The organism is Alphaproteobacteria bacterium US3C007, from assembly GCA_034423775.1.
Taxonomy (GTDB): domain Bacteria; phylum Pseudomonadota; class Alphaproteobacteria; order Rhodobacterales; family Rhodobacteraceae; genus Thalassovivens; species Thalassovivens spotae.
In genome coordinates this window covers 807402-922744 of sequence record CP139918.1, presented here as the reverse complement: position 1 = coordinate 922744, position 115343 = coordinate 807402, and the positions used below count along the sequence as shown (strand labels likewise).

Annotated in this window: 108 protein-coding genes, 2 tRNA genes and 6 pseudogenes (2 of these 116 cut by a window edge); 45 read left to right on the top strand and 71 right to left on the bottom strand. The window is 50.9% G+C overall.

The features are described from left to right. Positions 1-560, top strand: partial view of an ABC transporter permease gene (locus UM181_04610; protein WQC63889.1) — the end only. The gene continues 691 nt to the left of window position 1, outside the view; 560 of the gene's 1251 nt are visible here — the last part of the coding sequence; its start codon lies off the left edge, out of view; it ends in the stop codon at positions 558-560. Between the two features lie 22 nt (positions 561-582). Beyond that, a complete protein-coding gene (locus UM181_04605) occupies positions 583-1083 on the top strand; it encodes a DUF3299 domain-containing protein (protein ID WQC63888.1) in 501 nt (166 codons plus the stop codon). A gap of 235 nt (positions 1084-1318) precedes the next feature. Here UM181_04605 and UM181_04600 read toward each other — a convergent pair whose 3' ends face one another. The 7 genes from UM181_04600 to UM181_04570 are packed head-to-tail and all read right to left on the bottom strand — an operon-like array spanning position 1319 to position 9444. After that, the gene (locus tag UM181_04600) at positions 1319-1933 is read right to left on the bottom strand and encodes a glutathione S-transferase family protein (GenBank protein WQC63887.1); all 615 of its coding nucleotides are present in this window, start codon (positions 1931-1933) and stop codon (positions 1319-1321) included. A 4-nt stretch (positions 1934-1937) separates the two neighbouring features. Next, positions 1938-3620 (bottom strand): ABC transporter ATP-binding protein, encoded by a 1683-nt coding sequence (locus UM181_04595; GenBank protein WQC63886.1) that lies wholly within the window; start codon positions 3618-3620, stop codon positions 1938-1940. After that, complete coding sequence (locus UM181_04590; GenBank protein WQC63885.1) at positions 3621-4526, bottom strand: ABC transporter permease; 906 nt, start codon at positions 4524-4526, stop codon at positions 3621-3623. Beyond that, positions 4523-5497: an ABC transporter permease gene (locus tag UM181_04585; protein ID WQC63884.1), complete on the bottom strand. Its 975-nt coding sequence runs from the start codon at positions 5495-5497 to the stop codon at positions 4523-4525. Before UM181_04585 ends, UM181_04590 begins: the two co-directional genes overlap by 4 nt. Positions 5498-5520: 23 nt before the next feature. Then, positions 5521-7092 (bottom strand): ABC transporter substrate-binding protein, encoded by a 1572-nt coding sequence (locus tag UM181_04580; protein ID WQC63883.1) that lies wholly within the window; start codon positions 7090-7092, stop codon positions 5521-5523. Between the two features lie 17 nt (positions 7093-7109). Beyond that, positions 7110-7961: a class II glutamine amidotransferase gene (locus UM181_04575; protein WQC63882.1), complete on the bottom strand. Its 852-nt coding sequence runs from the start codon at positions 7959-7961 to the stop codon at positions 7110-7112. After that, on the bottom strand, positions 7954-9444 hold the full coding sequence (locus tag UM181_04570; protein ID WQC63881.1) for an aminotransferase class V-fold PLP-dependent enzyme: 1491 nt from the start codon (positions 9442-9444) through the stop codon (positions 7954-7956). Before UM181_04570 ends, UM181_04575 begins: the two co-directional genes overlap by 8 nt. A gap of 81 nt (positions 9445-9525) precedes the next feature. Between UM181_04570 and UM181_04565 the strand changes: the two genes are divergently transcribed. Next, positions 9526-9990 carry an Lrp/AsnC family transcriptional regulator gene (locus UM181_04565; protein ID WQC63880.1) on the top strand — a complete coding sequence of 155 codons (465 nt, stop codon included), beginning with the start codon at positions 9526-9528 and terminating at the stop codon, positions 9988-9990. An 827-nt stretch (positions 9991-10817) separates the two neighbouring features. On the opposite strand, the gene UM181_04560 is transcribed toward UM181_04565, so the two are convergent. Next, on the bottom strand, positions 10818-11123 hold the full coding sequence (locus UM181_04560; GenBank protein ID WQC63879.1) for a hypothetical protein: 306 nt from the start codon (positions 11121-11123) through the stop codon (positions 10818-10820). An 89-nt stretch (positions 11124-11212) separates the two neighbouring features. After that, on the bottom strand, positions 11213-13027 hold the full coding sequence (locus UM181_04555; GenBank protein WQC63878.1) for a hypothetical protein: 1815 nt from the start codon (positions 13025-13027) through the stop codon (positions 11213-11215). 1133 nt (positions 13028-14160) lie between these two features. Between UM181_04555 and UM181_04550 the strand changes: the two genes are divergently transcribed. After that, the gene (locus UM181_04550; GenBank protein ID WQC63877.1) at positions 14161-16206 is read left to right on the top strand and encodes an FAD-dependent oxidoreductase; all 2046 of its coding nucleotides are present in this window, start codon (positions 14161-14163) and stop codon (positions 16204-16206) included. Between the two features lie 191 nt (positions 16207-16397). Here UM181_04550 and UM181_04545 read toward each other — a convergent pair whose 3' ends face one another. After that, positions 16398-16829 carry a hypothetical protein gene (locus UM181_04545; protein WQC63876.1) on the bottom strand — a complete coding sequence of 144 codons (432 nt, stop codon included), beginning with the start codon at positions 16827-16829 and terminating at the stop codon, positions 16398-16400. Positions 16830-17032: 203 nt separating this feature from the next. Then, complete coding sequence (locus UM181_04540) at positions 17033-17332, bottom strand: metalloregulator ArsR/SmtB family transcription factor (protein WQC63875.1); 300 nt, start codon at positions 17330-17332, stop codon at positions 17033-17035. 119 nt (positions 17333-17451) lie between these two features. Here UM181_04540 and UM181_04535 point away from each other — a divergent pair, with 119 nt between their 5' ends. Genes UM181_04535 through sulP form a run of 5 tightly spaced genes read left to right on the top strand, consistent with a single transcriptional unit; the run spans position 17452 to position 21421 of the window. Beyond that, complete coding sequence (locus UM181_04535) at positions 17452-17886, top strand: YeeE/YedE thiosulfate transporter family protein (GenBank protein ID WQC63874.1); 435 nt, start codon at positions 17452-17454, stop codon at positions 17884-17886. A 4-nt stretch (positions 17887-17890) separates the two neighbouring features. After that, positions 17891-18322: a YeeE/YedE family protein gene (locus UM181_04530; protein ID WQC63873.1), complete on the top strand. Its 432-nt coding sequence runs from the start codon at positions 17891-17893 to the stop codon at positions 18320-18322. Between the two features lie 11 nt (positions 18323-18333). Further along, entirely contained in the window at positions 18334-19218 is an 885-nt protein-coding gene (locus UM181_04525) for an MBL fold metallo-hydrolase (protein ID WQC63872.1), read from the top strand. 24 nt (positions 19219-19242) lie between these two features. Continuing rightward, positions 19243-19668: a TIGR01244 family sulfur transferase gene (locus UM181_04520; protein ID WQC63871.1), complete on the top strand. Its 426-nt coding sequence runs from the start codon at positions 19243-19245 to the stop codon at positions 19666-19668. A 25-nt stretch (positions 19669-19693) separates the two neighbouring features. Beyond that, positions 19694-21421: a sulfate permease gene (gene sulP / locus UM181_04515; protein ID WQC63870.1), complete on the top strand. Its 1728-nt coding sequence runs from the start codon at positions 19694-19696 to the stop codon at positions 21419-21421. A 234-nt stretch (positions 21422-21655) separates the two neighbouring features. Here sulP and UM181_04510 read toward each other — a convergent pair whose 3' ends face one another. Beyond that, positions 21656-23194: a tyrosine-type recombinase/integrase gene (locus tag UM181_04510; protein ID WQC63869.1), complete on the bottom strand. Its 1539-nt coding sequence runs from the start codon at positions 23192-23194 to the stop codon at positions 21656-21658. 570 nt (positions 23195-23764) lie between these two features. On the opposite strand from UM181_04510, the gene UM181_04505 reads away from it, so the two are divergent. Continuing rightward, positions 23765-24043 carry a tyrosine-type recombinase/integrase gene (locus UM181_04505; protein ID WQC64698.1) on the top strand — a complete coding sequence of 93 codons (279 nt, stop codon included), beginning with the start codon at positions 23765-23767 and terminating at the stop codon, positions 24041-24043. A 21-nt stretch (positions 24044-24064) separates the two neighbouring features. On the opposite strand, the pseudogene UM181_04500 reads toward UM181_04505, so the two are convergent. The 4 genes and pseudogenes from UM181_04500 to UM181_04485 form a co-directional block, all read right to left on the bottom strand. Further along, positions 24065-24562, bottom strand: a pseudogene (locus tag UM181_04500) (N-acetylneuraminate synthase family protein). Positions 24563-24619: 57 nt separating this feature from the next. After that, positions 24620-24733 (bottom strand): annotated as a pseudogene (locus tag UM181_04495) (hypothetical protein). Beyond that, the gene (locus UM181_04490; protein ID WQC63868.1) at positions 24705-25316 is read right to left on the bottom strand and encodes a UTP--glucose-1-phosphate uridylyltransferase; all 612 of its coding nucleotides are present in this window, start codon (positions 25314-25316) and stop codon (positions 24705-24707) included. The pseudogene UM181_04495 and the gene UM181_04490 overlap by 29 nt, the downstream one beginning before the upstream one ends. Positions 25317-25322: 6 nt before the next feature. Then, on the bottom strand, positions 25323-25859 hold the full coding sequence (locus tag UM181_04485) for a GDP-mannose 4,6-dehydratase (GenBank protein WQC63867.1): 537 nt from the start codon (positions 25857-25859) through the stop codon (positions 25323-25325). A gap of 54 nt (positions 25860-25913) precedes the next feature. Between UM181_04485 and UM181_04480 the strand changes: the two are divergent. After that, a pseudogene (locus UM181_04480) lies at positions 25914-27046 on the top strand (IS3 family transposase). Positions 27047-27269: 223 nt separating this feature from the next. Here UM181_04480 and ccmI read toward each other — a convergent pair. Genes ccmI through UM181_04460 form a run of 4 tightly spaced genes read right to left on the bottom strand, consistent with a single transcriptional unit; the run spans position 27270 to position 31466 of the window. Continuing rightward, on the bottom strand, positions 27270-28421 hold the full coding sequence (gene ccmI, locus UM181_04475) for a c-type cytochrome biogenesis protein CcmI (GenBank protein WQC63866.1): 1152 nt from the start codon (positions 28419-28421) through the stop codon (positions 27270-27272). Then, on the bottom strand, positions 28418-28888 hold the full coding sequence (locus UM181_04470) for a cytochrome c-type biogenesis protein (protein WQC63865.1): 471 nt from the start codon (positions 28886-28888) through the stop codon (positions 28418-28420). The genes ccmI and UM181_04470 overlap by 4 nt, the downstream gene beginning before the upstream one ends. Next, entirely contained in the window at positions 28885-29451 is a 567-nt protein-coding gene (locus UM181_04465) for a DsbE family thiol:disulfide interchange protein (GenBank protein ID WQC63864.1), read from the bottom strand. The genes UM181_04470 and UM181_04465 overlap by 4 nt, the downstream gene beginning before the upstream one ends. A 2-nt stretch (positions 29452-29453) precedes the next feature. Next, on the bottom strand, positions 29454-31466 hold the full coding sequence (locus UM181_04460; GenBank protein ID WQC63863.1) for a heme lyase CcmF/NrfE family subunit: 2013 nt from the start codon (positions 31464-31466) through the stop codon (positions 29454-29456). Positions 31467-31668: 202 nt separating this feature from the next. Here UM181_04460 and UM181_04455 point away from each other — a divergent pair, with 202 nt between their 5' ends. From UM181_04455 to UM181_04440, 4 genes are read left to right on the top strand one after another with little or no spacing between them, the layout of a single operon-like run. Further along, positions 31669-32247, top strand: a complete 579-nt coding sequence (locus UM181_04455) for a calcium-binding protein (protein ID WQC63862.1) — start codon at positions 31669-31671, stop codon at positions 32245-32247. Between the two features lie 15 nt (positions 32248-32262). Further along, on the top strand, positions 32263-32739 hold the full coding sequence (locus UM181_04450; GenBank protein WQC63861.1) for a rhodanese-like domain-containing protein: 477 nt from the start codon (positions 32263-32265) through the stop codon (positions 32737-32739). Positions 32740-32778: 39 nt separating this feature from the next. After that, positions 32779-33066, top strand: a complete 288-nt coding sequence (locus UM181_04445; GenBank protein ID WQC63860.1) for a transposase — start codon at positions 32779-32781, stop codon at positions 33064-33066. After that, positions 33063-33911, top strand: coding sequence for an IS3 family transposase (locus UM181_04440; GenBank protein ID WQC64697.1), 849 nt, complete (start codon positions 33063-33065; stop codon positions 33909-33911). Before UM181_04445 ends, UM181_04440 begins: the two co-directional genes overlap by 4 nt. Before the next feature lie 4 nt (positions 33912-33915). Here UM181_04440 and UM181_04435 read toward each other — a convergent pair whose 3' ends face one another. Further along, complete coding sequence (locus tag UM181_04435) at positions 33916-34194, bottom strand: multicopper oxidase domain-containing protein (protein ID WQC63859.1); 279 nt, start codon at positions 34192-34194, stop codon at positions 33916-33918. 154 nt (positions 34195-34348) lie between these two features. On the opposite strand from UM181_04435, the gene UM181_04430 reads away from it, so the two are divergent. Beyond that, positions 34349-36412: a protein-disulfide reductase DsbD family protein gene (locus UM181_04430; protein ID WQC63858.1), complete on the top strand. Its 2064-nt coding sequence runs from the start codon at positions 34349-34351 to the stop codon at positions 36410-36412. Positions 36413-36487: 75 nt separating this feature from the next. Here the strand turns inward: UM181_04430 and UM181_04425 are convergent, their stop codons facing one another. The 9 genes and pseudogenes from UM181_04425 to UM181_04385 all read right to left on the bottom strand — a co-directional run bounded on the left by UM181_04425 (position 36488) and on the right by UM181_04385 (position 47516). After that, positions 36488-37897 carry a fused MFS/spermidine synthase gene (locus tag UM181_04425; GenBank protein WQC63857.1) on the bottom strand — a complete coding sequence of 470 codons (1410 nt, stop codon included), beginning with the start codon at positions 37895-37897 and terminating at the stop codon, positions 36488-36490. 242 nt (positions 37898-38139) lie between these two features. After that, on the bottom strand, positions 38140-39636 hold the full coding sequence (locus tag UM181_04420) for a multicopper oxidase domain-containing protein (GenBank protein ID WQC63856.1): 1497 nt from the start codon (positions 39634-39636) through the stop codon (positions 38140-38142). A gap of 435 nt (positions 39637-40071) precedes the next feature. Continuing rightward, positions 40072-41253, bottom strand: coding sequence for an IS256 family transposase (locus UM181_04415; GenBank protein WQC63855.1), 1182 nt, complete (start codon positions 41251-41253; stop codon positions 40072-40074). A gap of 259 nt (positions 41254-41512) precedes the next feature. Further along, a complete protein-coding gene (locus UM181_04410) occupies positions 41513-42088 on the bottom strand; it encodes a plasmid pRiA4b ORF-3 family protein (protein WQC63854.1) in 576 nt (191 codons plus the stop codon). Continuing rightward, a pseudogene (locus UM181_04405) lies at positions 42057-43676 on the bottom strand (IS66 family transposase). Before UM181_04405 ends, UM181_04410 begins: the two are co-directional and overlap by 32 nt. 54 nt (positions 43677-43730) lie before the next feature. Continuing rightward, positions 43731-44084 (bottom strand): IS66 family insertion sequence element accessory protein TnpB, encoded by a 354-nt coding sequence (gene tnpB / locus UM181_04400; GenBank protein WQC63853.1) that lies wholly within the window; start codon positions 44082-44084, stop codon positions 43731-43733. Then, positions 44081-44482, bottom strand: coding sequence for a transposase (locus UM181_04395; GenBank protein WQC63852.1), 402 nt, complete (start codon positions 44480-44482; stop codon positions 44081-44083). Before UM181_04395 ends, tnpB begins: the two co-directional genes overlap by 4 nt. A gap of 124 nt (positions 44483-44606) precedes the next feature. Further along, complete coding sequence (cueR, locus tag UM181_04390) at positions 44607-44996, bottom strand: Cu(I)-responsive transcriptional regulator (GenBank protein WQC63851.1); 390 nt, start codon at positions 44994-44996, stop codon at positions 44607-44609. 9 nt (positions 44997-45005) lie between these two features. Further along, positions 45006-47516 (bottom strand): heavy metal translocating P-type ATPase, encoded by a 2511-nt coding sequence (locus UM181_04385; GenBank protein WQC63850.1) that lies wholly within the window; start codon positions 47514-47516, stop codon positions 45006-45008. A 157-nt stretch (positions 47517-47673) separates the two neighbouring features. On the opposite strand from UM181_04385, the gene UM181_04380 reads away from it, so the two are divergent. Continuing rightward, on the top strand, positions 47674-47868 hold the full coding sequence (locus tag UM181_04380) for a heavy-metal-associated domain-containing protein (GenBank protein ID WQC63849.1): 195 nt from the start codon (positions 47674-47676) through the stop codon (positions 47866-47868). Here UM181_04380 and UM181_04375 read toward each other — a convergent pair. The 9 genes from UM181_04375 to UM181_04335 all read right to left on the bottom strand — a co-directional run bounded on the left by UM181_04375 (position 47865) and on the right by UM181_04335 (position 55304). Next, a complete protein-coding gene (locus UM181_04375; protein ID WQC63848.1) occupies positions 47865-48584 on the bottom strand; it encodes a DsbA family protein in 720 nt (239 codons plus the stop codon). The two genes, UM181_04380 and UM181_04375, sit on opposite strands and share 4 nt — an antisense overlap. Continuing rightward, entirely contained in the window at positions 48581-49072 is a 492-nt protein-coding gene (locus tag UM181_04370) for a cytochrome c (GenBank protein WQC63847.1), read from the bottom strand. The genes UM181_04375 and UM181_04370 overlap by 4 nt, the downstream gene beginning before the upstream one ends. After that, positions 49069-50457: a multicopper oxidase family protein gene (locus UM181_04365; GenBank protein WQC63846.1), complete on the bottom strand. Its 1389-nt coding sequence runs from the start codon at positions 50455-50457 to the stop codon at positions 49069-49071. The genes UM181_04370 and UM181_04365 overlap by 4 nt, the downstream gene beginning before the upstream one ends. A 15-nt stretch (positions 50458-50472) precedes the next feature. After that, positions 50473-51357 carry a c-type cytochrome gene (locus UM181_04360; protein WQC64696.1) on the bottom strand — a complete coding sequence of 295 codons (885 nt, stop codon included), beginning with the start codon at positions 51355-51357 and terminating at the stop codon, positions 50473-50475. A gap of 9 nt (positions 51358-51366) precedes the next feature. Beyond that, a complete protein-coding gene (locus UM181_04355; protein WQC63845.1) occupies positions 51367-51948 on the bottom strand; it encodes a cytochrome c in 582 nt (193 codons plus the stop codon). A gap of 13 nt (positions 51949-51961) precedes the next feature. Continuing rightward, positions 51962-52420 carry a c-type cytochrome gene (locus UM181_04350; GenBank protein ID WQC63844.1) on the bottom strand — a complete coding sequence of 153 codons (459 nt, stop codon included), beginning with the start codon at positions 52418-52420 and terminating at the stop codon, positions 51962-51964. Next, complete coding sequence (locus UM181_04345; GenBank protein ID WQC63843.1) at positions 52420-52989, bottom strand: L,D-transpeptidase; 570 nt, start codon at positions 52987-52989, stop codon at positions 52420-52422. Before UM181_04345 ends, UM181_04350 begins: the two co-directional genes overlap by 1 nt. Positions 52990-53127: 138 nt before the next feature. Further along, positions 53128-54579 carry an ATP-binding protein gene (locus UM181_04340; protein WQC63842.1) on the bottom strand — a complete coding sequence of 484 codons (1452 nt, stop codon included), beginning with the start codon at positions 54577-54579 and terminating at the stop codon, positions 53128-53130. A gap of 5 nt (positions 54580-54584) precedes the next feature. Further along, positions 54585-55304, bottom strand: coding sequence for a response regulator (locus UM181_04335; GenBank protein WQC64695.1), 720 nt, complete (start codon positions 55302-55304; stop codon positions 54585-54587). A gap of 138 nt (positions 55305-55442) precedes the next feature. On the opposite strand from UM181_04335, the gene UM181_04330 reads away from it, so the two are divergent. Both UM181_04330 and UM181_04325 read left to right on the top strand, forming a co-directional pair. After that, entirely contained in the window at positions 55443-55892 is a 450-nt protein-coding gene (locus UM181_04330; protein ID WQC63841.1) for a DUF411 domain-containing protein, read from the top strand. 1 nt (position 55893) lies between these two features. Then, on the top strand, positions 55894-56541 hold the full coding sequence (locus tag UM181_04325; GenBank protein WQC63840.1) for a hypothetical protein: 648 nt from the start codon (positions 55894-55896) through the stop codon (positions 56539-56541). A gap of 7 nt (positions 56542-56548) precedes the next feature. Here the strand turns inward: UM181_04325 and UM181_04320 are convergent, their stop codons facing one another. Then, positions 56549-57205, bottom strand: a complete 657-nt coding sequence (locus UM181_04320; protein ID WQC63839.1) for a Crp/Fnr family transcriptional regulator — start codon at positions 57203-57205, stop codon at positions 56549-56551. Here UM181_04320 and UM181_04315 point away from each other — a divergent pair. Continuing rightward, positions 57189-57728, top strand: coding sequence for a hypothetical protein (locus UM181_04315; protein WQC63838.1), 540 nt, complete (start codon positions 57189-57191; stop codon positions 57726-57728). The two genes, UM181_04320 and UM181_04315, sit on opposite strands and share 17 nt — an antisense overlap. A gap of 155 nt (positions 57729-57883) precedes the next feature. Continuing rightward, positions 57884-58174, top strand: coding sequence for a hypothetical protein (locus tag UM181_04310; protein WQC63837.1), 291 nt, complete (start codon positions 57884-57886; stop codon positions 58172-58174). Between the two features lie 303 nt (positions 58175-58477). Here the strand turns inward: UM181_04310 and UM181_04305 are convergent, their stop codons facing one another. Beyond that, positions 58478-59113 carry a cation transporter gene (locus tag UM181_04305; protein ID WQC63836.1) on the bottom strand — a complete coding sequence of 212 codons (636 nt, stop codon included), beginning with the start codon at positions 59111-59113 and terminating at the stop codon, positions 58478-58480. Next, on the bottom strand, positions 59113-59883 hold the full coding sequence (locus UM181_04300; protein ID WQC63835.1) for a transglutaminase family protein: 771 nt from the start codon (positions 59881-59883) through the stop codon (positions 59113-59115). The genes UM181_04305 and UM181_04300 overlap by 1 nt, the downstream gene beginning before the upstream one ends. A 70-nt stretch (positions 59884-59953) precedes the next feature. Between UM181_04300 and UM181_04295 the strand changes: the two genes are divergently transcribed. Further along, positions 59954-60370: a helix-turn-helix domain-containing protein gene (locus UM181_04295; GenBank protein ID WQC63834.1), complete on the top strand. Its 417-nt coding sequence runs from the start codon at positions 59954-59956 to the stop codon at positions 60368-60370. Between the two features lie 108 nt (positions 60371-60478). Here the strand turns inward: UM181_04295 and UM181_04290 are convergent, their stop codons facing one another. Continuing rightward, the gene (locus tag UM181_04290) at positions 60479-61234 is read right to left on the bottom strand and encodes a L,D-transpeptidase (GenBank protein ID WQC63833.1); all 756 of its coding nucleotides are present in this window, start codon (positions 61232-61234) and stop codon (positions 60479-60481) included. A gap of 179 nt (positions 61235-61413) precedes the next feature. Here UM181_04290 and UM181_04285 point away from each other — a divergent pair, with 179 nt between their 5' ends. After that, on the top strand, positions 61414-61725 hold the full coding sequence (locus tag UM181_04285) for a DUF2933 domain-containing protein (GenBank protein WQC63832.1): 312 nt from the start codon (positions 61414-61416) through the stop codon (positions 61723-61725). 658 nt (positions 61726-62383) lie between these two features. On the opposite strand, the pseudogene UM181_04280 reads toward UM181_04285, so the two are convergent. From UM181_04280 to UM181_04215, 14 genes and pseudogenes are all read right to left on the bottom strand, one after another. Then, a pseudogene (locus tag UM181_04280) lies at positions 62384-62485 on the bottom strand (IS6 family transposase). Positions 62486-62565: 80 nt separating this feature from the next. Continuing rightward, positions 62566-63414, bottom strand: coding sequence for a sugar phosphate isomerase/epimerase (locus UM181_04275; protein WQC63831.1), 849 nt, complete (start codon positions 63412-63414; stop codon positions 62566-62568). 52 nt (positions 63415-63466) lie between these two features. Further along, positions 63467-65104 carry an FGGY-family carbohydrate kinase gene (locus UM181_04270; GenBank protein ID WQC63830.1) on the bottom strand — a complete coding sequence of 546 codons (1638 nt, stop codon included), beginning with the start codon at positions 65102-65104 and terminating at the stop codon, positions 63467-63469. 49 nt (positions 65105-65153) lie between these two features. Then, positions 65154-65882 (bottom strand): SDR family oxidoreductase, encoded by a 729-nt coding sequence (locus UM181_04265; protein ID WQC64694.1) that lies wholly within the window; start codon positions 65880-65882, stop codon positions 65154-65156. 39 nt (positions 65883-65921) lie between these two features. Further along, positions 65922-66986 carry an ABC transporter ATP-binding protein gene (locus tag UM181_04260; GenBank protein ID WQC63829.1) on the bottom strand — a complete coding sequence of 355 codons (1065 nt, stop codon included), beginning with the start codon at positions 66984-66986 and terminating at the stop codon, positions 65922-65924. 45 nt (positions 66987-67031) lie between these two features. Then, a complete protein-coding gene (locus UM181_04255; GenBank protein WQC63828.1) occupies positions 67032-67850 on the bottom strand; it encodes a carbohydrate ABC transporter permease in 819 nt (272 codons plus the stop codon). After that, positions 67843-68769, bottom strand: coding sequence for a sugar ABC transporter permease (locus tag UM181_04250; protein WQC63827.1), 927 nt, complete (start codon positions 68767-68769; stop codon positions 67843-67845). Before UM181_04250 ends, UM181_04255 begins: the two co-directional genes overlap by 8 nt. A gap of 333 nt (positions 68770-69102) precedes the next feature. After that, positions 69103-70458: an extracellular solute-binding protein gene (locus tag UM181_04245; protein WQC63826.1), complete on the bottom strand. Its 1356-nt coding sequence runs from the start codon at positions 70456-70458 to the stop codon at positions 69103-69105. 171 nt (positions 70459-70629) lie between these two features. Further along, positions 70630-71685 carry a LacI family DNA-binding transcriptional regulator gene (locus tag UM181_04240; GenBank protein WQC63825.1) on the bottom strand — a complete coding sequence of 352 codons (1056 nt, stop codon included), beginning with the start codon at positions 71683-71685 and terminating at the stop codon, positions 70630-70632. A 403-nt stretch (positions 71686-72088) separates the two neighbouring features. After that, positions 72089-73339 (bottom strand): tyrosine-type recombinase/integrase, encoded by a 1251-nt coding sequence (locus UM181_04235; protein ID WQC63824.1) that lies wholly within the window; start codon positions 73337-73339, stop codon positions 72089-72091. A 960-nt stretch (positions 73340-74299) separates the two neighbouring features. Continuing rightward, positions 74300-75577, bottom strand: a complete 1278-nt coding sequence (locus UM181_04230; GenBank protein WQC63823.1) for a hypothetical protein — start codon at positions 75575-75577, stop codon at positions 74300-74302. 23 nt (positions 75578-75600) lie between these two features. Further along, entirely contained in the window at positions 75601-76896 is a 1296-nt protein-coding gene (locus tag UM181_04225; GenBank protein ID WQC63822.1) for a tyrosine-type recombinase/integrase, read from the bottom strand. Positions 76897-77327: 431 nt separating this feature from the next. Then, a complete protein-coding gene (locus UM181_04220) occupies positions 77328-77693 on the bottom strand; it encodes a hypothetical protein (GenBank protein WQC63821.1) in 366 nt (121 codons plus the stop codon). Between the two features lie 123 nt (positions 77694-77816). Continuing rightward, positions 77817-78143 carry a DUF6626 family protein gene (locus UM181_04215; GenBank protein WQC63820.1) on the bottom strand — a complete coding sequence of 109 codons (327 nt, stop codon included), beginning with the start codon at positions 78141-78143 and terminating at the stop codon, positions 77817-77819. A gap of 149 nt (positions 78144-78292) precedes the next feature. Here UM181_04215 and UM181_04210 point away from each other — a divergent pair, with 149 nt between their 5' ends. The 3 genes from UM181_04210 to UM181_04200 all read left to right on the top strand — a co-directional run bounded on the left by UM181_04210 (position 78293) and on the right by UM181_04200 (position 79910). Further along, positions 78293-78934 carry a hypothetical protein gene (locus tag UM181_04210; protein ID WQC63819.1) on the top strand — a complete coding sequence of 214 codons (642 nt, stop codon included), beginning with the start codon at positions 78293-78295 and terminating at the stop codon, positions 78932-78934. A 423-nt stretch (positions 78935-79357) separates the two neighbouring features. After that, entirely contained in the window at positions 79358-79585 is a 228-nt protein-coding gene (locus tag UM181_04205) for a hypothetical protein (GenBank protein WQC63818.1), read from the top strand. Continuing rightward, complete coding sequence (locus tag UM181_04200; GenBank protein ID WQC63817.1) at positions 79578-79910, top strand: DUF3768 domain-containing protein; 333 nt, start codon at positions 79578-79580, stop codon at positions 79908-79910. Before UM181_04205 ends, UM181_04200 begins: the two co-directional genes overlap by 8 nt. A 246-nt stretch (positions 79911-80156) precedes the next feature. Here UM181_04200 and UM181_04195 read toward each other — a convergent pair whose 3' ends face one another. Beyond that, positions 80157-80927, bottom strand: coding sequence for a hypothetical protein (locus tag UM181_04195; protein ID WQC63816.1), 771 nt, complete (start codon positions 80925-80927; stop codon positions 80157-80159). A gap of 180 nt (positions 80928-81107) precedes the next feature. Here UM181_04195 and UM181_04190 point away from each other — a divergent pair, with 180 nt between their 5' ends. From UM181_04190 to UM181_04180, 3 genes are all read left to right on the top strand, one after another. Then, complete coding sequence (locus UM181_04190; GenBank protein WQC63815.1) at positions 81108-81926, top strand: hypothetical protein; 819 nt, start codon at positions 81108-81110, stop codon at positions 81924-81926. A 69-nt stretch (positions 81927-81995) separates the two neighbouring features. After that, positions 81996-82637 carry an ATP-binding protein gene (locus UM181_04185; GenBank protein ID WQC63814.1) on the top strand — a complete coding sequence of 214 codons (642 nt, stop codon included), beginning with the start codon at positions 81996-81998 and terminating at the stop codon, positions 82635-82637. A gap of 186 nt (positions 82638-82823) precedes the next feature. After that, the gene (locus tag UM181_04180) at positions 82824-83390 is read left to right on the top strand and encodes a tyrosine-type recombinase/integrase (protein WQC63813.1); all 567 of its coding nucleotides are present in this window, start codon (positions 82824-82826) and stop codon (positions 83388-83390) included. 235 nt (positions 83391-83625) lie between these two features. On the opposite strand, the gene UM181_04175 is transcribed toward UM181_04180, so the two are convergent. The 3 genes from UM181_04175 to UM181_04165 are packed head-to-tail and all read right to left on the bottom strand — an operon-like array spanning position 83626 to position 86866. Further along, a complete protein-coding gene (locus UM181_04175; protein ID WQC63812.1) occupies positions 83626-84840 on the bottom strand; it encodes an FAD/NAD(P)-binding oxidoreductase in 1215 nt (404 codons plus the stop codon). Positions 84841-84877: 37 nt separating this feature from the next. Beyond that, a complete protein-coding gene (locus UM181_04170; protein ID WQC63811.1) occupies positions 84878-85750 on the bottom strand; it encodes an MBL fold metallo-hydrolase in 873 nt (290 codons plus the stop codon). Positions 85751-85753: 3 nt separating this feature from the next. Continuing rightward, the gene (locus UM181_04165) at positions 85754-86866 is read right to left on the bottom strand and encodes an S-(hydroxymethyl)glutathione dehydrogenase/class III alcohol dehydrogenase (GenBank protein WQC63810.1); all 1113 of its coding nucleotides are present in this window, start codon (positions 86864-86866) and stop codon (positions 85754-85756) included. A gap of 59 nt (positions 86867-86925) precedes the next feature. Between UM181_04165 and UM181_04160 the strand changes: the two genes are divergently transcribed. The 3 genes from UM181_04160 (at position 86926) to UM181_04150 (ending at position 89873) form a co-directional block, all read left to right on the top strand. After that, positions 86926-87714 (top strand): IclR family transcriptional regulator, encoded by a 789-nt coding sequence (locus tag UM181_04160; GenBank protein ID WQC63809.1) that lies wholly within the window; start codon positions 86926-86928, stop codon positions 87712-87714. 65 nt (positions 87715-87779) lie between these two features. Beyond that, complete coding sequence (locus UM181_04155; GenBank protein ID WQC63808.1) at positions 87780-89186, top strand: selenium-binding protein SBP56-related protein; 1407 nt, start codon at positions 87780-87782, stop codon at positions 89184-89186. A gap of 12 nt (positions 89187-89198) precedes the next feature. Next, a complete protein-coding gene (locus UM181_04150) occupies positions 89199-89873 on the top strand; it encodes a hypothetical protein (protein ID WQC63807.1) in 675 nt (224 codons plus the stop codon). Positions 89874-90120: 247 nt separating this feature from the next. On the opposite strand, the gene UM181_04145 is transcribed toward UM181_04150, so the two are convergent. From UM181_04145 to UM181_04130, 4 genes are all read right to left on the bottom strand, one after another. Next, positions 90121-91698, bottom strand: a complete 1578-nt coding sequence (locus UM181_04145) for a tyrosine-type recombinase/integrase (GenBank protein ID WQC63806.1) — start codon at positions 91696-91698, stop codon at positions 90121-90123. Between the two features lie 125 nt (positions 91699-91823). Further along, positions 91824-91900, bottom strand: a tRNA-Met gene (locus UM181_04140). A 313-nt stretch (positions 91901-92213) separates the two neighbouring features. Then, complete coding sequence (locus tag UM181_04135; GenBank protein ID WQC63805.1) at positions 92214-93050, bottom strand: NlpC/P60 family protein; 837 nt, start codon at positions 93048-93050, stop codon at positions 92214-92216. Continuing rightward, on the bottom strand, positions 93047-94432 hold the full coding sequence (locus UM181_04130) for a leucyl aminopeptidase family protein (GenBank protein ID WQC63804.1): 1386 nt from the start codon (positions 94430-94432) through the stop codon (positions 93047-93049). The genes UM181_04135 and UM181_04130 overlap by 4 nt, the downstream gene beginning before the upstream one ends. Before the next feature lie 217 nt (positions 94433-94649). Between UM181_04130 and UM181_04125 the strand changes: the two genes are divergently transcribed. Next, positions 94650-95300, top strand: a complete 651-nt coding sequence (locus UM181_04125) for a carbonic anhydrase (GenBank protein ID WQC63803.1) — start codon at positions 94650-94652, stop codon at positions 95298-95300. A gap of 94 nt (positions 95301-95394) precedes the next feature. Here the strand turns inward: UM181_04125 and UM181_04120 are convergent, their stop codons facing one another. The 3 genes from UM181_04120 to UM181_04110 all read right to left on the bottom strand — a co-directional run bounded on the left by UM181_04120 (position 95395) and on the right by UM181_04110 (position 97985). Further along, positions 95395-95574, bottom strand: coding sequence for a hypothetical protein (locus UM181_04120; protein ID WQC63802.1), 180 nt, complete (start codon positions 95572-95574; stop codon positions 95395-95397). Between the two features lie 212 nt (positions 95575-95786). Continuing rightward, entirely contained in the window at positions 95787-96809 is a 1023-nt protein-coding gene (locus UM181_04115) for an aspartate-semialdehyde dehydrogenase (GenBank protein ID WQC63801.1), read from the bottom strand. A 192-nt stretch (positions 96810-97001) separates the two neighbouring features. Next, entirely contained in the window at positions 97002-97985 is a 984-nt protein-coding gene (locus UM181_04110) for a complex I NDUFA9 subunit family protein (protein WQC63800.1), read from the bottom strand. 140 nt (positions 97986-98125) lie between these two features. Here UM181_04110 and UM181_04105 point away from each other — a divergent pair. Together UM181_04105 and UM181_04100 are read left to right on the top strand one after the other, a co-directional pair. Next, positions 98126-98212: transfer RNA gene (locus UM181_04105), tRNA-Leu, on the top strand. A gap of 58 nt (positions 98213-98270) precedes the next feature. Further along, positions 98271-99374 carry a tyrosine-type recombinase/integrase gene (locus UM181_04100; GenBank protein ID WQC63799.1) on the top strand — a complete coding sequence of 368 codons (1104 nt, stop codon included), beginning with the start codon at positions 98271-98273 and terminating at the stop codon, positions 99372-99374. Positions 99375-99381: 7 nt separating this feature from the next. Here the strand turns inward: UM181_04100 and UM181_04095 are convergent, their stop codons facing one another. Next, positions 99382-101241 (bottom strand): adenylate/guanylate cyclase domain-containing protein, encoded by a 1860-nt coding sequence (locus tag UM181_04095; GenBank protein WQC63798.1) that lies wholly within the window; start codon positions 101239-101241, stop codon positions 99382-99384. Between the two features lie 406 nt (positions 101242-101647). Further along, on the bottom strand, positions 101648-102424 hold the full coding sequence (locus UM181_04090; protein WQC63797.1) for a hypothetical protein: 777 nt from the start codon (positions 102422-102424) through the stop codon (positions 101648-101650). A gap of 277 nt (positions 102425-102701) precedes the next feature. Here UM181_04090 and UM181_04085 point away from each other — a divergent pair, with 277 nt between their 5' ends. Beyond that, complete coding sequence (locus UM181_04085) at positions 102702-104912, top strand: phage/plasmid primase, P4 family (GenBank protein ID WQC63796.1); 2211 nt, start codon at positions 102702-102704, stop codon at positions 104910-104912. Positions 104913-105162: 250 nt separating this feature from the next. Here UM181_04085 and UM181_04080 read toward each other — a convergent pair whose 3' ends face one another. Then, the gene (locus UM181_04080) at positions 105163-105567 is read right to left on the bottom strand and encodes a hypothetical protein (protein ID WQC63795.1); all 405 of its coding nucleotides are present in this window, start codon (positions 105565-105567) and stop codon (positions 105163-105165) included. A 242-nt stretch (positions 105568-105809) separates the two neighbouring features. On the opposite strand from UM181_04080, the gene UM181_04075 reads away from it, so the two are divergent. From UM181_04075 to UM181_04035, 9 genes and pseudogenes are all read left to right on the top strand, one after another. Beyond that, positions 105810-106439, top strand: a complete 630-nt coding sequence (locus UM181_04075; GenBank protein WQC63794.1) for a hypothetical protein — start codon at positions 105810-105812, stop codon at positions 106437-106439. 314 nt (positions 106440-106753) lie between these two features. Continuing rightward, positions 106754-107362, top strand: a complete 609-nt coding sequence (locus UM181_04070) for a 2-hydroxychromene-2-carboxylate isomerase (protein WQC63793.1) — start codon at positions 106754-106756, stop codon at positions 107360-107362. Between the two features lie 611 nt (positions 107363-107973). After that, entirely contained in the window at positions 107974-109119 is a 1146-nt protein-coding gene (locus tag UM181_04065; protein WQC63792.1) for a site-specific integrase, read from the top strand. 64 nt (positions 109120-109183) lie between these two features. Continuing rightward, a complete protein-coding gene (locus tag UM181_04060; protein WQC63791.1) occupies positions 109184-110335 on the top strand; it encodes an acyltransferase in 1152 nt (383 codons plus the stop codon). Between the two features lie 535 nt (positions 110336-110870). After that, complete coding sequence (locus UM181_04055) at positions 110871-111455, top strand: hypothetical protein (protein WQC63790.1); 585 nt, start codon at positions 110871-110873, stop codon at positions 111453-111455. Between the two features lie 305 nt (positions 111456-111760). Continuing rightward, positions 111761-112408 carry a TetR/AcrR family transcriptional regulator gene (locus UM181_04050; protein WQC63789.1) on the top strand — a complete coding sequence of 216 codons (648 nt, stop codon included), beginning with the start codon at positions 111761-111763 and terminating at the stop codon, positions 112406-112408. Further along, positions 112405-113592 carry a pyridoxal phosphate-dependent aminotransferase gene (locus tag UM181_04045; protein WQC63788.1) on the top strand — a complete coding sequence of 396 codons (1188 nt, stop codon included), beginning with the start codon at positions 112405-112407 and terminating at the stop codon, positions 113590-113592. The genes UM181_04050 and UM181_04045 overlap by 4 nt, the downstream gene beginning before the upstream one ends. Then, positions 113589-115187, top strand: a complete 1599-nt coding sequence (locus UM181_04040; GenBank protein WQC63787.1) for a 5-guanidino-2-oxopentanoate decarboxylase — start codon at positions 113589-113591, stop codon at positions 115185-115187. The genes UM181_04045 and UM181_04040 overlap by 4 nt, the downstream gene beginning before the upstream one ends. Positions 115188-115200: 13 nt before the next feature. Next, positions 115201-115343 (top strand): annotated as a pseudogene (locus UM181_04035) (arginine deiminase family protein) (it continues 376 nt past the right edge of the window).

Here is a 115343-nt window from a genome sequence, read left to right as displayed (position 1 = left end):
TCACCCCCAGCGCGGTTACAGCAGCTTTGATCGGCGTCAAAAGCCCATTGCAAAGCTTTGCCTTGCAGCGGGCCATAAACGAGTATCCCGAAGAGCCTTTATTGGCGATCTTTCCCGGCGTGGCCTTGCAAGAGCTTTGGGGGATTGTTGGTCTTGCTGAAACGGCGCTTTTGGCTGTGTCGGTGTTGGTCGTTCTTACCGCTTTAATCGGCATGATGGCGACTATTTTCTCAAGCTTGAATGAGCGCCGCCGAGAGATCGCAATTTTTCGCGCGATGGGCGCGCGGCCGCTGTTTATATGCGGCATGCTGGTGTTTGAAGCCGTGGTGATGGCCAGCCTGGGCGCGGTACTGGGCGTGATAATGCTTTATGCAGCGCTGAGTGGCGCGCAATCCAGCATTGATAGTAATTTCGGGATTTGGCTGCCAATCGAAGCACCAAATCTGCGCGAGCTGGCTGTGCTTTTCATCGTTGTTTGCGCGGGCGCGATTGTGAGCCTGATACCTGCTTTACGGGCCTATAAACTTTCTGTTGCCGATGGTATGATCGTGCACACGTAATAGCGAAGGTATGGCCGCTCACATGATCAACCGCAGAACTTCTTTATTGCTTTTTGCCAGTATGATTGCCAGCGCGAAAATGGCCCATGCCAAAACCCCAAAGTTGATTATGTGGGATGATTTAATCCCCCCCGGTGTGCCTTATGCAGAAATTATTGCCGAAGGCGAGATTGACGAGGTGAATGATTTTTGGAACCCCGTTTATGATGAAAATGCGATCAAATTGAACGACGCGCTGGACGGGGCCTATATTCGGATGCCCGGCTTTATCATTCCGTTTGATATTGGCGCTGAGGGTGTACGGGATTTCATGTTGGTGCCTTATGTTGGGGCGTGTATTCACACGCCGCCGCCTCCGGCCAATCAGCTTGTTTTGGTGCAGGCGAAGGCGCCTTGGCCAGGCGATCAATTATGGGATCCGGTTTGGGTTACTGGGGGTATGCGCACGCAGCTTCAATCAACCGATATCGGGCAGACCGGGTATTTTATTGAGGCCGACCATATGGAGGTTTATGAATGGTAGGATCGGCTTTTTTATCCTGTGTTTAAACCGGTGCGTCGCAGCCGCGCCCGCTGATCAAAAACATGCGATTAATGCGCTCTTGAAATCGTTGTGACCAAGCAGGCTTTCAGCATTGATTTGACCTGTTAAACGGTAGCGCAGGCCGGCTTGAACCTTTGATATGCCGCCTAGTCATTAAAATAAATCAATGATTGATACGCGTATTTTATCAATATATTTAAAAAGCCCTTAAGGCCTAAGAAGAGATACCATCAAAAAAAGTGAGCGCTTCCTCAGTCGCCGGTCTTGCCAAAATAGCCTCATGCCAACGCGATAGATTTTCCGCATTTTCAAGTGATAGACCAAGATGTTTATGTATGCGCAGCCATGGAAACAGCGCGATGTCGGCAATCGTATATACATCTCCACAGAGATATTTCTTGGTGTTCAGTTGATCATTGAGATATTCAACAGACCGGCTGGCGATTGCACTGTAGTGGGCGGATGCAGCTGGATTGGGCGTTTTTGCCAATCTTGCCCAATATTCGATTTGCCCAAAATAGGGCCCTTGGGCCGAGGCCTGATAAAACAGCCAGGTTGTTATGTCAGCTTGCAAGGAAGGGTCTGCCACAAGACCCCAGCTGGCTTTCTTGGCCAAGCTGAGAAGGATCGCATTTGATTCTGTTTGGTGACGACCGTCATTCCATATTACGGGCACCTTTCCGGCAGGGTTTACCGCACGAAAATCAGGGCTGTGTTGCTCGCCTGTGCGAATATTGATCGGTATAAATTCAAAATCTGATCCCGTTTCAAACAAGAGCATCAGTATCTTTAAGGTATTGATCGTGTCATATCCGTATAATTTGAGCATAGGCCTATGTTCTCCAAGACGGTGGCATCACCGGCGTTTGCGCAAGCAGTGATTTGGTATATTCTGCTTGAGGAGCCTCATAAACTGCGTCTGTGGTATTGACCTCTTCAACGCTGCCATTTCGCAAAACAGCGGTATCATCGGCCATTTGCCGCACCACGGCAAGATTATGGCTGATAAACAGGATCGTCAGTCCAAATGTCGCTTGAAGCTCTTTCAGCAAATTTAAAATCTCGGCTTGGATCGAAACATCCAGCGCAGAAGTGGGTTCATCGCAAATCAGAAATCGCGGGCGCGCAAGAAGCGCGCGGGCGACTGCAATACGTTGACGTTGACCGCCCGAAAATTGATGCGGGTATTTGTTGATCGCATCTGGCGGCATCCCCACCAAAGACAGCATCGAAGCCGCCATATTTTTGCGCTCGACCGGGTTTTTGATAAAGCCATAGAACCACAGTGGTTCGGTTAAAATATCCCCCACAGAATGGCGAGAATTCAGACTGGAATATGGATCTTGAAAGACCATTTGCACCAGCTGTCGTGACAGATGGTGGCGATTTCGGGATTTTCCAATTGGCAGCACCGCATCGCCCAATTGCATCTCCCCGCTTTGGGGCGTCACAAGGCCGGTGATTACTTTTGCCAATGTTGATTTTCCAGATCCACTTTCCCCTACCAACCCCATGATCGATCCGGGCTTAATGTTTAATGTGACATTATTCAGCGCCACGTAGATTGGGGGCTTACGAAAAAAGGATGTGCGTGGCCCCTCGAACGTTACGGTAAGGTTGTGCACGCTCAGCCCCGTAAGGTCGTGCTGTTGCCCTTCAAGTAGCCAGCGCTCTGCCATTTTGCCCCGCGACGAGGCGATGCGGTCATCTTTGGGAACGCGAAAGCGATCAATTTTGCGATCGAGTGGCGGCACTGCGTCCATCAAAGCGCGGGTGTAAAGGTTTTTTGGGGCCCCTAAAACCTGAGCTGTTTCACCGGCCTCCATGACGCGGCCGTTTCGCATGACCGTCACGCGATCAGCCACTTGCGCTATGACGCCGATATCATGTGTAATCAACATGAAGGCAATCTGGCGCTGTTTGGCCAATCGTTGGATCAGGTTAAGAACCTGCGATTGCACTGCAACATCCAAGGCTGTTGTCGGTTCATCTGCGATGATCAAGTCGGGATCGGTACAGATCGCCAATGCAATCACAACCCGTTGCCTCATGCCGCCAGAAAATTGATGAGGATAGGCTTTTATGCGTTCAGACGCATTTTCAATTCCGATTTCTTCCAGCAGATCAACCGCCTGTTTTCGTGCTGCGGTATCGCTGATATCTGAATGAGCTTGAATCGTTTCGATCAATTGATCCTCAATCGTCATCAACGGGTTTAAACTGGTTTGAGGATCCTGAAAGATCATCGAAATTCTAGCGCCGCGGATCTCATGGGCTTGTGTAAATGTCAGGGCCTGTAGGTCGGTTTCGCCCAATAATAAGGTTCCACTTGCAACGTAACCAGGCGATTGAAGCAGCCCGATTACGGCAGCCCCGACAGTTGATTTTCCCGCGCCACTTTCACCGACCAATCCGTGAATTTCACCCGCTTTGATGCTCATATCCACATTTTCAATAGCGGTAAAATCGCCAAACCGAGACGGAAACTTTACGGTTAAACCTGTGATTGTTAGCATCTAGCGTAACCTTGGATTAAAAATGTCACGTAGAAAATCACCAAGGATATTGATGGACACCACCAAGGCAACAAGGACCAAGGTGGGGATCCATAAAATCCACCATTCACCCGATAAAAGAAATTGCATGCCAATGCGGATCAACGTGCCTAGGCTGGGGCTATCGGCAGGCAACCCAATCCCCAAAAAAGACAGGGTGGCTTCGAGCAAAATCGCAGAGGCCAAGTCAACCGTCATGATTACCAAAAGCGGGCCAAGAATATTGGGCAGGATATGGACAAACATCACCCGCAACGGGCGTTGGCCCATCATAATGGCGGCCTGTACGTATTCTTTGTTCATCTCCACAAAAGTTGATGCGCGCGCTGTACGGGCGAAGTTAACCCAAAGCGACAGCGCAATGGCGAGGGTTAAAACCATAACGCGTAATTCTTGCTGAATGGATTGTGGCAAAATTCCCCGCGCTATGCCATCAATCAAGAGGGCGGTCAGGATAGCCGGCAATGCCAATTGCACATCCGCGATCCGCATCACAACGACATCAAACCGACCGCCATAATACCCGGCCGCCAAACCAAGCCCCACGCCGAGAACCGCTGCAATCGCCAAAGCCGATAAGCCAATGATCAGCGATAGCCGCGCGCCATATAGGATCGATGAGATCATATCACGGCCTTGATCATCCGTGCCCAACAGGTATTTTGAGTTTGCGCCGTCTTGCCAAACTGGCGGCAACAAGCCGTCAAACAAGCTGAAAGATGCAAGATCGTAAGGGTTCACCAATGCGATCCAAGAGGCAAACACCGCTCCGAAAACAATCAAGGCTGCAACTGCCGCCGCAATGATTGCCGCGGGCGAATGCAGAAACAGCCACAGGCCTTCATATTTTTTCAAAAAGGCGCTCATGACGCTTCTTTAATTCGAAGGCGTGGATCGATGGCCACGTAAAGCAAGTCGACCACAAGGTTTACCAGCACAAAGAAAAAAGCGATCACCACAAGATAGACGCCCATCACCGGAATATCAACGAAACGGATCGATTCCAGAAACAACAATCCCATGCCAGGCCATTGAAAAACGCTTTCCGTCACGATCGAAAACGCGATAACACCGCCAAATTGTAGCCCGACAATGGTGATCACGGGCACCATTGTGTTCCGCAGAGCATGTTTATAATGCAGGCGCCTCATGGGAACACCGCGCGCCATGGCAAAGCGGATATAATCGGATCGCATCACCTCCATCATCTCAGCGCGTACCAAACGCATCGTAAGCGTCAATTGGTAAACGCCAAGGGTGATCGCAGGTAAAAGCAATGCGCGCCAACCATTAAGGGTAAAGAACGAGCTGTCCCAATTGCCAATTGCCACCGTGCCACCGCGCCCAAACGTTGGCAGCCAGCCCAATTGGACCCCAAAGATGAAGATCAACATGATGCCGATCACAAAGGTTGGGATCGACACACCAACCAGCGTGGTCATCAAAATGGTTTGACTCAAAACGCCGCGGGGTTTTAACGCTGTATACACGCCTGCCGGTACGCCCACCAAAAGAGAGATAATCAAGGCCACGACGCCCAGTTCAAGCGTTGCAGGAATGCGATCGGCGATCATATTCGCGACCGGTTGACGGGTTCGGTATGAAAAGCCAAAATCGCCCTGCAGCATCTCGCGCGTAAACCGCAGAAATTGCGATATAAATGGATCGTTTAATCCCAGCTCCTCGCGCAAACGTTCCTGATCTTCTATCGAGGTTTCAACCCCCGTCATCTGCGTGATCGGATCTCCGACGAAGCGAAATAAGGAAAAAGCCAAAAAGGCGACAGCCACCATCACGAACACGGATTGTACGATCCGCTTCAGGATAAAGTATGCCATCGCCCGTTTGCCTTAGATTTGGATCAGTTTACGCTGACCCAGCGCAACATGAAGAAATTGTCCGCACGTTGTGTCAAGTTTATATTGTCTTTCGATGCCCAAATGAGTGGCTGCGTATAAAGCGGGATATATGCGACCTCTGCCTGCGTGATTTCCACGACTTCATCGACCATAGCCTGACGCGCAACCGGGTTAATTTCCTGTTGAATACCGGGCAGTAGCGCATCAACGCGTTGGTTCGAATAGCCTCCAAAATTCCATGATCCCAGTTTCTTTTCAGAATTTGGTGTCGACATCAAAAACCGGATTGGATGCTCCATATCGAAGGTTCCAGGGGACCAGCCGAGCAAATACATATCAAATGCATCTTCGCGCAGCTGCGGCCAGTAATCGCGCACGGGGCCAGTGCTTAGCTCAGCATTCAAGCCAACGGCTGCAAACATGGACGCGGCGGCCCGGCACAAGGCTTCATCATTGATGTAGCGATCATTCGGGCATTTCAAACCAAAGCTAAACCCATTGGGATAACCGGCTTCGGCCAGCAAGGCTTTGGCGCGCTCGGGGTCATAGGCCGGGCGGGTTGAATTGGCCTCTGAATAGCCGGAAATGCCTGCTGGAACCAATTGTGAGGCGCCCTCAATCTTACCCCTAAACAACACCCTATCGATCGACGCGATATCGATTGCATGCGCTGCGGCCTGACGGACGCGAACATCTTGAAACGGGTTTGATCCGCTGACATCCGACGAAAAAAGCAGCTCATCATGTTCATGGCCAAAGCCAAACATGATCACGCGTGTTTCTTCGCCTTCAAGAACGCGAAACCCGTCGCGGCTTTCAACCTGCGCAATATCTTGTAAGGGAATTGGCTGGATAAAATCAATCTCGCCCGATAACAAAGCAGCAAGACCAGTTGCTGCATTTCCAATCGGCGTGAACACGGCTTCGGTGATATTGTGCTCTACGTCGCCCCACCAGCTACCATTGGGGACCAGCACGGTTTTGATCCCGGGATCTCGACTGTCTAATTTAAACGGGCCGGTGCCGTTTACGTTCATCGTCGCAAAGTTTTCTGCGTCGCGCGCTGGTAGTTCTGCGCCGTTTGCTTCGGCCCAGCCTTTATCAAGGATCATGAAATTTGCGATAGAATCTGGAAATAAGGGGTTTGGCGCTTTCGTGACAAAATCTACAGTATACGCATCAACAACGCGCACCTCTTTGACTGGTGCGAACCAAGACCGTACATCCGCAACTTCATTTGACGCACGTTCATAGGAAAACATGACATCCTCGGCATTGAAGGCCGATCCGTCTTGGAATTTTACGCCTTGGCGCAGGTTAAACCGCCAGCCATTTTCACCATTGAGCGGTTCCCAGGATTGCGCGAGCGAGCCTTCGATTGACATCCCCTGATTTCGGCGCACAAGACCTTCATATATATTGTTCAGGAAAGACAACACGGGCGCAGAATTTACGGCATGGGGATCCATGGTTTGTGGATCGGTATTTGAGGCCCATCGAAACGTTTCAGCCGAAGCGCTCAATGCAGCTAGGCTTAAAGCCCCGCCCAAAAAAGCCAGTTTAAGTTTTTTCATGTTTTCCTCCGTTGGTGTTAAATAGTCGTCGTAATGCCATCAATCTGCAACTCATTGGCGTCTTGAGTCGGTGATTTTTGAGCTTTATGGGTGGAATGAGACGTGCCAAACGCCTGTAATGTTAACGGGCGTCTATCCCGGATCTCGATCGCTTTGCCTGCGGGCACTTCAAGCCAATCTGCGCAGCCATTTTCGAGGGGCTCGGATGAGATAATATGGCCATCCGTACATTTTTTAACGTAAAGGCTTGGCGCCAATCGGTCAGAAGCCAGCCGTGCCGCAAACAAACGCTCTCCGTCAGACCAGCAGGCAGCAAAGCGCATATAGGGACGCTCGCCTTTTTTTTCAGCCAGAGCCTGCACCAACTCGACCGCGCTTTCCATCGCTTTAATTGGGTTTTGTTCCAGGCCAAGACCCATAGCGATCAGAAAAATGGCTTCGCTTTCGGTTGCCCCAGATCGGTATTCGTATAACTCAGCTGGGATTAAGGCATCCAGATCTTGGCGGAATTTTTCATGCCCACCTGCCTGCCCATTATGCATAAAACACCATTTGCCTACAGCAAAAGGATGGCAATTATTCCGCGAGGTTGCCATGCCGGTTGACGATCGCACATGGGCAAGAAACAGCCCCGATTGTGTATGATGGGCGATTTCTCTGAGGTTTATATTCGACCAAGCGGGATGCGTGTCTTTGTAGACGCATGGCGTTTCGCGCCCTTGGTACCATGCTAATCCGAACCCGTCTGCGTTTATCGAGGTTTTGCCGATAAGAGCGTTTTTGCTCTGTTCAACAAGCGATTGTTCTTGCTCAAAAATAAGCTCATCTAAATACCTTTGGCGGCCTTTCCAGGCTAAAAACCTACACATATGAAAACTCCGACGAAAAGCGTGCAGTGCTTTCATCTGCTTGATATTGCGCATGCTGAAGACATGTCGCCCGGGCGACTGCATCGACAGCTCGAATGATATGATCGACCTTGTCATCTGTCATCAAAACGGAAAACCCAAGCCTTGTCCACCCTGGCTTTTCAATCTCTTGTCCAGAGAGAACGGCCGCATGAATAGTTTCAGATTGCGCATAATCTATATCAAGCAAACGATGCGCATAAGGTCCTGCACAGGCACAACCGCCTCTGGCTTGCACCCCATAAAAATCAGACAACATGCGTGTGATCAATTGTTGGTGGATGATCTCACCGCGCACATCTGTAACTTTGAATGAAAAAATAGGCATACGCGTGGCCCGGGAATTTCCAAGCAAGTGAAGGTTCGGGGTTTTGCGCCAGACCGCTTCAGCGCGTTTATACAGTTTTTCCAAACGCGATGTCGCGTAGGTTACTCCGATCGCATCTTTTATCATAATACACAGCGCTGCACGCAAATCACCAAGGACATTAGGCGTACCTGCCTCTTCGCGCGCAACGATGTTTGAGGAATAGGTATGCGCCCAGGGTGAGACAAAGCTTACCGTCCCGCCACCTGGCAAACTGGGCTTTTGAGCCATCACGGATTGGCGACGAAGGACTAGGATGCCAGAGGCGCCTGGCCCTCCGATGAATTTATGCGGAGACGCCACGACCGCATCAATCTCGGCATCAGTTCCCCCGGCCATATCGATTGGAAGATAGGGCGCACCCCCTGCATAATCCCAAATGCTAATAGCACCATGGGCTTTTAAGACTCGCGTGATTTTCTTGACATCTGTCACAATGCCGGTGACGTTCGACATGGCCGAAAATGCGCCAATTACCCTGTGATCAGCGCAAGATTTCAAAGTATTTTTAAGAGCATTCAGGTCTGGACCACCCTCAAAGGCTTCTGGAATTTCTATCACCGTTGCGCCGGTTTCACGCCAAGGCAATATATTCGAATGGTGCTCGTAAGGCCCAATTAAGACAACGGTCTTTTGTTGCTGTGTATTCTGTCCGGGCTGTTCCAAACCTGGCATATCCAGCAGTTTGACCAAACGATTTATGCCTGCTGTTGCCCCAGAGCCAGAAAAAATAACGTCATAGCTTTCGTCACCGCCAAAGCTTTTTAAAATGATTTTGCGTGCCTGCTGGCGAAGACGCGTCATCATTTGCCCACAGAATGAGGCTTCTGTATGGCTGTTGGCATAAAATGGTAGGATTTCGTCTATTATGAACGTTTCAACCTGCCGCAAAGCACGCCCAGATGCCACATAATCAGCATAGATAAGGGGATGCGGACCCCCTGGGCCTGGTATTTTAGCATCTGCGCCAATCAGACCATCCTGCAAAAAATCAATCAAATCGGAACGTTCAAGGGATTGTTGAAAACGCTTGAAATGATCCGGTTCAGAAGAGGGTAAAAGCACGACAGTTCTCATTTTTATATCTTCTTTGAATAACACCATTTTATGGGTATTACTTCACAAATAAACATCAATAATTGAAAGAATTTCTATCAAATGACCACAAAATCTTTGGATTATATAGATAAGTCTATCCTAAGGGCGCTGCAAAAAGACGCGTCTTTGTCGCAGCGCGACCTTGCAGAGAAGGTTGGGCTTTCTCAAAATTCATGCTGGCGCCGTCTTACGCGATTACGCTCAAGCGGGGTGATTAAGGGCCAAACAGTTCGCCTTGATATGCAAGCGATTGGTATGGACCTGACAGTTTTTGCTTTGGTTCGAACGCGTCACCATTCCGCTGAATGGTTAAGCGCGTTTCGAAAATCCGTGCTCGCCATCGAAAACGTAATAGATTTTTTTAGAATTGCTGGCGATCATGACTATATGATCAAGATTGTTGCGCGCGACATGGCAGATTTTGATAGTGTTTATCAAGACTTGATCAAAAAAACAGAACTCGAGACGGTGACATCTTATATCGCAATGGAAGCGATTGCGGATAATCGTGACATTCCCGCTTAGATCTGAGGAAGTTGGGGCAGCCTGCGGTTAATGATTGACGACGTCAGCGCCTTTGGGTCCACATAGTGTCATTTGCTAAGAGAGTGTTTGTTGCTCATCGTAGTCATTGAGGAGTGGACGATGAGAAAGGCAACGAAGAGCCGTGGCGCTTTTTATCCTACAGCGTTCAAAAAGGTGCTGTCAGACGGTTGAGAACTCGCATTGGATTGCTGTTTGCTGGCATAGCCTAAATCTATGCGCTCAATAATTGACACCACTCAGCGAGAGCAGCGGCGCGGTTCAGCTTGAAATTGGTGCATGCATAGAGATGGCGAGCTCCCCCCAACAAAACTACCCCCCAAATGAATTTACAACGCTAACACTAAAGGCCCGAGCTCCAAGACGCGGGGCCCTATGATAGGGGCCCCCGGTCCGTGGGCCTGAGGCTCAACTGTAAGGATTAGGTGGAGTAACCCCTACTTTTCAGGGGTCAAATATCTGCATATCACACGCTGCGCCATAGGTGCGAAACTAGACAAGACTTTAATTCGAAATTAGGTGTATGCTTTGGATCGTCTAAACCTTCCTATTAAAGTCGGACTTACTTGCAAACGGGTATGTTTTTGGAACCCATATGGAACCCAAAACAATAATGAGTTCAGATGTTTATCTTTTAAGTTATCGCTTGTGTTGGTGTGTTGACTGATGCCGTGCTAGGGAACCAGTGTCCGTGTGGGGGTACCACAATCCTTAGGTAACTGCAGTTAACCACCTGATATCAAGCGATATTCATTGTCGTCTGATGCAGGAGGCCACTGAGAGCCTCCCACTAGTTCTTAACTGTTGCCTTAGAACGACCAGTTTGCACCAAGGTTTACAGAGTTACCGCTGACACCACCTGTTGATGTGAAGGCTTCTACGGCACCTGAGAAGGTCATGCTCTCGGTACTGACGTAGTCAAAGCCAACAGTGACTGAGCGACGCGTGTCACCAGTAGAACTGTCAGTGAAGGAACCCGCGGTGCCGTTATTGGTATAGGTCGCCGTCTTGCCCTTCTCTAGGGAACTGCGCTGTAGGCCAGCGCTTGCAAAGCTTCTAAGGGAGCCTTTTCTATGCTCAACACCCGCAGTGATACCACCAGAGGCTTGCGTCATCGTACGTGCATCCCAAGAGTAGTACTTGCCCTCAGAGTACGCGCCAATCTTTTCGTTACTGAGGCTGGCGTTAAGGCCACCTATGAAGTTCAGAGTGTCATTGATTGGGTTGCTGTATTGTGGGCGTCTACTCCCACCAGAACTTCAGAGCCTGTGTAAGCAGCTGTGACGCTCTCATAGCCAACTGCCTTTTTGTTGTTCATCACCTTGCGTGTACCATCGTAGGAGTTGCGACCCACAAAGCCAAAGGCATCCACAGTCCAGCCTGAAGAGGGCGCAAGGTGACGCAGGACTGCACCAATGTTATAAGACTTAGCTGTAATCTGTTGTTCGCTAGAAGAGCGAATGTCGAGATCGGCGTTTGATGCGTTAAAAACCACGTCTAAGTTGAGCGTGTCACCGATTGCCACGGGTGTACCGATGGTGAGGCCACGGTTACTTCCATCAAAGGCTAGTTTTGCTGTGCTTGCGCTACGCTCAGACGTATCACCATAGATGTTAACCCATGTGCTGCTCTGTGGTATCTGTGCAAAGGACATGGCCTCTGCAGGGGCAGCGGAGTTACTGCTGCCCAGTGACAGTGAACCAATCATTGAGGAGTTCATGGAGAACTGTAGCTCGTCTTGGACTTCCAAGTTATCTGTGGAGATACCCGTCACGAGGTTACAGGCTGATATGAGGGAAACACCGCCAAATGTTGCTGCTGTACAGTTTGAAGTATTTATAGACGTTACAACTGGAGTGCGGCCATCTTGATCCGTGAAATTCCACTCACCGAAGCCAGTCCCTTCACCCGCTCCACCTACAGTGTAGGCATAGGACGATGATGCGCCTAAGTTAAACTTCAACTTGTTATTGCTTGAGCTCGATCCTGCTGAAATGTCACCAATGATTACTGCACCCTCATTTAGTGTGAAGCTGTTACCTGAGCCAACGGCGCTCCACAGCGCACTTGCATCAGTGCCAGTGGCACTAACCGTTCCTGAGATAGTGGTCGTATTGTCGTCGCCCTGGTTGTAAATACCGTGCGCAAGATTACCGACTGTCTTTATAATACCAGAGACAGTTGTCTGGTTGCTGTCGCCAATGTTGGCAATGCCGTGTCCCGTATCCCCCGTCGTCGTAATGCTGCCAGAGAAGTTGGTCTGGTTGCTGTCGCCAAAGTTATAAATGCCGTGTCCGAAATTCCCAGCCGTCGTAATGCTGCTAGAGATGGTGGTCTTGTTGTTGTTACCATTGTTGAGAATACCGCGCGCAGTATCCCCCGTCGTCGCAATGCTGCCAGTGCCAGAGACAGTGGTCACGTTGCCGTCGCCAGAGTTGAAAATGCCGTCTCCAACAAGTCCACGCGTCGTAATACTGCCAGAGAGGGTGGTCTCGTTGCTGCCGCCAACGTTGTAAATGCCATATGCACTTTGCCCCGCCGTCTCAATGATGCCAGAGAAGGTGGTCTGGTTCCTGTCGCCACCCGCGTTGTAAATACCGGTTGCAGTGTCTCCAGCCGTCGTAATACTGCCAGAGGCGGTGGTCTTGTTGTCGTCGCCAGTGTTATAAATACCGTATGCTCTATCCCCCGTCGTCTCAAAGCTGCCGGAGACGGTGGTCTCGTTGCTGTCACCAAAGTTGAAAATGCCTTGCCCAGAGACTCCAGCCGTCGTAATACTGTCAGAGACGGTGGTCTTGTTGCTGTCGCCAACGTTAATAATACCGTATGCTCTATCCCCCACTGTCTCGATACTGCCAGCCTCTGAGACAGAAACCGTGTTCGTACCGCCAGTGGTATCGATACCTTCGTTGACCCCTGTCGTAACCAACGCTCCCGTTACAGTTACAGTGTCATTACCATTTATCGTATTCCCATCATTGGTTGTTGTCCCTGATGTAATCACAAAGTCCTCAGCCATAACAGGTGCCGATAAGGCGAGGCAGACCAAAGCAGATGTCCCCAGTAGGAGGGACTTGAGGTGCTTTAAGTTCATATTATTGGCTTGGAGTGGAGGGTGCATGGCATCTGTCCTAAAAGGAGAAATAAAAAAGTGTAGCATACAATAGAAAATGCCTCAGGGTCAGTCTCCAAAAATGGGAACCGGATTCCCACTTTTGGAATTCACTTTTTCTAAGGCTCTTAAGGTATGTCAGAGAGCCTGATGTCTTAGCTGTGGCGTGAAGGTTAATATCATGTCTCAGGTCGTACTGGAGGGGTAACACAGGTGGTCCGAGCTTGGTTACAAGTGACCTAGGGAGACTGCGCCTCTTAGACAATGCGATCAGTATGAACGCAAGAGAGACTCTGAAGACACTTAAAGGTGTTGTCTAGCCCCACGTCTCAGTACCACTAATTTTTGTTTTCTCTAATAAGGTTTCAGGGACGGGTGGTTTCCTGTTTAGGGCATGATGAGGTCTGATCTGATTGTATTGCCTGAGCCAGGCATTGATTGCGACCTGAGCTTGTTTGGTGATGTTAGCCCTTTGCAGGGCGCGCGTTTTGAATTGGGTGCAAGCGAGCAACGATTAGTCTAGGTCTGCTTTCACAGCTACGCTCAAATCGTCTCTAAGCCCCTACGAAAGACTGCGTTCCGCACGTTCTGCTTTCATAACTACTTCAAAACGCGACCAGCGGCCGTTCCCATTTATGGCGTCAAAGTCCACTTCGTCCGCATAGCAGACCTTGGGGTCCATGAGCGCGAAGGTACGCTCTGCCTACCAAGAGCTAAAGAGTAAAGTGCTTTTTGTTCTGTGGTTTGTTTAACTAGAGCTACAAGACACACCCAAAATTATGACTTTCGACAGAGCCCTGCTGTCATAAAACATTCTTTCCACTAAATTTTCCTTGCTCCGCAAGCCTGTGTGTAGCTATGCCCGAACAAAAAATAGTAATTCTCACTTAGTACAACCGACTAAAAATGACTGGGCGAATATAGGGGGCTAGACAATTGACAAAAATTTAAGGTGGTTTAGCCTCAAATAGCACATCCGTGCGCCGTCTAAATTCATATTTGCGAATACTTGAACTCAAATTTTCAATTGAGAGTGTGCCATGTCAGACCCGCTTTTATTGCCGTTTCAATTGGGGGCGATGACTCTTAAAAATCGTATTGTCAGCACGTGCCACGCGCCTGCATTAGCAGAGGATGGTATGCCAAAAGAGCGATATCAACGTTACCATTTGGAAAAAGCCAAAGGCGGGATTGGGATGACGATGATAGGTGGTTCATCTTGTGTGAGCCCAGACTCACCTTCTGTCTTCGGTCAGTTAGATGTGTCGTCTGATCGGGTGATTCCTTATTTTAGAGAATTTGCTGAACGCATCCACAAAGAAGATTGCCGTATTGTATGCCAAATTTCGCATTTGGGACGCCGAACAACGTGGAATGACGGCGATTGGTTGCCGGTGATTGCACCTTCACGCGTGCGTGAACCTGCCCATCGAGGGTTTCCGAAAGTGATGGACCATGCTGACATCAAACGCGTTATTGGTGATTATGTTGCCGCCGCGCGCCGTATGCGTGACGCAGGGCTTGATGGTGTTGAGATTTTGCAAAACGCGCATTTACCCGGGCAGTTTCTGTCGCCTGATACAAACCTGCGTGATGATGAATATGGCGGGGATTTAATAGGACGGATGCGTTTTCTGCGTGAGCTTTATGAGAAGGTTAAAGAAGAATTAGGCACTGATTTTGTGATTGGCGCGCGGGTTGAAATGGAAAGTAAGCTGGCAGAAGGTTTGCAAAAAGAAGAAGCGTTAGAAGCCCTGAAGATTATTGAAGCAGACGGTACGATTGATTATTTCAATCTAAATGTAGGGAGGTCAGATACGGAATATATGCTGGCAAATTATCCTGTACCTGCAATGTTTAAAGAGTTGGCTCCATTTTTACAATTGGCGGGGACGTTTAAGGCTGAGCTGAAAACCCCAACCATCCATGCGGCACGCATCTCTGACCTTGCAACCGCGCGATATGCCATCCAAGAAAAGCTGGTTGATTTGGTGGGCATGACGCGGGCGCATATTGCTGACCCGCATTTGGTCAATAAACTGAAAGAGGGCCGCGCCGAAGAAATCCGACCTTGTGTGGGGGCAGGATATTGTATTGACCGTATCTATAATGAAGGTGAGATGTTGTGCATCCACAATGTTGCGACAACTCGAGAACGAAGTATTCCACATATCACTCCACGATCTAGCGGCACAGCAAAAAAGGTTGTGGTTGTCGGTGGCGGGCCTGCAGGGTTAGAAGCGGCTCGTGTCTCCGCCTTGCGAGGGCATAACGTGACGTTGATCGAGGCGTCTTCTGAATTAGGAGGACAAGTTCGCCTTGCTGCAAAAAGCCAGGTGCGTAAAGACCTGATCGGCATTGTTGATTGGCTGAGCAGTGAGGTAATGAGGCTGGGGGTTGATATCCATTGGCAACAATTTGCAGATCATGAGATGATCGAAGCCCTCAACCCTGATATTGTGGTGGTAGCAACGGGTGGTGTGCCTGATATTGAGCATATTAAGGGTGGTGAACTGGCGCACTCAACATGGGATGTGCTGTCAGGGGAGGCGCTCAAGATAGCTTCGGGTGAAGAGATGGTTTTGGTTTATGATGACCACGGACAGCATCAAGCTGCATCAACAGTAGTTGAGCTGGCAAAGCGCGGGTTTAAAGTGCGGCTGGTAACGCCCGACCGCCATGCGGTTCATGAAATGGGGGCATCAAACTTCCCAATGTATATTAAAGCGTTTCATGACCATCAGGTTGAGGTGACGCCTGATTTCAGGTTGAACAGTATCAGCCGTGAAGGTAACGGAGTACTAGCTGAATTTAACTCTGATTACGGCGACCATCCCTATAAATTAAAGGCAGATTATATTGTGATCGAACACGGCACATTGCCGAATGACGAGCTTTACTATGAGATGGTGGCCAACGCGGCAAACCATGGAGTAGTTGATATTCCGGCCTTGATCGCAGGTGAGGCGCAACCGAGCATGTCTAATGGCGGAGGTCATAACCTGTTTAGGGTTGGGGATGCGGTGGCGAGCCGAAATATCCATGCTAGTATTTTGGATTCTAGACGTCTTTGCCAAACCTTTTAAGCTTCATGGCCTAGCGGCTTAGATTTTTCTCTTGGGCTTAAGCGGTTATTCTTTCAAATTGCAGCGAATTTCAGCTTAGTGCCCTTACCGATCTTCTTTACTGCAGCTAAAGTCCGCTTTTGGGATGCGGACAAAGACGGTCAAGTACCGCGTTTCCCAAAGTCTTAAAGGCTTTAACTCACTTCACAACATTAGTTGCCAGCGCGCTGTGCCATCGCTTCATGGGCGGCTTGCATGCCATGATCAACCATGTCTGAGACTTCTGCGGCATGGATATGCAGGGCTGCGACGACTTCAGGATCAGTCGATGTTCGCACAACAACAATACCTTCGTCAGCCACGTTAATTTGCGAGTGCATATCGGCTCCATTAGCAAACAGAATATCCAGCGTAGGGCTTTGGATGAAAATCTTGGGATTATCGCCGCGTTCGACGCGGTCAACCATTCCAACAATGTGACTGACCCGCGCCGCCATAACATCTTCATCGGACGACCGCGTGACCGTACGTATTCCGTTCGGCAAATTTGTGACCTCACGGGTTATAGTGTCGACGTTTTCAAACATGACCGCAAGCTCGTCAGATTCAGCTTGCGACGCATTCGCACCGCGAAGGCCAGGCATATTGTTAATGTTATGAGCGTGCCATTGGCGCTATGGCTCTTGTGCATGCTGGAGTGCATATAAGCATACATGTGGGTCTGGATCGTGTCTTTGAAGGCGATGCCAAGGCCAAGTACGGCGACTGCAACTCCGATGATGATCTTTGATATTCTTATCACAAACTCCATTTTAGACCTCAACTGAGTAAGGTAATTTCAAATTTACTATTTTGGGCAGTAGAGGCGATGCAAAACTGTGATGACTTCCGCGACTTCAACACCCTTCACCGAGTAATAGATGGTCTGACCGTCGCGTTTGGTTTCCACCAGGTCAGCATCCCTAAGCTTTTTAAGATGATGGGACATTGCCGGCTGCGAAAGACCTGCACTGTCGGCAAGGCTCAGCACGCTTTGTTCGCCATCTAACAAAATACACATCAGGCGCAGGCGCACTGGTTGCGACAGCATTTCCATCAGTTTGGCAGCTTCTGCTATTTTTGGTTCGAGCGCGCTGATGTCCAACATTGGTCAAATTACCTCTTGTATATTTATTATCACTTATATAAACGGTTGCAAATATAAAGGCAACCGTATCACATGATACGTCCGCCAAAACTTATGACAACACATTAAGGAGTTAATAGATGGAAACTGAATTTACCCCCTTTGCTTCATTGCTCGGTGGCGGGATCATTGGTCTATCGGCCGTTGTGCTATTGGCCACTCAAGGACGGATAGCAGGTATTAGTGGCATCGTGTCACGCATATTGCCGCCATCAGTCGATAAAGCCGGACTGCCACAAGGGATCATATTTCTGATTGGTCTGCTGCTCGCGGCACCGCTTTGGTTTGTCTTAACTGGAGCTGCGCCTGTTCAAATGGTTTCAAGCAATGGGTTGCTATTAGTCATCGCTGGTTTGCTGGTCGGGTTTGGTGCGGTCATGGGGAATGGTTGCACAAGCGGTCATGGCGTATGCGGTATCTCGCGCGGATCAGCGCGGTCGATTGCTGCAACCATGACATTTATGGCCACTGCCGCTGTGACTGTTTTTGTTTTGCGACATGTCCTGGGGGGCTAAGAACATGCGTATATTCAGCACACTCTTTGCAGGTCTTTTGTTTGGGATGGGACTTATTTTGTCTGGAATGGCGAACCCCGCAAAAGTTCAGAACTTCCTTGATCTGTTTGGCACATGGGATCCCAGCCTTGCTTTCGTGATGGGGGGGGCAATCATGGTGACGATGCCTGGGTTCTGGCTGGTTCAGAAACGTAAAACGCCACTGTTCCATGACGTGTTTCATCTGCCAACGCGCACTGATTTCGATGCAAGGCTTGTAGTTGGCGCCGCCACCTTTGGCATCGGATGGGGCTTGGGTGGCTTTTGCCCAGGTCCGGCATTGACGTCATTGCTATTGGCCGCCAGCGGCACGCTCTTCTTCGTTCCAGCCATGCTGGTAGGAATAGTGATTGCAAAATATACCGCAGCGCCGCTTCCGAAAACCCTTGCTGTTTGAAAGGAAAAATTATGCAAAACTATCCCATTGATATGTCGATGAAGCCAGACGTCGAAGCCTTCTTTGACGCAGTCACTAACACGATTAGTTATGTCATCTCTGATCCGAAAACCAAGGCCTGCGCGGTCGTGGATTCCGTGATGGATATTGATTACGCATCCGGTCGCATCACCCATGATCATGCGGATCGCATTGTGGATCATATCACATCAAACCAACTGACTTTGGAATGGATCATCGAAACCCATGTCCATGCCGACCATCTGTCGGGCGCTCCGTATCTGCAAGAAAAGCTGGGCGGTAAAATAGGCATCAGCGCGCGGATCATGGAAGTCCAAGAGACGTTTGGAAAAATCTTCAACGAAGGTACAGATTTCCAACGGGACGGGTCTCAATTTGATGCGCTTTTCCAAGACGGCGATCGCTACAAAGTCGGCGAGGTTGACGCCTTTGTAATGGCCACGCCAGGACATACGCCAGCGTGCATGGTGCATGTAATGGGGAATGCGGCTTTTGCGGGTGACACCATTTTCATGCCTGACGGGGGGTCTGCGCGCGCTGATTTTCCAGGTGGGGACGCAGGTGAACTTTACGATTCAATTCAGAAAGTCTTAACCCTGCCAGACGACATGCGGTTGTACATGTGTCATGACTACGGACCAAACGGCCGTGACATTGCGTGGGAAACAACCGTCGCCGACGAGAAGGCCCATAACGTCCATGTCGGTGGAGACGTGGGTCGTGAGGCGTTCGTCAAACTGCGCTCCGAGCGTGATGCAACGCTGGCAATGCCCAAGCTGATCATCCCGTCATTGCAGGTCAATATGCGTGCTGGCGAAGTGCCTGAAGACGTAGATGGCAGACCTGTGTTGAAGGTGCCTGTTAACCAACTTTGAAACCGTTCCCTTAGGAAACCCAAGATGCAAATCACACAACTTGATGCCCAGACATATGTTGGGCCACAAATTTCTATTGCCAACTTGAACGACCTGAAGGGGTTGAACGTCAAGACTGTCGTCGTGGCGCGCCCCGAGGGAGAGACCGCTGATCAGACTGCTATATCCGAAGTGCGCGACGCCGCGGATGCTTTGGGCATCACCGTTCACCAGATCCCTGTCGTTCCAGGGAATATTGCGGATGCAGATGTACGGGCATTTCGTGCTATCGCATCAGAGGCGACTCATCCAGTTTTTGCCTGCTGCCGTAGTGGTATGCGCGCGACCTCACTTTGGGCGTTAAGCGCCGCTGAGCAAGGGCAATCGCCTGACGAAATCTTACGCATGGCGAAAGCTGCGGGCTTTGATCTTACTCCTTTGCTGGCTCGGCTCTCAGTAAACGCGGCATAACTCAACGACAACAAGGTTAGGGCTAATGAACACGACGCAACTGGCTAAATATCTGCCGATCCTTGACTGGGGTCGCACGTATGACCGCAGCACGCTGACCAATGATCTGGTGGCTGCACTGATCGTAACAATCATGTTGATCCCACAGTCGCTGGCATACGCTTTGCTTGCTGGGTTGCCGCCAGAAATGGGGCTTTATGCGTCGATGTTGCCGATCATTCTTTATGCGATTTTTGGAACCAGCCGTGCCTTGGCAGTGGGACCCGTTGCTGTCGTGTCGCTTCTAACGGTGGCGGCGGTCAGTAAAATCGCTGTGCCTGGGACATCTGAATATATTGCGGCGGCCATCACTTTAGCATTCCTTTCAGGTCTGATTTTACTTGCCCTCGGAGTGTTTCGCTTAGGCTTTTTGGCAAACTTTTTATCCCATCCCGTAATCGCGGGTTTTATAACGGCAACGGGTATCATCATCGCCGCGAGCCAGCTGAAGAACATCCTTGGGATTGATGCCAATGGACATACGTTACCTGATCTTATCAGATCGCTTGCGCATAACCTTTCACAGGTGAATTGGGTCACCGCAGTGATTGGTGTGCTGGCGACGGGTTTCCTCTTTTGGGTGCGCAAGGGATTGCTCCCCTTGCTTGTCGGTCTTGGGCTTGCCCCGCGCATTGCAAGTATCGTTGCAAAAGCCGGGCCTGTCGCCGCGATTGTGGTCACAACTTTGATCGTTTGGTTTTTCGGCCTTGCAGAGAGGGGTGTGCAGGTTGTGGGCGATGTACCCAAGGGCTTGCCGCCTCTTACCATGCCATCCTTTTCGATAGACATATGGTCCAATCTGATAGGCGCGGCGGTCTTGATCTCGGTTATCGGATTTGTTGAATCCGTTTCCGTTGCGCAAACGCTTGCAGCAAAAAAACGCCAACTTATCGATCCAGATCAAGAATTGATTGGATTGGGTGCCGCTAATTTGGGCGCGTCATTTACAGGCGGATTTCCTGTGACGGGGGGATTTTCGCGGTCTGTCGTGAACTATGATGCAGGCGCTGACACTCCTGCGGCGGGCGCATATACTGCGATCGGTCTTGCAGGCGCGTCGCTGTTTCTGACGCCCCTCATATTTCACCTCCCCAAAGCAACGCTTGCAGCAACGATCATTGTGGCTGTCCTGTCACTGGTTGATTTCTCGATCCTAAAAAAGACCTGGCGCCATTCAAAAGCAGATTTTGCAGCCGTCGCAGCAACGATGAGCATTACACTTTTGATGGGTGTTGAATTGGGCGTCACAGCAGGGGTCGCGGTTTCAATCCTTATTCATCTTTATAAAACATCACGTCCCCACATGGCCATTGTAGGTCAAGTGCCGAATACCGAGCACTACCGCAACGTTCTGCGTCATCATGTTATTACGGACCCAAAAATTCTAACCATACGCATCGATGAAAGCCTTTATTTTGCAAACACACGCTTCTTGGAAGATCGCATCTATTACGAAGTTGCCAAACAGCCGGAAGTACAACATGTCGTGCTGATGTGCTCTGCAGTGAACACGATTGACGTATCAGCACTGGAATCGCTTGAAGCAATCAATGAGCGCTTGAAGGCTGGCGGCGTCACGTTCCACTTTTCCGAAGTGAAGGGGCCAGTTATGGATCAGCTGAGCGCGACCGGATTTCTGGACGTATTGAGTGGCGAAGTCTTCCTAAGCCAACACTACGCTCAAACTACTTTACGGGTTGGATCAGGTCTTTGATCGCCGCGCGTTCCTTTGCATTTCTTACAAATAAACTATGCAAAGTAGCTCTTGGAGCGCGCATAGGGAACGGCAGCTTTGTCCGCATAGCAGACATCCATGCACAGTTCAGCCAACGGCCGTAATCCATTCGTCATTCGGATATACTTACGACAACAAGATATCTCGAAAAAACTCTCTATAATTATGGACTGCGGTGGAGCTGCTGTAAGCGTTGGTCCCTTCACAAAATGCTTAAACGCCCAGAATAGCAATAAGCCCTCGTTCTGACAGTTTATCCTGCTCAACGAGCTCAAGGGCTTTGATGCGAACGTTAGGTGCAACTGTATAGCTTTCTTCATGTGTTCCAATAACAGCCAATGCCGCCCGCTCTGTGAGCAGCCCTTTCTCAAGCATATCCAATGCCTTTAGGCTCGCTTCGGTGTTTTTATCGCTTGATTGGTTGTCTGCTGAAAGTGTTCGCTCTGAACCCTTTGTGTCTTCCTCAAGTTGTTCTTCAAGTTCATCGGGGAGGCTTTCCTCAATGACATCACCTACGGGACTGTGTAGATCCTCATCTGATATGGAGAAGCCCTGTACCCGCTCTGCTTTGTATTCATCATATGGCGTGTCATAGCGCTTGCCTGTAAGCATTTCTTTCTTCAGGCGGGGCGTGAGATGACTGTAATGGCGCTCTATCATCAAAATAGACGTGCCCATTTGTACAGCAAGCGTGTGTACATCCATACCGTCGTTAAGAAGCGAGAATGTAGCATAGGTATGGCGTAAGCTATATAGCGTGCGATCCTGCCCTGTTCTTGGACAAGTGAGTAATCCAGTATCCCTCATGAGGATCCTAAACGTCTGACGCAGGTTCGCACTGGCGGTACCATCAGGCAGTCGGAAGACAGGTTCATCTCGTTTTGACTTAATCAGCTGCTCAAAACTCAAATGTGCAATATCAGGGCATCTGCTTTGAATGCGCTTGAGATAGTTTATGGTTCCTGCACGACAGATAATGTCACGACGGCCTGTTTTGCCACTGACGCTCATCTCAAGGTATTTGAGGCCCTTGTCTTCAAATAGGCTGATATGTTTCCAGCGCAGGTTCTCTGCTTCTGTTCCATGCCGCATGCCCGTGTTTGCCAGAATGAGAATGTAGTCACGCAGCAAATGGTGCATGTCGCGTGACTTGCCCTCTCGTCCTGCGTCAATCCAACTTGGTAGCTTGCGAATGAGCGTCGCATATTCTTCTCTGGTGAAATCAGGCCGACGAACGCTATCCCGTCCCTTATTCACCAATACAGGGATCTGAGACTTATTCATGTATCCACGTGCCACGGCTTCATCAAAGATCCGATTGAGTGCAGAGTTATGGGTATTCAATGTAGACGCTCTTGGCTCTCGACCCATCTTCTCTTCACGCCAGCGCGCAAACTTTTGCAACATCTCGTAATCAATACTGGTGACAAAGAGATCTCCAAAGAAAGGAACCAGATACTTATCAATTACGATGATGTAATCACGAAAGCTCTTCTTGCCTACACCATTCTCTAGCTGCTCTTTCATGGTTGCTCTACACAGTGCAGCAACATCAGCAAACCGTTTAGAGATAACCGGCAAGCCATTTTTTTGGCGAAAGCGATAGTCTAAGTAAATCTCGCGCGCCGCGTCTTTAGCATCTTTCAAAATACGCTTCTTAGTGCTCACACGGACTTGTCGTCCGTCCATCATAAATACAACTTGCCAGACTGAGCTGTGTTTACGTTTAAAAAGACGAACCTCACCATCCATAAGCGTGGGCGTATTTGGGTTCAGTTTAGGCAATACAATCACCGTGTTTAACACTGTGATTCTGCACTCATAATTCTCAGAAAGCGAGAAAAAACTGTGCTAGAGGTGTGCTGCGCGCAGAATGCATCAACCTAAATCTTAAGTCACTGATAATAATGGATTTTTGGTAGCGGAGGAGGGACTTGAACCCCCGACACGCGGATTATGATGAAATCATTTATAAATTAATCACTTAATTACAATTATTTATTAAGAAAATAAATTGGTGTGTTTAAAAGTGCGCTAAACTACGAAATGCGGACTATGTGACCACCGTGTTGAACACAATAATCATGCCCCTGCTAAAATCGGAACGCAAATAAATATGCTGTTTTCCAGCAAATATTTGCCCGCCATTTCGATTGAAAATTTAATCCAAAGAACCGCTACTCGCGCTATTGGGGTGCAGTCAAACACTGCATGTTAACATGGCATTTATTTACAAATGACCAAACAGTACTGTTGCAAACACAGTGTTTGATTAGCGAACTTGTGGATAAGTTTTTGGAAACTGCATGATTACAGAGTGTAATATGCTTTTTCTGCGCAATTAATCACGGGAGGTGCGAGGACCGCGCCATCTGCGATAGAAACGTCAACGACATCATCAAGCGCGGCGTCGTGAAAGTAAAAAGGTGCGCGCGGCCGAGCGACTTGGAGGTCTCGGGGCACTCACTGCGGGTGGGCGCCGCGCAGGATTTACTGATTAGGGGCTACGACCTCGCCGCCATCATGCGCGCCGGTGGGTGGTCTGATGCAAGTACAGTCTCGAGGTATTTGCGGCTTTCGCAGCACAATATTTGGAAGTAAAATATCATTTATTTGTAACGACTAATCCAATTCAATATTGACGCTTGCCAAGGTCACAGGTGAATTTTCCTCAACTGACATTGTCACTTTGGATCCAATTAATTTATCATAATATTTTGGGGGAAGGCCGAAACCAGGTCTGACACTTCTTATGTCATTTTCAGTAATAATGTCACCCTCTTTCAGTGTTCGGACGTAATACAGTGAGCGCCTGAATTTTACATTTCCTTTTTCAGCTTCGGTACGTTCATAATTTACTTTCCCAAGTGATTGCCAGGCCGTTTTCGTTGACGTACACAATTCCCGCAAACCGTCCTCTTCCAAAGAAAAGCTATCATCAGGCCCACCCCCATTTTTGTCTAGCGTCACATGTTTTTCAATCATAACTGCTCCCAGGGCAACAGCCGCGATCGCCGTAGTGTTATCCAGTGTATGATCTGAAAGTCCAACATTTACTCCAAAACGGCTTTTCATATCTTTAATGGTGTGAAGATTATAATTGTCTGCCGGCGCTGGATATCTGTGGATATCGTCTTCTCCAAAATACGTTCCAATCTGAACTTCAATAAGTATCATTGGCAGTTTTTCTGGGTTTTCCATGCGATGTAAAGCACCCAATGGAACGTAGACTGAATGTCCCTCGCTAACGAGTTTGACATCTTCATCTAGAGGCCAGATTTGAGGGTGCATCATCCGCATCGGGTTTTTCAACCAAACCCGCAATACCCTCATCCGACCCATTCGGCACAACAACGCCGTATTTTGAGATATCTGTCCCATCAACCTGCATCACCGAAAGTTGTGATTTGCCAGTGCTTGCAAAAGCTTGCGCCAGATCCGCAGTGACGCCGGGTTCGTAATCCGTCAGAAAATCATCGGCGAGTATCACTGCAAAAGGATCACCGCCAACAGCACGTTCCGCACATAAAACCGCGTGGCCCAGACCTAGCTGTTCAGCCTGACGCACAAATATACACCCCACTCCTTCTGGAATGATATTACGCACCATATCGGCCTGCGCATCTTTTCCCTTGGCCCGCAGCATGGTTTCCAATTCATTATTTGCATCAAAGTGATCTTCGATCGCGCGCTTATTTCGGCCCGTCACAAAAATCAGGGTATCGATACCCGCGGCAATCGCCTCTTCCGCGGCATATTGGATCAAAGGTTTATCAACAATTGGCAGCAGCTCCTTCGGCATCACCTTAGTCGCTGGCACAAAGCGATTGCCAAAACCAGCAACAGGAAAGACCGCTTTTCGTACCACACTCATTAAATTTTAAACATTGAATTTATAGAAATCCCGATACCAATCCACGAAGCGCTTTACGCCAGTGTGAATATCTGTGGCCGGTCGATATCCGGTTAATGTTTCAAGAAGTTGTGTATCTGCCCATGTTGCGACAACATCACCCGGCTGCATGGGCATGTAATTTTTCTTGGCCTTGACACCTAGAGCTTTTTCTAATGCCTTTATGTAGTCCATCAATTTTTCCGAGGAGGAATTACCAATATTTACAACTCTAAAAGGCGCCACTGGAGACTTACTATCATTACGGCTGACTAAATGATCTGTATCTACAACATAATTTGGATTAGCGCTTATTAATAATTCTATTCCAGTAACAAGGTCATCGATATAAGTGAAGTCACGTCGCATTTGTTCTTTATTGTAAACGTCGATTTCTCTATTTTCTAACATTGCTTTTGTAAATTTGAATAATGCCATATCTGGTCGTCCCCATGGTCCGTACACGGTAAAAAACCGAAACATCGTAATAGGTAATCTATAAATATGAGAGTAACTATGAGCCATGTCTTAGCCCCCTAGAACTGTGCCAGTATATTTTGGCAAAGGGAGTAAGGAAACATGGCTCGAAAGCGTCATTCTGATGAAGATGTGTTGAAGTTATTGCGCGAGATTGATGTTCATTTGCACGATGGTTTGGACGTTGTGAATGCGTGTCGCAAAGCTGGGATTTCAGATAAGAGTTATTATTACTGGCGTAAGAAGTTTGGAGGCCTTTCTCGTTCGCAGGTTTCTGAGATGAAATCGCTCAAGAAAGAAAACGAGCGCTTGAAGAAGATCGTCGCTGACTTGCAGTTAGACAAATTGATCCTGAAGGAGAGCCTTGATCATCTAAAGCCGCGGGCCTGACGCGGGCTCAGCTTCGTCAGGCTGTTATTCATACGCGTCAAAAGCTGGATATTTCTGAGCGGCGTGCTTGCGCTGTTCTGAATGTAGCCCGCTCAACTCTGCGCTATCAAGCCAAACCAGTAGATGACAACGAACTACGCTTGGCGATGATCCGGCTGGCCAAGCAATATGGGTGGTATGGTTATAGGAAAGTCACAGCCCTGCTGCGCATGGAAGGCTGGCGTGTTAACCACAAGAGGATCGAGCGCCTCTGGGGTGAAGAAGGTTTGCAGCTGCCGCGCCGGCACAAGAAGCGCAAACGGCTTTATCATAAAGACAGCTCCATCATCAGGTTGCGGCCCACACACCCCAACCATATTTGGGCGATCGACTTTGTGCACGATAAGCTTAGCAATGGGCACAGCTATAAAATATTCACGGTTCTAGATGAATATACCCGTGAAGCGCTCTGCGTGGCAGTGCGACCCAAAATGAATGCGAACGACGTTTTGGAGACACTGCACCCGCTGCTGATTAAACATGGTAAGCCAGAGTTTATTCGCTCTGACAACGGACCCGAGTTCATTGCCACGCATCTACAGGAATGGCTGAAGAGGATCGGTATCAAACCAATGCAAATCTATCCGGGCTCGCCATGGGAAAATGGGTATAACGAACGCTTTAACGGCACCTTGCGAAAAGAAGTCCTCAACGCAGAATGGTTCCACACCACACGACAAGCCCAGGTCGCTATCAATCTTTGGCTCAGGCAATACAACCAGATCAGACCTCATCACGCATTAAACATGCGCCCACCCGCCCCAGAAACCCTATTAGAGAAACCAAAAATCAATGGACGAATATAGGGGGCTAGACAGTCAAAGCGACTGCGACCGAGGGGAGGAGCTTCTTGAGTAAATGGCGCATGCTGTGGAGCCTCCGTGATAGGAGTTCAGCATACATACAATAATATACTATCGCAACGCTAAGTATAAAGTCGCATAATGAAGTTTATGTTAAATAGTTGCACAGATTTTCTAGTTGCTGGGAGGTGTCGTTAATTAATCCCTGCTTACGATTTAACAACGGTCACTGCCTCAATCGCTTGAGCGCATCTGCAATTTCCTGCAATATAGGTGGCCCTAGGTCAGCCGCAAGCTCTTGTGCCCGTTCATACGCCGTAATTGCAGCCTCTGCCTCTCCAAGAACAGAATAGGCATTCCCCAAACGCATCCATCCATCAAGATCATCAGGCTCGTTTTCAAGGCGGTCAGCCAAACGCGCAACCATCGAAAGAATAAACGCCTGCCTGTCATCATCTGACATGTCTTGCGCGTTCGCAATGTCATCCGCTGTGGGGCCCGGTGCATTCACCGTTGGCGCAAAGTCTGCCAATGAAAGTGGTGTCTTCCCAATCCCGTCACCTATGCGGTTTGCCTCTGCCACAAGGCTTTCCATCCAAGGATAAAAGCCATCCGCCGCATCCAGGCGTTCTATCAGCAGGTCATAGCCGCGCAATGACTCGCCCTTTTGCGACAGTGCGACAGCCTTGTAATAGACGCTAGCCGGGTTGCCAGGGTTCATTGCTATTGCGCGATCAATTGCAGCTTCGGCTGGTGGTGTGACCACGCCTTGCTCTGCGTAGATCAGTGCCTCCGCCAACATGGAAAAAACGGCTGAGTCCGCTTCAGGGCGCTCAGAAACAACCTTGAACGCTTCAGCCGCATCTTCAAACCGGCCCATGCGAATGTAGGTTTGCCCCAAAAGCATCCAACCTTCGCTTGGCCCACCATCTGGATCACTCACAAGCCTCTCGTAGAGCTGGGACGATAAATCGGCGATTTGGGCGGCCTCTTCCCGTTCGGCGGTACGGTCAGCAAAGGCTAGGCTATCGATCTCGGGTGATCCCATCGTCATGTAATAGCCTCCCGCAAACAATGGCACGAAGACAGCGCCAAGGATCAAAACGATGCGGCCGCCGGTGTTCGTCGCAATTCTGCGTGTTTCCGCCTTGCGTGACTGCATCAAAATGCGCCGCTTGATCTCTTGCTCGGCAGCTTTTGCCTCCGCTTCTGAGATAACACCGCGATCCAGATCGCGCTTCACCTCTTCCAACTGATCCAAAAGCACCGCTGGTGTGGTATCTTCGGGAATGGCGGCGATTTGAAACCTCCCGCGCAGTGGCATCGCCATCAGCGTCAGCGCGAACAGGGAAAGAAGTAGGAAGAACAGCCAGATCATGTTTTTTCACTCACTTTGTTCTGCTCGATGAACTGCGCTACTTCTGCTTCTTCAGCAGCAGACAGGCCTGTCACCGTCTTCCGTCTTCGGCTGGCTGACAGCACCACCCATCCAATCAGAAGAGAGGCCAAAGCAAGTATGAAGGGTGCGAGCCACAGTGCTGCCGTTGAGACATTGAACGGAGGGCGCATCAAAACATAGTCACCATATCGCGCATGGACGTAGTCGACTACTTCGACATCACTATCTCCCGCAATCAGACGCTCTCTGACTAGGATGCGCAGGTCACGGGCGACACCGGCGTTTGAGCTATCAATGTCCTGGTTCTGGCAGACGACGCAGCGCAGTTCTTTCGATATCTCCCGCGCGCGTTGCTCTAGCACTGGATCTTGCAATATCTCATCCGGCTCGACCGCAAAAAGGGTTGCGGGCAAGACCAGAAACAACACAACAGCAAGGTGTCTCATCCACCTACCCTTCTTTCCAAGGCACCGGCTTGAACCAGTGCTTCTCTAAACTTTCCGACGGCATCATCACCGACCACAGGACCAACATATCGGTAGAGAACGGTGCCATCCGCTCCGACGATAAATGTCTCAGGGACACCGGAAATGCCCCACTCGATCCCGGCTCTGCCTGTGCTGTCAGCCCCGATCTTTTCGTAAGGGTTGCCGAGTTCGGCCAGCCAGCGCGTTGCATCCTCGGGCTTGTCTTTGTAATTGATCCCGAAAAGACGCTGCCCCTCGCTTTCGACAAGCCGGGTCAGGACCGCATGTTCGGCACGGCATGGCACACACCAAGAGGCAAAGACATTCACGATCACAGGGCCCGGATTGCCAACAAGATCGGTCCGCGCAAAGCTTGGTGTCGCTAATCCCTCGACGTCCATGAGCGTGAACTCTGGCGCCTGTTGGGAAATCAAGACTGAGGGGATATCATTCGGATCCCGGTCTGGATCGAGACCCCACAAGAAGAACCCTCCAAAGACAACCGCGATCAGTAGCGGAATAAGGGCAAGAGCACGTGTCATCCTTATTCCGCCGGAACCTGCGCCGAATCTGATATCTTCTTGGCCGCACCGCGACGCGGCGCACCAACGCGCAACCGCCGGTCCGAGAGAGATAGCCCACCGCCCAAAACAAGCATGGCTGATCCAATCCAGATGAAATTGACCAAAGGCTCGTAAAGAATGCGCAGTGTCAACGCGCCCCCTGCCCCGGCTTCTTCTGATGCTGGTCTGGCGATAGAAGCGTAAAGGTCACCAGCCATCGTCGAGCGAATAGCGCTTTCAGTCGTGTTGCTCTCCGCCACTGGGTAGTAGCGGCTTTCCGGAAAGAGCTCTGTTACAAAAACCCCGTCTTGTCTAACGGTTAGTTTGCCGCGATCGGCGACATAGTTTGGTCCACGAACCCGTTCAAGGCCCTCGAATGTGACATCAAATCCTGCAATTTCGATCTGGCTGCCCGGCTGAACAAAGACAATCTCCTCGGTCTTCCAAACGCTTGAGCCGATGAAACCAAACATAGCGACAGCAAGTCCGGCATGTGCGAGGGTCATGCCATAGACGGATCTGGGAAGGTTAGCCGCACGCCTGCGTGACTCTGTGAACGGCACCTCAAACAGTTTAATCCGCACTGTCCACTCTTTGAGGGTCGCCATGAAAAGCCAAATGGCGAGAAGGATGGATAAATAGCCAAGCACCGGACCGCCGCGCACGATGTACCAGACCGCGAGTGTCGCCAGAACTGTCAGAACCGCGACAATCCGCAGCCTTTGAAGTACACCCGGTAGGTCTGCACGTTTCCAAGACAGGAACGGCCCGATGCCCATGACGAAAACCAACGGCAGCATAATCGGTATGAAGGCTGCATTGAAAAATGGCGGCCCGACAGACAGCTTTTGGCCGCCCGTCAACGCTTCATAAAACAGCGGATAAAGTGTTCCAAACAGGACGATGCCTGTCGCTGCCGCAAGGATCAGGTTGTTGACGAGCAAACCTGCCTCTCGGCTGATCGGTTTGAAGATGCCACCTGGTTCCATGACGGGTGCACGCCACGCAAAAAGTGCTAAAGAGCCACCGATCGACACCGCCAGAAGACCCAGAATGTATAAGCCACGTTCAGGATCGACTGCAAAAGCATGAACAGAAGTCAGCAGACCTGACCGAACAATAAATGTACCAAGTAGCGAGAGCGAAAATGTCAGGATCGCCAGCAGGATCGTCCAGCTTTTGAAGGCGTCCCGCTTTTCTGTGACGATGGCAGAATGCAAAAGCGCCGTGCCCATCAACCAAGGCATGAAGCTGACATTCTCAACCGGGTCCCAGAACCACCATCCGCCCCAACCAAGTTCATAGTAGGCCCACCAGGACCCTAGCGCGATGCCAGCGGTAAGGCTGAGCCAAGCCGCGAGCGTCCAAGGGCGGACCCATCTTGCCCAAGCCGCATCTACCCGACCTTCTATTAAGGCCGCGACGGCGAAGGAAAACACGATGGAGAAGCCGACATACCCAAAATAAAGCAGTGGCGGATGCATCGCCAAGCCGACGTCTTGCAGCAATGGGTTAAGGTCTTGCCCGTCTATCGGGGGCGGGAAGACACGGTCAAACGGGTTCGATGTGAACAACATGAAGGTGATGAAACCAACGCTGATCCATGCTTGCACCGACAGGGTCCGGGCCTTTAGACTATCTGGGATGTTAGAGCCGAAAACAGAAACAGCGGCACCAAATACTGTCAAGATCAGCACCCACAGCAACAGCGAACCTTCGTGACTGCCCCACGTTCCAGCAATTTTGAACAACATGGGTTTGAGCGAATGCGAGTTTTCAACGACGTTTTTGACCGTAAAGTCGCTCAAGACGAAAGCCTGTAGCAGAGCAAAGAACGCGATGGATGCAAAAAAAACCTGTCCTAGTGATGACCACTTTGCGGATTGCATCCATAGAATATTGCCGCGGGCAGCACCTAGAATAGGCAGTACACTTTGAACAATCGCCATGGCAAGCGCGAGCGCCAGTGCGAAGTGACCGATCTCTGGTGTCATGTGAAGCTTACCCCTGTCTAGGTGTTTGCGCGAATGCGAGATACCTGGAATTTATCAAGTGATGCTAAAGGCTGTTAGGGGTGCGTTTGTCACCATTTGTAACCAAAATCCGCAACATAACATTACAAAACACCGATGCGTCAGACCTTTACCCTGATGCAGACGATCCCGATATTTGTTGTACAAATGGAAAGGAAAGAAGATGTCGATTAAACGTGTTTTGGTACTCGCTGCGTTGGTTTCAGCCGGAATGTCGCAGATAGTTTTTGCTGATGAAGATCCTGGAGACACCTTAGATGCAGATACGGATATGATGTCAGAAATGGATAACGGTAGCGGTATGGGCATGGGTGGCGACGCGTCACAAATGGGAATGATGAACGGCAATATGATGCGCATGATGATGCAGATGCATGAGAACATGATGGGCAGTAGCGGCCAGATGGGTATGATGAATGGTGCCAACCGGATGGCTATGATGGACCGCGATATCATGGGCATGATGATGCCTGACGGTGATCCTAAAAATATGGCACCGCATATGGCGGTCAAGATGCAGGAGTTTGATGCAGACTCTGATGGCGCCTTGACGCTCGAGGAATTTGAAGCACTGCACACCAACGCGGTACGTGACCGGATGGTGGATCGCTTCCAGCATCTTGATGCGGATGCAGATGGTGCAGTCACGCAAGAAGAGATGCAAGCGGCGGGGACGCGGATTGGTGCCATGGGTAACATGTCCGATGACGGTGCCGCAGACCATCTTGGGGATGACAATTAAATCAGGAGGCCCGTAATGGCGCACTTTCTCACCCGCCGTAAGGTAATGACGACGTTGGTTGCAACCGCTGTCATGCCATCATTCGGATCAGCGCAAACATCTGACATTTGGTCAGTAGGTCAAGTATTTGAGGCGCTGAAAACCGACCAAATCCGTTTAATTGATGTGCGTTCGCGCGCGGAATGGGACGAGACTGGTTTGGCAGAAGGTGCATGGGCGATCAGTCTACATGAGGACCGGTTCCCAGAGCGCCTTTTTGCAGCGCGAGACCTTGCAGATGGGCGACCTGTCGCCCTGACCTGCGCGACTGGCGGTCGGTCTGGCAGCGTGATGCGCAGCCTGCGCCAAGCCGGATACAGCGGTTTTATTGATGTATCTGAAGGTATGCTCGGATCATCATTGGGACCCGGCTGGATCGCCGCCGGTCTTCCTGTTGTTGATATGGAGACGGCACTGGCGACGTTGCCAGATGGCCTTGTCTTAGCCCCCTAGAACTGTGCCAGTATATTTTGGCAAAGGGAGTAAGGAAACATGGCTCGAAAGCGTTATTCTGATGAAGATGTGTTGAAGTTATTGCGCGAGATTGATGTTCATTTGCACGATGGTTTGGACGTTGTGAATGCGTGTCGCAAAGCTGGGATTTCAGATAAGAGTTATTATTACTGGCCTAAGAAGTTTGGAGGCCTTTCTCGTTCGCAGGTTTCTGAGATGAAATCGCTCAAGAAAGAAAACGAGCGCTTGAAGAAGATCGTCGCTGACTTGCAGTTAGACAAATTGATCCTGAAGGAGAGCCTTGATCATCTAAAGCCGCGGGCCTGACGCGGGCTCAGCTTCGTCAGGCTGTTATTCATACGCGTCAAAAGCTGGATATTTCTGAGCGGCGTGCTTGCGCTGTTCTGAATGTAGCCCGCTCAACTCTGCGCTATCAAGCCAAACCAGTAGATGACAACGAACTACGCTTGTCGATGATCCGGCTGGCCAAGCAATATGGGTGGTATGGTTATAGGAAAGTCACAGCCCTGCTGCGCATGGAAGACTGGCGTGTTAACCACAAGAGGATCGAGCGCCTCTGGGGTGAAGAAGGTTTGCAGCTGCCGCGCCGGCACAAGAAGCGCAAACGGCTTTATCATAAAGACAGCTCCATCATCAGGTTGCGGCCCACACACCCCAACCATATTTGGGCGATCGACTTTGTGCACGATAAGCTTAGCAATGGGCGCAGCTATAAAATGCTGACGGTTCTGGATGAATACACCCGTGAGGCGCTCTGCGTGGCAGTGCGATCCAAAATGAATGCGCATGATGTTTTGGATGCATTGCACCCGCTGCTGATGAAACATGGCAAGCCAGCGTTTATTCGCTCTGACAACGGTCCCGAGTTTATTGCCACGCATCTGCAGGACTGGCTGAAGAAGGTTGGGATCAAACCGATGCAAATCTATCCAGGCAGCCCTTGGGAAAATGGATACAACGAACGCTTTAACGGCACCTTGCGAAAAGAAGTCCTCAACGCTGAATGGTTCCACACCACCAAACAAGCCCAAGTCGTTATCAATGTTTGGCTCAGGCAATACAATCAGATCAGACCTCACCATGCCCTAAACATGAAACCACCCGTACCAGAAACCTTATTAGAGAAACCAAAAATCAATGGACGAATATAGGGGGCTAGACAGTATTGGGAAGCCTGATACCGTGCCAATGGATCATGGTCCCCTCCTCAAGCGTGTTCTCAAGGCGGGCCGATAGGGTGTCGTTTTGAGGCAGCCTGATTTCTGGACCAGGGACAGAGTTGTTGAAACCCAGCATCTCGATCATGCGCCCGTTGACCGACAACCCCACTCTTGTAGGACGTAAGATAACGCTGCTTTCTGCCGCCAGTATTGGCTGGGGCAGCGCTGCCGCACTTAATCCAATAAGCAACTGCCGTCGATTGATGTTCATCATCTACCTTTTGGGTTCGATCAGCACCTAAAAAGCATAGATAGAGCCCTGCCGAAAGGCCGCATCAGTCAGACATTTTGATACATTTCTGAACTCTTCATTGAAGGACGACAGGTATATCACTGGGACTGATCACATCACCTGAGCGAGCACATCAATGCTGTCTGCCAGCCGAAATTTCTTATTCACGGTTCTGAGTATCCTCTGGGCATCCATGGTAGTGGCTGAGGTCTCGGAACCCTACACCAACCCTGCTATAACCGCGCGGTTGATTTCGGTGGAGAATGCGGTTCCTCCCAATGCGACGACGCTTTCCCTTGGATTGGACCTCAAACTTGAGGAAGGTTGGAAAGCATACTGGCGCTCACCGGGCGAGGTTGGTTTGCCACCACAAATTTCTTGGGATGGGTCGCAGAACCTTGCCAGTGCAGAAATTCTATGGCCTGCCCCCGAGAGGTTCACCGCGTTTGGCATCGAAAATTTCGGCTATCACGACCGGGTTGTCCTGCCTGTTCAGATTCATTTGCAAGAAGCCGGTGAGCCGGCGCTGTTAAACGCGAGCGTAACCTTGCTGACATGCTCCGAAATCTGTGTTCCACATGATTTCACCTTAAGCCTTTCACTGCCCGCTGGAGTCGGGATCGACCTGAATGCGGGTGATCTGATTACTGAGTACGCGCGCAAGGTTCCCTTGGACCCTGCTGCAAGCGACATCGTTGTCGAAACAGCAGTCATCACCGATGATGCGCTTTATGTGACTGCCAGTTCCGAGAACCGCTTTGTTGCGCCGGATGTTTTTCCTGAAATGGGTCCTAGCTTCACCTTTGGTAAGCCTGATATCAGAACCAATAGTTCTGGAACGGAAGTATGGGCAAAGCTGCCCCTTTACGCCCGCGATGCTGTTGTTCCACTGGTACAGGTAACGCTGACAGATGGCTCACGTTCTGTCACGGCAAACCCAGCTTGGTCGCAAGATGTACCGCAGGCACCTTTCACACTGACAGAGGGTCGGCCCGACCTGTCTCAGATCATGACAATCGCCATGTTTGCGCTGCTGGGTGGATTGATACTAAACGTCATGCCCTGCGTGCTGCCTGTTCTTTCCATCAAGCTGACGTCAGTGCTGAACCAAGCTGACAAACCTGCGCAACAAGTCCGCTACGGCTTCCTGATGTCAGCTCTTGGCGTCTTGGCCTTCATGTGGGTCCTCTCAGCTACAATTCTGGCACTGCAATCCGTTGGGGTCACCGTGGGCTGGGGTGTGCAGTTTCAAAGTCCTGTATTCCTGACGATCATGTTTTTGGTGCTCGCAGTTTTTGCGGCAAATCTGTTCGGCGTATTCGAGATCTCATTGCCATCCGGATTGCAAACGCGGCTAGCGCGATCTAGCGGGCGCGAAGGATATGGCGGGGACTTTGCCACAGGTGCTTTCGCAGCCGTATTGGCCACACCGTGCTCTGCACCCTTCCTTGGCACAGCTGTTGCCTTTGCCCTGACAGGGCAGCCAGTTGATGTGATTGTAGTGTTTACGGCGTTGGGTCTTGGGCTCGCCCTGCCTTATCTCCTTTTTGCATGGAAGCCCGGCTTGATCAGACTGATGCCAAAGCCTGGACGCTGGATGGTTGTTATCAAATGGGTTCTGGGCTTGCTTCTAGCGGCAACGGCGGCTTGGTTATTGTGGGTCCTAAGCGGCGTAGCGGGGGTGCAGGCCGCAGCATTTTTGCTTGGCTTGGCGACCCTTTTCGTGGCGATTGCAGCTATTCCAAAGATTGGTAGCTTGACCCGAGTTGTCTCACTCACCGTCATCGCGATTTTCGGTCTTGCCATGACCGGTAGCGTGACCTCGCCACCAGAGGCGAAACAGGTTGATCAGGATTGGGTCGTCTTCGACCGTGGCGAGATCCCCCGCCTTGTGTCCCAAGGCAAGACGGTTTTCGTCGATGTTACCGCAGACTGGTGTCTGACCTGTAAGGCAAACAAGGCATTGGTCCTAGATCGCGCACCTATTTTTGACCGGCTTCAAGGTAACGATGTCATCGCTATGCAAGCTGATTGGACACGTTCCGACCCCGCCATTTCGCGATATCTGGAGTCTCATGACCGTTTTGGGATTCCGTTCAATATTGTGTATGGGCCAAATGCGCCTGATGGGATCATTCTATCAGAGGTGTTATCAACGGCCGCCGTGATGGCAGTCCTGGACGAGGCTGCTTTGCGCTGAGCACATGCTCTCTTCTAATACATGATGATGCGGTAAAAGTTGTCGGAGGTGCGACAGAAGGCGTGTTCGTTAAACCTAGCGATGCCCGATCCAGCCACGATTGTCTGTAAATGGGCGGCTTGGTGTGATTGTTGTATCCATGTACTCACTCGGCATTCCGTCAAGTGGCGGAAGCGGTACAGGAGACGCTATCAGGATAGTATTGGCGTAGCCGCGCGCACTAACGGGTCCCATGACTGCGGATACGTGCGGATAAAGCTGCGAAAGGATGGCAAAAGTTCCTCGGGCCAGCCGTCCGTCTGGCTTGTCGATTAGGTTCACATAGACTGGTCCGGCGACAATCTCGCGCAGTCGCTGATAGGTCTCCAGCGTCACCAGATGGGCGGGGACAGATCCGGATGAAAACGCATCCATAACAACCGCATCAAACTGGCGTTCTGTTTCATTGATAAACCTTCGCCCATCCGCATGAACGATCTCGAGCCGTCTGTTATTTCGGATTACAGAGCCGGCCCAAGGGAGGTTTTCTTTCGCCACTGCAGTTATAAGCGGGTCTATCTCGACCGCTACGGCTCGTGCTAGTGGGCGCATACTCAACAACTGACTTGGCAACGTATACCCGCCGCCACCCACAAAGAGTACGTTTGCATCTGTAGGCAGATCAAGCGACATGCGCGCCCATAGCATTTGCGTATAACGCAGAACCAATGCGCCCTCTTGCGATCGAGCACCGTTAGAATTGATCCGCTCAGCCGCTTGCGTAATGCGGTCTGAAAATAGGCGAACTTCACCGTTGCGCTGACCGACGTCGATGCAGGATAAGCCTGATTCATATCGACAGACCGGCCCATTCGTAAGGCCTAATGCGATGATCAATCCAGCAGGTGCGATCACCCCGATCAAACTCTGCCGTCCACCGCGTACAAAGGGCACGCACAGCAAAGCAATCGCCCCGCACCCTGCAAAGGTCAGTGCTGATCCCAGAAAGGGTAATGCGACAAACCCTGCCAGAACCGCCCCTGCGATGGCACCCAATGAACCGGCCGCCAGCACAACACCGAGCGATGACCCTTCTCGGCCGGGCCGCGCCTCGACGGCCAGCTTGGCCAAATAAGGGGAAGGAAAGCTGACAAGCACTGACGCAGGAAAGAACGCCACAATAACCGACAGGATCATCCCACCCGTGTTGCGCGCACCCAATCCATACAAGACCGAAAGGACGATGGGTGAAAACGCCATCAAGAGCGCGGTTGCGATCAGTGACCTTCTGACGATCCTTGCGGCAACGTCCTGTTCGCGTTCTGCAATCAACCCGCCGAGCGCGCTACCCAGTGAAAACCCTGCCAGAACTGTCGCAATGACGGTGGTCCATGTCACCAGTGACGTCCCGAAAAACGGGGCCAAAACGCGGCCGGCTGCAATTTCATAGGTCAGTCCAACCGCGGACAGCACCAGAATAAGGCCGACCGTCTCCCAAAACCGCATGACAGGCCCCCCAGTTTCAATTACGTGGCCTGATACAATGTCATCACACACGTCGCAATTACCCTCAAACCCGCACGTGTTTTGCCATTGTGCTGGCTGAAAGATTTTACGTAACGGTAATTGAGGTATCGACCAAGATAACCCGCACGCTTGAGACATCTTGCCGCGCACTTTGGACGTATACCGCGATGGACAGCTATTCTGAAGCAGCCGAAGAAATTGCTACCTGCCGGAAATCTCTTCTAGCCGACCCTTACCGTCGTCATCATACCGGCTTCGAGGTGATACGCATTGTGACAGTGTAGCGGCCACTCACCAGCATTGTCCGCATCAAATTGGATCGTCACACTCTCCATTGGTGGAACAATGACTGTATCACGCATAGCGCCGCGCAATCGACTTTGCCCCAGTCCTACCACCTGAAAATGATGGCCGTGCAGATGCATTGGATGGGACATCATTGTTTGGTTGCGAAGGACAATTTCCACACGTTCGCCGAATCCCATGTCCAAGGGTGTATGATCGCCAAAGGCGGCACCATTGATACCCCAAACATAAGACGTCATGTCACCTGTCAGATCGACCGCAAATCTACGTTCAACTGGGCGTTCTGCTAGGGGGTTCAATGCCGAAAGTTGCCGTTCCAGATCAAGGAGGATGGGAGCAACAATTGTTTCCGCTTCATTTTGCAGTCGCGTAATTTCAGCACCTTGCGTTGCCAAGATTATGCCAGTGCGGGTTCGGTCACCTTCACGCTGTGCGAGTATCGGGAAAGCGCCACCAGACTGTGGCACCTGAATATCGATGTCGAGTCGCTGGGCCATTGCTAGTTCAAACCGCCGCCCGAAGACGGGCTTCACGTTCATGCCATCAACGGCCATGAGGCTCGCATTCAAAGTGCCTAGATCGACCCAAAAATTGGTCGAAGACGCCGCGTTGATGATCCTGAGGCGAACTTTGGCTCCACGATCGACCTGCACCACTTCGGGGTCAGTTAGATCGCGATCGTTTGCGAGATATGCGTCAAACGTGACATCGTTGAGGTCCATCTCGCCCATATCAATCTGGCCGTGATCCATGCCTGCCATAGGTTGGGTCATGTTCATTTGGCTATGATCCATGGTTGGCATACTGGCATTCCCGCCACGCACCATGCCCATGTCCATTGCCGCCATACCAGAGCCAACCGGGGCGATCGTGCCACCACGCAATCCCGCAAAAATTTCCTCAGGCGGGGTGAAGCTGAAATCCTGCAACAGTATAGTCACGTCTTGTCGGTCGATGTCGCGTTCATTATCGGCGCGCACGATCAAGGGTGCAGCCATCAGATTGGCCTCTTGTAATCCGTGGTGCGAATGCATCCAGTTCGTACCGGCCCGCTCCAGATCAAACTGGTAGTCGTGCGATCCACTGCCCTGAATGACAGCTTGGGAGACATTGCTTCCGTCTGACGCAAAAGGTGGTGTCAATCCATGCCAATGGATCACGGTTGGCTTGGTCAGATCATTGGTGACCTGAACATTAAAGCCATCCGACTGGAAAATATCCAGTCCCTGCTTGCCTTGTGCGTTGGTGATCCCAAAAACCGTCGCGGCCCTGCCGCTCACATCAAGCGTGCGCATCCCAACTCTTAATTGATGCGGTTGAATGGTCTGAGCTTGCGCCATTCCCGAACCGAGACTGACTGATGTTAACAAAGCTGACGAAGACGTTTCGAGGAATGAACGACGGGAGAGCATGATAGGTTGTTCCTGATTAAGCGAAGGACATTGTTGGTGTAGAGGTTTTCGGCTTGCCTGAGCTTACCGCTATCGGTCAGATCAAGTTTACAGAATGTCCGCCGCCATCTTTCGAAGCATGGCAACGATTTCGTTAACTGACCCTAGGATTCGGCTAGCACCCCAAGCACTTTCCACATCCGTAAGACTTCCTGTCAGTGGAAGGTCAAACTAGTTATTCTCACGACTTCGAGATCATCAAGATGGCCGTCCCGAACATCACCCGTTTGTTTCTCAGGGGCATGACAAGGTCTAGCAATCAAACACTTAGACTGATTGTGCGGACTTTGTTTCCCAATGGCAGCAATGATGCCCCGCAAGGAATATGGTCAAACAGGGAGCAGTCCGACAACCGCCGATTACGCAACCTGACGTCTGGAAATTGCCGAGAGTGTTTCAGTCATCGTGCTGCTCCCATTTGATATATGCCTTGGTTTCGGTCTCCCATTTTTCGTCGATTTCGACGAGCACTGCGGTTGAAAGGCGCTCCAGCGAGTCGAGGTTTGGAAAGACCCTGACCTTTGAGGTGCGCCGCTTGAGTTCCTGCTGGATTGGCCGCTCGATGCCGTTCGATGTGCGCATGCGTTTTTGGTGGGCGTCGGGCAAAGTGAAGACTGCGAGCCCCTCGGGCACATTGCTTTCCAACCAGTCGGCGAAGTCTGGATGCTTGTCGCGATAGCTGGCCACGAGAGCGGTCAGTTCCGCCTCGGCGGCTTGAAGCGATGACGCGTTCCAGACAGATCTGAGCTGTTTTCCGATGCGTTTTCTGATGTCGTTGTTGGGGCCGTGCTGTACGGCGTTCTGGGCCAGATGGAATTGGCAGCGTTGCCAGGTTGCCGCCCCCAGTATAGCGCGCCGTGCCGCTTTCAGCCCGGCATGGTCATCGGAGACAATGAAGGTCGCGCCACGCATACCGCGGGCTTGCAGGCTTTCCAGGAATGCGCGCCAATGCACCTCGGCCTCGGAGAGTGCCACGGAGAGGCCCAGAACGTGTCTGCGCTCATCCAGCCCCACTCCGATGGCCGAAAGCACTGCTACATCGCGTACAACGCCGTCATGGCGGGCCTTTTCGTAGCGCGCATCCAGAATGAGGTACTTCATCTGGTCGAGGGGGCGGTTGCGCCACGCGGCCAGTTCTTCATCCAGCAGCTTGGTAGCCCGGCTCACTTGCGTCGAAGAGAGGCTCTCGATCCCGAACTCGCGCATCACGTCCTCGGCCTGGCGCGTGGAGACGCCTTTGATGTACATCTCGGCCACTGCCAGCATGACCGCGCGCGAAGATCGTTGCCCGCGTTCAAGGGACTGGGGGTAAAACGGATCGTCCCCATGGCCCGCCGTCTTGGGCACCTGAATGGTGACGGTTCCGGCAGGGGTGTCGATCTGCTTGGGTTTGTAGCCATTGGCGTATCCCAGCCTCTCCGGTGTCCGCTCATAGTGTGCTGCCTTCAGGTGCTGTTCTCGTTCAACTTGCATCGCCAGCTCAAAAAGCTGGCCGAAAACCCGCGCCATGCCTATAGCTCCGTTAGCGATCAGATATTCCATGATCGCGTGAATCGTCGTATCGTCTCGTAGGTCCATTCGCTTCCTCCATGAATGTTTTCCAACTCCATGGGATAGCACGATGGCGCCGCGTTTTACTGGGGGGCATGCCCCCCAGTAAAACGCATCAAAGCGCAAACCTCAGACAAATTTCCAGACATCAGGTTACAGTACCACCGGCTGTCATAGCGTGCCTTGGCCGACATTATTTCCTCCTCTTTCTGTTGATAGAGGAAGAACAACTATCGGGTGCTGGAGGGTTCGAAGAAACGAAAGCGGTGCGTTGCCCCCACGTTGATCAGTTTACTGGCTTTTTCGCTTTCCAACGTTTTGCCAGCCTGAGCACTTCGAAGCGCAGTTCGTCTGCTGGCGGAGTGCTTGGGTCGAACGCGCCACCATACCATTCTTTGAGGCTTGCGTGTTCTGGGTGCTTGGGGTCGGCCATGGCCTCAACGAACTCTTCATATCCGGGGAAGCCGCCGACGTCTTCTGGCGGGCATCGGCCCGAGATGTCTGTCAGACGGGGATAGAGGTCACCGGGGATTGGATCGGTGATCTTGCTGATCTGCAGCATATGTTCCCAGCTATCGCCGAAGTCATAGATGTAGCGGATGGTGCGCGCGCCGGTGTCTTCGAGAACCCCGGCCAATGTGGTTTTGTTTGCAGGCAGGTCATCGCCGCCAAAGTCCGGGTCGGGCAGCCCCCAGGTCGTGCCCTCTGCCTCGAACATGTAAAGATGGGAATTGGTCCAGCCCATGGCGGCCTGCAGCGTCAGGTGCAGGCGGTCCAGGCGGATGTCAGCGGGCACTTGCAGGATACGGGTGACGGCAGGCTCGATATACTCAAGCGTGACCTTCAATTCGATGATGCTCATGTGCGCTCCCCTTCCGGCATGCCCTGTTGTAATTCCATGGCAGCAGCGCGTCGATATCAGATTGTTTGTGGCCGTTCACAATGGCTGAGAGTGTGTCAGCCAGATAGGCGTGCGGATCGACTGCATTGAGTTTGCAGGTCTCGATCAGGGAGGCGATGATGCCCCAGTTTGCAGCGCCAGCATCGTGACCGGCAAAGAGCGCGTTTTTGCGGTTCAAGGTGATGGGGCGGATGGTCCGCTCGACGGCATTGGAGTCCATCTCGATGCGGCCATCGGCGAGGAACATGCAAAGGCCATCCCAGTATTTGGCGATGTACTTGAGCGCTTCGCCCAAGGGTGCTTTGGATGAGACACGAGCGCGGTTGTCAGTCAGCCATGTTTCAAAATCGGCGATCAAAGGGGCCGAACGGTCTTGCCGTGCGGCCAGTCGAGCTTCGGCGGTCAGACCCCGGATATCCTTTTCGATGCGGTAGAGGGCGGCAATCTGTTTTAGCCCCTCTTCTGCGATAGAGGCTGTACCGGATTGTGCGACCTCGTGCAGTTTGCGACGTGCGTGCGCCCAACAATATGCCAATGCGACACTGCCGCTCGTGCGTTTGAGCAGGCGATTGTAGCCTGCATAGCCATCCACTTGCAGGATGCCTGAGAAGCCCCTCAAAATATCATCCGCATATTGCCCCGATCTTCCCGGCGCATAGGTGAAGGCCACGCCCGGCGGTGCTGTGCCGCCCCATGATCGATCATCGCGGGCCAGCGCCCAGAAGTAGCCGGTTTTGGTTTTGCGTTTTCCAGGATCGAGCACTGGGGCGCGGGTCTCGTCCATGAAGAGCTTGGTGGATTGCTTCAGGTCAGCCATCAGCGCATCAAATACCGGCCGCAACTCATAGGCCGCCTTGCCAACCCACCCTGCGAGGGTCGAACGGTCCAGATCGACGCCCTGGCGGCTGTAAATTTGAGCCTGACGATACAGCGGCAGATGATCTGCGTATTTGCTGACCAGCACATGTGCCACGGTGGCCTCTGTCGGCATACCGCCGGGGATGAGGCGCGCAGGTGCGGGTGCCTAAACGATCCCGTCTGTGCAGGATCGGCAGGCATACTTCGGGCGTCGGGTCACGATCACACGGAACTGGGCGGGAATGATGTCCAGCCGTTCAGTTTTATCCTCACCAATCACATGGCGCTCGCTGCCGCAGCCGCAGATTGTGCTGTCGGGCGCAATCACCTCTTCGATGCGTGGCAGATGTTTGGGGAGCGACCCACGATTGGTCTTACGCGGCTTTGCCGTGGGCGGCGCAGGCGGATCAAGGGCTTCGTCTTCGGCATGAACCGCCGCCATTGCCGTTTCGATGTCTTCCAGCGCCAGCTCAAATTGCTCAGGACTGGCTTTCTCGGAGCGCGCGCCGAACAAGGCGCGTTTGAAGTCAGCGACCAACTTCTCCAGCCGCTGGATGCAATCTTCCTTGCGTTCAATAACAGCGTCCCGATCCGCAACCAACGCATCCCGCTGAGCAATCTCAGCCTGAGGAGGCAGGATCATGGCCTTCAGTGTATCAATATCATCTGGAAGATTTGAACCCATCATCATGGCGGGTACCTATCAAAAGATGCCACCAATCACCCGTGTAAAAGTCTGCCTGATTCACTCTGCCGCAGTCGGCGGACGTGCTGCCAAAGCCTTCACTTTCCGCCAGTCCAATCCCGAGAACAGTGCCTCAAACTGGGCATGGTTCAGAGCCATCAGACCGTCTTTGATTGCTGGCCACGTGAAGGTCGTTTCCTCCAGCCGCTTGTAGGCCATCACCAGCCCGGTGCCATCCCAGTAGAGCAGCTTCAGCCGGTCCGCCCGCTTCGCGCGGAACACAAATACGGTCCCGGTGAACGGCTCTTTGCGCAACTCGGTCTTGACCAGCGCCGCCAGCCCGTCATGGCCTTTGCGGAAGTCTACCGGCTTGGTCGCCACCACGATCCGCACCCGGTTCGAGGGGAACATCATGCGCGTGCGGACAGCGCATGGGCAATCTCGGCAATCCGGTCAGGCGGGGTTCCCGCATCCAAGCGGATGATGATCGAACCCTGCACAATCTCAACGGCACTTTCCGGCGCAGTCGCAGATGGTGGTGCCTCGGGCTCCAGAACCACCGGCGCAAAATCGGCTCCCGTCAAATCCGGCACAACCAACTTCCCGTCCTTCGCCAACCGCCGCCACGAAGACAGATGAATGGGCCGCAAATCATGTCGCCGCGCCACCTCGTTGACCGTCACACCGGGCACTAGCGTCTCCGCAACAACCCGGCCCTTGAACGCATCAGACCAGTTCCGCTTGCCCGAAGGCCCAACCATGACCTCCATACGGCCAATGTCCTCCATATGGTGCTCTATATGTCCTACCAACGCCGTCTCCTTTCCAAATCTACTCTTGGAAACGGACTCGCAGATCAGGATGACGTCAGGAAGGTGGGCACGGCGCACCGCTTACGAAGAAACCAGAAAAATCGATATCTATTTGGCCATGAGGTCAGATGCCCCGCGACAGATCCTTCAGGATCGGACAGTCAGGGCGATGGTCGCCTTGGCAGGCCTCAATGAGATGAGACAGGGTCTCGCGCATAGATTTGAGCTGTGCAATTTTGTTGTCGATCTCAGTCAAATGTTCTTTGGCCACTGCCTTTACCTGAGCACTCTCGCGGGTCTCATCTTCGTACAAGCTCAGCAAGGTACGACAGTCTTCGATTGAAAACCCCAAAGCCCGCGCGCGTCCCAAGAACGCGAGCTTGTGAATGTCGCTTTCACGGAAACTGCGGTACCCATTGTCACTGCGCAGCGGGCGGACGAGATTAATGTCTTCATAGTAACGGATCGTCTTTGGCGGCAATCCCGAGCGTTCAGAAACTTCTCCGATATTCATTGCGAACTCCTATTCTGCGGGCTGCGTTGTCAATTGGGGTGATCTGCCCTTGAGTGGCGCTGCATCGGGCATTTTTGGCCTGATGCGCCGCAAACGCAGGGCGTTGGTCAGAACCGAGACTGATGAAAGTGCCATGGCACCGGCAGCGAAAACCGGTGACAGAAGCAATCCAAAGGTCGGGTAAAGCGCACCTGCCGCAACCGGGATCAAGGCAACGTTATATCCAAATGCCCAGATAAGGTTCTGGTGGATGTTGCGCATTGTCGCCTGTGACACCTCGGCCGCATTCACAACACCGCGCAGGTCGCCGGACATCAACACGACGTCTGCGCTCTCGATGGCGACATCAGTTCCTGTACCAATAGCAATCCCAACATCGGCGTGTGCAAGTGCAGGCGCATCATTAATGCCATCGCCGACAAAGGCGATCTTGCGTCCGCCTTGCCTTAGTCTTTCAAGAGCCTTCACCTTTCCATCAGGTAATACGCCAGCAATCACCTCGTCGATCCCAACCGCACGACCGATGGCATCAGCCGTCTCCTGTTTGTCCCCAGTAATCATCGCGACCTTGAGCCCGCGGGCGTGCAAAGCTTCGATGACGCTGGCACTGGACGCTTTGACAGGGTCAGCAACAGCGATCACGGCAGCCAGAGATCCGTCGATCGCCGCGTAGAGCGCTGTCCTCCCCTGCTCTGCCAGTGAGCGTTCGTCAGCCTCAAGCGCTTTGGTGTCGATGTTTTGCTGCGCCATAAATCGGTCTGCACCGACAAGCACTTTTCGACCGTCGACCATAGCCTCGACGCCGTAGCCGGTCACGGATCGGAAATCTGTCGCAGTGGGGAAATCCAGACCTTCCTCGACGGCCGAGCGCACGATGGCCTCGGCAACAGGATGTTCTGACTGCGCTTCAACAGCAGCTATTAGGGCGAGGGTTCCGGAGCGTTCAAAGCCTTGTGTGGTGATCAAGTCTGTGAGTGTTGGTTGGCCTTCAGTCACAGTGCCGGTCTTGTCCAGCGCGATGATTTCAACTTCGTTGAGATGCTGCAGCGCATCACCTTTGCGGAACAATACACCCATTTCGGCAGCCCGTCCGGTACCGACCATAATTGAGGTGGGCGTTGCCAAGCCCATTGCACAGGGGCATGCGATAATCAGGACTGATACGCCTGCAACCAACGCAAAGGTCAGGGCGGGATCAGGACCGATCAAAAGCCAAACAATAACGGTCAGCAGTGCAAGTGCCAGAACAGCGGGCACAAACCACATGGTGACGCGGTCCACCAAACCCTGGATGGGCAACTTTGCACCCTGCGCCTCTTCGACCATGCGAATGATCTGTGCGAGGGTCGTATCTGCACCAACCCGTGTGGCTGCGAAGGTCAGGCTGCCGGTGCCATTGACGGTCCCGCCAGTGACGAAATCATCAGCGCTTTTTGGCACTGCAAGCGGTTCGCCGGTGATCATGCTTTCATCAACGTTGCTGCTGCCTTCAGTGACGGCGCCGTCAACCGGAATCCGTTCACCGGGGCGCACAAGGACGAGATCGCCTATTGCAAGCCTGTCGATGTCGACCTCGACGGTTTCACCATCACGCAAAACGCGGGCTGTCTTTGCTTGCAATCCCAAGAGCGCTTGAATCGCGGCGCCGGTTCTTCCTTTGGCACGTGCCTCGAGCCACCGCCCAAGCAAAATAAGCACAACAATAACAGCTGCTGCTTCAAAGTAGACCGCACGGACACCATCCGGCAGCACCTGCGGCAGGAATGTTGCGACAACCGAATAGCTCCATGCTGCACCTGTACCGAGAGCCACGAGGCTGTTCATATCAGGCGTACGTCTCAGCAGAGCGGGGATACCCTTAGCGAAGAACCCCCACCCCGGGCCAAAGAGAACAATCGTCGCAAGAACAAATTGAATGAGCCAAGATGTTTGAATGCCGATGGTACGTTCGATCAGATGGTGAAAGCTGGGGATTGTATGCGCACCCATTTCCAGAACAAACACGGGCACAGTAAGGATGGCTGCGAAAACAACGCGATTCAGGAGGGCCTTTGCTTCATCGGCTTTGTTCTCTGAACGCGAGGCCTGCGCGTCTGCTTGCGCGACTTCGGCCGGGTAGCCAGCGTCGCTGCTGACAGCGACAAGGTGTTCGGCTGTCGTCGCCCCGGTGACATACACAATAGTTGCATTTTCCGCCGCGAGGTTGACCGACGCCTCAAGCACGCCGGGTGCCGTCATGAAGGCTTTCTCGACACGTCCAACACAGGACGCGCATGTCATTGATGCGATGTTCAATGTGATACGCGACGTACGGGCGGGATATCCAAGGTCGGTCAAAGCATTGACGGCGGATTTCAGGCCGTCCGGCCCAGAAACCGTCACCGTCGCCGCCTCTGTCGCAAGATTAACGGTTGCGTTGGTCACGCCATCCACACCGTTTAACCCCTGCTCGACCCTGCCGACACAGGAAGCACAACTCATGCCTTCGATGGATAAATTGACGGTTTCTTGTTCGGTCATCGTGCGGCTCCTGTGAACTCTCGCAATAGAGATAAGGCTTCCAGCCACTGGAAGCTCAAGGCCTAAGTTGGAATTTTTTCAGATTTAACAAATTTCGGGTTGACCCTCCACCAACTGGAAGCCGCATCTTAAGGGAAGAAGATGAACGGAGAGCGATATGATTTTCAGCGTACCCAGAATGAGTTGCGGCCATTGCACCTCGGCAATTGAAAAGGGCATCAAAGCCAAAGATCCGTCGGCGGTTGTCACCACCGACCTTGATCTACGCTTGGTCACTGTTCAAAGCAACCTTACGCAATCTGACGTCCAAACAGCGATCGTTGGTGCAGGCTATGAAGCCTCCGCCGCTTAGTTATTTGCGCGGGCCTGATTGACCAGGCTGATCATTTGGTCAGCATCAATCAGGCCCGGCGCCAGACTGTCGCCAATCACGAATGAGGGCGTTCCGCTAAATCCCATTGCACGGCTCAGACGCATGGACGTCGCAATATGCTCGTCGATCTCGGGCGCGTTCATATCCCGGCGCAGTTGTACGACATCAAGGCCAATGTCTTCGGCGGCGCGCATGACACTTGCTTCTTCTGCCCGACCGCTCAGCTCCATCATTGCCCAGTGAAACTCTTCATATTTGCCTTGGTTGCGCGATGCCAATGCAGCGCGTGCCGCAAAGACTGACCCTTCGCCCAAAATCGGCCACTCACGGTAGACCACACGTACATTCGGGTCTGCCGCAAGCAAGGCCTCCATATGTGGCTTTACTCGCCGACAGTACGGGCAGTTGTAGTCAAAGAATTCGACCACAGTGACGTCGCCATCAGGGTTTCCGAGCACGGGCGCATTCGGGTCGCGCTCAAGGGCTTCTCTCTCTGTTGCCAGAACCTGAGCAGCAACCAGCGCCTGGTTAGCCTGCTGTTGTTCTTCAAAGAGTTGCGCGGCCTCAAAGACAATTCCCGGATTTTCGCGAATTGCTTCCAGCACAAGCTCTTTGATCCTGTCTTCGGTCAGCTCATCGGCGGCCGCCATGAACGGGATCACCAACATGGCAGTACTGATCAGTAGTTTCTTCATCGCTCATCTCCCTGCGCCGCTGTGTCAGCGGCAGTGCGCTCAGCCTGAGCAGCACGCACGCGCTCGGGCCATGTGGATTTTATGTAGGAAAGGATATTCCAGATTTCTTCGTCGCTGAGTTGTTCACCAAACCCGGGCATCCCACTGTCAAAATCCATGCCTTGCGCCGCCAAAGTCTCTCGGCCGCCAAGTTTGGTATAGGTGAATAGTAGGCTGTCGGCATGATGCCAAGTGTGACCAGTTTCATCGTGTGGGGGGGCTGGCAGGCGTCCGTCCGCTCCGGGACTGCGCCAGTTCTCTTGGCCTTCGAGGTTTGCACCATGACAGGACGCGCAATACTGTCCATAGAGCTCTGCCCCCGCTACAATATCGACTGGGAAATCCGATGGAGCCAGGGCAACCTCTTCTTCTGACTGCGCCAGAACAACAGCCCCTCCGGCCGCCAAGGCCAGAAAGCCAAACCCGAAAAGCAGCGTGCGGCGTGTCATGCCACCACAATCCGTGTCATCATCCCTGATGCGGCATGGGACAGCATATGGCAGTGCAGCAACCACTCTCCGGGATTATCCGCGACAAATGCAATCTCGCGCGAGGTGTTTCTTTCAAGAAGTGTCGTATCGCGGAGTGATCCGAGAGAACCATCCTCGGCGACTTCGTGAAAATGCATGCCGTGCAAGTGCATCGCATGCGGAAACGCAGTGTCGTTGCGAATTGCCACACGAACATGCTCGCCAATACTTACCCGCGCGAGAGGTGGACCATCCATTCCGTCGGCGGCGCCATTAAACGCCCAAAACCGACCAGCATCGACAATCTCGCGCATCGATTTTTCTTCGCCACCCAGTGTGGCGGTCCGCAATCCGCCCATGGCACCGCCTTCCATGTTCAAGGTCAGTGCGGTCGCCTTTCCAAGATCTACAGGCGTGTAATTATTCGGCGGCAGCGCATCAGGCGCCGCCCGTCTGGTGGTCGCTCCACCAGTGCCGACTTCAAACGCAACCTGACTGAATGCTTCTTGTTGCCCGAGGTGGACAAGATGCGCCGTCTCGCCTGAGTCCGCAATCACATCGATGATCAGGTCAACTCGCTGGGCAGGCCCCAAAACTAGCGCTTCCGTCACTTTCTGTGGGACCGCCAAAGGCATACCATCCAAAGCAACCGTCCATCCATCGAGACCCTGCAGTTGCAGCGGGAAGATCCGAGCGTTCGATGCATTGATCAAGCGCAGACGCAGACGCTCATTCTTACGTGTATTGAGGACCAGATTGTACGTCGCATTGGTGGTGATGAAGTTACCAATTCTACCTGCATGGCTGAGGGCATGCGACGCTTCAAAATCATCGTCCAGCTGGGCGGTATCGGGATTGACCAGCCAGTCATCCAAGACCAAAACCTCTTCGCGGTCGATGTCGATTCTATCGGCCTCTTCGACAATGAGTGGGCCGTATAGACCACGCGCGACCTGCTGCGTGGACATGTTGTGAGCGTGATACCAGTACGTGCCTGCATCAGGCGCGACAAAGTCGTAGTCGAATTCTGCGCCAGGCAGAACGGCGTTTTGGGTGAGGCCCGAGACACCATCCATCGCATTGTCGATGCGGATTCCGTGCCAATGGACCGACGTTGGTTGTGACAGAATATTTCGGAGCATGCGTTTGACCCGCGAGCCCTGCGCGACCCGTATCTCGGCACCTGGCGCATTCCCGTTAAAACCCCAAAGTGTCGTCCGACCATAGTCATCCGGCAAAAGTTGGACGCTGACCTCTTGTGCAGACAAGAGGTCAGCGTTTGCGTCGGCAAATGCACGTGAACTGGGGAGGGTTGCGAGTGCAGTTGCTGAAGCTATGAACTGGCGGCGGTTAAGGCTGCGCATAGATAAAAAACCTTTCTAGGTATCGCTGTCCATGATGTACGTCGCCATCGCGTTCAAATCATCATCGGTTAGGAACCTTGTGCCAAATTGAACTACCTCTGCCATAGATCCGCCAAAGACATCACCCGACGGGGTAATGCCTGAGCGCAGTGCATAGGCGAGGTCGTCTGCGGTCCAACCTTCCGCCAAAAGGTCACTTGAAAGTATCGAAGGCGCCTTTCCACCGACGGGCAGATCGGCGTTGCCTGAAAAACGCTCGGATATGATCCGTGCGCCTACAACATTCCTTGGTGTATGGCAGGCTGCACAATGTGTCGCCCCGTTGACGAGCACTTTGCCTCGATTCCAAGCATCACTCTTGTCCGGTTCAGGGGCGGTATCCGGGGTGGCCAAGAAAGCAGCCCGCCAAAGCTTGAGACCCCATCGTTGGTCAAACGGGAAGAAAACATCGTGCTCGGGTGCGGCTTCAGCCACTGGTGGCACCGTTTGAAACGCGACCCAAAGGTCTGCAATATCCTGATCCGAGAAGTTTGCATAAAAGGGATAGGTGAAGGTCGGATAATAAGGTTCGCCGTTGGGCGAGATGCCCTGACGGACCGCACGCGCAAAATCTTCGGCTGACCAACTTCCCATCCCGTAGTCAGAATCGGTGGTCAAATTCGGCGGATAGAACGTGCCGAAGTCTGTTTTGAGAGGTGCTCCTCCTGCGAGAGGTGCACCGCCCTCTTCCGCATTCGTATGGCACGCGATACATCCGCTCGCACGTGCGAGGTAGGCACCCTTATTCACATCGCCGAACAATGCAATCTCTTCAACTTCCTTGCCAATCGGCCAAACGATCGTAGCAGCCACTGTTCCGACGCCGGCAAGCAAACCTGCCCCGACAACCCAACGAAATATGCCCACGGCCTAGTCCTCCTCGGCGCGGAATTTTTGGTGACACGCAGAACATGTTTGCGCAACTGCAGCAAATGCTGTGTCTGTTGGCATGGTCGCGAACATATCGACTGTCATCATGTCGCCTGAGCCACTCATACCACCGCCCATTGCGGGCGCCTGATCGGATCCCATCATGCCGCCACCCATCATTGAAGCCGCTTGATCAGCTTGGCTCGCAGCCAAACCAACGTCGGCACTCAACTTCAGACCTTCTGCACGCAACTCCAACTGTTCGGCCAGCTCTACGAACTCGTCCCAGTCTTCCCAAACAGATGGCAACACTTTTGAGACTGGTTGAACCGAACCTTCTGGAAACAGGCTGGTCATTTGTTGGCCCGCATGTGTGACCATCACATCTGCACCGGCGCGCACCTGATCTGCATCAAAAGGTGTCCGGCCACGCATCATTGGGGTCAGCTTTTTAACGACATCACCCAAAGCGGTCATGCCTTGCATCCGCTCCAACACGACACCGGTTGCACCTTTGTGTGCCAAAGCTGCCGTTGCCGCGATGATGCTTGCTGTCGTCAGAATTACCAGTCCTGTGCGCATTCTCGTATCCCTTCTAAAATATGCCGTTGGCTCTTTGGAGCTCGCGGATGTAGGCGACAACCATCTTCACATCACCGTCGGTCAGACCTTCAACGGCGGGCATGTTGCCGAACTTCCAATGATGCGCTCTCACCCCATTCCTGACCGCGAGGAGAAATGAAGCGTCGCCATGATGCCCGGGTACATAGGTGATATGAACCAATGGCGGTGCGATCCCATTTTGTCCTGCTGCATTCGTACCGTGGCATTCGGCGCAGGCAACGTTAAACACTTGCTCACCGACTTGAGCATTTGCAGAAAGCTCCGACGGCATATTCACTTCAACAATCGGATCACCGACTTCCAGACCAGACAGATTGGCAGGCGTCATGGAATGGCCATTCACTGGCGGTGCTGGCTGCATCTGCTGCCAAACAAGTCCAGCGCCACCGACCACAAAGAAGGTGACAATAAACAACGCAGATTTATCCATCAGAGAAGCTTAACCTGTGTGCCGATAGGTGTGCGGCCAAACACCTCTTCGATCTGTTCATTGTAGAGGCCGATACATCCGTTTGAAGACCGGCGTCCGATCTTGCGTGTATCCTGCGTGCCGTGAATGCGGTAGTACTGCCAGGACAGATACAGAGCATGTGACCCCAGAGGATTGCGTGGATCACCTCCTTCGATATAGGCGGGCCACTCAGGATTGCGTTCACGCATGGCTGGCGTTGGGCCCCACCCCGGCGCGACTTTCTTGTCGATCACTTCCGTGTATCCGAGCCGGGTCAAGTCTTCAGAAAATGGTACTGATGTTGGATAAATCCGCATCTCACCATCGGCCGTCCAATGTTGCAGGAAACGTGATCCGGTGTCCGCCAAAAGAATGCCTTGGCCGATGGCGTCAAAATGATCCTGCCATTCATGCGGCTGAAACGACGCCACGTTGTGTCTCACTTTTTCCAATGCCTGTGCGTTCACGATGGAAGGGGCCGCCAAGGCGGTAGCGCCGATACCTGAAACAAAGGTTCGGCGCGATAGAAGTTGCGTTTTCTTACTCATCTAACTTGCTTTTTTTATCTGCTTTCCCTCAGTTCTAACTGCACAGTGGGATTTCATGAAGAGTCAGCGCGCTGGTTTTTTGTACTGATATGTAACGCCTATTGGGCAGCCGCGGAAATGTTGCACCCACGCGGTGTGTTACGATGTTGTCACGCCAAGAGCGCGACGTTTGTCACTCTTCGATCGGGGCGTATCGGGCGCATCAGCTGAGGACACATGGGGCTTTACGTTGCGTTCAAATGGAAGTCGCACAGTGGCGCGAAGCCCTACCTGTGGACGGTTCGTGAGCGTGACTGAACCGCCGTGTTCAAGGATGATACTTCTTGCGATCGACAAACCGAGCCCATGACCGCCAGTATCATGCGATCGCGATGTCTCAAGTCTCACATAGGGGCCAAATACCGCCTCAAGTTCATTCTCTGGAATTCCGGGACCCTGATCGTCAATTTGGATTTTAGCATACCCATCGACGACTTCCCAAGAAACACGCGCTTCCATTCCATAGTGAATGGCATTCTCGATCAGGTTTCGAAGAGCGCGTCGCACAGCACTTGGTTTGGCAGGTACGATCAATGGTTGGTCCGAAAGGAGCGATAGACCATCTGTCGCCAATCCCGAGAGTAGCCCGTGAATATCTGTTGGGCAGACCTCTTCATGCTGTCCAACGCCTTTCGCGAAATCCAGCGTTGCATCCACCATCTGCTGCATCTCTTCACCGGATGCCACGAGAGACGCGCGCGTTTCATCATCGTCAACCATTTCTGCGCGCACTCTGAGGGCCGTCAGCGGCGATCGCAGATCATGGGCGAGTGCGGCCAGCATTTGTGTGCGATCCGAAACAAACCGAGTCAGGCGGTCTTGCATCGTGTTAAAGGCCTTTGTCAGATCCTGGACCTCTTTGGGACCTACTACAGGCAGTGATCCCTCGCCGGCGCCGCGTCCCAATCGCTCAGAGGCATCCGCCAACGTATTCAGCGGGCCAGTCAATCGCGTGAGAAGGAACCAAAAGCTCGCAAGCAACAGAAGCGTTGCAGTCAACACAAAGGACACGTTAGACGCGGTCGACCATTGCAAAGGTGGCCGCTCAAACCGTGTACCGACATTCAGCCAGTCCCCACCTGCTAAGGCGATGGATAGCTCCATTTCAATCGCGGCCAAACTGCCCTGCATCATTTCTGCATGCATCTCGGCCATCTCAGGCGATAGGTTTGGTAACGGTAGCAAACCTTGTTCAATCTCATGAACCTCAACCCGAATATCACGGCTGTAGCTGTCACCGAGCAATGCGCGCACGCGGGCCTCGACGGCGCCTCCATCGTCGTGATTGCCGTGTGCAACCGATGGCACGTCAGATAGGTCAAATCTCACCAAGGGTGATGTCGCCGCCTGAATGATCCGGGCATGTAGATCGGCGGGTGCCCCTTCGACTAACTGCGCAACATTGGCAGCGCGGCCAGCCGCTTCAGCACCAATCGCCGCTTGCACCGCGAGCGATCGTTCATCCACAAAAAACCAAAGACTGAGCGCTTGGGCTACAAACAGCACACCCAAAACCAGCAACGCAATTTGTGTTCTTAGTGTCCAAGCCATGCGCGTCACTCCATGACCTCAACTTCGGCGGTAAGGCTATAGCCGCGATTTCTGATCGTCGCGATGACGCGAGGCCGCAATACGTCCTGCTCGATCTTGCGGCGCAAGCGACTGATCTGATTGTCAATCGTCCGATCCAACGGGCCGGCTACCCTGCCCGCGCTGAGTTCAAGAAGCTGGTCGCGGCTGAACACCGCCCGCGGTCTTTCCAAGAGTATCGTGAGTAATTTCAACTCACTCGTTGTCAGCATCGTCCTGTTGCCATCTTCATCAAAAAGAGTGCGCCCATCATAATCTAATTCCAGATGGGCAAAGCGGAGCTTTTTGCCGGAAAAGGGCTCGATTTCCGGAATCTGTTGCGTGCGCCGGAGGATGGCGTTGATACGCGCAAGCAATTCTTTAGGATTGAATGGTTTTGACAAGTAGTCATCCGCACCACCGTCAAGTCCAGCAATCCGATCATCATCATCGCCCATCGCGGTCAGCATCAAGATAGGGGTTTTCGACGTTTGGTGAAGACGCTTGCAAGCGCTCAATCCATCCTCTCCCGGCATCATGATGTCCAAGACGATGAGATCGAATTTCGCCTCAGTCAGCTTCGTGTCCATCTGCTCTGCATCTTTGGCAACAGAGGTGCGCATCCCATTACGCTCAAGATAGCGAGAAACGGACTTTCGGATTTCCAGGTGGTCATCAACGACCAGAATGTGCGGCATATCGATCATATGGGTCATATAACTGTTGTGGAAGGGGAATGCCCGTCCCATGTTTGTAACCAAATGTAACAAGATCGGTAGCCGTACGCCGCTCGACTTCGCGGGCCGCAAAATCTACCTTTGTACGAACCAACTGAGGAATACCCCATGAACAGAAGGCATTTCATCGTAGGAGCGTCAGGATTGCTTGTGGCAGGTCCCGCAGTTGCGCAAACTGCACCCCTTATGCAAGTCGCTAAGACGCCAACTTGTGGCTGCTGCACGGCTTGGGTCGAACGGATGGTAGATGCCGGTTTTTCCGTCGAGGTTGAAGACGTCGATCAAGAGGTTCTTTGGGCCATGAAGGATGGCCTTGGCATCACGTCCGACCTGTCCGGTTGTCACACAACGCTCATAGGCGACTATTTTGTTGAGGGCCATGTTCCAGCCCGCGAAATTCAGCGTATGCTTGCCGAAGCGCCAGACGCACGTGGATTGACAGTTCCCGGAATGCCCATGGGCTCGCCTGGGATGGGTGCGGCGGGAACAGGTGACCCCTATGAAGTCTTGCTTGTCCTGAACGATGGTTCAACGCAGGTTTTCGCAAGCTACGCCTGAAGTGGCGCTGCAAGACACCTTTCGCAAACACTTCAGCCTTAATCTGCCTTTCGGTTTGTTTTGCTGGAACCTGACGCTTCTCAGCATTCTAAGCCTGCTGCCATTTCTGGTCTTTTTCGTCGCCCTTACGCCGGACTTCGCCAAGATACTGGTGACAAACACAACAGCCCTCAGTCGTTTTTCGCGGCAGGTTGTCACCAACGGTTTGCCTGTCATTTTCTTTATCAACTACATTGGTTTCATTGCAGCAAATCGGGTCTTGCAGAACACCAGCCGACCGGCACTTCGCCATATCGCTTTGGATATCTCTGCGCGCGCGGTTGCCTTCGTTGCACTGCATGTCTTGGTTTACGTCCTGTCCGCGGATTGGTTCGGCTCATTTGGCGGTGACCGCCGGACGGCGCTCCTTGTTGTCGGGCCAACACTCGAACGTTCCTTTCTGTTCGAGAACATATCGGGCGTATACCTCTACGCGCTTCTGCCGGGTGCGGTGTTCACCTACTTGGCCGTATTATCCGACTCCGCCGACACCAAGAAAGGTCCATTGTCAGCAAGGCCGGTTTTGGTGACGATGGTCGCTTGCATTGGTCTCGTGCTCATGGTCACACTCCTGTCCATGGCGCTGACGCAACTTTTCAGCAGATCATAAGAGCTGGTCAAAGGTGCTGCAGTCTGTAGATGCCTCTCCGGGGGTTGAGTAGTTTGCCTTCAGAAACCAATTCTCGCAAAGCGCGATATGTGGCTTCATGGGTCAGCGAAACAGTGGCCGCGAAGTCGATGACAGTTCCGATCAGCAACCCTGCTACGACCCCGGCGTATACTCTGTCTTTGGCTGACCGAATGGCAAGAATTTCACGCATCTGTCGTGCCTGCTGAATTTGGACAGACAGTATCTTCCAATATCCCTTCGCGAAGTCATGCTCCTGAAGCCCCTTTAAGACCGCTGTTTTGTCGATGATGAGCACGCTTCCGTTTTGTTGTGCCACCGCATCACAGTGATAGGTTTCAGAGAAAAGCGATGCCTCGGCAAACCACGTTCCAGGCGTCGCGCGATGTATCATTATGGTTTCGCCGTCCTCGCTTACCCGGACCAAATGCACGGTGGTATCATAGGCAACAAAAAGACCAAACGTCCGATCGCCGTCGCGAAACAGATGATCTCCCTTCTGCACTTCTAACGATTTTACAGCCGTCTTTGGCAAAAGGTTGAAGGGCGTCGGTATCATATGATCAGGATCATATAGGTTCTTGAAGCAGGTTGGTATCCGCAATTCTGGAAAATCGATGGAGAGATCAATGAAGATCTTACTCACTAGCTTCTTTGCTTGGATCGCATTGGCGACATTGGCGGCATCACAACACGCGCACACAGATCACGCTGATATGGGTGGGAAACTCAACCTTGTGTTGTCACAGCCTGGTCAAGGTGCATTTGCTGCGATTGCCGAAATCACACAAGTTTTGCGGGAAGACGCCAGCACTGACTGGTCGAAGGTCAACATCACGGCCCTGCGAGAGCACTTGATCGATATGGATTTGGTCGCTACGGACGCCAGTGTTGCCGCATCCCCTACCCCGCAAGGCGCAAGCTTCGTCATCACCGGGGATGGGCGCACGCAGCGGGCAATCAAAACAATGGTCCCTGCTCATGCACCATTCCTTGCTGCGCAGACCGGATGGGGCGTTGTGGTCGAAGAGATCGACAGCGGCGTTACCATGCGTGTTTCAGGAGATGCGACACAGATTGCTGCGTTGGGTTTCATCGGCCTGATGACGATAGGTGCTCACCACCAAGAGCATCACTTGATGATTGCCCGAGGAGGTGATGTCCACTAAGCTGAAAGGCGTAGGCAAGTTTCCTGACAAGGAATTTTATCACAACCATCAGACAAATGAAGTTAATACAAATGAGTGACTAACGTTGCTAGAAGTTTGCACTGGTCAAAGCTAGAAATCTTGGTCATGCTTTGCTGGCATTTGAGGATGACTTGATGAACTACCGAATTCTGTTGCTTTGTATTTCTCTCTTTGGGCTTTCGGCATGTGCAAGCGTTGCGCCTGAAGATGACGTTCCGCTTAATCCATTTGTCGACGAGTTGCCGGAAGGCGTCTTGGCGATTGCCGCCCCTTTTCAGGACCTCAATGCGGTGATGATAGACACAACTGACGGGTGCTATGTCTACCGGCACGCCGGTCCAGTCGAAACCACTTTCCTCCCACTTCGCACCAAAGGCGGTCGGCCAATTTGCACCAGACTGCCGGAACAAAGTGAGGCGGGTTGAGTTAGAGAGCACTGCGTTCCGGTCTAAGGGGGTCAAACCCAGCGAATGCAAAATCATATGCCAAGCGCTTGCTTCCCCATAGTAGTCATTCAAGTGAAGTTCAGCGAAGGTGACCCAGCCGCATATCCCAAGTAGGATAAGGTTCCCAAACAAGGTTAACATGGGAGCATGCACAGATACCGGAGCAAGCACGGTATAGCGTTTTGGAGACAACAAACCTGGCGCTGGAGAGGCTACAGAAAATAAGATCGCGGCTAGCGTTCCGGCTCTAATCGCCAAACCCGTATATCAGGACGCCCTATATCATGCCTCCGCGTGCCCGTGGTCGATCATTTCCCTCCGTTCCACGAGCGCTTGTCGCACAATCTGGAACGATGATGACAGAAAAAGCCCCGCCATGATCGTCGCGACAATCAGGTCAGGCCAGCCGGTTGCTGTCCCCCAGACGCCCAAGGCTGCGAACATGACGGCGACATTGCCGATGGCGTCATTGCGCGAGCATAGCCACACGGACCGCACGTTGGCGTCACCGTCCTTGTAGCGCACCAGTAAAATCACACTGGCAAGGTTCGTGAGCAAAGCCAGAAAACCGACAGCGCCCATAATCTCGGCTGTGGGAACCCCGACATAAAAAACGCGATAGACTGTCGATCCTAAGACCCAAAGCCCCATGAGCAAAAGGCTGAAACCTTTGAACAGCGCGGCATTGGTGCGGGCGCGAAGTGACGCCCCGATGACGGCCAGAGAGATACCGTAGGTCATTGCATCGCCCGCGAAGTCTAGCGCATCGGCTTGCAAAGCCTGTGACTGCGCCAAGTGGCCCGCCGTCATTTCAACAGCGAACATTATCGCATTTAGTGCAATAACGATCCAAAGTCGTCGTTTGTAGTCGTCCGATACGCCGTCAAATTTGGCGTCATGTCCGCAGCAACCTGCCATCAGATCGCCTCCCGCGTTTGAAAGTTTGATTGAACCGGAACAAGGTTCGCCTCGCCCCCTGGGATCGTTGGGACATGGCCTATCCGCATTTTCTTGACGCGGTGATTCATCCAGTGACGCACGATTAGGCGATACAAAACTCCCTTCACACCCGACAACTGCCTGTGATTTTCATAGAACGCGTCAGGATCATCGAATTTGCCGAAGTCGTGGTTGATGCCAGTCTTTTGGATGTAAGTGCTGGCCTCTCGCCATTCGACGTTCGGGTCCTGCAGGCAGTCTGTGCCCGCACCGTAGGCGCAGAGAGATTGGCGCTCAGGAAAGGCACCTTGGAGAGCCGCGAGGACAGGGGCATCCAGAATAAAGCCCTCAAGGTTCAACCACTGACCATCATGAAAGATTTCGACCCATGAATGGATAATGTTTCGAGGAGCAAGCGGATAGACCAGCTCTGGCACGACCCCGCGTTGCAACCGTTTGTCGATGGTGAAGCCATGGAAGCGGCACTGCACGTAAAGGGCGCGTAGGAGCGCCATAAGCAGGGTGCCCTTGGTGTTGCGCTGCCCGTAGCCGTCAGCCAGCACCTTGGAGGCTGGCAACGCATCATCAGAATTGTAGCCGAACAGAATTTCGTTGCGGACAAAGTCATACGCAGCGCCAATCCGGTCGGTTTGTGAAAGGGACAGCCAGCCGCGGTCAGCAATTAGCCGCTGAATGGGGGGTGCTTCAAAGTCCAGAAGGGGTGTCTGGGACAGGTATTGGTCAGTCATGGTGGCCTCTTGAGTCTGTGTCCCACCTTATCTACAATCTCTAGTGACTAGAGGTTCAAGGGGTTTCTTCATGTTTTCTATCGGCGAACTTTCAAAGCGCACAAAGGTCAAAGTTCCAACGATCCGCTACTATGAGGAAATGCGGCTTCTTGCAGAAGCCGAGCGCACGAGCGGTAACCAACGACGCTACGACAAAGCAGGTTTGGAACGGCTGAGTTTCATCCGCCACGCCCGTGATCTGGGCTTTTCGATTGAAGCTATCTCTTCGCTGATCGAACTACAGGATCACCCAGACCGATCCTGCGAGGCAGCAACCGACATAGCCGTCGCTCAGCTCGCAGACGTACGTGCCAAAATCAAACGGCTGAAATTGCTGGAAAAGGAACTCGCGCGGATTTCCAAGGGCTGCGATGGGCAGGGTGTATCGGAAGACTGCTACGTTCTTGCATCTTTGGCTGATCACGAGCTCTGTCACAGAAAACATTGAGCCGCTAAAGCGGAAATTTCGACGCACCACTCCAAAATGCGCTACGTCTTCCCGAATCTCATGATTTCTTAAGGTGTTACTCTGCACCTGAGCATAATTGGCCCTCACTTAGGTCAGATCAAATTCGCTTGGCGCAGTCACAGCATTCTCCGGAGGATAGAGGAATGCTGTCGAACCGGTTCTGACCTCGGCATGCAAGTCAATGATATGTGCCATCACCATGCGCACGCATCCAGAGCTCGCCCGGCTACCGATTGATCTTGGTTGAGGTGTTCCGTGGATGCGCAGGTAAGTGTCCCGGTTCCCCTCGTAAAGATAAAGCGCGCGCGATCCCAAAGGGTTCGTCGGTCCGCCATCCATTCCATCAGCAAAGGGCCCGTAAACGTCTGGTTCGCGTTCAATCATTGATGCAGTTGGGGTCCATATCGGCCAACGCGCCTTGCGTTTGATGTTGTAGATGCCCGGCTCATACAAATCACCCCGTGCGATCGCCACGCCGTAACGCATGGCCGTACCATCACTCTGAATGTGGTAGAGATATCTTGCGATGGCATCTACATGAATGTCCCCGGGCACGAGGCCAGGATTCGCCGCAACTCGCTGCGGCAAGAAACGGGAATGCAAGCCCCAAGGGTTTGACGTTGCGGGGTCATAGTTTGACGGAGTTACCCGCGCATCCCATCTCGCCCACATGGATCTGTCGGATATGGGTGTTTTCTTTGCCTCGACAACATCCTGTTCCTGCGCAAGTGTCGGCAACGGTGCTGCAAACAAGGCGGCAGTAGAAGTCAGAAAATGGCGCCTATTCAACTGATATATGTTCTTCTCTTTTGGCTTTGCCTTACAAGCACTCGGGGTAGGCATCGAGATGCCCTTGGGACTTTTGAAGACTCTTAGACACAACGATTCTATCAATCATCCAGAACAGTAAACGCGAATGTGATCGGGTAGCTAGTGCTAATATTTATCGAAATGTATCCTTGACCCTCGTCTACTGGAAGCTTGTAAGGCTGTGCTCCAGAAAAGTATGGAGAAAATGGACTATGGCAAACGAAGATCAGCAGCAAACAGCGGGTTCGTCAAAACTGATGCATTACGGCATGATGGTATGCTGCGCTGTCATGTTGCTTCCTGTCGCTGCATTCTTGCTTGCGGGTGGGACGATTGCCGGGATGTGGAACAATCTCGGGCTTTTTGCGCCAATCGCACTTTGCATTGGCGCACACGTCTTAATGTTCAAAATGATGGGCAAATCATGCCACAGCTCGAAAGAGGAACAGGACCAAGAACCCGTTGCAGATGCTAGCTTCGAAGACGCTCGTGCATCGGTTCCGGAAGTTGCCCGCCAATCGTAGGCCTGCATGGCGTCTTTCGCTAGCAACCGCGAGCCTCATCACTCTCGGCGAGTGCTCTACCGTGGAAACTGAATGTCCGTATGACGAAAGCTCTGTTGCGCGTGATCTGGTTCTTCCCGAGGGATGCTTCTTGCAAGGGGGCATAGGCGATCAGCTTCAGAGTGTATCTTGCGCTGATGGCAGAACGGGTTTCACATTCTAATTGGGCCGTAAGTCGTCTTATTCACCTTTGGACGGGCTCACTGATTTCTCCGCGCTACTGTTCTGCTTCAAGTGCTAGCCGGATTTGGCGCGCTGCCACCTCCTTGTCGTCAGCGTCTGTCTCGCGATATTCGCGGTAGCTCACATCAGACGCTGCCCCTTAAGTTCGAATCTAAACGTAGTTTCCGCCTTAGATGAGATATGGGTTTTGACCTGCCTGATCGTATCAAAAAGACCCTAATTTACTGTCAAACAGATGTTTTTTGTAACCCATTTGTAACCCAAAACAATAATGGGTTCAGATGTTTATCTTTTAAGTTATTGATTTAAGTGGTGCCCCCACACGGCAAAACTAATTCAATAAAATTATTTATTATCATATACTTAAAATAATACAGATTTCAAAAAGCGGTCCCAAAAGCGGTCCACAGAAAACAAAGACACTCTATGAATATTCCACGTTACGGAGTGACAACGGAAATCGAACGTAAAGCATCACAGCCAAGCAGATGATCTCAAGGCTCGTTTTAAAGTACCTGAATGGAGAGTGTTTTGTCATACGGCGAGGCTACGAAACCGCACTGCACGGCTCAAGTTAGTTTTGTCTGATAGTACCGTCCACGCCTGTACAGACGTTCGTTAGATCAGTCGGTATTGAGCAGCTTTGTTTCGCAAAAAGGGCAGTCCTCTATCCATAACCTCCTCAAAACTTGGTGCGACCGGACGCCAAACGGACAAACCATTCGCAATTTCTGGGGGCATGTTAATGAAGCTCTCCATAGCCAAGCCGCCCTTAAATTCGATAGCGGCAAGCGCGCCAAACACCTCGTCCCAATTACAGCAGCCTTCACCAGGCGTTCCGCGATCACTTTCCGACAGATGGATGTATTTAAGGTGTTCTCGCGCATCCAGAATTCCGTTCGCCACGCCCTTTTCCTCGATGTTCATATGATATGTGTCGAGGTGGATGAAAATGTTGTCCGACCCGATGCGTTCGATCATTTCACGTGCTTGCCAGCCAGTGTTGAGCAAATGTGTCTCGTAGCGATTGACCGGTTCGATCCCGAATTGCAATCCAAGCGACTTCGCATACTTTGCAGAAGCTTCAAGCGCTCCGGCAACGTTTGACAGCTCACTTTCAGTGGGTGGTTGGCCTGAACGCTCGCCGATACCCCCATACACGACACCAGAAACCGCCATGGTGCCCATCGCCTTAGCGGTATCGAGTACAACCTTCAAATAATCTATTGCTCCCTCTGGGTTTCTTGACGGCCAAACAGCTTCTGGAAGGCCCAATGAACAAACGGCGTTCATCTCGTGGTTTTCCAACAGTTGACGCGTGTGTTCGGCATCAACCGACGGTGCATCAAGAAGTGCGATCTCCAGAAAATCCATGTTATAATTGACCGCAGCCTTTACCGCGCGCTCTGCCCCTTCGCGGTCCCACTGCATGGTCCACATGCTGGTATGAACACCAAATCCTTGCATTTTTCTTCCTCTCCTTCTTCGTGTCTTGTTTGAACGCCGTCCAACAGTGACGCTAACCGCCTTGGACGTCATCGGGCGTCTCTCGCGCCAACAGCGCAGATGATTGCAATGCTTCAAAAGCTTGGAAACGACGGGTGTGTCGCTGTTGATGCTGCCCGGTTGCAGGCGTGTAGACACGACCCAGCGACGACATGTCCTTCATCGCTTGCGCAACTGTTGATTTGTGACCAGATGCAACTGCACCCAACATCGCAGACCCTAACAATACCGGTTCCGAAGAGCCTGATTCTGCGATTGGAATATCTGCTGCATCGGCAAGCAATTGCTTAACGATTGGGTGTTCTCCCGCTCCGCCACTTATGACGACCAGTTTTGGATTCACGCGGTTCTTGGCCTGCACATTTAGAATTTGGCGCAATCCGTACCCAAGGCCTGATATCCCAGCGACATAGAGGCTTATCAAACTGCTCATTGTGATATCTGCATCCAAACCCGAAATGATAGCTTTCGCATTTGGGTTGGCAAATGGTGCTCTGTTGCCCAAGAACTCAGGGACAACGATTTTCTCTTTCGTCAGCAGTATTGCATCGGAAACGTCATCAACCATCTCAGCGATCTGTTCTAGAAGATAGGAAAGTAGATGCTGACCCGTATCTGCGGCTTTTGAAACTGCTGCATCATAGGCGGGATGAAACCGCATGAGCTGGGCAATGGCTTCACCAGCGGCGGATTGACCACCTTCGCTGAGCCAGAGCCCCGGGACCATCGCCGAGTAATAAGGACCCCAAACGCCAGGCACAAAAGCTTGCTCTTTGGAGGAGGACATCGTGCACGCAGATGTTCCGAAAACATACGCCATTCGGTCCTGTGGCAGACCTTCGGCACCGACTGTCCCAAGGCCACCGGCATGAGCATCGATCAACCCTGCACCGACAGGTGTGCCAGTTTGCAATCCCAACTCGGAAGCGGCCTTGGGAGATAGGCCGCTTCCGAGGGGTGTACCTGCATCAACAATGGACTGACCGATCCGCGCAAAGCTGTCATCGATCAGCTCCTCTAGACCGATGGCCCTAAAGTAACTCTGATCCCACGACTTTTCGTGAGCAAGATACGTCCATTTGCAGGTCACCGTGCAAACTGAGCGCGAACGATCGCCAGTTGCGCGCCACGTTAGAAAATCAGTCAGATCGAAGAAATGGCCTGCGCCGTGATAGGTTTCGGGCATCTGCTCTTTCAGCCAAAGCAGTTTAGGCGTTTCCATCTCCGGTGAGATACAGCCGCCAACGTAATTGAGGACACGATGGTTCGTTGCGTTGATGCGAACGGCCTGCGCAATCGCACGATGATCCATCCAAACAATAATGTTCTGGGCGCTTTCACCCGTAGCACTTACCGTGAGGGGCTGCTCGTCTTTACCGAGAACGACCAGAGAGCATGTTGCATCAAACCCAATGCCTCTGACATCTGACGCCGCTATGCCAGACGTTTTCAGGGCTGCGGTGACACTCTTGCACACACAGTCCCAAATATTCTCACTTGATTGTTCCGCGATATCACCGGGATACCGAAACTGATCAATATCATGAGCTACACTTGCAAGAAGACGTCCGGCTTCATCAAAAATGCCTGCGCGCGCACTTCCTGTTCCTACATCTATTCCAACGAAATAGTGGTTTGTGCTAATAGTCATACGTTCCTGCAACTCCGATTGAGGTCCCAAAGATGGATCAAGAGGTCCGTTAAAGTTCAAGATTGTTCGGAACGAGCACCAGATCGCGGATTGTAACGTGGCGTGGACGGGTCAGCATAAACATGATGCAGTCCGCAACTTCTTTGGGCTCCATAAGGCTACCGTTCGCGAGCGCTTCATCCAACTTTGCCTGTGGCCAGTCATCAAGCAGTGCTGTGACAACAGGGCCTGGTAAAATTGCTCCAACGCGAATGCTATGTTCGGCGACTTGGCGTCGAACGGTATGGGTGAAGGCCTGAATTGCATGTTTTGATGCTGTGTAAACTGGCTCCCAAACAACGGGTATAACGCCAGCCACCGAACTCGTCATGATGATGTCGCCACCGCCATTCTCTTTCATAATAGGCAAGACGGCATGCACGGTGCGAAACGCTGCATTAATGTTCAAGTTCAGCATGCGATCCCATTCATCGGGATCGCCTTCCATCACGTGACCGCCGATGTACCCACCTGCGTTCGCATGAAAAATGTCGATTTTTCCGGCGACATCCAAAATGCTTGGAACCATTTTGGATATGCTTTTGGGATCCAAAAGGTTTGTGACGATTGGGAAGGCGTTTTCGCCAAGGTCATCACAAAGTTGAACCAGCTTTTCTTCTGCATAGTCCACCAGCGCAACCTTCGCGCCAGCATCCAAAAGCGATTTGGCTGTTTCAAGACCAATGCCCGATGCGGCGCCCGTAATGGCAGCCACTTTTCCCGCTAGACAGTTTACCATCATTTTAATTCTCCGCAGAATTGAAGCCGAAGCTGCTGGTTAGTTGATGCGTTGGTCATGAGCGTCGAACAGGTGACACCGTTCAGGATCAAAACTGAGGAAAATTGTATCCCCGCGCCCGAAGCTACGTTCACCGACAGCGCGAACGGTAAGCTGGCCAAGCTCTGGAACATCCACATAAAGAAAGGCGTCACTGCCAAGCTGCTCTTCAACCGTGATCGTCCCTTGCCAGTCTCCCGCATCGTGGGAATAGGAAATGTGCTCGGGCCGGATCCCAAGTGTCATCTTCGATGTCATTTTGGTTGATTGGACATCCGAAATGGTTTGTTCAACTTTATCCGCAATCAACACAGTGCTGTCTGACTTTGGTTTAGCCTGGAAAAAATTCATCTTCGGTGACCCGATGAAGCCTGCCACAAAGACATTGGCTGGCCGGTCGTAAAGGTGAACGGGCGTATCAAACTGCTCGACTTCGCCGTCTCTCAAGACAACGATCCGGTTTGCCATCGTCATTGCTTCAACCTGATCGTGGGTCACATAAATCATTGTCGCATCAAGTGACGCGTGAAGTTTGACCAGCTCAATCCGCATCTGAACACGCAAAGCAGCGTCCAAATTGGACAGTGGTTCATCGAACAAGAACACAGCAGGCTTGCGCACAATCGCACGGCCGATAGCCACCCGCTGCTGTTGACCGCCTGACAGCTCACGCGGCTTACGATCAAGAAGTTTTTCCAGTCCGAGAATTTCAGAAGCTTCGGTGACCTTCGCGTCGATTTCGCCCTTGGGCAGACTCGCGATCTTCAAACCAAAGGCCACATTATCGCGCACCGAGAGGTGCGGGAAAAGCGCATAAGACTGGAAGACCATTGCGATCTGGCGGTCTGAGGGTTGCGCGTCGGTGACATCTTTACCTGCGATTGAGACAGATCCACCGCTCATCGTTTCCAGACCAGAAATCAAACGCAAAAGCGTTGATTTACCGCAGCCAGAGGGCCCTACAAAGACGACGAATTCGCCATCTTTGATGTCCAGTGAGATGTCTTTGATAACGTCGACCTGGCCAAAGCTCTTCTTGACGTTGTGTAGTTCTATCTGCCCCATCTTGGTTTCCTTTTCGCATTATCTCGCGTGGGTTTCTGAGCAGGGTTAGCCATTTTTGACGGCGCCCATGGTCAGACCCGACACGATGTGTCGTTGCATGATGAGTGTGAAAATGATTGGTGGTAGGACCTGGATGACTGTCGCCGCTGAGACGAATTCCCAGTACGTTCTGGACAGCGTCGAAAAGCCCGAGATAACCACTGGGAAGGTCTTCGCATCGCTGGATGTGAGGAAAAGCGCGAGCAGCAGCTCATTCCAAGCAAAAATAAATACGAATGTTGAGACCGTTGCGATACCACTTTTAGTGAGAGGAAGTGCGACCTGCCAAAACGTTTGCCACCAGGTGCAACCCTCAATCCGCGCCGCCTCGATGATCTCTTTTGGAAGATTGCGGAAGAACGACATCGCCACCCAAACCGCGAACGGGAGATTAAAGCCTGCGTAGACGATGATCAATGCAAGGTGAGTGTCGAGCATCCCCAGGCCATTGAAGATCATAAAGAGCGGTACAGCTGCCGCAATCGGCGGCATCATCCGTGTAGACAAGATCCAGTCGGCTAGAAAATTGTTTGTCTTGAACTGGAAATTTACGAGACCAAATGCACAAGGAAGTGCGAAGATCATACATAGCACAGTCGCGCCGAGTGTTATTATCACTGAGTTCAGCAAAAACTTCCAATTTTCCGCGAACAGCGTTTTGAAATTGTCCAAGTACGTGAAGTCGGGCCACCATACTGGCGGGATCGAGTAGATATCGACGGGTGTTTTGAACGCTCCCATGAACATCCAAAGGATGGGCAGCGTGAACACCAGCATGATGAAAATTGCAGCCGCATATGAGCCGAGATTACTAGAATTACGCATTTTGCATTTTCCTCAGGAAGCTAACTGCAATGGTTGTGACGAAGATGCTGATGACCAAAATGATGACAGCTGCTGCAGAACCATAGCCAACGTTGAAGAAGGCAAAGTCCTGTCGATACGTGAAATACGTCAACAATTCAGTGTTGTCTCCGGGCCCACCGCGGGTCGTGATGTACACAAGATCAAAAAGCTTCAAATTATCGATAACGCGAAGAATGATCCCGATCAGGATAACGTCCTTGATCGCTGGTAGTTCAATCCAACGGGCGACATGCCACCACCGGGCTTTTTCAAGTGAAGCTGCCTCGTATAGGGATGATGGGATCGACACGAGACCAGCCAACATCAAAAGCATCATGAATGGCGTCCATTGCCACACATTGATCGCGATGATGGACCAAAGTGCGAGGTTCGGATTGGCGAACCACGAAATTGGTTCGACACCTACACCCGAGAGAATGTAGTTCAGGATACCGAGGGTCGGGTTTAAGATGTAGCTGAAGATAAGCGCTACGCAGAGCGGTGTAATCATCATTGGCAGGATCGACATAGACCGCAGGAAGTACCCGGTTTTCTGCTCTTTAAGTGACAAAAACACTTTTGCGCAGGCAAAGGCGAGAATGACTTCGAACACGATCGATGTTGTCGTCAAAACGAACGTGTTCTTCAGCGATGCTAGGAACACTTCGTCCTTGAATAGATTTACGTAATTTTCGAACCCAACGAAGAATTTCTTGTGCAATCGAGTGAGCTTGGCTTGATACAAGCTCAAGTAGACCGAATAGATGAACGGGAAGATGCTCATAAACATCAGGTAAACTACGGCTGGGGCAATGAATGCGGCCCGTACCAAGCGTTCGTCCCGTGTGAGAGAGCCTTTACGTTTTATTTTCTCAGTTTTTGTTGCGGCTTCTGACACGACTTCGATCCAAGCATTTCAGTGTGACGCTCTGCGCCCTATAATCAAAGCGGGACAGGCATCATGTTTTCGTTCCGCCGCTGCAGCCTCTTACAGGCATCATACGACACTTTTTACTTTCGCAGAAGGGCATGCGTCCAAACTGGAACCCCTCAAAAATGTCTCTAGTGGACTTTGGAATCTGGGTTTCAATTGGGACTGCCACTGCAATTCCATTGACCTGAAACCGTTTTTCCTCTTCAAGTCTTGAGACGAACCGGCCTGCTCTTGTTTTGCGATATGCAGCAGGCCGGGTCTATGGTGTCCTGCATATTTGCAGGGCACCTGCTTGACTTAACGTTCCAGCAAACCTTCGCCTTGCAAGATACGCGTCACGTTTTCATTGGCTTTATCCAGCGCTTCTTGAGCAGAGATTTCACCGATGATCGCGCGGTTCACTTCAAGTCCGATCGCGTCGATGACCTGGAATGTTCCTGGGTAACGAGGACGACCATCTGGCCATGCAGCTTGAGCAGATTCATAGAGCGTTGGCGTCCAGAATTGATCTTCGTTCACCTGTTCATCTTGGAACGCGGAGTGACGTGAAGGAGGGCCACCTGCCAGAACAAACTGAGTATGTACCTCAGGAGAAGCAAACCACTTCATGAAGTCCCATGCCGCGTCTTTGTTGTTGGAATGCGCGTTGATGCACATGATCCAACCACCAACTGGCGGAATAGATGATTGACCTTCCGCATGTGGGAACATCGCGACATCGAAGTTTCCATTGACCTTTGAAACGGCGGGGTCGGTGAAAAGTGGCGTGCGCACTGACCAGTTGTTGATCATTGCAACTTGGCCCTGTGTGAACGCATTTGCGCGTTCGTCCCAAGCAAAGCCTTCGACGCCAGCGGGGCCATACTGAGCAATCTCGTTAAAGAACTCGACCATGGCCACAGCTTCAGGCGAATTCAGCGTTGGCGTCAGATCGCCGTAAACGTCATCGGACCCAACGAAGTTTGTGACCCAAGGGCTGCCACCAGCAGAGTAGAGCCATTCAAAGTACTGCTGACCAGCAGCTGCACCACGTTGGAAGTTCATTGCCATTCCGCCTTCCAACTCAGGGAAATTCGGATTGTCTTTGAAGAACTCAGCTGCGCTTAACATTTCTTCGAATGTCGTTGGCGCGGCAAGACCGGCCTGTTCGAAAAGGTCTGTCCGGTAGTGCAGCATATGCCAGTATCCGGCGACGGGAAGGCACTGACGTTGACCATCCCAGCTCGCCTGACCGGCAAAGCTTTCCATGTAGTCGTCCCAAGCGATGATGCTTTCGTCGGTTGCAGCAATGCGGTCCTCAACCGAGTCGATACAGCCGGACTCTGTAAATTCGCCAGCCCAGATACCATCGATGAAAAGGACATCGTATGTATCATCGCCTTGGCTGCAGTTCAGGATCTGTTTTTCGTAAAGACCACCGTAACCCAGCTCGTCCATAGAGACGTTGGCACCAGTGACGCCGGCAAAGTCAGCCATCACTTCAGTTAGTGCGCCCGTAAATGGATCATTGATTGTTTGTATCCGAAGATCCGTTCCGGAATGGTCTCCGAGTTCGGCAGACCAATCAACGCTATGGCCGTCCGCCAATGCGCTTCCCGCCAAGGTCATACCGACCAAAGAAAATGCGCATGATGTCGTGAGTAATTTATTCATTATTTCCTCCAAGTACTCTCTGTTATGGCTCTATGAACCCTTATGTGTGTCGGACACACTCCTCCCGTTCACTGAAGACATCGTCTCAGCGTTCGAAACTCAATTCTGTCGGTTAGAACCCACTCAAATCCCGATTAGAGTGCGCCCAATTCGCGATCGGCGGGTATCAAGTCACCTTTGACGCGCTTCATAATTCCAAGTCATGTCTCGATCCCCCCAGTGTTCAGTCTTTGTATTAGGCTCTCCTACGGAGTCGCGGGTCACAAGCTCGCACTCCAGTACAATGTTTATGACAGCGCCAGTCTGCCCGTTAATACGGCTTAAAAGTTGCGTCCAAACAGCACCCGCAATCCTTTCTACCGGTTGGCGAATACCTGTGATTTTTGTGCGGCGTGCAGACATCCACGCGTAATCATCGAAACCCACAACTGACATTTGCGCTGGAAGATCAATCTGGCTTTCAGCGATAAATCGAAGAACAGATAAAGTGGCCATGTCGGTTGTTGCGCAGATTGCCGTTGGCGCCTCATTGCCTTCAAACCATTCGCCCAAAACTTTCACGCCCCGCTCCGGATCTGACCCGACCTCAATAATACGAATTGAACCACCAAATTTCTCCACGCCTTTTTGGGCGCCGCGCGCACGCTGGCGAATAGGGTGGATAGACATATCAGATGCTGCAAGCAGGATATTCCTGTGTCCCATGCTTGCTAGGTATTCCGCAGCCAGCTCGCCTGCACCAACATTGTTGATCGTGACGGTGTCCGCGACATCGAAATTTGCAATTCGATCAACCAAGACACATGGAGGCGCGTCTCCGCGGACGAGACGTTCTGGCAGTTCATCTGTGCAAGGTATCACAATCATCCCTGCAGGTTCCCATGCCAGCAAAGCCTCAATACGACCCGCTTCTACTGCTTTGTCATCGTCGGAGTTCCCAATAATGATCTCGTAGCCATCAGCCCGTGCAAGGTGCTCAACTTCTGTGATGATTGATGTAAAAAAAGGGTCAGACAGGTCCGGAACCAAAACGCACACAACACTGTTTCTGCCGCTTCGCAAAAGTGAGGCAGCCTTGTTCACAGTATAGCCGAGCGCGGCTGCGGCACCACGCACCTTGCCCGCCAAATCAGCGTTCACAGGTTTGCGTCCGCTGAACACATTGCTCACCGTGGCCGTAGAGACGCCCGCCGCCTTTGCGACATCTTTGATTGAATTTTTCTTCATTCGTCCCCCCAATAAAACGCTGTTAAACGTTTTACAGTTAAACGTTTAACTTGCTCTCCTGCACCTGTCAATACTATCTGTGCGGTAACTGCTCAGGGTCTGAGGTCGATGCACAACAGAAGGAGCGCCGTCTTTAGGAACGTAAGTTATTGCTACCATTCGAGGGTGCTGTCAGACGAATTCAAACTCGCGTCAGATAATTGGCACAGCCTGAATCTATGCGCTCAATAGTTGGCGCCACTCAGTAAGAGCGGCGGTTCGATTGAGCTTGAAATTGTCTCGTGAGTAGAAGTGGCGTTTATCTGACGCCGCACAGCCAACCTAACCCCACACCCACCCCACATCTCACTCGAGACGCGGGATGGGCTCTAAAGCCTGATGTCAAATGCGAGGTCGAAGCGATTTATAGTCCGGGCACTCTCACCCCTTCCACAATGTCCCGCTTCTGCGCATCACTGATGCCCGCGGAGTACAGCCCATAGGTGAGCTTATTGGCGGAGCGTGCGGAGTGATGCCCCACAAGAGTCGCGGTGAAGTGCTCAGGGACACCTGTGCGCTCACACTGGGTGATGAACCACTTGCGGGTGGAGTGGAAGACGCTGCCTCTGAGCTCAGGATGACGGCGGCGCAGGTAGGCGTAGCGCTTCACCACCTTATCGACAGTGAGATACGGAAACAGCCTACCAGCCTTCGGCAGAGCGGTATCCAGCAGGTGCTCAAGGATACCATGCAGCGGGACCTCTCGCTCTGCAGCCTTGGACTTCAGCAGACGAACCTTGTTGGGCTTGATGCTGACAAACCTTCCCAGGTTCCCCTTGGCTGTGACGTCCTCAGCCATGAGCCCACAGATCTCCCCAGAGCGCATGCCCGTGAGAAGCCCGAAGAGCAGTGCACTGTGCAGTACCCTGTCCTTGGCTGCTAACAAGACGCTGACCTGTTCATCCGTCAGTACCCCATGGGGATGAACCTCAGGCCGGTCTTTGATCTTCAGGGCTTCCCAGGGGTTGGCGCCTAGCTCCCCTTCGCCAACACACCAGTCAAGGAACTGGGCCATCTGCTTTAGGATGCGCGCCTGGGTCTGCGGTGCCAGAGTGATACCCTCAGAAGCGACTGACAGGCTTGCAAGCTCAACCAGGCCCGCGTCCTTGCCGTCCCTGTACTTGCGCACGTTGGGAGAGAGCTGGGTGATGTACCCCAGGACCTCCTTTCCATGGCTCAGGGACAAGTCACCAACAGCATGCTTGCCCAGATGAGAGGTCAACAGCTCAAGCGCAAAGCGCACCGACTTGAAGCTACCAGGGCGTAGCCGCCGAGACACCTCAGCAAGGTAAGCTTTGGCGAGTTCTGCTACCAACCGCTCACCCACAAGACGAGCACGCTGATATCGAGGGCGACCCACAGCCAGTCGAGGACCTTGGGTAGTAGTGGCAGGAGCGGTGTGAGGGGTAGCAACGGCATGGGCCTGAGCCTCCTTGATGATGGTTGTGAAGGTTTGGTTCAGCTCAGCCACACGGGCCTTTGCTTGAGTGGCATCCCCTGTCTTGAGAGACTGCTTGAGGGCAGTGCCAAGGATGGGCTGCAGAGCCTTGGGGTAGGTTCTGCGGTAAATCCAGGTGTTGTGGGTCTTGTAGGCGTACTTAATCTGTGGCGACATGACGTCTCCTTTCTGGGGCAATTGCCCTGGTTTGTGTGATGGGGTGGGATTTTGTGAGCAGCGCCAAGGAAGAGCAGGGACTAAGCCCTTCCCTGACGCCTGCTCGGACTAGGTTGGTCCCGCTAGGACTTGCAGAACCAACGCAATGTCTGGTTCTCCGTACTCCCCAGCAAGGGGACCTGTGAGGGCGGTGCCTGTGATGCAGTCCTCGAAGACCTCCTCGACCAAGAACCGGTGTGAGGGGATGTCGTCAAAGCCAGCAATCAACACAGTACAGCCAGGGGTGATGGTAAGGTCCGTCATCCTAAGCCTTCCGCAACAGAAGGTCAGGCAACAGCAGGCCTAGAGTAAGGCCCAGTGGGACTGGAAAGGGGAAGGGCTTTATGAACTCAGGCAGTCCCGCCAGAACCACAAGGGCACCAGCCAGGACTTGGGGAATGCCAAGGGAAATCCCCCAGCGTTTCTTCAGCTGCCACTGCAGGACAAGCCGAAGTGCACCCCCTGCAAGAGCAAGGGCTGTGAATAGGGTAAGCATAGTCGTTCTCCATGATGATTGTTATCATTATAGAGGCCTAAAAGTTCTCAGTTTTGGGATGGAGTGGACTGGACCTTCAAGTACCCAACTAGCCAACTACCTGACTACCCGGACTAGAATCTTGCCCTAGGCTTTGATGCTCCTTCGATTACTCCGCATGCTGATGGAGGGTGACGCTACCCGCTTACGGGCCCCCTATGTGGACACACTAAGCCCCCCCTATATGCCCCTCAGTAGTGGTACCTCGGCGGGTAGTGGATGTTCTTGTCGGTGGTGACATGCTATGTTGCCACCCTCCCTCGGGTATCCTTACGGGTCCCCTATATGAAGAGGGGTTAGATATTCCCCCTTAGGTCCTTGTGTATTGATGTTATTCTTATTGATTATCCACAACAACACACCTCCACTAGATATCCATTCCAGGACTAACCTAAGGTCACATCTGGGGTGATACCTGTGTGCTCCTTGAAGACCTTCTTCATGACAGCCTTGGCTTTGTCTGAGTTGTCATCCTGAACAACGACCGCATCGTGAATGGGAAGTGCAACAATACCTTGGGTCTTTAGGGTCAGAAGAACATCGACCAAGATATCGGACTCCTTACGGAACAGCTGCATTCCTATCCCTGAGGTCATTTGTGGGTAGATTGCTGGATGCTTTCTCGCCACAGCCTCGAGGATGTCGTTGATGCTGTACCTTGAAGGTATGAGCTTTCGGACACCCTTGGGCATCTTCGTGGGTACCTTACTGCTGTTGATGAGAGCTTGGATGACTGTTTTGATGCCCTTGCGGTAGTCTGTTGGAATGCCTTCTGCTGACAGGTCATACAGGTCTCCTTCAGGAGGTTTGGTACCTGTCAGTCCATACAGGATGGCAAGGCTCATCTGTCCGTAGTCTAGCTCGACACAACAATCACCCTCGATGAGGATATGCTCCTGACGCTCATCCGAAGACATGGCTTGCCAGAATCCACCGTAGAGCCTCCCGCCCTGTGCAAAGTCGGAGTTGTTGAAGATGCGACGTAGGCGACGTTGGGTTGGGTCCACTTGGGAGTGACTGCAGCTGATGTCAGCAGTGTCGAGCCAGGCATTGATGTCGTTCATCTGCTGACGCAGAGAGAGTGTGGTCTTGTCATCATCATACTCTTGATACGCAGCAATGCTGTTGGAATGACGCTTAGGTGCGCGCAGGATTAAGACCTCATCTTCGGGCGCTTGGCCCATGTCACCCCTCGTGATGTCAAAGCCGTCTATGCGGGACAGTAGCTTTGGACCTGCCCTCAGTATTGTTTGCTGACCACCCGCAAAGGCTACGTTAAGGTCATCATCGACAATCTTGAAGGTGCTGTGGCCTTTCTCGACAACGACAAAGTCCATCTCAGGTGCTGACATTACCTTTAGAATGTCTGGAAGGGTTTTGCCCAAGGCTGTCCCTTTGTAGCGTGATTTTGACCTCAGGACTTTATTGCTGAGGGGGAGGTGGATGCTGTCGTTGTTATGCCCAAGCTCTACAGCACACAGGTCGCACAGGATGGCCTCAACTGTACGTTCATACGTTACCTGATCGGCTGGTCTTCGGGCTCTCTTGCGGGTCTCGTAATAAGCCTCATACCCGCTCATTTGGATCTGTACTTCTGCGATGAGCGCCATCAACTTATCAGTCTTTGCACACAAGAACGGGTTAAATGCTCGGGCTTTGTTCATTTATTTAATATCCAGTAGAATATTTACGACCACACCCGCTCCAATTGCTCCCGCATGACCTCAAGTGCATACCCTGAGCCATAGTTGGCAGCCACTGTGTTGGTGCTGTGGCCCAGGATGGCCAGGGAGATGGCCTCAGGACAGCCAGTATTGCGCAGCTTGTCCTTCATGCGGTGGCGTAGGGAGTGCATGGTAATCTTCTTGTCTGTGATGCTCCGGCGCAAGCGTTTCATTAGCATAGCAGAGGCAGCATCTCTGCCACGTGGGCGCGCGTAGTCAGGAAATATAGGCTGGGTATCACCCTTCCCTCTTCGATGTTCCTGCAGCAACTCTAGGGCCCTCTCGCTTAGCGGCAGTGTCCGCTGTGACCCTTTCGTTTTGAGTGTTCTGACGCCATTGGGCCTGATCGTGATAGACCGCTCCTGCAAGTCGACATCCTGCACCTCCAGGCCCGTTATCTCCGATAGGCGCGCTCCTGTATCCGTCAGAGCGACAAACAGAGCATGGGCCACAGGATCATCGTCAAAGTTGGGTCGTACCATGGCGAGGTCCTGATCACTCATCGGCAACCTGTCATCTACAGTTGCCAAGGCGCCCTTGATCCGAAGGCCGTTAAAGACATTGGGGATATTTAGACTATGCTCCGTTATGACATAGTTCACTGCAGCCCTGACAACAGTGATATACCGATGCACTGAGCTCGGCTTCATGCGCTGCAGCAGATAATCTCGCAGGGCGTTCGCATCAGCTCGGGTAATCTCATTCAGGGGTGTATCCGCAACCCGCTGCTTACCGATGGCTGCTCCAAGGTCTTTGCGAAGCCTGACCACCCGCAGCTCTAGCTCACGGCTCTCTCCTGCATCGTCTGTTTTATACTGCTGATACTCTCCCAGCGCCTTCTGCAGCGTCAAGGCTGGCTGCTTTAACCGACCCGTGTAGATTTGGGTGACGATGTCATCTGAGAGCTTACCTGCGATATCTCTCGCCAGTTCATTCAGTGCGTAATCTTCCTGGCTGTACTCGACCACCTGCCCCGCCAGCACTTGCTCTGCCACTTCACTTCCCAAAGCCCCTCGGATGATTGCCAAGGCTCGTTCACCAGACGGCACATGCGCTTCATTGCGAAACAGTTTGTCGATCTCATTGTGGACCTGCGGCAGGTTTCGCATCGCTTCAGCATAGCTCTCACCCAGCTGCCGGTACAAAGTCGCCTTGCCAATCAAGCCCACCAGCTTCTTTGGGACATTGCGCTTGTAGCGGTACGATCCATTAGCTCTACGGAAGACATAAGCGGGGAGTTTTGGCATGTTCTTGTCCATCAATTGACTGTCAGCTCAAACATGACTCGTTTCAAGCGCTGAGTTCGCTCGTCTGTGACAAATCAGGTGGAGAACACGACCAAGTGGTCCCGAAAGCGGTCCCGATTAATGGTCCAATATACTGACATCATGATGTTTATTTTGTTTTTAAGCGGAAAATGGTGCCCCCACACGGACTCGAACCGCGGACCTACTGATTACAAATCAGTGCTTCTGTTTCTTTGTTATTCATCTGCCTAATTCCATTCTAACTATGCCTCTCTAAAGAAAGCACAATGAGCAAATCAAACACACTTCTTTGACCAAAAACCGTGCAATTACACGCTTAAATCCTGTGTAAGTCACCAACCCGCGTAGGCTGCCACACAGAGCGGCACGATTAAGTTCGAGCCCGCACACCGCAGCACAGACGACAAAAGACACCATTTCGATCAACTAGCTCCAACGGGCGGTTGCGACCTCTGAGGTTTAAGCCTCTCAAAATCAGCCTGTGATGTTGCGATACTGGTCGCTTTTGGCATTCCAGATGTATTTGTCGGAAGCGGATCAGACCTCGAACTTGGTGCCTTTTGTATATTGGGCTTAGGCACTGACGCTATTGCTTTTCCCACGCGCGATTTGGGTTTACTCTTTGCTTTGACCTCACCACCTTTGAGCCGTGTATCCAGCTTGTTGGCTAGAAAGCTTGCAGTGTTAGCAAAGGTTTTGATGTCATCAATGGCCTGCTCAAGACTGCCACTGCCAGAGCCTTTCTCAATAACATCAATCAGGCGGCGCAGCTCTTCACGATCGTTCATTGCGGTGCCCCCTAACTCGCGCGCTTGGGGCCTGCAAAAGACCACCTCGGATTGTTAAGTACTGGCCTATAAAAAACCACAGCGCAGATTTTTGAGGCTGTATAACCCATTTTGGATGTGCACTCATGGCGCCATCCTTTCTGGTGCACGCCACACAGCCTCAGCTTGCCTTGAAATGGCACTGTCACATAGGGCTTTGAGGTTGATCAACTTAAGTGCCCACGCTTTATGACCCTCAGCATCTGACCCATTCAGACGCGCTGCATAATGGCCTAGCTTGTTAGAGCAAATCGCTAGCGTCTCTACACTTGGATCAATGCGGTTATAACGCAGCACACGGATATATCCTTCACTGCGCCCAAGCCAGCTGCGACAAAACTCTGGGGTGTTGTGCACAATGCCAGTGGCGATCAATTCGTCTCTTAGGTGTTCTAGTAATCTTATGCTCATATGTTGCCTCCAATGCGCTGCTTGCACTGGTATTTATCTCGATTGAGCGAAGATGCGGTGTTTGTGCGCCGTTTGCTGCGCTGTTCATAAGTTACAGCCGTTTTTGCAGGGTTTTCTTGTCTCGTTGATAAATACATGCGGAGACGAGCATGACATATGAACAGCGTAAACAAGAACGACAGGCTTTGATTGGTCACTTACTGACACAAGACTGGAATGTGTTTGGCACACTCAAGTTTGTGAATGGCCGAACCATTGGCAGACATAACGCCAACGCCCTTCTACGCAGCTACTGGAACAAGATGGACCGAGTGCTGTTTGGCAAAGCTGCTGAGCGTCAGAACATGCGCGTGCCCCGCTGGTGCTTTGCCCACGAAGGCTCAGATCACGAGAACTATCACGTTCACTTTGTAATGAAGAGCCCACTGAAGAACACGCAGAGCATGTGCTGTTTACTCAACGCTGTATGGGCCCAGCACCATGCGCAAACAGCGCCATTGGCTAAGAATTGGATCATGCCAGTGCAGGACCGTGCCGCAGTGGCCAGCTACGTCACACACGAGTATTGGCGCAGGGGCAGTGATACTATTCTAGACGAGCTAAGTTGGACTGTAGAGCAGTCCTATTACCTCACGGATCATGCATTGGATGAGCACTATACTCAACAACAGGCACAACGCATTCAAAGGGCAGCCAGCCCTCTCTGGCTTAGGCAAGCGCAACAGGCATTAGACGATCAAAAGGCAGCATATGAGGCATGCAGTGATTTGCAGATGATGGAGCGTGGCTAAGCCCCTTCGCGCAGCAATCACCTGAGCAGTTTGAACACGGCAGATGCCAAAGGCGCAGGTCTTGGCACATCCTTGTTCACGAGCAGTTGTTCGAACTAACGAAGGTTCAAAAGAACACAGAAGATCAACAAAAGCTCAAACGAAGATGATCGAACAAAGACCGTAACACACACAGTAAGATATACAGCGTCAGCGGAGCAAACCGTTAGACGCTTTTTTATGAGCGTAGGGTCGGTGTATCTACGCTGCTCTAAAGTCAGCCATTACTCCACAAGTACATATCGGGGCAACATTGCAGGTATATACACCATCTCCTATAATAAGATATTATTGCATAAAATCATATACCTGAATATATTTTCGGTAGTCCAATTATCAAATTGAACATACGCTTTAGCTGTAACCAAACAGCAAGATGCGCAGATGACACATTTGGCAAAATTAACATTCAAAACAGTCGATCGCAGCATGAAGCGTGATGCCATCATAGCACGACGAGACAAGCTAATGGCAGGGCTTAAAGAACAAAAGCTGGTTCATGCCGCCACACTCAAGAAAGAAGATCATCTAGTTGAGCGCAGCCGTTACTCAGGTGACAGAGCGCAACCTGCAGTCAAATCAAGTTCTGACAAAGCTGCAGCACATGCCTGACGCTACCACGGCAAAAATAGCTGCACTTAATGATCAAGCACGGCAGACATTTGGTGAGTGTCGTGTGGTGATCACTCAAGGCGTTGCTGAGTTGAACGATGATAATGTCGCCTACATTCTGGACAAGGTACGTAAATACAAAGACTTCACTCCCATCAACGATCCATATTTCGAGCATGACTTCGGCTCAATTCAATTTGGGGAAAGCACAATCTTTTGGAAGATCGATTACTACGACATTGATCTACAGATGCACTCACCCGATCCGACTGATCCAGCTGTCACAACACGCATACTCACTATTATGTTAGCGGAGGAATATTGAAGCCAAACACACACCATCTCAACACAAACACAGCAAATCTGCCCTCAACAAAGTGAGCACTGTCACACTGTCGAGCTAGTAAATTTTGGAGCAAACACGCTGTTTGAACATGCCGTGTTAACACGGCGTTTATTTACAAGTGACCAAACACTCCTGTTGCAAACAGCGTGTTTGACAAAAAACTCAAACATGGCGTTTTCAAACAGCGTGTTTGGATTATTAATCAATAAAATCAATATAAAAATATTAACGACGCAGCGCTTTAGGGAATTCACCAAGCCCAACATTCTCAATGTATTGCACCGCGGTTCGCAAATATCGGTTGGTTTGATTGGATATGCTGATGCGTGCGCGCTTGTTGCGCCGCTCAATCTCAAGGGCTTTTAGCGTGCGTTTGGCGCCGTACTTAGACGGAGGCATCAAGTTCGGGCGTAGCCCTGCCAATATGCCTAGATCATAAGCGCGATGTGCAGGGTTAGTTTGTTTGAGATCCCATATGGTCAAAACACGGTGGAGCGTATGCGCAGAGACATTGGTGTAAATTGGATATTCCGCAGTTGAGTTGGACCTAGAGCCTAGCCTAGGCATGATTGCGTGTGCGCGCATGTGAAGTGCTTTGATCTCTTCTTGGATGTAGTGAAGTGGACGATAAGGGTCAATATGATATATTATTTTGTGTTCGTTATCGCCGTGTGCATTCAAATGTCGCTGCTCTGCGAACAGTGTCTTGTGGCCCGTCCACCATTCTAAAAAAGTGCCTTCAAAAATGTTTCCAAAGTCTCGATAAAGACGCGCGAGTTTGCCTGTGCCGCATTTCCGGCATGTTTGCTTATAATCTTTGTTGCGCTTTAAAAATGCCCACCACCAATAATAAATCGAAGATTTATATGGCTCAGCACCTTTATAAGGCATGTTTCGGCTACCTTTGAAGCGAGTATGCGCAAGTTCTGCGTTGTTAGGCGGGGCTGTAACAAAGCTCAGTGCCTCCGCGTTTTCATAGGCCCAGTCTTTGGGCATGACTCCATCTCCATTTGTTGCGTTTGGAGTCAAAAACTAGCCCGATAGCTCGATTATACAAGTTTTAGCATGACACTTAAATGCTGGAGCCCATCACCTGCCGATGGCAATGTTTATTGGCGGCGGGCTTTTACTCAACGGTTTGCACAACCCTGCAGGCCTAAATTGAAAGGAAGAACCATGTCTGTTCAAACACAAATTAAAATTGATATCCACAAGCGGCTAGACGCAATGCACAGAGCACGCGCAACTTGGGAAGAAGGCACGCTGCGCGCATCTAATGATGAGCTCTACGCAATACTAGAGAGCGTGTACGCGCTCTATGCCGAGCTTAAAACAGAAGTTGGAAAGCGCCGTGCGTTTGCGGCTTTGCTAACGGACCTCGAAGTAAAAACACAAGCCAACACCAGCCTGGCGCTCAAAGTAATCCGCTATGTGTTCGCAAACCAAGGGCGCCGTGAAGAGGCCTACGCCCGCGTGGTTGCTATTGCTCATGATATGAAGAGCCCTGATCAAAGCTTCACCAGTTATGTGCAAGAATGCGGTGGTATAGAAGAAGTGCGCCGTGTGTCTACAACTACAAAATCAAGCTCGATGTCTAAAGAAGACTTCAAAAAACTTGCCCTTGAAGGACTGCAGGAAGTCCAAGTTGGTGTGTCGACGTTTGATCTGCCAACGTTCATCCAGCCAAACACCGACTACGAGGAAGACTACGCAGTTGCCCTGGTGCGCTGCAACGACAACGGCACGGGTACCATTGTGTATGGTTGCAATGAAGCCGGCATCATCGATGCTGTACTCGTATCCTCCGGAAAAGACCTTGATGAGCGCGCCCAAGAAAGCATCGCCAAGCTTGATGCAAGCGATCTTGCAACCAAACGAGCACGCGATGTCAAGGAGTTCGCCGCTAAGATGATCCGCGTGAGCCCTACAGCAACAATATCGGCTTCAGGTGACACCACTTACACCAACGGCGCTGCAAGCCAAGTATATGGCTAATTTCTGCCAACCTATGGGGCAGCATTGCGCTGTCCCATAGATCTGCAACTTCACTGAAAGGATCTGAGGATGTCATTTGACCTCAAACATTTACCGCGGACTTTTGCCGATTTAGTAATTGCAAATCCGCTGAATGCGGCTGTAATCAAATCTTATTGCGAGCAACCACCAGCTAAGCCTTTATTGTTGGCTGGCCCACCCGGCGCAGGAAAAACAGAAGCAGCACGCGTAATAGCTCAAAGTCATTTTCTGCGTGCGCAGGATCACTACATGCATTGGGAACACAATGCTGCAAGCCTCGGTAAAAGCTTTGAAGATAAAATTATGGCCGAAGTGAACTATCAAATGTTTGGCAACTCAGACAAAGCGCTGATTGTCATTAATGAGATCGACGAGCTGGATCTGCGCAGTGTGCAGCCAAAGTTCCGTGAGTTCATGGATACCAAACGCCATCTGATCCGTTTCGTGGCAACGACCAACCATAAAAACAGAATAATGGGTGCGATGCTGTCACGCTTTCGAGTGCTGGATATAGATCCACCCTCAAATACGGATTGGGTGCCACGCGTATTAAGTATGTTGCAGGCAGAAGGCTTAAATCCAACACAGCAGGATGTAACGCAAATGTTGCAAAGCTTTAATGGCAGTGCGCGCGATTTAATCGATCTCGTCGAAGAGACAGTTATGGCCAGCAAAGTTGCAACGCTTTGACCGCTGATATTACCCTTAGCGCAATCACACAGCCCAAAACCTCATATAACGTACATAGTATGAGGTTTTGGCATAACTCATTGAAAAATATAAGCTTCAGGCGAGGCGTCTTTTCGGTAGGAAGACCAATACCTCAGACTTTATATTCAAAGCTAACACAACGTTAGGTTTTGAGGGGAGTTTGCAATGCGCCAGGCACAAACACTAAATGAAGCTCAACTACGCAGGGTTATACACTACTGCCGCAGCAGACGTCATCCAATTCGTGATGAGACCATTATACTGGTTAGTTTCTACGCAGGCCTCCGAGCCAAGGAAATCGCAGCACTCACAGTGGGTAACATATTTGATGAAGACGGTGCTGTTCGCACACAGTTCATCTTAAGCGCACAGCAGAGCAAAGGTGGGCAAACGCGCACGGTGTATCTTAATCAGCGCTTGCGTAAGGCTCTGCGCGAGTACGGTGATTATATCCGCCTCGCAGATCCACAGCGCCCGCTGTTTGCCAGTCAAAAGGGCGGTCATTTCTCGGCCAACACAATGTGCCAGCTGTTCTTGGACATATACAAAGCAATTGGCCTCAAGGACGCCTCAAGTCATTCAGGTCGTAGGACCTATATTACCCGTTTGGCCAACAAGGGTGTAGGCGTGCGATTGCTTGCGGCGCTTGCAGGGCATTCGCATATATCCACAACACAGAGGTACATAGATGTGAACTCTGACCAGTTGAGCGAAGCAGTAGAGTTACTTTAGAAAACAGGCCTTAGCGGACCTTCGGGCAAAGTGCAGCGAATGGCGGCTTAGAGCCCAAACTGTGAGTTCGTCTATTGTGCTGCGCGCGCTCGCAGCACCTAAAATTTTGTATTCGCGTGTTGTCATGTCAAACTACCGCGTTAGAGCCCATCGTTCATTTGGCTCGTATAATACTTTTAAACGTCCATAGCGTTTTTCGGACGAATTCGAACATGACAACCCTTAAAGCGCTAATCTAAGAGGTCGTTTTTGCCAGCCATTCTTTGCCTTTCAACATGGCATTCCAATAGATCCAGGGCAGAACTGACTTTTTTAGGAACCATGCGGCGCGCCTTGGCTTTGTGCTGTCCCACGGAAAGCTGGGCATGAGTTTTCCACCATAACCGAACTCTGCCAAAATAATTTTGCCGTGTTCGACGGTTAACGGGCACGATCCATACCCATCATAGGCTTGCGGCATCGCAGCTTCCTTCATCTGCGCAATCAGATTGTCAGCCACAATTGGGGCTTGTTTACGCGCGGCGGCTGCTGTTTTGGCATTTGGGGTTGAGGTCACATCCCCAAGGCCAAAGATATTTGGGGCGATAGTGCTTTGCATCGTCGATTGGTCAACAGCCATCCAGCCAGCTTCGTTTGCAAGGGGGCTGTCTTTGATAAAGTCTGGCGCGCATTGGGGTGGACAGACATGCAGCATATCAAATTTGCGCTCTACCAGCCGCGGGTCTTCGCCTTCTTTGGCCACCTTGAAGGTTGCTATCTGATTGGGGCCGTCGACCTTCACCAGATTATACCCAAAGTCGAGATTTATACCGTAGCGGTCAACATATTCCATTAGCGGAGGCACATAATCTGCGCAGCCGAAGAGGACCGGCCCTGCATTGCAGAATGACACATCGATATCTTTGATTTTACCCACCTGCATCCAGGTTGAGCATGACAAGTACATTGCTTTTTGCGGCGCGCCTGCGCATTTGATCGGCATAGGCGGTTGGGTGAAAATAGCTTTTTCCCCGCGCATTTTTTGAACCAGTTCCCATGTGTAGGGTGCAAGATCATATCGGTAGTTCGAGGTCACACCGTTTCGACCAAGCGCTTCCTCAAGCCCCTCAATCGCAGCCCAATCTAGCTTAAGCCCCGCCGCCACTACGAGAGAGCCATAGGTAAGCACCTTTCCATCTTCAAGCCTGACGCTATTCTCATCTGGTTGAAACGATGCAACGGTCCCTCTTATTTGTGTCACATAAGAAGGCATGACACTGGCCGTGGATCGTGCCGTTTCTTCTTTTTTGAAAACGCCCGCACCCACCATGGTCCAGCCTGGCTGGTAGTAATGGGTCGTTGAGCGCTCGATAATAGCTATATCCAGAGACGCGTCCCGTTTATGCAGGCTGGCTGCCGTTGCGATACCCGCGGCTCCGCCACCTACGATAAGTATTTGATGATCTGCCATTATATTAGGGGCCTCCCAACCCTTGCCCTAACGAGCTTTACAGTTTGTTAATTGGCACTTTCAGGTAGACGTCTCCGTCCATATCAGCGGCAGGCATGTGGCCTGCATTCATGTTCACTTGAATTGATGGAATAATAAGTTTCGGCATTGCCAATTGCGCATCCCGCTTGGTCCGAAAGTCAACGAATTCTTTTTCGGATTTGCCACCACCGACATGAACGTTTTTTGCCTTTTGTTCTGCTACTGTTGTTTGCCAGCAGAACGTCTCACGCGTTTTGGTTTTGTAGTCGTGGCACAAGAACAAGCGCGTCTCTTCAGGCAACTTTAATATGCGTTGTATAGAAGCATAAAGATTGGTTGCAGACCCGCCCGGGAAATCTGCACGAGCGGTGCCAAAATCGGGCATAAATAACGTGTCACCGATAAAGGCAGCATCGCCGATGACGTAGGTTACACAGGCAGGCGTATGCCCCGGCGTGTGCATCACTGTGACATTAAGGTTACCGATGTCAAAGACATCCCCATTTGCGAACAATCTGTCGAATTGGCTGCCGTCCATCTCAAATTCGGTACCTGCATTAAAGATCTTGCCAAAAACTTTTTGAACGGCGGTTATATTGGCTCCTATCGCAATTTTGCCACCCAGCTTTTCGGCCAGGTAGGGTGCAGCAGACAGGTGATCGGCGTGCACATGGGTCTCGAGTATCCAAGCGACCTGCCAGTCATTTCGCGTGATTTCATCGATCAGCTTATCAGCATGGGTCGTTTCGGTACTGCCCGCTGCGGCGTCAAAATCCAAGATGGAATCGATAATCGCCACAGCGTTTGAAGCTGGGTCTTTTACGATATGACAAGCTGCGTTCGTGGCTTCATCAAAGAACGTATGCACCTCGGGAGAGGACTGCCGCATTTTTTAAAACTCCACGACGGCGCGGATAGATTTGCCTTCATGCATCAAATCGAACCCGTGGTTGATATCCTCTAGCTTCAATTTATGAGTGATCATCGGGTCGATTTCGATCTTGCCGTCCATGTACCAATCCACGATTTTGGGTACATCGGTGCGCCCGGATGCGCCACCAAATGCAGTACCGCGCCAAACCCGCCCTGTTACCAATTGGAACGGTCTTGTGCTAATCTCTGCGCCAGCAGGCGCGACGCCGATAATGATGCTTTCGCCCCACCCCTTGTGCGCGCATTCCAGCGCCGTGCGCATAACGCCCACGTTGCCAGTGGCGTCAAATGTGTAATCCGCACCACCGCGTGTCAGCTCAACCAGATGCGCAACCAGATCCCCGGCCACTTTTGAAGGGTTCACGAAATCGGTCATACCAAACCGCTTGGCCATCTCGACTTTACCCTCGTTCAGGTCAACGCCAACGATTTGGTCTGCCCCCGCAAGGCGCAAACCTTGGATAACATTGAGTCCAATACCGCCAAGGCCGAAGACCACGCCAGTTGACCCAATCTCAACTTTAGCAGTGTTGATCACTGCCCCTATGCCGGTTGTGACACCACAACCAATGTAACAAATTTTATCAAACGGAGCGTCCTTTCGAACTTTCGCCAGAGCAATTTCGGGCACAACGGTGTGATTGGCGAAGGTAGAACATCCCATATAATGGTGGATTGGCGTCCCATCGAGCATTTTGAATCGTGTCGATCCGTCAGGCAAAAGCCCAGCGCCTTGGGTACTTCGGATTTTCTGGCAAAGATTAGTTTTAGGATTTAAGCAATATTCGCATTCACGGCATTCGGGTGTATAGAGTGGGATCACATGGTCACCCACCTCTAGACTGGTCACACCTTCTCCAATTTCGATCACTACGCCTGCACCTTCATGACCCAAGATTGCCGGAAAAATGCCCTCCGGATCCTCGCCCGAACGGGTGAATTCATCTGTATGACATAGACCTGTAGCTTTGATCTCAACCAAAACCTCTCCAGCGCGCGGGCCGTCGAGTTCAACGTCCATAACTTCAAGTGGTTTTCCAGCCTCCAAGGCGACAGCAGCACGTGTTCGCATTTTTTCTCCTAAAAAAATTGCTTGATTTTTTCCATGATTCGCTCTCATCATCTGAGAAAGTGTCTCATATTTCAATAGGTACCTTTGAAGTGCATCTAGAACGTCTTATTCATTTGCTTGAAATTATCGCCGTCGTCGGTCGTCCGATCAGCGCAACCGAAGCGCAGATAGCAAGTGGGTTGCCAAAGCCAACCTGCTATCGCTTGATGCAAACATTGCAAGAACAAGGGCTGATCGAAGAACCAAACAATGACGGGCGCTATGTGATTGGTGAACGGCTGATCCGCATTGCTCTATTGGGAAAATCCGACGTGGATGTGCGCCGTGTTGCGGCGCCTCTTCTCAAAGTGGCCGCTACCAAATTCAATGAAACTGTGTTTCTGGCACGCTTCCGAGATGGCAAAGTGGAAATTATTCATGTCGAAACACCGGACGATCCCGCCCGTGCCTTCATCCATCCAGGGCTTGGTGAACGCCCGATGCATGCCTGTTCTTGTTCAAAGGCAATCGCAGCCTTCACAGAACAAAACTTTCAAGACAAAATTTTGCAAGGAAGTCTTCAAGCCTATACAGACCACACAAAGGCGACGCGAGAAGACCTGCTTGCAGAGTTCGATATCATCCGAAAGCAAGGTTTTGCCGATTGCGATCAAGAGATTGACATTGGCATCTCAAGCGTTGCCGCCCCAATAACAATCGGGAATATCGGTGCCACCTTTAGCGTCGGCGCAGTCGGACCCGTACGCAGGTTTGGCACAGATTACAGACATAATATCGGCCGTCAGCTGACACAGCTTGCAACAAAGATCAGCGGTGCCATTCAACTATGCAACGTGGCCGAGGTCTAATGAGGAACCGCGGAAATGATGTATCAAACCCCAATGAGGGGGAATAACTTTAGGGAGGAAGATCGATGAATAAACCGATGAAGCCGGATCCAACATTTCATGCATCCGCAAAACTAGCGATGCAAGCACCACCTGAAAATTTTGCATTTACGGTAATGCTGGGCAAAGACGCTGATCAACACGATGGACTAGCCGTTATTGACCTGCGCAAAGGGTCGAAAACCTATGGCGAGATTGTTCATAAGGTGATGACTGAAACCACTGGGGACGAATTTCACCACTTTGGCTGGAACGCGTGTTCATCATCTCTGTCGCCCTTATCGGGCCATGCATTTTTAGAACGCCGCTATCTGATCGTACCAGGCATTCGCTCGTCGCGTATTTTTATCTTTGATGTCAAAGATCCACTAAAGGCTCATATTCATAAAATTATTGAACCGGAAGAACTGTTCGAAAAGACAGGGTATTCGCGTCCCCATACAATTCATTGTGGGCCTGAAGGGATTTATGTATCAACTCTTGGTGGAGGCGGAGCTGATGGCACAGACGGCCCTCCCGGTATTTTCATCATGGATTGTGAAACATTTGAAATTATCGGTCGCTACGAAATGGATCGCGGTGCACAAGACAAACATTACGATTTTTGGTGGAACCTGCCACAAGACTATATGGTCAGTTCTGAATGGGGTCTGCCGCCCCAATATGAAAATGGCGTTGTACCAGAAGATTTACTGTCAAACAAATACGGCCATTCGATCCACTTCTGGGATCTGCGCGCACGCAAAAACATCCAAACGATGGATTTCGGTGAAAACTACCAGATGGCGTTAGAGATCCGCCCTGCCCATGATCCGACCAAATCTTATGGGTTCTGCGGTGTCGTGGTTGATACAACAAACTTACAAGGCGCGATTTTTACTTGGTGGCGTGGTGATGATGGTGTGTGGCAATCCAAGAAGACGATCACGATCGATCCACGCCCGGAAGATCCAGAAAACCTTCCTGATTTGCTTAAAGGCTTCGGAGCCGTGCCACCCTTGGTCACTGATATCGACCTGAGCCTTGACGATAAATACCTTTATGTCGCCTGTTGGGGCTTGGGCGAGATGCATCAATATGATGTATCTGATCCAATGAACCCCGTGCTCAACGGTAAGGTGCAGCTTGGCGGTATCGCCACCGAACATAAGCACCCTAACGGCAAGGAGGTTATCTACGGACCGCAAATGGTCGAGATCAGCCGCGACGGAAAAAGAGTGTATTGGACAAATTCGCTTTATTCTTCATGGGACAACCAGTTCTATCCGCATCAGGAAGGCGGGCAAATGGTGATGGCGAATGTTGGAGAAGATGGCAGTTTTGCCCTTGATCCTGACTTCTACATTGACTTCCCAGAGAACACCCGGGCCCACCAAATTCGTCTGGAAGGCGGCGATTGTTCCACCGATAGTTTCTGTTACCCCTCTGTATAAAATATGGAAACCATGACTGCGACGGCCCTTTGGTGGGCCGTCATTTTTTCGGGTATATACCATGGCGTAAACCCTGGTATGGGATGGCCTCTGGCTGTCTCCGCGGCTCTATTTGAACGCAAGAAAAGCGCCATGATCAAAGCCAGTGCAATGCTTGCGACTGGTCATTTTCTGGCGATGATTATCATCTTGCTGCCGTTTTCAATGATGTATTTCTTCGTCAATAACGAGCGTGAAATTCGGATGGGTGCAGGCGCGCTAGTGATTGCGATGGGGATCTATCTTTTGATCAATCGGCGACACCCGAAAATTCTAGCCCGCATCCATCCTGCCAAGCTAGGGCTCTGGTCGTTTCTGGCCGCCACTGCCCATGGTGCGGGACTAATGCTGGTGCCTATTTATCTTGGTATTTGCGGGCTTTTAGTGCTGGGCGAAAGTGTGTCAGAAACAGGTCATGCCGCTGCACAAGTGCTCATGAGCAACAATATAACGACAGCCTTTTTAGTGGCCGCAACCCACACCTTTGCGATGACTTTTGCAGGTGCTGCGATTGCGATCTTTGTCTACACTTGGTTTGGTTTGAAATTCATTTCAAAAAGTTGGTTCAATCTTGATTTACTTTGGGCGCTCAGCCTAATTACTGTCGGGGCATTTGGCGTTTATTCTGCATTTTTAGGTCATCAATGATGCCCAATGAACGCTTTGGCAATGTCTATTGAATCGCCGTAAATTCACCGCTGCGAAAGCTAGAAAATGCTGCGTTTGCACAAACCCGGTTTGTCCGCATAGCAGACATCCATGCACAGTTCAGCCAACGGCCGTAATCCATTCGTCATTCGGATATACTTATGACAACAAGATATAAAGATAAAAACTCTCTATAGTTAAGCACTGCGGTGGAGCTGCTGTAAGCGTTGGTCCCTTCACAAAATGCTTAAACGCCCAGAATAGCAATAAGCCCTCGTTCTGACAGTTTATCCTTCTCAACGAGCTCAAGGGCTTTGATGCGAACGTTCGGTGCAACTGTATAACTTTCTTCATGTGTCCCAATCACAGCCAATACCGCCCGCTCTGTGAGAAGTCCTTTGTCAAGCATATCCAGCGCCTTTAGGCTGGCTTCGGTCTTTTTATCGCTTGATTGGTTCTCTGCTGAAAGTGTTCGCTCTGAACCCTTTGTGTCTTCCTCAAGTTGTTCTTCAAGTTCATCGGGGAGGCTTTCCTCAATGACATCACCTACGGGACTGTGTAGATCCTCATCTGATATGGAGAAGCCCTGTACCCGCTCTGCTTTGTATTCATCATATGGCGTGTCATAGCGCTTGCCCGTGAGCATTTCTTTTTTGAGACGGGGAGTGAGATGGCTGTAGTGGCGCTCTATCATCAAAATAGAGGTGCCCATTTGTACAGCCAGCGTGTGCACATCCATACCGTCGTTTAGAAGAGAAAATGTGGCATAGGTATGGCGTAAGCTATATAACGTGCGATCTTGTCCTGTCCTTGGACAGGTGAGTAATCCAGAATCTCGCATCAGGATTCTAAACGTCTGACGCAGGTTAGCACTGGCCGTACCATCGGGCAGCCTGAAGACAGGCACATCTAGTTTTGATTTAATTAGCTGCTCAAAACTCAAATGTGCAATATCTGGGCATCTGCTTTGAACGCGCTTGAGATAGTTTATGGTTCCTGCTCGACAGATAATGTCACGACGGCCTGTTTTACCTGTCACGCTCATCTCAAGATATTTGAGACCCTTGTCTTCAAATAGGCTGATATGTTTCCAGCGCAGGTTATTAGCTTCTGTTCCATGCCGCATGCCCGTGTTTGCTAGAATAAGAATGTAGTCACGCAGCAGATGGCGCATGTCGCGTGACTTGCCCTCTCGTCCTGCATCAATCCAACTGGGCAGTTTGCGAATGAGTGTCGCATATTCTTCTCTGGTGAAGTCAGGCCTGCGCACGCTATCCCGCCCTTTGTTTACCAATACAGGGACTTGTGACTTATTCATGTATCCCCGTGCCACAGCTTCATCAAAGATCCGATTGAGCGCAGAGTTATGGGTATTCAATGTAGACGCTCTTGGCTCTCGACCCATCCTCTCTTCACGCCAGCGCGCAAACTTTTGCAACATCTCGTAATCAATACTGGTGACAAAAATATCACCAAAGAAGGGAACCAGATACTTATCAATAACGATGATGTAATCGCGAAAGCTTTTCTTGCCTGCACCATTCTCAAGCTGCTCTTTCATGGTTGCTCTACATAGTGCAGCCACATCTGCAAACCGCTTAGAGATAACAGGCAAGCCGTTCTTTTGGCGAAAGCGATAGTCTAGGTAAATCTCGCGTGCTGCGTCTTTAGCATCTTTCAAAATACGCTTCTTAGTGCTCACACGGACTTGTCGTCCGTCCATCATAAATACAACTTGCCAGACTGAGCTGTGTTTACGTTTAAAAAGACGAACCTCACCATCCATAAGCGTGGGTGTATTTGGGTTCAGTTTAGGCAAAGTCATCACCGTGTTTAACACTGTGATTCTGCACTCATAATTCTCAGAAAGCGAGAAAAAACTGTGCTAGAGGTGTGCTACGCGCAAAACGCGTCAACCGAAATATTAAGTCATTGCTTATAATGGATTTTTGGTAGCGGAGGAGGGACTTGAACCCCCGACACGCGGATTATGATTCCGCTGCTCTAACCACCTGAGCTACTCCGCCAACGCGCTCGATTTAGGCTTATTCCTAAACTAGGTCAAGTTCATTATCCAACATATGCCGCTTAATACAATTCTCAAGGCTGCAAACCGCTGGGAACACTGATTAAGGCAGCGGCTTTCCCACATAGACCAGCTGCTAGCGGATAGCTTAGCAAAAATTCACACTTTTTTATTAGGGCGCAGGGTTGCCCCTGATTATCGCTGCAAACTTCACTAAAAACCACATCAGCTTGTCACGTTTAAAGCAAATCAGGCTTTTTTATTCCGCGCAAATTTGCTCAACCGTTCAACTTTGCCCGTTCTTCACCGCTGCGTCAAAGGAACAGCCGCTTTTTCAAAATAATATCGCCCTCACCGGCCAATGCGATACGAGAGATAGCCTCTGGTAAGGTTTCATAAGTTACAGACATTCGATGTGCATTGGCATGAATCAACTTTGCTTCGCTGACCATCAGCGCCACATGGCCTTTCCAAAACACGAGATCGCCGCGTTGCAACGCTGCATCTGGCGGTAAAGCGGCCCCCAACGCGCGCTGTTGTAAATCACTGTCAGCCGGGCAGTTATGCGCGCAAATCATGTGACTCAATCGAACAAGGCCCGAGCAATCAATTCCCAATGCGCTGTCGCCCCCCCAAAGATAGGGGACGCCCAACAATTGTTCCGCAACGGCCACCGGGTCTGACGGCGGATTGGTTAACGCCTTAACATGCTGCTTGGGCACCCAGCCGAACTGGGTTTTTATAAAGCCAATCTCTTCTTTTAGGTTTTGGAGTTGACTCCCCATCACCAAAAGCGCTGTGGTGCCCGACTTCATATCACACTGCCTGTAAGAATGGCTAATTGGCACTGAGATATAATGGGTGCTTGGCGCTTGGCTTGAAGGCTGAAGTTGCTGTGATTTTATATATCCAACATAACCATGCGCATGGGCTTTTACAAAACTCCAGCCCGCGTGCTCGTCATAGACGGTTACTTGTTCTCCGGGATAGAGTTGCCGCTGCAGCGCGCCCGCAGGGGCGTTGCATAAATTGCCAAGGCCACCGGCAACCTGTTGTGGCCAGCCTTCAACAAATCGTTCGGCTTGCACCATGCCTTGCAGCTCAAGCGCGGCCACGCGGCCATTGCAGGCTAAAAGTCTGGGATCCCTCATAGCGAAAGAAGTTTCGGCAAAGCCGAGGCCAGCGCACGGATGCCTTGCGATGTTCCCCCCTTCGTGATGCCTGCGGCGGCCTTTGGCGCCCAACCGTAAATATCGAAATGTATGTATTTATCGGCCTCTGCAACAAAACGCCTTAAGAAAAGGGCCGCCGTAATCGAGCCTGCAAACCCGCCTGCCGGCGCATTGTCTAGATCCGCAATGCCAGGTTCGATCATCGGCTCATAGCCCTCCCAGAACGGCAGCCGCCATAGCGGATCAAGGCTGTTTTTACCCGCCTGCATTAAGATCTCGGAAGTTGCATCTTGGTTGGTGTAAAAGGGTGCCAGCTGCGGGCCCAGCGCCACCCGCGCGGCACCCGTCAGCGTTGCCAGTGAAACAATTAAATCCGGCTGGTCTTCACTGGCATAGCTAAGAGCATCGCCAAGCACCAATCTTCCTTCTGCATCTGTATTGTTAATTTCAACGCTCAGCCCTTTGCGCGAGATCAAAATATCCTGCGGCCTAAAAGATGCCCCGGAAACCGCGTTTTCAACCGCCGGGATCAATACCCGCAACTGCAGGGGTAAATTTAAATCCAAAATTAACTGTGCCAAAGCCAACGCATGGGCTGCGCCGCCCATATCCTTTTTCATCAACCCCATCGAGGATCCGGGCTTTAAGTTCAGCCCTCCTGTATCAAAGCACACGCCTTTGCCCACCAGCGTCAGTTTTGGCCCCGTCGTCCCAAAGCCAAGGTCGATTAAGCGCGGCGGGTTCGGCGAAGCCCGCCCAACTGCATGGATCATAGGGAAATTCTGATCGATCAAAGCCTCGCCGATGATCACATCCGAAGTTCCGTGATATTGCGCCGCCAGCTGACGGGCTGCCACCTCAATCTCGGCGGGGCCCATATCAGATGCGGGCGTATTGATCAGATCACGGCACAGAGCCTCAGATTTTGCCAAGCTTTCAATATGCCGCGCATCCATACCGGACGGTGCGATTAAACGGGGAAGCGCCCGTGAGGTTGAGCGATATCGGTCAAACGCGTAGCCTAAAAGCAACCAGCCTAAAACTTCATATTCAGCGTTCTCCAAAGGCAAGGGGTCAGGCAGCTTATAGACACCGCTTGGCAATTTTGCAGCGGCGGCGGCCAATATAAAGCGATTGCGCGCTCGGCTTTGCGTGTCACCCAGCCCCAAAATTGCAAGTTCTGCTTCGCCGCTCGCAGTTGGGCACAGCACGGCTTCGCCAAAGCCGCCGGTAAACCCCTGCTGGGCAATCCAGCGCTGGGCAGGCGCCGCTAGGCGCGCCACCACCTCTTTAACAGTGTCACTGTTGCATAACAGAACGGGAATAGAAGCGTGATCTTCTGATATAAACTCGAGCGTCATAGCGCGCGTATCCTTCGGTTTGGCGCAGAACGCGCGCTTAGTCTTTCCCGCCGCGGTCGCAATTCAAATAAGATGAAGCGGGCAGGGGTTGAAATATTTTAACACCGTCTGATATTAACAATGACCGTGGTAAAAGAACAGATATGGCAGATTGTCTTCGCCTCTGTTATCGCTGCTGCGTAGATGCGTTTATCTTTGTAAAGAAAGGCCGCCGCTTATGGATTTTGTCAAACCGCTTCCCGCCTATCTCATTCAACGCTATCACGGGTGGTTCGCGACGGGCTTTTCCCAAAACCAGGCTTGGTATAAGCGATTGGCCACTGAGGGCCAGCGCCCAAGAGCCATGATAATTTCCTGTTGTGACTCGCGGGTGCATGCCACATCTATCTTTGGCGCAGAGCAAGGTGAGTTTTTTATTCATCGAAATATTGCAAATCTAGTGCCGCCTTATAGCCCGGATGGGTCGCAACACGGAACCAGCGCTGCCGTCGAATACGCGGTCACCGCGCTCAATGTCTCGCAATTGATCATTCTGGGCCATTCAAATTGCGGCGGTGTAAAAGGATGCTTGGATATGTGCCGGGGCCATGCACCGCAGCTTGAAGAGAAAACCAGTTTTGTTGGGCGTTGGATGGATATTTTGCGGCCAGGATATGAGGCGATCAAAGATTATTCCTCCGAGGAAGAAATAGCTCAAGATTTGGAAAAGCAGGCGGTACTGACATCTTTGACCAATTTGATGACTTTTCCTTTTGTAGAAAAGGCGGTTCAGGATGGTTCGTTGTCCTTACACGGCTTATGGACTGATATTGGCGAGGGCAGTTTAGAAGCCTTTGATCCTGCATCACAAAGGTTTAAGCCTGTCTAAGCTTTTTAGAATAAAATTGAGCAAAAAACGCACTTCCGCGCGCGACCGCGAAGAAGGACTTTGATCTTTTCTGCATGCTTAAGAGGCAACCGGCTCACGCTGCATTATCGTTTTGCGATTGTTTCAGCCGCAAGATCGCAATATTTGCGTTTTGAATATCCTGCGAAAATCGACGTTTAACGTCATCACTCGTAATTTTCGGTGTGGCCAGTGCGCGCAGTGATTGTGCAATTAAATTATCGATCTTCTCTGTGTTCTCTTTATCGGCCAACATGCACTTCGAGCCCCAAAATTCTCATACGCCTTTATATAGCAAACTGCAGATGCCATCACATATAAACATTCGGATAAGTTTTAACTACTTTAGACGATCTCCATATTCTGATGGGTATTTTTATCAATTTGATAATACTTAAGGGTAAGACGTTTGCAAAACGCGTATTTTGCGATAATCTGAAACTATCCAAAAGCGCGGATATTTTGGGATCAGGCTTTTTGGAGCACGCGCTGGCCTAACACTTCGGCGATTTGAACGGCATTCAGGGCCGCGCCTTTGCGCAGATTGTCCGACACGCACCATAGGTTCAACCCATTCTCTAAGGTGCTATCCTGCCGGATGCGGCTGACAAATGTTGCGAAATCACCAACGCATTCTACCGGTGAGACATAACCTCCATCCTCGCGCTTATCGATCACCATCAAGCCAGGCGCTTCGCGCAGGATGTCACGGGCCTCATCCTCGTCCAAGAACTCTTCAAATTCGATATTAATCGCTTCGGAATGCCCCACAAACACCGGAACCCGCACACATGTTGCGGTGACTTTGATTTTCGGATCAATAATCTTCTTGGTTTCGGCAACCATTTTCCATTCTTCTTTGGTGGTGCCATCTTCCATAAACACATCAATATGAGGAATGACGTTAAAGGCGATTTGTTTTGGATAGACTTTTGGGGCCACTTCCTGGCCCGGCACATACATACCTTTGGTTTGGTTCCACAGCTCGTCAATCGCGTCTTTGCCGCTGCCCGACACTGATTGGTAGGTGCTAACCACCACGCGCTTGATGGTGGCACGATCATGAAGCGGTTTGAGCGCAACCACCATTTGCGCGGTTGAGCAATTGGGGTTGGCGATTATATTTTTCTTAGAATATCCAAAGATTGCATCCGCGTTTACCTCCGGTACGATCAACGGGACGTCGGGATCATACCGATATAACGAGCTGTTATCGATCACAACGCAGCCGGCCTTGGCCGCGCGCGGCGCATGCAGTTTCGTGGCTTCAGAGCCCACAGCAAAAAGTGCGATATCCCAGCCAGAAAAGTCAAATTGTTCTAAATCTTTGGTTGATAAAATCTCATCGCCAAAACTCAATTCGGTACCCAAGGAGCGTCTGCTGGCAAGCGCAACGATTTTATCAATTGGAAAATGCCGTTCTGCCAAGATATTCAGAATTTCTCGGCCAACATTGCCCGTGGCGCCAACAACAGCAACTTTATAACCCATAATTTAAGCTCCTTACCCCGTCTAAACGACTTGCGATCTTAGTTAGGCGGTTTCTAACGCAACAAGTGTGGTTAGGAAAGGCGAAAGCGGCCGCTTCAAATTGAATATGGCCCCCGTCAAGAAGGCCTTTCAGCCTTTCAGCCTTGCGGCAACGCAGGCTCTGGCCGGCCCGCGCGAATTGGGGAATTATAATTATTGGTTTAAATTTTTTGCGGAAGACTTAATGGCTGCATATTGGCCAGAGGGGCGATAACACCACAGATATTCCGGTAAAATCGCCTCAAGGGATGTGGGTTCAATGTCTATATCCGAAAACCCTTTAGCGGTTTCAGAGACAATATTATCAACCGTTAAATCTTTCAGTTGATCCCGCGTTAAGATCCCGTTTTTGAAAAGCCTAAGCGTGACCGTTTCTAAAAAATCGAACCCGGCCGCCATCGGCCGCGCCATGAAAAATGGAATATTCACCAAAAGGCGGCGACGCTCAATCACCGCTAACATACGCGTCATCAAACCCGCAAAATCAATGATCTCTGGCCCGCCTAGCTCATAAGTCCCGGCAGGTGTTTCCCGCGTCAGCGCGATTTCAACGGCTTGGGCAATATCATCCACATAAACCGGTTGGAAGCGTGTTGCCGCTCCGGCAAAGGGCAAAATAGGCCCTGTTTGGGCCATTGAGGCAAAGCGATTGAAAAACTGATCTTCAGGTCCAAAAACAACAGAGGGCCTAAAAATATAGGCCTGTGGCATATGTCTCAATACGGCCTCTTCGCCGGCGCGCTTGCTTTGCGCGTACTCACTTTCTGAAAGGCTTGCACTGGCCAGGGATGAGATATGCACCAAGCTTTGCACACCGTTTGCCGCCGAAAGTCTGGCAATACGCGCGGCGCCGTCTTCCTGAACTGCTTTAAAATTATTTCTTCCCAAGCGGTCAAACGTTCCGACACAGTTCACTGCGGCATCGGCGTTTTCCAAAGCGGCTGTCACGCTGCCATCGTCGCGGATATTGCAAAAAACAGGTTCGACTTGCCCGACCGCACCGTATGATTTGACGAAGAGCGCCTCATTCGGGCGCCGCACAGCAACCCTGACGCGCCATCCTTGTTTTGCCATACGACGTGCAATATAGCGCCCGACAAACCCCGAGCCCCCAAAGATGGTTACCAATTGCGACATAGGCTTCTCCAAAGATTGTTCTTTGCGAGGGTGAATACTCTGGCTATCGCCTCTGAGCAAGATGCAAATATGTGAGGAAACCCCGGAGAAACGCGTTGACTCCACAAATTGCTATAGCTACACGCACAACGGTGGTGTTTGCCCAGGTGGCGGAATTGGTAGACGCGCTAGCTTCAGGTGCTAGTGTCTGTATGGACGTGGAGGTTCGAGTCCTCTCCTGGGCACCAATACTTTCAGTATAACTTATTGAAATTCCTTCGAGTTTAATCATCGAGGGAGACCGTCGTGTCACACATTCCGTACACATTATGCCGTTCAGGCACCTATTATTATAACCGCCGTGTGCCTAAGCACGCAGTTCAAGCTTATGGTTCATTCATCAGGCAAGCCTTATCCAAATGCCCTGAAGAAGCTGAAGCTTATGCAAAACGTCTGGGTGATGTATTGGAGGGATCTTGGAGTAATACGACAGACATCATCCCAATAGATGTTATTGCTGTCGTCACTAGCTTTAAGCCAAGGCCAAGCTTGCTCTCTGATTACGTGAGTGAATACCTATCCCTTCGATCAGTCCATCATAAGCCAATTAAGGTGGCTGTAGACCCTTTCATCTCTCTTGCTGGTGATAGAGATGTCAGCCAGTACACTCGAGAAGATGCCAAGCTGTTTGTCCGTCATCTGGAAATGAAAGGTAATAAGACCGCCACTATCAGAAGACGTATCAACAGCCTGTCTGCTATTCTTAACTATGCCTATGCAGAGCTGGACTTGGATAAGCGTAATCCATTCTCAAGGCTATTCATCAAGGGAGAAGGTGAAGATAGCCACAAGCGAGGTACCTTTGCCAATGAGCAGTTGAAGTGGGGATACGATAAGGCTCTAGCCTCAGGTAGTCAGATAAAGCTTCTTATGCCAATCTTAGGAGAAACAGGCTGTCGACTGGCAGAGATCGTAGGGTTGAAGCTGGAAGATATCGATCTTGAGAATGACCTGATACATATAAGACCAAATTCGGCAAGACGGTTGAAGACCAGAAGCAGCCAAAGAATCTTGCCCTTAGTTGGATATGCCCAACTGGCTATGGAACAAGCACTGAAGCAGGCAGACGATACCTACCTATTCCCAAGATATATCAGAGATGGAAAGTGCTACGCCACGCATGCGTCTAATGCTCTGAACAAGTGGCTGAAGAAGGATTTTGAAGGCCTTACTGCACATTGCCTCAGACATACATTCAGAGATCGTCTGAGAGCTGTAGAATGCCCGATGGATCTGATTGATCAAATCGGTGGGTGGAAGTCGATAAACTTAATTGGGAATGGATATGGGGAAGGTTATGATATCGAAATAATTAGGCATCAAGTGACCAAGATTAGTTCAATCGACTAACTATAAGTTACGAACAAGCTTTTCTTATCGCTTCCGTTAATGTGTTATAGAATACTGTATCAGTAGTAGTACTTACTGCCTTCAGGTTTTGTTCTAGGTCAAAATTTGCTGTTATTTCCTTAGCTAAACTGCATTGTTTTGTTGCTTCCTGAATGTCGTCTTCAAAAATAGAAATTGCGGCCAGATACATAAAAACAATTGTATTTTGCGTTCCTGCTTCTTGTCGATCAAGCGCTGTCCCGAGTAGTTCTTTGGCTCGTTCATATTCTTTAAGTGCTATTAACGTTCCAGCATACTCGATCCATACCCAGTGCAAAGGATTTGGGTTGAGCCTTAGAGCCATCTCAAATGCAGGTCGAGCCTGTTCATAACTGCCCACTCTTCGTAGAAGTGATGCGGCTACAGGCAGCACTAAGTTATTTTTAGGAGCAACTTCTAAGGCTAGCTGAGCATTATCTTTGACAGATTCGATATCCTCGTTTACCAAATCTATCCAGCCCAAAAGAAGGTGCGGTGGACCAGGGTATTCATCCAAAATACTTTCAGCAATTTTTCGGCTTTCGATTTTATCTTCTTCAGGAGTAGGTGACCATCCCATCCATGCTCTTTGAAAAGTAATCCATCCTGCTAAATGCAATATAACGGGATTTTCTGGATCTTTTTCTAACAGTTCAGCAACACAACGTTCAGCCTGCTTATTGCTTTCAGAATTTCGCTCACTAAATAATTCACTACACTTAAGATGTTCAAGAAATGCTTCGTTAGTTTTAAAATAAGACAGTTCACCACGCCCAACTCCTGCGACTTGGACCTGTGCTTCTGTGAATATAGCGTCTGCAATTTGATCAAGAATTTCAAAAAGATTATCGATATTACTATCAAACTTCTCTGACCAAAGAGTTTTTCCCTTAAGCGCATCACTAAGTTTGACATTCACTCTAATTCGCTCGTTTATGACTTGGTAGTTTCCTGTCAGCACGTATCTGACGCCAGTTACTTCTGCAATTTCTTTAATCTCAGGATTTTTAGATGTCGCCGCTGAATACGCCTCGGGTGCCATGACCATTAAAGCGGGTGAACCACTTAAAACTGACACAATATTATCTGTAATGGCTTGAGATAAATAATCAGTATCTTTAGAGCTACTTAAATTTTCGAATTTTGCAACTGTAATGGATGGACCCTCAGGAATTTCATAGGCAAGTTTTTTTTCATCAAGTGGTTGAAAATCTACGCTAAATTGAAAGTATGAAAATAAGCCTATTGCTAGGACACAAACGACAGCTGACAAAATTAGTAAACGTGGGTGACCTGAACGGCTACTCGGAATTTTTCTTCTTTGTGATCGGTCTAGCATCAGATCATAAGCATGGAACTCATTCTGCTTAACCTTCTGGACTCCTAGGTCGTTGAACTCATAAGAGGTCTTACCTTTGACGTAATCATAGATAACTTTTGAAAGCGTTATCCCACCTGTCTGAGCCAAAGCCTCTAGCCTTGCGGCTATATTGACCCCATCACCTAGAAGGTTTTCTTTTTCTTTAACCACATCACCTGAGTTGATCCCTATTCGGAATTCTAGTTTTACAGACGTATCGTCGGATGAGTTTCTATCTTTGAGAGCTTTCTGAAATTCTACTGCGCATTCGACCGCTGAAACTGCGCTGGGGAATTCTGCTAAGAAAGAGTCTCCACCCGTATTAAACAAACGGCCCTTATGCTTTTTGAACAATGCAGTTAGGATTTTCTCGCAGGCACGAAGATTTTTAATTGTGCTGCTCTCGTCTGCTTCCATATGTTTGCTATACCCAACAACATCGGTAGCAAAGATTACTGCTATCTTACGTTCAATTTCTTCTTCAGACATAGGCTCGCCAAGCGTTAAGTTTCACAGTGATGGTGTCATGCGGTCCAAAATCTGTCTAGAAAAACGTAACGAAATTCATGCACACTGTTGCAATAAATTACAAATCGCTTGCGCTACTTCCCATTTGACGCTTCTTATAAAGATATACCTTAGTTTTAAATCTTTTATTGATTTACATACGAAAGTATAGTATGGTTTTGATATGCATTTGAGCACCTGATGAGCAGGTGAAATGCCAGTAACCGCAAAAGCGATCTGCAATCCTGACATTGATGGAGTTAGCCCACATTAGATGTGGCGAAAACGGCTACTTACAAAACGGCTACTGTGTATATGAGTGACAGGACAAGTGCTGTAGGGGGCTTCGATATGAGTTAGTTTATCTGAGATTTGGAATAAACGATTTTCAATGTACGACATAATGGTTTGGACTTTTGGTTTTGTTGCGCACACTTAAAACCCTTACCATTTCACCTTGCTCCCAAACACCATCATAGCCCTGTCCATTGGGCATCTGAATACGCATGAACCCGTTAGGCTGTTGGTTCTTGAATGTGCCTTTCCAAATGATGCCTTCCGAGTCTGTCCTGATAGCGTTAGTGACATGGAGCTGATCTTTCCAAACACCGTTCGTTTTTCCTCCAGCTGGATCAGTCAACGTACCTTTGCCAGATCTTTTGAAGTTCAAAACTTGACCCTCATAGAATGAACCATCTGGGTAACTGAGTTTACCATTGGAAACTTCATTTGCTTCAGGCAGCTGTCCCTCAAATATCCAATCGGAGGATGAGATGATAACATGTCCGTAGAGCATTCCATGTATCCAAGAGCCTTCATACCAAGTACAGGTGGATGCTTTAAAGAGCCTACCTTCACGATGCCTGAGGCCATTTTGAACACCACCTTCATAGAGATCCCCATTCTTATATGAGATTTCCCCAAACCCAGTTTGATGTCCGTCTATCCAATTACCATTATATTGATAGCCGTTTGTGTACTTAATGTGCCCGTGGCCATTCTTGGCTCCATTCTTAAAGGAACCAGTGAAGGCCGTGCCGTTGGCATATTTCATCTGACCAAGGCCGTGGAAGTTACCTTTTTTCCATGACCCTCGATACGAAATCTCTTTTGAATACTGTGCCCAGTACATACGACCGAATAGCCGCCGATATAGATTTTTCATTTGTTATGCTCGAACCGCTGTGCCCAATTTCTGCGGGCTTATTTTTATACAGACAGTAAATTTGATACTTTATTTGAAAGCAACGATTCCATTTTCATGGGCAGATTTCTGCTTGTTTGGGAAATTTGTGACATTTACTGTACTGATACAAAATTGTCATAAATCTGTTACTTTAATACTTTAGGGTATATTTATAGCCGATATCTTCACGCCCCGATGGTGCGGATATTCGATCCGTGAAGGGGCATCGGCGCCTAAAATATAAGGAGTAACAAAAATGGAGATGACACTTTCGCCACGCCTCGTGGAACTATATCAAATTTGCAGGAATGACGCCTACCTTTCTTTGCATCCCAAAAAGAAAAATCCAATCAAGGTAGATTGGAGAAACCAGCCCGTATCAGCTGAGGATGCACTGGCTGCAAACCAAATGCTGCAACACAACATTGGCATCTTAAACGGTACCACCTCAGCTCTGATCGATATTGATTTGGATTGCGCTGAAGCGGTGGCGTTTGCTGATTTATTTCTGCCCGACACAGTGGCCAGCTTTGGCCATGAAGGAAACGGTAGGGGCCATTATCTGGTCGCAATAAAGTCGTCAGGGAAAACCCGTAAGTTCAATATGCCAGACAGTTCTGAATGCTTGGTCGAGTTGAGATCAGATGGCACCCAAACCATGCTGCCACCCTCGATCCACCCAAGCGGGCACAAGCTGCAATTCAGCTATATTAATGACAGTGCCCCTGCCGTTGATTATGCAGATCTACTCGTAGCCACCCAAAGGATTGCAGCCTGTTCTGTCATAGCTCGATCTTGGTCAGAAGGCTCACGGCATCAACTGGCTTTGGCCTTTGCGGGTATGATGTATAAAGCTGATTTCGATCAGGATTTGGCGGAAAACGTGGTTAACACAATCTGTGATTTTACCGGCGATGAAGAGCTGGATGATCGACTGAATGCGGTAGCCACCACATATGCTCAGGATGCATCTAGCGTATCTGGTTACGGTATTATGGTTGATGTGCTTGGCGTTAACACTGCTCGCAAAATAGCTGAGTGGTTGGATATTGGCGCTAACAATACGGATGTGATCGAGGCTGATGGTGCAGCTCCAACAATTCTTCCGACTACCCATGAAGATGAGATCACCGAGGAAAAGATGGCCGAGGCCTTTACCCGTTGGGCTAAGAAACGTGCGGTTTATGTTCATGAAAAGAAGCAGTGGTATCTCTGGGATGGCTTAGTGTGGAAGCCTGATCCATCAAATGCTGTTCGTTTGCTGGTGAGCGAGTTTGTATCTGCTGCTGGTGCTGCTCAAAAGCATAACAGAAGGTTTGAAGATGCATTGAGGCGCTTTGAAAACCTCAGCAAAATCAAAAACACATTGGAGTTGGCGCAGCCACGCTTGGCCAAGTCAATCACTGACTTTGATACAGACCCAATGCTGTTTGCTGCTGGTAACACTTGGATTGACCTAAAAACTGGGCAGCCTGTTACGCCTCAAGCAAACACGTTGGTGAGCCTTCAATCAAGCGTTCGGTATGATCCAGAAGCGGATTGCCCTGTGTTCAAAAGCTTCTTGAATGAGATCTTTTTGGACAATGATGCGTTGGTGAAATTTGTGCAGCGCACAGTGGGGTACAGCTTAACTGGTCGTATAGATGAACAGTGCTTCTTTCCAATGAATGGTGACGGTGCAAATGGTAAATCCACCTTGCTCAACATCCTGTCAAAGTTAATGGGTGATTACTCAAAGACAGCTGCAGCTACGACACTGATGGCAAATCAGCGTGAAGGCGTTGGTGATGATCTGATACATCTAGCGGGTGCCCGAATGATCACAGTTTCTGAAACAGATAAAGATCAGCCTTTGGCAGAAGCGAAATTGAAGCGGATGACTGGTGGAGATGAAATTACTGCTCGAGCGCTTTATGGTAGCTACACCACCTTTAAAATCATGGGCAAGATCTTTGTAGCTACTAATAGTTTGCCCAAGGTTAATGGCAGGGATCATGGTATTTTTCGACGGTTTCAAATTGTTCCATTCAACCGCACCTTTATGCCCCACGAACAAGACAAAGCCTTACCAGATAAACTCGAGGCAGAGCTTTCGGGCATCCTAAACTGGGCTATACGGGGTTGCCTCGAGTGGCAGCAGCAGGGGCTCAACCCACCGCAGATCGTCATGGATCAACTGGATCATTACCAGCAGGATATGGATACGGTGGGTAAGTTCGTTGATGCTCAGCTGGTGCTTGATCCAGCCAGTAAAATCCAATCATCTGAGCTCTACCAAGAATATCGATTATGGTGTCAGCGGATGGGCTACAACCTGCAGGACGATAAGCAGTTTAAAGCGTCCATGCTGAGGATCGACGGGGTCGCTTATGGCAGAAGCAAAGCTGTAAGGCATTATGCTGGGGTTCGGTATCATTGGGACGAAAAGGATGTGATTGAAGTTAACGATAAGGACGTACTCTTCTAGGGGGTGTCACCGGTGTCAGGTGAAAACAAAGTTTTGATAATGTTTTTCTTTCAGAAAACTTTTGGTTTTACCTGACACACCCGACACCGATTACCCAACTTCTTACATGATTCATTTACTCTCATGCTTTGATAGACTTTATCAAACGACCTGACCTGCCATCCTCCAAGGCCCAGATGGCACCATCGCTTCCAAGCTCTACGTCCGGTTTTCGTAGGCGCCTTAGAGTCAAAGCTCTAAACCAGTACTTTTAGACGCAAGGGTAAAGTTCCCACACTGCTTTGCCCTCTGCATCAGCCTCATAAGTGAACATGTAATACTTACCATTCAGTTCAGATAAAGCTTCAGATGTCGTTTCAAATATAGCCCCGCCTCTAAAAGATACGCCCCCGGCTTCGGTCATGTTTCCAACTCCATCACACTTATATGTGGCAACACCTTCTGCACACATTACTACACCAGCGTAAGCATGACCCGCCCATGAACCGTCAGGTCTCATGTGAGCAGTAAATGCCGCTCGTGATTGAACATCATAGCCTAATAATTTTCCACTACCGACAGTGTGGGTGTCCATAGCGGGAAGTCCATATTTACCAGAATCTATCGGTTTACTAGTTTCCTGAAATGTCATTGATCCGGCTTTATCACCAATCATTGTTATTCTCCCATTTGATTTATGCCTTCCAAAGATAAAGAATTAATATGAAACTCAAATGAAAATCTGGATCACCAAAATTTTTTTATTGGGGTTGATTAAAAAATATGCAATTTACGGGATTTTTTGGGTTTTAAATTTTTTAACTTTGATGATGTGAGTTGGAGGTCTAGCCTAAAGATATGAGATTTTGTGATCCTAATCGTCACAAAGCGATCAAATGAAAAAAGGGAGGAAACATTATGAGTGAACCAAATTTTATTGTGATAACCGGAGCGACAAGCGACACCAACGATAGAGCAGGCTTAATGGGTGCAATGGGTGATTTTGCCCAAGAGTGCAAAGACAATGGCGCCATGCGTATTACATACGGCAGTGTTCTAAGTGGAAAGCATCCAAACGCCTTAATATTTATTCAATTCTTTGAAAGCCTAGTAGGGTTCGAGAATGTTATGAAAGCCATTCCAAACTCAAAACCGTATGGGAGCATGATTAAGGATCATGCAACAAAACCCTTTGTTCGCAATGTTATGCAGAGCAAAGCAATACCTTTTGAACCTACGCTATCACCAATGCCAAATTATTTAGTTCTTACTCGGGCAAGGCCAAAGACTTTAAATGAGGCCGAGTTGATAAACTTATTATCGTCCACCACTTCAACGTTTAAAGACCATGGGGCTCAAACATTTAGGTTTGGGCATACCGTGACAGGAAACGATATTGGGACTTATCTACTGGGCGTCACATATCCTTCAATGGCTGCAATTGAAGCAACATACACTGAGCTTGCAACCAATCAGGCCTTTGCCAAACTTTCTGCAGGTATTGATGTTGATATGAGATCGATAGTGAAAATTGCCGGTATTCTTTAAAAAAACCTAGGTTAAGCACTTACTGTACAAATGGTTAACACACTCCCAGCTCAATTCACTGTCAAAGCTCAAGTATATATAACGGGCACAGGGGGTGTGGCCCATGCGTGCCCCCTTTGTGCTAACCACTTATTGTATCGGAACAAACAACTCACCGTTTGGAATGAATTTTATAAGATGGCTACATGGGACAATCGAGTACTTTCAGTGATGATAAAATTTAACGTGTCGTGACGTAAATTGGTTCTTTGTTGACTTCGAACTTTGGTTTCGCAACTCTTGATACTACATTTTAGATTAGAAAGTGGCTTCGCATGTCATCAATAGATTTTTGGTATTCTATAGGATCTACTTATACTTATTTAACTGTTTTACGATTACCCAAGATAGCCGTGGCTAATGGAATAGAAATTTCTTGGCGACCCTTCAATGTGCGTGATGTGATGGTTGAGCAGAAAAACATTCCTTTTTCAAACAAGCCTGTAAAATCAGCTTACATGTGGCGTGATATTGAGCGCCGATCTAGAATGTATGGCCTAGAACCAAAGATCCCTGCCCCCTATCCTTTGTCAGGCTTAGTTTTGGCCAATCAAATAGCCATTTTGGGAAAAGAAGAAGGCTGGATAGAAGCATATACTCAAGCAACTTACCGCCGATGGTTTGAAAAAGGCGAGCCCGCAGGAGAAGAGCCTAATATTTCTGGTAGCCTGACTGAAATCGGGCAAGATGTTGATCGGGTAATGGGTCTTGCAGCATCTCAAGAGATTGTATCAATGCTTGATAAAGAAACGATTGAGGCAAAAGCCCTAGGGGTTTTTGGATCCCCAAGTTTTGTGGTCTCTGATGAAGTTTTCTGGGGTGATGACCGTTTAGAGGACGCTGTAAGTTGGGCATTGAGAGGGTCTTTAGCTCCCATTTACTAACCACTCATTGTATCGAAACAGGCAGCTTACCGTTTGGAATGAGTTTCACGAAATAGCTACAGCGAGTGGTCTTCTGTCGTCCCACTCTGTGGACACATCTTGTCACACATTTGGTCCACATTGGCACACATTAAGGGATAGGTCGTGTGTTGACAGGCTGTCCTACCCGTGTGAATCTATACGCAGGAATTGACGTAAGTGTCTGATAATGAACACGAAGCGAATTAGAGCTTCAGGTGCTAGTGTCTGTATGGACGTGGAGGTTCGAGTCCTCTCCTGGGCACCAAAATTCTAGTAGAATTTAGAATAAAACAAGCAAAAACAGTGGTATAGATTTGAAGTGGACCACTTTTGGGACCGCTTGGAGGACCAGTTTGTCGAAACTGTTCGCTAAATAGTCAGCGTTAAACCACCAGTTTTACTTGCAACTGGGCAGCTATGTCTCAAAGCTAACAGCTATGAGTGATGATATGCCGCTTAAATTCCCACGCTATGTCTTTCGCCGTGCCAATGGAAGCTATCGATATTAACGCAACGTTCCCCTGTATCTTAGAGCCCTGATCGGGAAAGCAACGCTCTATCGCCAGCTTGGGGATAGCTACAAAGAAGCCATGCAAAACCTGCCCTTGGTACATGCTCGAATCGAAGCTCTGCTAGAGGGTGAAAAAGATAAGTCAGCAGGAGAGCGCAATATTGAGATTATTAGGGGTGCGCTGGGCGATGAAGTGGCGGATATGGTGCTGGCCAATGCCGTACCTGAGTATTCTGAGATTGAGGATGCGCTTAATGAGTTGGGTAAGGCTCTGCATAAGCAAAAGCTACCTTCAGAGATTGTAGAGCAGGTTTATTCAGGCAAGTTAAGGCAAGAGGTCATAACGCTTGAGACGGTTCTTAAAGACTACGTTGCCTATAAGTCAGATACACCCAAAGCAGAAAAGGAAATTACGCAGCGGGTTGAAAGGCTGCGCAAAGACATGCAGCACATCTACGGTAAGCAGAAGCTTAGGTATGTCTCGCTTAGTGATATCAGCAGGCAAGATGCCAATGATCTTAGGGATCACCTATTAAGCCGTGTGTCTGCCAATAGCGCTGTTAGAACGCTGGGGGTTGTGAGAACAGCTATTAACCATGCAATCGTGGAGCACAGCCTCAACATCCCCAATGTCTTTACCAACCTTCGCATTAAAGGTGCGGGTGCAAGTAAGCTAGATAGGCTACCGCTGAGTGATACTCAGGTCGTTCATTTAGAGACAGCTTACTCGAATGATACAACAGCTTGGGCGCTGTTTGTTTGTCTGAGAGATACGGGATGCAGAGTATCAGAGATAGCGGGCCTGAGGGTCAAAGACTGTGACACTGACAAAGAATGTTTAATCATATCCCCTAACCCCTGGAGAACGCTAAAGACCAATAACTCGCAGCGCTCTGTGCCACTCTCGCCAGAGGCTATTAAAGCCCTTGAGGAAGTATCCCAAGGCAAAGATCCTGAGGCACCGCTCTTTCCCCGATACGCAAAGGAGCGTGGAGGGGATAACTGCTCAGCCATGCTCATGAAGCGCCTCAGAACCATAATCACAGATAAGAAGCTCACCATGCATTCACTACGCCATCGCATGAAGGACAAGCTGAGGAACACAGGCTGCCCGGAAGCTATCTCCACGGCCATCCTAGGGCATGGTTCAAACACAGTCGCTGCCAACTATGGCTCAGGCTATGCCCTAGATGTCATGAGAGAGTATACGAAACGGATTTGGTAAATCTTTAACACTAAAAAGTTCCGAGGGTTTTCCAATTACGGTTTGAATGTTAAAATATTTGGCTATGACCGATCGCTTACACAGTCTCGATTTCTTACGTGCTTTTGCACTTTTGATGGGCGTACTATTGCATGTCCTAATGCTCTTCCTGGAGCCATTTGATGGCTCTGAACCAAGGCTTGGTGGCTCCATCATCTTTATTTGGATCCACACATGGCGCATGCCGCTATTTATGCTTTTGGCAGGGTTTTTTACCGCCCTCAGCATACAGAAGAGAGATGTCGGCAACTACGCTTTAAATAGGTTGATTAGACTTGGTGTCCCTATCTTGCTTTTATGGGCCGTAATTCCAGAAATAGCTGAAGGGACCAATGATATCTTCAAACTACCTGAGCTTATTTCATGGCTCCTATATGATGTTCCATTCACATTGCGTTTAGACCATTTGTGGTTCCTGTATTATTTGTTGATATTTTATGGCGTCCTGTTGTTGCTTAAGCGCATTGCGCCAAAGGCCTTTAAATTTATCACTGATTATGAGCTGAGCTTTTCCCGCATTTTCGTTTTGTGGCTGCCAATATTGATATTACTTTCTCCACTCAACAAGCCTACAGGCGGTATCTTGGGAGATATTCCAACCACATTCGGTGAAGTGAAACTTGGTTCAATGTTATTCATGGCTTCGTTCTTTTTGATTGGATTACAGATACAAAAGAGTGCGCGTTTCCTCGGGCAGTTACAACAGAAACGCTTTTGGCTGCCCATCTTGATAATAGTGAGTTTGGTACCGATTGGCTTGCTGGGATGGGGTGGTATGAAGGATGAACCTTTCGTCTTCTCAAGCGTATTTGAGATGTGGATTGCCAATGGACTCTCTGGCAGTGCAGCGTTGTTGCTTGTACTTTCGATAATGGGCTTTGCTATGCAGAAAATCTCATCGGGCGGCCCAACTCTCAACTGGCTGATAAAGCTTTCATATCCAATTTACGTATTCCATTTAATGTTCGTGATTAGCGTCAGTGGGACCTTAATGTATCTGGGCGTCAATGACTGGCTCGTCACTCTACTTGGCTTCTCATCAGGAATTCTTGGGTCAGTGATCATCTATTACGCCATAGTTTTCTGGACGCCGCTTGATTGGGTGTTCAATGGTTATAAAAACTCCAAGCATCGATCAAAGTCATCATTTATGAATAGGCTTGCAAAATACCTATAGCGAGACTAGCGATCTAACGCTTAAAAGTCGTGCTTAAACCTCGGTGGATGGGCACAGTGTAGTATGGTCGCTGCCAACTACGGCTTAGGCTATGCCTTAGACGTCATGCGGGAGCATATGGAAAAGGTGTAGAACTAACGGAGCTATACCAGAGTGCCCCAGAGTGCCCCAGAGTGGCACGAGGAAGCAGCTTAAGGGCTAAGCTTAAGACGGGTATCAAAAAAGGAAGTGCTTAAAGAGGGCATCAGAGAGCAACCCTAAAGACATAGAAAAAATATCCCAAAGCTATGGAAATAAAGACAGCTCTAATAGCAGACGATAAAGAATAAATTGTAGTGTAGTTTGTTCTAAGCTGACAGGGTGTTGGGAACACCCAAACCCTTATGTATTATATATTATATATTACGAATTAAGTATTACGACTTACATATTACGTCTTACGAATTACCCCTTACAGCTTATCCTTTAACCCTGCCTTAGGAGCCTTTCCTGAGGTGTTTTTATTTATGTATTAAGAACAGAAAGATAAATTAGAATGACCAAGTATATTGATCCAAAGCTCTTCCAAGAGACCCTAGAAACCTACCAAGGCTATAGCCTTCAGGTGTTTACCTCAGGGCGCATTAAGCTCAGCTTTCATAAGAGCCATAAAGACAGAGTAGAGTACTATGCAGTAAAGCCTAAGCGCTCCCGAGAAGCTTATGAAAGGCAGTATGATCGTAGTGCCTTAACTAAGGCTGAGTATTATCAGCTAATAGAAGAGCTACTAGCAGAGCACCCCAACAGCCTCATCTACAGAATGCACCTTAAAGGGGATATCAATGCCACTGCTGATAATGCCCATGTGTTTGTCTTAACAGAAAAGAAGCATCTGCATGTGTCGCTTGATACTCTAACCCACCAATGGCAACTACCAACTCAAGTCATAAACGCCTTACTAACAGCAAGTGGTCCTAAGAAGGGGCGCAGTGCTATCTTCAATGAGTACATGGCCAGCTATCAGCATGACTGGGTGGATATGAGCTTCACCGAGCAGGACTATAGAGACGGGTATCGTGCAGATACAGTTAGTAGATCTGTTCACCACATCAGTCATCAAGATGATGATTTTACGTTCTAAACCTACAAGGCCCTACCTTCCAAGTGGTAGGCTTGAGGGCCATCACGTTCAAACTCAAAACTCAGCGAGCAAAGCTGTCATTCGCTTCTGAAAACGTAGAAGTCTGCTATGCGGGACTTTGCCGTAGTTCACTGAGTTTTGCACCAGTGTCCGAAGGCTACTCCTGTCTTAGCCCCCAGAACTGTACCATTATTTTACGATTGTCGACTCGGCCATTTGTGTTAGGCCCCTCCATTTTAGACTTGTAGTAATGTCGATCTCTCGTAATTATTCAAATGTATAATTACTGACTGGAAAGAAAAAGAATGCCCGGAAGCACCCAGAAATTCAGGCGCGAGCCCGCTGAACAGCGCAAGGACGACCTGATTCAAGCGACGCTTTCGCTGATCGCCGAACAGGGCGTTCGGGCGGCAACTGTGCGAGCCATCGCGAAACGGGCAGACGTCACTCAGGGTCTAATTCGGCACTATTTTTCGACCAAGCATGATCTGATTTTAGCGGCCTACAGGACTCACATGGGCCGCATGACCCAGCTGACCTCGGCTTCGACCGACCGTGCCGATTCGACTGCCAAAGAGCACCTCGCGGCCTTTGTGGTAGCTTCCCTGAAGCCACCGGTGGTCGATCCAAGCTCTGTCACCATATGGGCGAGTTTTCTGAACAAGATTCGTGAAGACGAGCAGATGCGCAAAATGCACGAACAGACATATTACGAGTTTCGCGACCAGCTTGAGAGCCTGATCCAGGAGACCCTGGGCGAAGCGGGTATTTCGGTTGAGCCCTGGACACTCCGACGCATGTCGATCGCCAGCAACGCGGTGATCGATGGTTTGTGGTTGGAGGGTGGCGCTTTGCCCACTGCGTTTGCACCCGGTGAACTGCCGGCGATTGGCCTGAATTCCGTGGGTGCGATCATCGGATTGGAATTGAAAAACACAGCAGGTTCTTCATGAAAAACACAGCAATAACCAAGCGCCTATCCGGTCTGGGTGGCGCCAAGTGGGAAGTCTATCTGAAGGCCAAGGACCTTATTGCCCAGGGTCGGGACATCATCGAGATGACGATTGGCGAGCCGGATGTGCCAACGCCCGAGGTTCTGGTGGACGCGGCGACGTGCGCCATGCGTCAGGGTCGCACGACCTATGCCAGCGGCCGAGGGGAGCCAGGGCTGTTAGCCGCGTTGGCTGAACGCTACACGCGCAGTTCGGGACGTGACATCACCTCGGATCAGATCCTGTGCTTTCCGGGTACGCAAACGGCGTTGTTTACCGTTCTCATGGGTGTGGCAGAGACTGGTGATGAGGTTCTTGTCGGGGATCCGATGTACGCGACCTATGAAGGCGTGATCCGAGCAACCGGCGCAGATATCGTGCCGGTTCCGCTGAAACCCGAGAACGGATTCCGCATCAGAGCGCAGGATATCGCAGAACGGATCACACCGAAAACGACCGCGATTCTGCTGACCAGCCCGCACAACCCGACCGGGGCGATTCTGACGGCTTCCGATATAGATACAATTGGACAACTGGCCCGCGAGCACGATCTTTGGATCATTTCCGACGAAGTCTATGAAGAGCTGTTATTCAACGCCTCGGACTTCACCTCTCCCCTGTCGCGCTCAGACCTTGCAGACCGGGTGATCGTGGTTTCCTCGATTTCCAAGTCCCATGCTGCGCCGGGCTTTCGCAGCGGCTGGTGCGTCGGGCCATCAGCTTTTGTCGAAGAGCTGCTACCGCTGTCGGAGATCATACTGTTCGGCAACCAGCCTTTCATTGCCGACATGACCGAAAAGGCGCTGCGCGATGGTTCCACTGTGGCGGAGGGAATGCGCCAACGCTTTTCCGTGCGCGCGGTGCTGCTGCACCAGCGCCTGTCCAGCGAGACGCGCCTTGTCGTGCATCAGCCCAAAGCCGGCATGTTCGCAATGGTCAACGTGTCTTCAACCGGCATGGATGGCAACGCCTATGCCATGAGCCTGCTTGAACATGGTGGTGTCGCTGTCATGCCCGGCGTCTCGTTCGGCACCACGATTGATGATTGGGTCCGCATCGCGCTGACGGTCGATGACAGCCAATTCCAGACGGCCTGCGACCGCATCATCCAGCATTCCAAACAATTGATGAGGGAGAGCACATGAGCAGCATTGGAGAGGAGCTTGTCTTCCAACTCGCCAAGCGGGGCGTCGACACTGTCTTTGGCATTCCCGGCGTTCACACTATCGAGCTTTATCGTGGACTTGCGGCATCTGGCATCCGTCACGTCAACCCCCGTCACGAACAGGGGGCGGGCTTCATGGCGGATGGCTATGCCCGCGCCTCGGGCCGCCCCGGTGTCGCTTTTGTCATTACCGGCCCGGGCCTGACCAATACCTTGACCGCCATGGGGCAGGCGCGCGCCGATTCCGTGCCGATGCTGGTTGTCTCGGGCGTAAACACCTTGCCCAGCCTCGGCAAAGGCTTGGGGCACCTGCATGAATTGCCCGACCAGCAAGCCCTGGTCGGTTTGGTCGCGCTGCGTTCGGACCGCGTGGAAACGTCGGCTGACCTGCTGCCGGCGCTTGATCGGGCTTTTCAGGCCTGTTCGTCGGGACGCCCGGGCCCGGCCCATATCGAGGTCCCCCTGGACGTCGCCGGCAACACATTCGATCAACCGGACAAAACAGACGCATTTCCGCCCCGGCCGCAACCGGACGAACGCAAGATCGCCCGCGCGGTTGAAATGCTGCAAACGTCGCAAAGGCCTGTCATCCTTGCCGGTGGTGGCATCCGCCGGGCGCCCGAACAGGTTCGCGACCTTGCCGAAAAGCTGGACGCCCCCGTCGTTCAAACCGTCAACGCGCGTGGGCTGATGCATGGTCACCCTCTTGGAGTTCCGGCAAGCCCCAGCCTTCAGGCTATCCGCGACCTGATCGGCGCGGCCGATGTGGTGCTGGCCGTGGGGACTGAATTCGGCCCGACCGATTATGACATGTACGCAACCGGTACGATGCCGCGAATGCGCAACCTCATCCGCATCGATATCAGCGAAGACCAGCTTTCCCGCCATCCGAGCGAACTGGCGATCCAAGGTGACGCGGACGGTGTGCTGAACCAGTTGAATGCGGCAATCCAACCGAGCCTGAACGATGGCACCGGCACCGACTGCGCGGATCAAGCCCGGCAACAGGCGTTCGATGAAATCGGCCCGCAGATGCAGGCACAAACGCTTCTGCTGAATGCGCTGCGTGACGTCGTTCCGGAGGCGATCATGGTCGGGGATTCCGCACAACCCATTTATGCCGGGAACCTCTATTATGATCACGACCGCCCCGGCGGTTGGTTCAATGCCGCAACCGGTTTCGGTGCCTTGGGCTATGGCATTCCCGCAGCCATCGGAGCCGCCCTGGCCGAACCTGATGCTCCGGTGATCTGCATTACCGGCGATGGCGGCGCGCAGTTCAGCCTTCCCGAATTGATGGTGGCAAAAGACGAGGAACTTCCCATCGTTTTCCTCGTCTGGAACAACCACGGCTATCAGGAGATCGAAACATCCATGCAAGCTGCCGGTGTGACCGTGCTCGGATGCGACCCCACACCGCCGGATTTCAAGGCTATCGCGGCTTCCTGCGCCATCCCTTTTTGCGCCTGCGTGTCAGAAGCGGATGCTCTCGTGGCCGCTCTGAAAACCGTCACTGACACCCCCGGCCCGGTGATGATTGAAATCCAGGCCCCCAATTATGCCCAATCCGGTTGACAGGACCCTCCGCATGACCAACAACTCCTCTTTCGAATTCTTCCGCGCCATCACGCGCTGCCCTGCCGCCAGTATCGTGGACGGTTTGCGGGCTAAGGATACGGGCACACCGGATCTGAAGCAGATGCTTGCCGACCACGCCCATTATGTCGCCAC

Bases quoted from the DNA above. Each gene is read 5' to 3' on its own strand.
- UM181_04605 (WQC63888.1), top strand. From the start codon at position 583: ATGATCAACCGCAGAACTTCTTTATTGCTTTTTGCCAGTATGATTGCC.
- UM181_04600 (WQC63887.1), bottom strand. From the start codon at position 1,933: ATGCTCAAATTATACGGATATGACACGATCAATACCTTAAAGATACTG.
- UM181_04595 (WQC63886.1), bottom strand. From the start codon at position 3,620: ATGCTAACAATCACAGGTTTAACCGTAAAGTTTCCGTCTCGGTTTGGC.
- UM181_04590 (WQC63885.1), bottom strand. From the start codon at position 4,526: ATGAGCGCCTTTTTGAAAAAATATGAAGGCCTGTGGCTGTTTCTGCAT.
- UM181_04585 (WQC63884.1), bottom strand. From the start codon at position 5,497: ATGGCATACTTTATCCTGAAGCGGATCGTACAATCCGTGTTCGTGATG.
- UM181_04580 (WQC63883.1), bottom strand. From the start codon at position 7,092: ATGAAAAAACTTAAACTGGCTTTTTTGGGCGGGGCTTTAAGCCTAGCT.
- UM181_04575 (WQC63882.1), bottom strand. From the start codon at position 7,961: ATGTGTAGGTTTTTAGCCTGGAAAGGCCGCCAAAGGTATTTAGATGAG.
- UM181_04570 (WQC63881.1), bottom strand. From the start codon at position 9,444: ATGAGAACTGTCGTGCTTTTACCCTCTTCTGAACCGGATCATTTCAAG.
- UM181_04565 (WQC63880.1), top strand. From the start codon at position 9,526: ATGACCACAAAATCTTTGGATTATATAGATAAGTCTATCCTAAGGGCG.
- UM181_04560 (WQC63879.1), bottom strand. From the start codon at position 11,123: ATGACGCAAGCCTCTGGTGGTATCACTGCGGGTGTTGAGCATAGAAAA.
- UM181_04555 (WQC63878.1), bottom strand. From the start codon at position 13,027: ATGGCTGAGGACTTTGTGATTACATCAGGGACAACAACCAATGATGGG.
- UM181_04550 (WQC63877.1), top strand. From the start codon at position 14,161: ATGTCAGACCCGCTTTTATTGCCGTTTCAATTGGGGGCGATGACTCTT.
- UM181_04545 (WQC63876.1), bottom strand. From the start codon at position 16,829: ATGCCTGGCCTTCGCGGTGCGAATGCGTCGCAAGCTGAATCTGACGAG.
- UM181_04540 (WQC63875.1), bottom strand. From the start codon at position 17,332: ATGTTGGACATCAGCGCGCTCGAACCAAAAATAGCAGAAGCTGCCAAA.
- UM181_04535 (WQC63874.1), top strand. From the start codon at position 17,452: ATGGAAACTGAATTTACCCCCTTTGCTTCATTGCTCGGTGGCGGGATC.
- UM181_04530 (WQC63873.1), top strand. From the start codon at position 17,891: ATGCGTATATTCAGCACACTCTTTGCAGGTCTTTTGTTTGGGATGGGA.
- UM181_04525 (WQC63872.1), top strand. From the start codon at position 18,334: ATGCAAAACTATCCCATTGATATGTCGATGAAGCCAGACGTCGAAGCC.
- UM181_04520 (WQC63871.1), top strand. From the start codon at position 19,243: ATGCAAATCACACAACTTGATGCCCAGACATATGTTGGGCCACAAATT.
- sulP (WQC63870.1), top strand. From the start codon at position 19,694: ATGAACACGACGCAACTGGCTAAATATCTGCCGATCCTTGACTGGGGT.
- UM181_04510 (WQC63869.1), bottom strand. From the start codon at position 23,194: ATGGATGGTGAGGTTCGTCTTTTTAAACGTAAACACAGCTCAGTCTGG.
- UM181_04490 (WQC63868.1), bottom strand. From the start codon at position 25,316: ATGAGTGTGGTACGAAAAGCGGTCTTTCCTGTTGCTGGTTTTGGCAAT.
- UM181_04485 (WQC63867.1), bottom strand. From the start codon at position 25,859: ATGGCTCATAGTTACTCTCATATTTATAGATTACCTATTACGATGTTT.
- ccmI (WQC63866.1), bottom strand. From the start codon at position 28,421: ATGATCTGGCTGTTCTTCCTACTTCTTTCCCTGTTCGCGCTGACGCTG.
- UM181_04470 (WQC63865.1), bottom strand. From the start codon at position 28,888: ATGAGACACCTTGCTGTTGTGTTGTTTCTGGTCTTGCCCGCAACCCTT.
- UM181_04465 (WQC63864.1), bottom strand. From the start codon at position 29,451: ATGACACGTGCTCTTGCCCTTATTCCGCTACTGATCGCGGTTGTCTTT.
- UM181_04460 (WQC63863.1), bottom strand. From the start codon at position 31,466: ATGACACCAGAGATCGGTCACTTCGCACTGGCGCTCGCGCTTGCCATG.
- UM181_04455 (WQC63862.1), top strand. From the start codon at position 31,669: ATGTCGATTAAACGTGTTTTGGTACTCGCTGCGTTGGTTTCAGCCGGA.
- UM181_04450 (WQC63861.1), top strand. From the start codon at position 32,263: ATGGCGCACTTTCTCACCCGCCGTAAGGTAATGACGACGTTGGTTGCA.
- UM181_04445 (WQC63860.1), top strand. From the start codon at position 32,779: ATGGCTCGAAAGCGTTATTCTGATGAAGATGTGTTGAAGTTATTGCGC.
- UM181_04435 (WQC63859.1), bottom strand. From the start codon at position 34,194: ATGATGAACATCAATCGACGGCAGTTGCTTATTGGATTAAGTGCGGCA.
- UM181_04430 (WQC63858.1), top strand. From the start codon at position 34,349: ATGCTGTCTGCCAGCCGAAATTTCTTATTCACGGTTCTGAGTATCCTC.
- UM181_04425 (WQC63857.1), bottom strand. From the start codon at position 37,897: ATGCGGTTTTGGGAGACGGTCGGCCTTATTCTGGTGCTGTCCGCGGTT.
- UM181_04420 (WQC63856.1), bottom strand. From the start codon at position 39,636: ATGCTCTCCCGTCGTTCATTCCTCGAAACGTCTTCGTCAGCTTTGTTA.
- UM181_04415 (WQC63855.1), bottom strand. From the start codon at position 41,253: ATGGACCTACGAGACGATACGACGATTCACGCGATCATGGAATATCTG.
- UM181_04410 (WQC63854.1), bottom strand. From the start codon at position 42,088: ATGAGCATCATCGAATTGAAGGTCACGCTTGAGTATATCGAGCCTGCC.
- tnpB (WQC63853.1), bottom strand. From the start codon at position 44,084: ATGATGTTCCCCTCGAACCGGGTGCGGATCGTGGTGGCGACCAAGCCG.
- cueR (WQC63851.1), bottom strand. From the start codon at position 44,996: ATGAATATCGGAGAAGTTTCTGAACGCTCGGGATTGCCGCCAAAGACG.
- UM181_04385 (WQC63850.1), bottom strand. From the start codon at position 47,516: ATGACCGAACAAGAAACCGTCAATTTATCCATCGAAGGCATGAGTTGT.
- UM181_04380 (WQC63849.1), top strand. From the start codon at position 47,674: ATGATTTTCAGCGTACCCAGAATGAGTTGCGGCCATTGCACCTCGGCA.
- UM181_04375 (WQC63848.1), bottom strand. From the start codon at position 48,584: ATGAAGAAACTACTGATCAGTACTGCCATGTTGGTGATCCCGTTCATG.
- UM181_04370 (WQC63847.1), bottom strand. From the start codon at position 49,072: ATGACACGCCGCACGCTGCTTTTCGGGTTTGGCTTTCTGGCCTTGGCG.
- UM181_04365 (WQC63846.1), bottom strand. From the start codon at position 50,457: ATGCGCAGCCTTAACCGCCGCCAGTTCATAGCTTCAGCAACTGCACTC.
- UM181_04355 (WQC63845.1), bottom strand. From the start codon at position 51,948: ATGCGCACAGGACTGGTAATTCTGACGACAGCAAGCATCATCGCGGCA.
- UM181_04350 (WQC63844.1), bottom strand. From the start codon at position 52,420: ATGGATAAATCTGCGTTGTTTATTGTCACCTTCTTTGTGGTCGGTGGC.
- UM181_04345 (WQC63843.1), bottom strand. From the start codon at position 52,989: ATGAGTAAGAAAACGCAACTTCTATCGCGCCGAACCTTTGTTTCAGGT.
- UM181_04340 (WQC63842.1), bottom strand. From the start codon at position 54,579: ATGGCTTGGACACTAAGAACACAAATTGCGTTGCTGGTTTTGGGTGTG.
- UM181_04335 (WQC64695.1), bottom strand. From the start codon at position 55,304: ATGATCGATATGCCGCACATTCTGGTCGTTGATGACCACCTGGAAATC.
- UM181_04330 (WQC63841.1), top strand. From the start codon at position 55,443: ATGAACAGAAGGCATTTCATCGTAGGAGCGTCAGGATTGCTTGTGGCA.
- UM181_04315 (WQC63838.1), top strand. From the start codon at position 57,189: ATGAAGATCTTACTCACTAGCTTCTTTGCTTGGATCGCATTGGCGACA.
- UM181_04310 (WQC63837.1), top strand. From the start codon at position 57,884: ATGAACTACCGAATTCTGTTGCTTTGTATTTCTCTCTTTGGGCTTTCG.
- UM181_04305 (WQC63836.1), bottom strand. From the start codon at position 59,113: ATGGCAGGTTGCTGCGGACATGACGCCAAATTTGACGGCGTATCGGAC.
- UM181_04300 (WQC63835.1), bottom strand. From the start codon at position 59,883: ATGACTGACCAATACCTGTCCCAGACACCCCTTCTGGACTTTGAAGCA.
- UM181_04295 (WQC63834.1), top strand. From the start codon at position 59,954: ATGTTTTCTATCGGCGAACTTTCAAAGCGCACAAAGGTCAAAGTTCCA.
- UM181_04290 (WQC63833.1), bottom strand. From the start codon at position 61,234: ATGCCTACCCCGAGTGCTTGTAAGGCAAAGCCAAAAGAGAAGAACATA.
- UM181_04285 (WQC63832.1), top strand. From the start codon at position 61,414: ATGGCAAACGAAGATCAGCAGCAAACAGCGGGTTCGTCAAAACTGATG.
- UM181_04275 (WQC63831.1), bottom strand. From the start codon at position 63,414: ATGCAAGGATTTGGTGTTCATACCAGCATGTGGACCATGCAGTGGGAC.
- UM181_04270 (WQC63830.1), bottom strand. From the start codon at position 65,104: ATGACTATTAGCACAAACCACTATTTCGTTGGAATAGATGTAGGAACA.
- UM181_04265 (WQC64694.1), bottom strand. From the start codon at position 65,882: ATGGTAAACTGTCTAGCGGGAAAAGTGGCTGCCATTACGGGCGCCGCA.
- UM181_04260 (WQC63829.1), bottom strand. From the start codon at position 66,986: ATGGGGCAGATAGAACTACACAACGTCAAGAAGAGCTTTGGCCAGGTC.
- UM181_04255 (WQC63828.1), bottom strand. From the start codon at position 67,850: ATGCGTAATTCTAGTAATCTCGGCTCATATGCGGCTGCAATTTTCATC.
- UM181_04245 (WQC63826.1), bottom strand. From the start codon at position 70,458: ATGAATAAATTACTCACGACATCATGCGCATTTTCTTTGGTCGGTATG.
- UM181_04240 (WQC63825.1), bottom strand. From the start codon at position 71,685: ATGAAGAAAAATTCAATCAAAGATGTCGCAAAGGCGGCGGGCGTCTCT.
- UM181_04235 (WQC63824.1), bottom strand. From the start codon at position 73,339: ATGTCGCCACAGATTAAGTACGCCTACAAGACCCACAACACCTGGATT.
- UM181_04230 (WQC63823.1), bottom strand. From the start codon at position 75,577: ATGAACAAAGCCCGAGCATTTAACCCGTTCTTGTGTGCAAAGACTGAT.
- UM181_04225 (WQC63822.1), bottom strand. From the start codon at position 76,896: ATGGACAAGAACATGCCAAAACTCCCCGCTTATGTCTTCCGTAGAGCT.
- UM181_04220 (WQC63821.1), bottom strand. From the start codon at position 77,693: ATGAACGATCGTGAAGAGCTGCGCCGCCTGATTGATGTTATTGAGAAA.
- UM181_04215 (WQC63820.1), bottom strand. From the start codon at position 78,143: ATGAGCATAAGATTACTAGAACACCTAAGAGACGAATTGATCGCCACT.
- UM181_04210 (WQC63819.1), top strand. From the start codon at position 78,293: ATGACATATGAACAGCGTAAACAAGAACGACAGGCTTTGATTGGTCAC.
- UM181_04205 (WQC63818.1), top strand. From the start codon at position 79,358: ATGACACATTTGGCAAAATTAACATTCAAAACAGTCGATCGCAGCATG.
- UM181_04200 (WQC63817.1), top strand. From the start codon at position 79,578: ATGCCTGACGCTACCACGGCAAAAATAGCTGCACTTAATGATCAAGCA.
- UM181_04195 (WQC63816.1), bottom strand. From the start codon at position 80,927: ATGCCCAAAGACTGGGCCTATGAAAACGCGGAGGCACTGAGCTTTGTT.
- UM181_04190 (WQC63815.1), top strand. From the start codon at position 81,108: ATGTCTGTTCAAACACAAATTAAAATTGATATCCACAAGCGGCTAGAC.
- UM181_04185 (WQC63814.1), top strand. From the start codon at position 81,996: ATGTCATTTGACCTCAAACATTTACCGCGGACTTTTGCCGATTTAGTA.
- UM181_04180 (WQC63813.1), top strand. From the start codon at position 82,824: ATGCGCCAGGCACAAACACTAAATGAAGCTCAACTACGCAGGGTTATA.
- UM181_04175 (WQC63812.1), bottom strand. From the start codon at position 84,840: ATGGCAGATCATCAAATACTTATCGTAGGTGGCGGAGCCGCGGGTATC.
- UM181_04170 (WQC63811.1), bottom strand. From the start codon at position 85,750: ATGCGGCAGTCCTCTCCCGAGGTGCATACGTTCTTTGATGAAGCCACG.
- UM181_04165 (WQC63810.1), bottom strand. From the start codon at position 86,866: ATGCGAACACGTGCTGCTGTCGCCTTGGAGGCTGGAAAACCACTTGAA.
- UM181_04155 (WQC63808.1), top strand. From the start codon at position 87,780: ATGAATAAACCGATGAAGCCGGATCCAACATTTCATGCATCCGCAAAA.
- UM181_04150 (WQC63807.1), top strand. From the start codon at position 89,199: ATGACTGCGACGGCCCTTTGGTGGGCCGTCATTTTTTCGGGTATATAC.
- UM181_04145 (WQC63806.1), bottom strand. From the start codon at position 91,698: ATGACTTTGCCTAAACTGAACCCAAATACACCCACGCTTATGGATGGT.
- UM181_04135 (WQC63805.1), bottom strand. From the start codon at position 93,050: ATGAGGGATCCCAGACTTTTAGCCTGCAATGGCCGCGTGGCCGCGCTT.
- UM181_04130 (WQC63804.1), bottom strand. From the start codon at position 94,432: ATGACGCTCGAGTTTATATCAGAAGATCACGCTTCTATTCCCGTTCTG.
- UM181_04125 (WQC63803.1), top strand. From the start codon at position 94,650: ATGGATTTTGTCAAACCGCTTCCCGCCTATCTCATTCAACGCTATCAC.
- UM181_04120 (WQC63802.1), bottom strand. From the start codon at position 95,574: ATGTTGGCCGATAAAGAGAACACAGAGAAGATCGATAATTTAATTGCA.
- UM181_04115 (WQC63801.1), bottom strand. From the start codon at position 96,809: ATGGGTTATAAAGTTGCTGTTGTTGGCGCCACGGGCAATGTTGGCCGA.
- UM181_04110 (WQC63800.1), bottom strand. From the start codon at position 97,985: ATGTCGCAATTGGTAACCATCTTTGGGGGCTCGGGGTTTGTCGGGCGC.
- UM181_04095 (WQC63798.1), bottom strand. From the start codon at position 101,241: ATGTCTGAAGAAGAAATTGAACGTAAGATAGCAGTAATCTTTGCTACC.
- UM181_04090 (WQC63797.1), bottom strand. From the start codon at position 102,424: ATGAAAAATCTATATCGGCGGCTATTCGGTCGTATGTACTGGGCACAG.
- UM181_04085 (WQC63796.1), top strand. From the start codon at position 102,702: ATGGAGATGACACTTTCGCCACGCCTCGTGGAACTATATCAAATTTGC.
- UM181_04080 (WQC63795.1), bottom strand. From the start codon at position 105,567: ATGATTGGTGATAAAGCCGGATCAATGACATTTCAGGAAACTAGTAAA.
- UM181_04075 (WQC63794.1), top strand. From the start codon at position 105,810: ATGAGTGAACCAAATTTTATTGTGATAACCGGAGCGACAAGCGACACC.
- UM181_04070 (WQC63793.1), top strand. From the start codon at position 106,754: ATGTCATCAATAGATTTTTGGTATTCTATAGGATCTACTTATACTTAT.
- UM181_04065 (WQC63792.1), top strand. From the start codon at position 107,974: ATGCAAAACCTGCCCTTGGTACATGCTCGAATCGAAGCTCTGCTAGAG.
- UM181_04060 (WQC63791.1), top strand. From the start codon at position 109,184: ATGACCGATCGCTTACACAGTCTCGATTTCTTACGTGCTTTTGCACTT.
- UM181_04055 (WQC63790.1), top strand. From the start codon at position 110,871: ATGACCAAGTATATTGATCCAAAGCTCTTCCAAGAGACCCTAGAAACC.
- UM181_04050 (WQC63789.1), top strand. From the start codon at position 111,761: ATGCCCGGAAGCACCCAGAAATTCAGGCGCGAGCCCGCTGAACAGCGC.
- UM181_04045 (WQC63788.1), top strand. From the start codon at position 112,405: ATGAAAAACACAGCAATAACCAAGCGCCTATCCGGTCTGGGTGGCGCC.
- UM181_04040 (WQC63787.1), top strand. From the start codon at position 113,589: ATGAGCAGCATTGGAGAGGAGCTTGTCTTCCAACTCGCCAAGCGGGGC.